The sequence below is a fragment of the Pseudomonas sp. KH_024_B2 genome (assembly GCF_057839965.1).
Genome location: NZ_CM174502.1, coordinates 5,422,449 through 5,533,759, shown reverse-complemented (window position 1 = coordinate 5,533,759; position 111,311 = coordinate 5,422,449). Strand labels below are relative to the sequence as shown.

The 111,311-nt window shown below is 59.7% G+C and carries 107 protein-coding genes, 1 pseudogene and 1 riboswitch (2 of these 109 cut by a window edge); of the genes and pseudogenes, 51 read left to right on the top strand and 57 right to left on the bottom strand.

Features of this window, described 5'->3' with window-relative positions; translation table 11 throughout:
• The 7 genes from AC3I0A_RS25750 to AC3I0A_RS25720 all read left to right on the top strand — a co-directional run.
• Positions 1–662, top strand: the 3' portion of a protein-coding gene (locus tag AC3I0A_RS25750) for a LysR family transcriptional regulator (RefSeq protein ID WP_489375325.1). Its footprint begins 202 nt before the window's first position; only the last 662 of its 864 coding nucleotides appear in the window; its start codon lies off the left edge, out of view; its stop codon occupies positions 660–662.
• 251 nt (positions 663–913) lie between these two features.
• Positions 914–1,990, top strand: coding sequence for a putative 2-aminoethylphosphonate ABC transporter ATP-binding protein (locus AC3I0A_RS25745; RefSeq protein WP_489375324.1), 1,077 nt, complete (start codon positions 914–916; stop codon positions 1,988–1,990).
• Positions 1,990–3,714 (top strand): putative 2-aminoethylphosphonate ABC transporter permease subunit, encoded by a 1,725-nt coding sequence (locus AC3I0A_RS25740; RefSeq protein ID WP_489375323.1) that lies wholly within the window; start codon positions 1,990–1,992, stop codon positions 3,712–3,714. Before AC3I0A_RS25745 ends, AC3I0A_RS25740 begins: the two co-directional genes overlap by 1 nt.
• 47 nt (positions 3,715–3,761) lie before the next feature.
• On the top strand, positions 3,762–4,787 hold the full coding sequence (locus AC3I0A_RS25735) for a putative 2-aminoethylphosphonate ABC transporter substrate-binding protein (protein WP_489375322.1): 1,026 nt from the start codon (positions 3,762–3,764) through the stop codon (positions 4,785–4,787).
• A 161-nt stretch (positions 4,788–4,948) separates the two neighbouring features.
• Positions 4,949–6,085, top strand: coding sequence for a TIGR03364 family FAD-dependent oxidoreductase (locus AC3I0A_RS25730; protein WP_489375321.1), 1,137 nt, complete (start codon positions 4,949–4,951; stop codon positions 6,083–6,085).
• Positions 6,082–6,639, top strand: a complete 558-nt coding sequence (locus tag AC3I0A_RS25725) for a phosphonate degradation HD-domain oxygenase (protein ID WP_489375320.1) — start codon at positions 6,082–6,084, stop codon at positions 6,637–6,639. The genes AC3I0A_RS25730 and AC3I0A_RS25725 overlap by 4 nt, the downstream gene beginning before the upstream one ends.
• 139 nt (positions 6,640–6,778) lie before the next feature.
• Positions 6,779–7,309 (top strand): hypothetical protein, encoded by a 531-nt coding sequence (locus AC3I0A_RS25720; RefSeq protein WP_489375319.1) that lies wholly within the window; start codon positions 6,779–6,781, stop codon positions 7,307–7,309.
• 125 nt (positions 7,310–7,434) lie between these two features.
• Here AC3I0A_RS25720 and AC3I0A_RS25715 read toward each other — a convergent pair whose 3' ends face one another.
• Together AC3I0A_RS25715 and AC3I0A_RS25710 are read right to left on the bottom strand one after the other, a co-directional pair.
• Complete coding sequence (locus tag AC3I0A_RS25715) at positions 7,435–8,820, bottom strand: GTPase/DUF3482 domain-containing protein (protein WP_489375318.1); 1,386 nt, start codon at positions 8,818–8,820, stop codon at positions 7,435–7,437.
• Positions 8,813–10,192, bottom strand: coding sequence for a DUF2868 domain-containing protein (locus AC3I0A_RS25710; RefSeq protein WP_489375317.1), 1,380 nt, complete (start codon positions 10,190–10,192; stop codon positions 8,813–8,815). The genes AC3I0A_RS25715 and AC3I0A_RS25710 overlap by 8 nt, the downstream gene beginning before the upstream one ends.
• Before the next feature lie 95 nt (positions 10,193–10,287).
• Here AC3I0A_RS25710 and AC3I0A_RS25705 point away from each other — a divergent pair, with 95 nt between their 5' ends.
• On the top strand, positions 10,288–10,800 hold the full coding sequence (locus AC3I0A_RS25705; protein ID WP_489375316.1) for a dihydrofolate reductase: 513 nt from the start codon (positions 10,288–10,290) through the stop codon (positions 10,798–10,800).
• A gap of 145 nt (positions 10,801–10,945) precedes the next feature.
• On the opposite strand, the gene AC3I0A_RS25700 is transcribed toward AC3I0A_RS25705, so the two are convergent.
• Positions 10,946–12,337, bottom strand: coding sequence for an L-cystine transporter (locus AC3I0A_RS25700; RefSeq protein ID WP_489375315.1), 1,392 nt, complete (start codon positions 12,335–12,337; stop codon positions 10,946–10,948).
• Positions 12,338–12,578: 241 nt separating this feature from the next.
• Between AC3I0A_RS25700 and AC3I0A_RS25695 the strand changes: the two genes are divergently transcribed.
• Complete coding sequence (locus tag AC3I0A_RS25695; RefSeq protein WP_489375314.1) at positions 12,579–13,634, top strand: HAD family hydrolase; 1,056 nt, start codon at positions 12,579–12,581, stop codon at positions 13,632–13,634.
• Between the two features lie 242 nt (positions 13,635–13,876).
• On the opposite strand, the gene ilvD is transcribed toward AC3I0A_RS25695, so the two are convergent.
• From ilvD to AC3I0A_RS25680, 3 genes are all read right to left on the bottom strand, one after another.
• Positions 13,877–15,718, bottom strand: a complete 1,842-nt coding sequence (gene ilvD, locus AC3I0A_RS25690; RefSeq protein WP_489375313.1) for a dihydroxy-acid dehydratase — start codon at positions 15,716–15,718, stop codon at positions 13,877–13,879.
• Between the two features lie 258 nt (positions 15,719–15,976).
• Positions 15,977–17,179, bottom strand: a complete 1,203-nt coding sequence (locus AC3I0A_RS25685; RefSeq protein ID WP_489375312.1) for an MFS transporter — start codon at positions 17,177–17,179, stop codon at positions 15,977–15,979.
• A gap of 133 nt (positions 17,180–17,312) precedes the next feature.
• The gene (locus AC3I0A_RS25680; RefSeq protein WP_489375311.1) at positions 17,313–18,509 is read right to left on the bottom strand and encodes a class I SAM-dependent rRNA methyltransferase; all 1,197 of its coding nucleotides are present in this window, start codon (positions 18,507–18,509) and stop codon (positions 17,313–17,315) included.
• Between the two features lie 180 nt (positions 18,510–18,689).
• Here AC3I0A_RS25680 and AC3I0A_RS25675 point away from each other — a divergent pair, with 180 nt between their 5' ends.
• From AC3I0A_RS25675 to AC3I0A_RS25665, 3 genes are read left to right on the top strand one after another with little or no spacing between them, the layout of a single operon-like run.
• The gene (locus tag AC3I0A_RS25675) at positions 18,690–19,505 is read left to right on the top strand and encodes an HDOD domain-containing protein (RefSeq protein WP_489378600.1); all 816 of its coding nucleotides are present in this window, start codon (positions 18,690–18,692) and stop codon (positions 19,503–19,505) included.
• Between the two features lie 30 nt (positions 19,506–19,535).
• The gene (gene mutM, locus AC3I0A_RS25670) at positions 19,536–20,348 is read left to right on the top strand and encodes a bifunctional DNA-formamidopyrimidine glycosylase/DNA-(apurinic or apyrimidinic site) lyase (protein WP_489375310.1); all 813 of its coding nucleotides are present in this window, start codon (positions 19,536–19,538) and stop codon (positions 20,346–20,348) included.
• Positions 20,349–20,401: 53 nt separating this feature from the next.
• Positions 20,402–20,734 (top strand): multidrug transporter, encoded by a 333-nt coding sequence (locus tag AC3I0A_RS25665; protein WP_489375309.1) that lies wholly within the window; start codon positions 20,402–20,404, stop codon positions 20,732–20,734.
• Positions 20,735–20,858: 124 nt separating this feature from the next.
• Here the strand turns inward: AC3I0A_RS25665 and AC3I0A_RS25660 are convergent, their stop codons facing one another.
• The 5 genes from AC3I0A_RS25660 to AC3I0A_RS25640 form a co-directional block, all read right to left on the bottom strand.
• Positions 20,859–21,110, bottom strand: a complete 252-nt coding sequence (locus AC3I0A_RS25660) for a YfhL family 4Fe-4S dicluster ferredoxin (protein WP_489358198.1) — start codon at positions 21,108–21,110, stop codon at positions 20,859–20,861.
• Positions 21,111–21,215: 105 nt separating this feature from the next.
• Complete coding sequence (gene coaD / locus AC3I0A_RS25655; protein ID WP_489375308.1) at positions 21,216–21,695, bottom strand: pantetheine-phosphate adenylyltransferase; 480 nt, start codon at positions 21,693–21,695, stop codon at positions 21,216–21,218.
• 115 nt (positions 21,696–21,810) lie between these two features.
• Complete coding sequence (locus AC3I0A_RS25650) at positions 21,811–23,406, bottom strand: GMC family oxidoreductase (RefSeq protein ID WP_489375307.1); 1,596 nt, start codon at positions 23,404–23,406, stop codon at positions 21,811–21,813.
• Positions 23,407–23,538: 132 nt separating this feature from the next.
• Positions 23,539–24,084, bottom strand: a complete 546-nt coding sequence (locus AC3I0A_RS25645) for a twin-arginine translocation pathway signal protein (protein WP_489375306.1) — start codon at positions 24,082–24,084, stop codon at positions 23,539–23,541.
• A gap of 27 nt (positions 24,085–24,111) precedes the next feature.
• Positions 24,112–25,542: a coniferyl aldehyde dehydrogenase gene (locus AC3I0A_RS25640; protein WP_489375305.1), complete on the bottom strand. Its 1,431-nt coding sequence runs from the start codon at positions 25,540–25,542 to the stop codon at positions 24,112–24,114.
• Positions 25,543–25,689: 147 nt separating this feature from the next.
• Between AC3I0A_RS25640 and AC3I0A_RS25635 the strand changes: the two genes are divergently transcribed.
• Both AC3I0A_RS25635 and AC3I0A_RS25630 read left to right on the top strand, forming a co-directional pair.
• Entirely contained in the window at positions 25,690–26,379 is a 690-nt protein-coding gene (locus AC3I0A_RS25635) for a TetR/AcrR family transcriptional regulator (protein ID WP_489375304.1), read from the top strand.
• Positions 26,380–26,394: 15 nt separating this feature from the next.
• Positions 26,395–27,249: a sulfurtransferase gene (locus AC3I0A_RS25630; RefSeq protein WP_489375303.1), complete on the top strand. Its 855-nt coding sequence runs from the start codon at positions 26,395–26,397 to the stop codon at positions 27,247–27,249.
• A 169-nt stretch (positions 27,250–27,418) separates the two neighbouring features.
• Here the strand turns inward: AC3I0A_RS25630 and AC3I0A_RS25625 are convergent, their stop codons facing one another.
• The 7 genes from AC3I0A_RS25625 to AC3I0A_RS25595 all read right to left on the bottom strand — a co-directional run bounded on the left by AC3I0A_RS25625 (position 27,419) and on the right by AC3I0A_RS25595 (position 33,666).
• Positions 27,419–27,748 (bottom strand): AzlD domain-containing protein, encoded by a 330-nt coding sequence (locus tag AC3I0A_RS25625; RefSeq protein ID WP_489375302.1) that lies wholly within the window; start codon positions 27,746–27,748, stop codon positions 27,419–27,421.
• Positions 27,745–28,464 (bottom strand): AzlC family ABC transporter permease, encoded by a 720-nt coding sequence (locus AC3I0A_RS25620; protein WP_489375301.1) that lies wholly within the window; start codon positions 28,462–28,464, stop codon positions 27,745–27,747. The genes AC3I0A_RS25625 and AC3I0A_RS25620 overlap by 4 nt, the downstream gene beginning before the upstream one ends.
• Positions 28,465–28,797: 333 nt before the next feature.
• The gene (locus AC3I0A_RS25615; protein WP_489375300.1) at positions 28,798–29,805 is read right to left on the bottom strand and encodes a hydrolase; all 1,008 of its coding nucleotides are present in this window, start codon (positions 29,803–29,805) and stop codon (positions 28,798–28,800) included.
• Between the two features lie 57 nt (positions 29,806–29,862).
• Positions 29,863–30,483 (bottom strand): 16S rRNA (guanine(966)-N(2))-methyltransferase RsmD, encoded by a 621-nt coding sequence (gene rsmD, locus AC3I0A_RS25610; RefSeq protein WP_489375299.1) that lies wholly within the window; start codon positions 30,481–30,483, stop codon positions 29,863–29,865.
• A complete protein-coding gene (locus AC3I0A_RS25605; protein ID WP_489375298.1) occupies positions 30,483–31,973 on the bottom strand; it encodes a M16 family metallopeptidase in 1,491 nt (496 codons plus the stop codon). The genes rsmD and AC3I0A_RS25605 overlap by 1 nt, the downstream gene beginning before the upstream one ends.
• Positions 31,966–33,321, bottom strand: a complete 1,356-nt coding sequence (locus AC3I0A_RS25600; RefSeq protein ID WP_489375297.1) for a M16 family metallopeptidase — start codon at positions 33,319–33,321, stop codon at positions 31,966–31,968. Before AC3I0A_RS25600 ends, AC3I0A_RS25605 begins: the two co-directional genes overlap by 8 nt.
• A 201-nt stretch (positions 33,322–33,522) precedes the next feature.
• Positions 33,523–33,666 carry a hypothetical protein gene (locus AC3I0A_RS25595; RefSeq protein ID WP_489375296.1) on the bottom strand — a complete coding sequence of 48 codons (144 nt, stop codon included), beginning with the start codon at positions 33,664–33,666 and terminating at the stop codon, positions 33,523–33,525.
• On the opposite strand from AC3I0A_RS25595, the gene ftsY reads away from it, so the two are divergent.
• The 4 genes from ftsY (at position 33,665) to rpoH (ending at position 37,849) form a co-directional block, all read left to right on the top strand.
• Positions 33,665–35,191, top strand: a complete 1,527-nt coding sequence (gene ftsY / locus AC3I0A_RS25590; protein WP_489375295.1) for a signal recognition particle-docking protein FtsY — start codon at positions 33,665–33,667, stop codon at positions 35,189–35,191. The two genes, AC3I0A_RS25595 and ftsY, sit on opposite strands and share 2 nt — an antisense overlap.
• Entirely contained in the window at positions 35,188–35,859 is a 672-nt protein-coding gene (ftsE, locus tag AC3I0A_RS25585; RefSeq protein ID WP_489375294.1) for a cell division ATP-binding protein FtsE, read from the top strand. The genes ftsY and ftsE overlap by 4 nt, the downstream gene beginning before the upstream one ends.
• Positions 35,856–36,878, top strand: coding sequence for a permease-like cell division protein FtsX (gene ftsX / locus AC3I0A_RS25580; protein WP_489375293.1), 1,023 nt, complete (start codon positions 35,856–35,858; stop codon positions 36,876–36,878). Before ftsE ends, ftsX begins: the two co-directional genes overlap by 4 nt.
• Before the next feature lie 116 nt (positions 36,879–36,994).
• Complete coding sequence (rpoH, locus tag AC3I0A_RS25575; protein ID WP_123426423.1) at positions 36,995–37,849, top strand: RNA polymerase sigma factor RpoH; 855 nt, start codon at positions 36,995–36,997, stop codon at positions 37,847–37,849.
• A 188-nt stretch (positions 37,850–38,037) separates the two neighbouring features.
• On the opposite strand, the gene mtgA is transcribed toward rpoH, so the two are convergent.
• Positions 38,038–38,760: a monofunctional biosynthetic peptidoglycan transglycosylase gene (mtgA, locus tag AC3I0A_RS25570; protein ID WP_489375292.1), complete on the bottom strand. Its 723-nt coding sequence runs from the start codon at positions 38,758–38,760 to the stop codon at positions 38,038–38,040.
• A 74-nt stretch (positions 38,761–38,834) separates the two neighbouring features.
• Here mtgA and AC3I0A_RS25565 point away from each other — a divergent pair, with 74 nt between their 5' ends.
• The 4 genes from AC3I0A_RS25565 (at position 38,835) to trmB (ending at position 41,098) form a co-directional block, all read left to right on the top strand.
• Positions 38,835–39,206, top strand: coding sequence for a DUF423 domain-containing protein (locus AC3I0A_RS25565; protein WP_489375291.1), 372 nt, complete (start codon positions 38,835–38,837; stop codon positions 39,204–39,206).
• Positions 39,207–39,296: 90 nt separating this feature from the next.
• Entirely contained in the window at positions 39,297–39,497 is a 201-nt protein-coding gene (thiS, locus tag AC3I0A_RS25560; RefSeq protein WP_489378599.1) for a sulfur carrier protein ThiS, read from the top strand.
• Positions 39,498–39,568: 71 nt separating this feature from the next.
• A complete protein-coding gene (locus AC3I0A_RS25555; protein ID WP_489375290.1) occupies positions 39,569–40,363 on the top strand; it encodes a thiazole synthase in 795 nt (264 codons plus the stop codon).
• Positions 40,364–40,372: 9 nt separating this feature from the next.
• A complete protein-coding gene (trmB, locus tag AC3I0A_RS25550; protein ID WP_489375289.1) occupies positions 40,373–41,098 on the top strand; it encodes a tRNA (guanosine(46)-N7)-methyltransferase TrmB in 726 nt (241 codons plus the stop codon).
• Between the two features lie 76 nt (positions 41,099–41,174).
• Here trmB and AC3I0A_RS25545 read toward each other — a convergent pair whose 3' ends face one another.
• The 3 genes from AC3I0A_RS25545 to AC3I0A_RS25535 form a co-directional block, all read right to left on the bottom strand.
• Positions 41,175–41,774, bottom strand: coding sequence for a LysE family translocator (locus AC3I0A_RS25545; protein ID WP_489375288.1), 600 nt, complete (start codon positions 41,772–41,774; stop codon positions 41,175–41,177).
• Between the two features lie 21 nt (positions 41,775–41,795).
• Positions 41,796–43,028: a serine hydroxymethyltransferase gene (gene glyA, locus AC3I0A_RS25540; protein WP_489375287.1), complete on the bottom strand. Its 1,233-nt coding sequence runs from the start codon at positions 43,026–43,028 to the stop codon at positions 41,796–41,798.
• Positions 43,029–43,148: 120 nt separating this feature from the next.
• The gene (locus tag AC3I0A_RS25535) at positions 43,149–43,913 is read right to left on the bottom strand and encodes a HalD/BesD family halogenase (RefSeq protein WP_489375286.1); all 765 of its coding nucleotides are present in this window, start codon (positions 43,911–43,913) and stop codon (positions 43,149–43,151) included.
• Positions 43,914–44,041: 128 nt separating this feature from the next.
• Between AC3I0A_RS25535 and AC3I0A_RS25530 the strand changes: the two genes are divergently transcribed.
• Complete coding sequence (locus AC3I0A_RS25530) at positions 44,042–44,536, top strand: Lrp/AsnC family transcriptional regulator (RefSeq protein WP_489375285.1); 495 nt, start codon at positions 44,042–44,044, stop codon at positions 44,534–44,536.
• On the opposite strand, the gene AC3I0A_RS25525 is transcribed toward AC3I0A_RS25530, so the two are convergent.
• The 10 genes from AC3I0A_RS25525 to AC3I0A_RS25480 form a co-directional block, all read right to left on the bottom strand.
• Complete coding sequence (locus AC3I0A_RS25525) at positions 44,533–44,856, bottom strand: DUF3392 domain-containing protein (protein ID WP_489375284.1); 324 nt, start codon at positions 44,854–44,856, stop codon at positions 44,533–44,535. The two genes, AC3I0A_RS25530 and AC3I0A_RS25525, sit on opposite strands and share 4 nt — an antisense overlap.
• Before the next feature lie 24 nt (positions 44,857–44,880).
• Complete coding sequence (hemW, locus tag AC3I0A_RS25520; protein ID WP_489375283.1) at positions 44,881–46,083, bottom strand: radical SAM family heme chaperone HemW; 1,203 nt, start codon at positions 46,081–46,083, stop codon at positions 44,881–44,883.
• Positions 46,080–46,673, bottom strand: coding sequence for an RdgB/HAM1 family non-canonical purine NTP pyrophosphatase (rdgB, locus tag AC3I0A_RS25515; protein WP_489375282.1), 594 nt, complete (start codon positions 46,671–46,673; stop codon positions 46,080–46,082). Before rdgB ends, hemW begins: the two co-directional genes overlap by 4 nt.
• A complete protein-coding gene (locus tag AC3I0A_RS25510; protein ID WP_489375281.1) occupies positions 46,673–47,107 on the bottom strand; it encodes a DUF4426 domain-containing protein in 435 nt (144 codons plus the stop codon). Before AC3I0A_RS25510 ends, rdgB begins: the two co-directional genes overlap by 1 nt.
• A gap of 26 nt (positions 47,108–47,133) precedes the next feature.
• The gene (metW, locus tag AC3I0A_RS25505; RefSeq protein ID WP_489375280.1) at positions 47,134–47,754 is read right to left on the bottom strand and encodes a methionine biosynthesis protein MetW; all 621 of its coding nucleotides are present in this window, start codon (positions 47,752–47,754) and stop codon (positions 47,134–47,136) included.
• 25 nt (positions 47,755–47,779) lie between these two features.
• Entirely contained in the window at positions 47,780–48,922 is a 1,143-nt protein-coding gene (metX, locus tag AC3I0A_RS25500; RefSeq protein WP_489375279.1) for a homoserine O-succinyltransferase MetX, read from the bottom strand.
• A 180-nt stretch (positions 48,923–49,102) separates the two neighbouring features.
• Positions 49,103–49,399, bottom strand: coding sequence for a DUF167 domain-containing protein (locus tag AC3I0A_RS25495; RefSeq protein WP_489375278.1), 297 nt, complete (start codon positions 49,397–49,399; stop codon positions 49,103–49,105).
• On the bottom strand, positions 49,399–49,986 hold the full coding sequence (locus AC3I0A_RS25490) for a YggT family protein (RefSeq protein ID WP_489375277.1): 588 nt from the start codon (positions 49,984–49,986) through the stop codon (positions 49,399–49,401). The genes AC3I0A_RS25495 and AC3I0A_RS25490 overlap by 1 nt, the downstream gene beginning before the upstream one ends.
• Positions 49,987–50,010: 24 nt before the next feature.
• On the bottom strand, positions 50,011–50,829 hold the full coding sequence (proC, locus tag AC3I0A_RS25485) for a pyrroline-5-carboxylate reductase (protein WP_489375276.1): 819 nt from the start codon (positions 50,827–50,829) through the stop codon (positions 50,011–50,013).
• A 34-nt stretch (positions 50,830–50,863) separates the two neighbouring features.
• On the bottom strand, positions 50,864–51,562 hold the full coding sequence (locus AC3I0A_RS25480) for a YggS family pyridoxal phosphate-dependent enzyme (protein WP_489375275.1): 699 nt from the start codon (positions 51,560–51,562) through the stop codon (positions 50,864–50,866).
• A gap of 57 nt (positions 51,563–51,619) precedes the next feature.
• Here AC3I0A_RS25480 and AC3I0A_RS25475 point away from each other — a divergent pair, with 57 nt between their 5' ends.
• Complete coding sequence (locus tag AC3I0A_RS25475) at positions 51,620–52,654, top strand: type IV pilus twitching motility protein PilT (protein WP_489375274.1); 1,035 nt, start codon at positions 51,620–51,622, stop codon at positions 52,652–52,654.
• 140 nt (positions 52,655–52,794) lie between these two features.
• Here AC3I0A_RS25475 and AC3I0A_RS25470 read toward each other — a convergent pair whose 3' ends face one another.
• Positions 52,795–53,421, bottom strand: a complete 627-nt coding sequence (locus tag AC3I0A_RS25470; protein WP_489375273.1) for a C40 family peptidase — start codon at positions 53,419–53,421, stop codon at positions 52,795–52,797.
• A gap of 251 nt (positions 53,422–53,672) precedes the next feature.
• Between AC3I0A_RS25470 and AC3I0A_RS25465 the strand changes: the two genes are divergently transcribed.
• Positions 53,673–54,098 carry an NINE protein gene (locus AC3I0A_RS25465; protein ID WP_489375272.1) on the top strand — a complete coding sequence of 142 codons (426 nt, stop codon included), beginning with the start codon at positions 53,673–53,675 and terminating at the stop codon, positions 54,096–54,098.
• Positions 54,099–54,214: 116 nt separating this feature from the next.
• Here AC3I0A_RS25465 and AC3I0A_RS25460 read toward each other — a convergent pair whose 3' ends face one another.
• The 7 genes from AC3I0A_RS25460 to gshB all read right to left on the bottom strand — a co-directional run bounded on the left by AC3I0A_RS25460 (position 54,215) and on the right by gshB (position 60,311).
• On the bottom strand, positions 54,215–55,486 hold the full coding sequence (locus AC3I0A_RS25460; RefSeq protein WP_489375271.1) for a dihydroorotase: 1,272 nt from the start codon (positions 55,484–55,486) through the stop codon (positions 54,215–54,217).
• Entirely contained in the window at positions 55,483–56,487 is a 1,005-nt protein-coding gene (locus tag AC3I0A_RS25455) for an aspartate carbamoyltransferase catalytic subunit (protein ID WP_007939362.1), read from the bottom strand. The genes AC3I0A_RS25460 and AC3I0A_RS25455 overlap by 4 nt, the downstream gene beginning before the upstream one ends.
• A 27-nt stretch (positions 56,488–56,514) precedes the next feature.
• Positions 56,515–57,018 (bottom strand): bifunctional pyr operon transcriptional regulator/uracil phosphoribosyltransferase PyrR, encoded by a 504-nt coding sequence (gene pyrR, locus AC3I0A_RS25450; protein WP_489375270.1) that lies wholly within the window; start codon positions 57,016–57,018, stop codon positions 56,515–56,517.
• Positions 57,019–57,124: 106 nt separating this feature from the next.
• Entirely contained in the window at positions 57,125–57,580 is a 456-nt protein-coding gene (ruvX, locus tag AC3I0A_RS25445) for a Holliday junction resolvase RuvX (protein ID WP_489375269.1), read from the bottom strand.
• On the bottom strand, positions 57,580–58,149 hold the full coding sequence (locus AC3I0A_RS25440) for a YqgE/AlgH family protein (protein WP_489375268.1): 570 nt from the start codon (positions 58,147–58,149) through the stop codon (positions 57,580–57,582). The genes ruvX and AC3I0A_RS25440 overlap by 1 nt, the downstream gene beginning before the upstream one ends.
• A gap of 210 nt (positions 58,150–58,359) precedes the next feature.
• Positions 58,360–59,256, bottom strand: a complete 897-nt coding sequence (locus tag AC3I0A_RS25435) for an energy transducer TonB (RefSeq protein ID WP_489375267.1) — start codon at positions 59,254–59,256, stop codon at positions 58,360–58,362.
• A 101-nt stretch (positions 59,257–59,357) separates the two neighbouring features.
• Positions 59,358–60,311, bottom strand: coding sequence for a glutathione synthase (gene gshB / locus AC3I0A_RS25430; protein ID WP_489375266.1), 954 nt, complete (start codon positions 60,309–60,311; stop codon positions 59,358–59,360).
• A gap of 236 nt (positions 60,312–60,547) precedes the next feature.
• Here gshB and pilG point away from each other — a divergent pair, with 236 nt between their 5' ends.
• From pilG to trhA, 7 genes are all read left to right on the top strand, one after another.
• Positions 60,548–60,955: a twitching motility response regulator PilG gene (gene pilG / locus AC3I0A_RS25425; RefSeq protein WP_150807029.1), complete on the top strand. Its 408-nt coding sequence runs from the start codon at positions 60,548–60,550 to the stop codon at positions 60,953–60,955.
• 43 nt (positions 60,956–60,998) lie between these two features.
• Positions 60,999–61,364, top strand: coding sequence for a twitching motility response regulator PilH (gene pilH, locus AC3I0A_RS25420; protein WP_489375265.1), 366 nt, complete (start codon positions 60,999–61,001; stop codon positions 61,362–61,364).
• Positions 61,365–61,374: 10 nt separating this feature from the next.
• Complete coding sequence (locus tag AC3I0A_RS25415) at positions 61,375–61,914, top strand: chemotaxis protein CheW (protein WP_489375264.1); 540 nt, start codon at positions 61,375–61,377, stop codon at positions 61,912–61,914.
• A 158-nt stretch (positions 61,915–62,072) separates the two neighbouring features.
• Entirely contained in the window at positions 62,073–64,133 is a 2,061-nt protein-coding gene (locus tag AC3I0A_RS25410; RefSeq protein ID WP_489375263.1) for a methyl-accepting chemotaxis protein, read from the top strand.
• A gap of 31 nt (positions 64,134–64,164) precedes the next feature.
• Positions 64,165–70,089, top strand: a complete 5,925-nt coding sequence (locus AC3I0A_RS25405) for a hybrid sensor histidine kinase/response regulator (protein WP_489375262.1) — start codon at positions 64,165–64,167, stop codon at positions 70,087–70,089.
• Entirely contained in the window at positions 70,082–70,546 is a 465-nt protein-coding gene (locus tag AC3I0A_RS25400; protein ID WP_489375261.1) for a chemotaxis protein CheW, read from the top strand. The genes AC3I0A_RS25405 and AC3I0A_RS25400 overlap by 8 nt, the downstream gene beginning before the upstream one ends.
• Before the next feature lie 27 nt (positions 70,547–70,573).
• The gene (trhA, locus tag AC3I0A_RS25395; RefSeq protein ID WP_489375260.1) at positions 70,574–71,191 is read left to right on the top strand and encodes a PAQR family membrane homeostasis protein TrhA; all 618 of its coding nucleotides are present in this window, start codon (positions 70,574–70,576) and stop codon (positions 71,189–71,191) included.
• Between the two features lie 8 nt (positions 71,192–71,199).
• Here the strand turns inward: trhA and AC3I0A_RS25390 are convergent, their stop codons facing one another.
• Positions 71,200–72,114, bottom strand: coding sequence for a LysR family transcriptional regulator (locus tag AC3I0A_RS25390; RefSeq protein WP_489375259.1), 915 nt, complete (start codon positions 72,112–72,114; stop codon positions 71,200–71,202).
• Between the two features lie 107 nt (positions 72,115–72,221).
• On the opposite strand from AC3I0A_RS25390, the gene AC3I0A_RS25385 reads away from it, so the two are divergent.
• From AC3I0A_RS25385 to AC3I0A_RS25375, 3 genes are read left to right on the top strand one after another with little or no spacing between them, the layout of a single operon-like run.
• On the top strand, positions 72,222–73,463 hold the full coding sequence (locus tag AC3I0A_RS25385; protein ID WP_489375258.1) for a D-amino acid dehydrogenase: 1,242 nt from the start codon (positions 72,222–72,224) through the stop codon (positions 73,461–73,463).
• A gap of 27 nt (positions 73,464–73,490) precedes the next feature.
• Positions 73,491–73,841, top strand: a complete 351-nt coding sequence (locus tag AC3I0A_RS25380) for a RidA family protein (protein ID WP_489375257.1) — start codon at positions 73,491–73,493, stop codon at positions 73,839–73,841.
• 29 nt (positions 73,842–73,870) lie between these two features.
• On the top strand, positions 73,871–74,773 hold the full coding sequence (locus tag AC3I0A_RS25375) for a transporter substrate-binding domain-containing protein (RefSeq protein WP_489375256.1): 903 nt from the start codon (positions 73,871–73,873) through the stop codon (positions 74,771–74,773).
• A 152-nt stretch (positions 74,774–74,925) separates the two neighbouring features.
• On the opposite strand, the gene AC3I0A_RS25370 is transcribed toward AC3I0A_RS25375, so the two are convergent.
• Together AC3I0A_RS25370 and AC3I0A_RS25365 are read right to left on the bottom strand one after the other, a co-directional pair.
• On the bottom strand, positions 74,926–75,645 hold the full coding sequence (locus AC3I0A_RS25370) for a 16S rRNA (uracil(1498)-N(3))-methyltransferase (RefSeq protein WP_489375255.1): 720 nt from the start codon (positions 75,643–75,645) through the stop codon (positions 74,926–74,928).
• Positions 75,646–75,798: 153 nt separating this feature from the next.
• Positions 75,799–77,205 (bottom strand): adenosylmethionine--8-amino-7-oxononanoate transaminase, encoded by a 1,407-nt coding sequence (locus AC3I0A_RS25365; protein WP_489375254.1) that lies wholly within the window; start codon positions 77,203–77,205, stop codon positions 75,799–75,801.
• A gap of 223 nt (positions 77,206–77,428) precedes the next feature.
• On the opposite strand from AC3I0A_RS25365, the gene AC3I0A_RS25360 reads away from it, so the two are divergent.
• From AC3I0A_RS25360 to AC3I0A_RS25345, 4 genes are all read left to right on the top strand, one after another.
• Positions 77,429–79,306 carry an FAD-dependent oxidoreductase gene (locus tag AC3I0A_RS25360; protein ID WP_489375253.1) on the top strand — a complete coding sequence of 626 codons (1,878 nt, stop codon included), beginning with the start codon at positions 77,429–77,431 and terminating at the stop codon, positions 79,304–79,306.
• 309 nt (positions 79,307–79,615) lie between these two features.
• Entirely contained in the window at positions 79,616–80,167 is a 552-nt protein-coding gene (locus AC3I0A_RS25355) for a cytochrome b (RefSeq protein WP_489375252.1), read from the top strand.
• A gap of 32 nt (positions 80,168–80,199) precedes the next feature.
• Positions 80,200–80,781, top strand: a complete 582-nt coding sequence (locus tag AC3I0A_RS25350) for a YceI family protein (RefSeq protein WP_489375251.1) — start codon at positions 80,200–80,202, stop codon at positions 80,779–80,781.
• A gap of 515 nt (positions 80,782–81,296) precedes the next feature.
• Positions 81,297–81,896 (top strand): YceI family protein, encoded by a 600-nt coding sequence (locus tag AC3I0A_RS25345; protein ID WP_489378597.1) that lies wholly within the window; start codon positions 81,297–81,299, stop codon positions 81,894–81,896.
• A 62-nt stretch (positions 81,897–81,958) separates the two neighbouring features.
• Here AC3I0A_RS25345 and rhlE2 read toward each other — a convergent pair whose 3' ends face one another.
• From rhlE2 to ahcY, 5 genes are all read right to left on the bottom strand, one after another.
• Positions 81,959–83,836, bottom strand: a complete 1,878-nt coding sequence (gene rhlE2 / locus AC3I0A_RS25340; protein ID WP_489375250.1) for an RNA helicase RhlE2 — start codon at positions 83,834–83,836, stop codon at positions 81,959–81,961.
• 224 nt (positions 83,837–84,060) lie between these two features.
• Positions 84,061–84,876 carry a substrate-binding periplasmic protein gene (locus tag AC3I0A_RS25335; RefSeq protein WP_489375249.1) on the bottom strand — a complete coding sequence of 272 codons (816 nt, stop codon included), beginning with the start codon at positions 84,874–84,876 and terminating at the stop codon, positions 84,061–84,063.
• Between the two features lie 56 nt (positions 84,877–84,932).
• Entirely contained in the window at positions 84,933–86,015 is a 1,083-nt protein-coding gene (locus AC3I0A_RS25330; RefSeq protein ID WP_489375248.1) for a hypothetical protein, read from the bottom strand.
• Between the two features lie 81 nt (positions 86,016–86,096).
• Positions 86,097–86,942 carry a methylenetetrahydrofolate reductase [NAD(P)H] gene (metF, locus tag AC3I0A_RS25325; protein ID WP_489375247.1) on the bottom strand — a complete coding sequence of 282 codons (846 nt, stop codon included), beginning with the start codon at positions 86,940–86,942 and terminating at the stop codon, positions 86,097–86,099.
• Positions 86,943–87,133: 191 nt separating this feature from the next.
• A complete protein-coding gene (ahcY, locus tag AC3I0A_RS25320; RefSeq protein WP_489375246.1) occupies positions 87,134–88,543 on the bottom strand; it encodes an adenosylhomocysteinase in 1,410 nt (469 codons plus the stop codon).
• 22 nt (positions 88,544–88,565) lie between these two features.
• A riboswitch (S-adenosyl-L-homocysteine riboswitch) is annotated at positions 88,566–88,672 on the bottom strand.
• A gap of 197 nt (positions 88,673–88,869) precedes the next feature.
• Here ahcY and AC3I0A_RS25315 point away from each other — a divergent pair.
• Complete coding sequence (locus AC3I0A_RS25315) at positions 88,870–89,274, top strand: acyl-CoA thioesterase (RefSeq protein WP_489375245.1); 405 nt, start codon at positions 88,870–88,872, stop codon at positions 89,272–89,274.
• 17 nt (positions 89,275–89,291) lie between these two features.
• Here AC3I0A_RS25315 and AC3I0A_RS25310 read toward each other — a convergent pair.
• Positions 89,292–89,983, bottom strand: a pseudogene (locus AC3I0A_RS25310) (MFS transporter); the annotation flags it as partial.
• Positions 89,984–90,154: 171 nt separating this feature from the next.
• Between AC3I0A_RS25310 and AC3I0A_RS25305 the strand changes: the two are divergent.
• Positions 90,155–90,541: an MAPEG family protein gene (locus tag AC3I0A_RS25305; protein ID WP_489375244.1), complete on the top strand. Its 387-nt coding sequence runs from the start codon at positions 90,155–90,157 to the stop codon at positions 90,539–90,541.
• Between the two features lie 73 nt (positions 90,542–90,614).
• Here the strand turns inward: AC3I0A_RS25305 and mltA are convergent, their stop codons facing one another.
• A complete protein-coding gene (mltA, locus tag AC3I0A_RS25300) occupies positions 90,615–91,787 on the bottom strand; it encodes a murein transglycosylase A (protein WP_489375243.1) in 1,173 nt (390 codons plus the stop codon).
• A gap of 128 nt (positions 91,788–91,915) precedes the next feature.
• Here mltA and AC3I0A_RS25295 point away from each other — a divergent pair, with 128 nt between their 5' ends.
• Positions 91,916–92,365: a c-type cytochrome gene (locus AC3I0A_RS25295; RefSeq protein WP_489375242.1), complete on the top strand. Its 450-nt coding sequence runs from the start codon at positions 91,916–91,918 to the stop codon at positions 92,363–92,365.
• A gap of 195 nt (positions 92,366–92,560) precedes the next feature.
• Here the strand turns inward: AC3I0A_RS25295 and AC3I0A_RS25290 are convergent, their stop codons facing one another.
• The 4 genes from AC3I0A_RS25290 to AC3I0A_RS25275 form a co-directional block, all read right to left on the bottom strand.
• Positions 92,561–92,956, bottom strand: a complete 396-nt coding sequence (locus AC3I0A_RS25290) for a DUF1090 domain-containing protein (RefSeq protein WP_489375241.1) — start codon at positions 92,954–92,956, stop codon at positions 92,561–92,563.
• Between the two features lie 100 nt (positions 92,957–93,056).
• The gene (gene ligB / locus AC3I0A_RS25285) at positions 93,057–94,742 is read right to left on the bottom strand and encodes an NAD-dependent DNA ligase LigB (RefSeq protein ID WP_489375240.1); all 1,686 of its coding nucleotides are present in this window, start codon (positions 94,740–94,742) and stop codon (positions 93,057–93,059) included.
• Positions 94,743–94,975: 233 nt separating this feature from the next.
• Complete coding sequence (gene metK / locus AC3I0A_RS25280; protein ID WP_489375239.1) at positions 94,976–96,166, bottom strand: methionine adenosyltransferase; 1,191 nt, start codon at positions 96,164–96,166, stop codon at positions 94,976–94,978.
• The gene (locus tag AC3I0A_RS25275; protein ID WP_489375238.1) at positions 96,163–97,179 is read right to left on the bottom strand and encodes an ArsR/SmtB family transcription factor; all 1,017 of its coding nucleotides are present in this window, start codon (positions 97,177–97,179) and stop codon (positions 96,163–96,165) included. The genes metK and AC3I0A_RS25275 overlap by 4 nt, the downstream gene beginning before the upstream one ends.
• A 258-nt stretch (positions 97,180–97,437) precedes the next feature.
• Here AC3I0A_RS25275 and tkt point away from each other — a divergent pair, with 258 nt between their 5' ends.
• From tkt to fba, 5 genes are all read left to right on the top strand, one after another.
• Positions 97,438–99,435 (top strand): transketolase, encoded by a 1,998-nt coding sequence (gene tkt, locus AC3I0A_RS25270; protein WP_489375237.1) that lies wholly within the window; start codon positions 97,438–97,440, stop codon positions 99,433–99,435.
• 141 nt (positions 99,436–99,576) lie between these two features.
• Positions 99,577–100,626, top strand: a complete 1,050-nt coding sequence (gene epd, locus AC3I0A_RS25265) for an erythrose-4-phosphate dehydrogenase (RefSeq protein WP_489375236.1) — start codon at positions 99,577–99,579, stop codon at positions 100,624–100,626.
• A 17-nt stretch (positions 100,627–100,643) separates the two neighbouring features.
• Complete coding sequence (locus AC3I0A_RS25260; RefSeq protein WP_489375235.1) at positions 100,644–101,807, top strand: phosphoglycerate kinase; 1,164 nt, start codon at positions 100,644–100,646, stop codon at positions 101,805–101,807.
• 32 nt (positions 101,808–101,839) lie between these two features.
• On the top strand, positions 101,840–102,061 hold the full coding sequence (locus tag AC3I0A_RS25255; RefSeq protein WP_489375234.1) for a hypothetical protein: 222 nt from the start codon (positions 101,840–101,842) through the stop codon (positions 102,059–102,061).
• 162 nt (positions 102,062–102,223) lie between these two features.
• Positions 102,224–103,288, top strand: coding sequence for a class II fructose-bisphosphate aldolase (gene fba, locus AC3I0A_RS25250; protein ID WP_489375233.1), 1,065 nt, complete (start codon positions 102,224–102,226; stop codon positions 103,286–103,288).
• Positions 103,289–103,486: 198 nt separating this feature from the next.
• On the opposite strand, the gene AC3I0A_RS25245 is transcribed toward fba, so the two are convergent.
• The gene (locus AC3I0A_RS25245) at positions 103,487–104,155 is read right to left on the bottom strand and encodes a polysaccharide lyase family 7 protein (RefSeq protein WP_489375232.1); all 669 of its coding nucleotides are present in this window, start codon (positions 104,153–104,155) and stop codon (positions 103,487–103,489) included.
• 320 nt (positions 104,156–104,475) lie between these two features.
• Here AC3I0A_RS25245 and AC3I0A_RS25240 point away from each other — a divergent pair, with 320 nt between their 5' ends.
• From AC3I0A_RS25240 to AC3I0A_RS25230, 3 genes are read left to right on the top strand one after another with little or no spacing between them, the layout of a single operon-like run.
• Entirely contained in the window at positions 104,476–106,599 is a 2,124-nt protein-coding gene (locus AC3I0A_RS25240) for a putative bifunctional diguanylate cyclase/phosphodiesterase (RefSeq protein WP_489375231.1), read from the top strand.
• A gap of 43 nt (positions 106,600–106,642) precedes the next feature.
• Entirely contained in the window at positions 106,643–107,155 is a 513-nt protein-coding gene (locus tag AC3I0A_RS25235; protein WP_489375230.1) for a M48 metallopeptidase family protein, read from the top strand.
• A 24-nt stretch (positions 107,156–107,179) separates the two neighbouring features.
• Positions 107,180–107,476 carry a winged helix-turn-helix domain-containing protein gene (locus tag AC3I0A_RS25230; protein WP_489375229.1) on the top strand — a complete coding sequence of 99 codons (297 nt, stop codon included), beginning with the start codon at positions 107,180–107,182 and terminating at the stop codon, positions 107,474–107,476.
• A gap of 120 nt (positions 107,477–107,596) precedes the next feature.
• Here AC3I0A_RS25230 and AC3I0A_RS25225 read toward each other — a convergent pair whose 3' ends face one another.
• Entirely contained in the window at positions 107,597–108,049 is a 453-nt protein-coding gene (locus tag AC3I0A_RS25225) for a GNAT family N-acetyltransferase (protein ID WP_489375228.1), read from the bottom strand.
• 265 nt (positions 108,050–108,314) lie between these two features.
• On the opposite strand from AC3I0A_RS25225, the gene AC3I0A_RS25220 reads away from it, so the two are divergent.
• Positions 108,315–109,052, top strand: coding sequence for a substrate-binding periplasmic protein (locus AC3I0A_RS25220; protein ID WP_489375227.1), 738 nt, complete (start codon positions 108,315–108,317; stop codon positions 109,050–109,052).
• 163 nt (positions 109,053–109,215) lie between these two features.
• On the opposite strand, the gene yccS is transcribed toward AC3I0A_RS25220, so the two are convergent.
• Positions 109,216–111,311: the 3' portion of a YccS family putative transporter gene (gene yccS / locus AC3I0A_RS25215; protein WP_489375226.1), read on the bottom strand. It continues 88 nt past the right edge of the window; only the last 2,096 of its 2,184 coding nucleotides appear in the window; its start codon lies off the right edge, out of view; the stop codon is at positions 109,216–109,218.

Below are 111,311 nucleotides of genomic sequence, written 5' to 3'. Positions count from 1 at the left end.
TCAAAGTGTTGTTGCAGCAGGAGGCCGATATCGAGTTTTTCCTGCGCAACAGCGGCCAGGTGCAAGGCACTCTACGCATCGCCGCTACGGCGCCGTATTACATCCTCGATCTGGTGAAGACCTTCCGTGAGCGCTTGCCGCAGGTTGAGGTTTCGGTGGAGATCGGCAATTCGCAACAAGTGCTGGAATCGCTGGAGGAATACCGGGTCGATATTGCCGCTTCATCGCAGTTGCTGGAAGACGCGCGGTTGATTCGCCGGGTATTGGGCAGCGATCCGCTGGTGTTGGCGGTGCATCGCAATCATCCATTGGCGGCCCATGAGCATGTGCCCCTCAGTGCCCTGGCCGGACATACCTTGTTGATGCGCGAGTCGGGCTCGACCACTCGACGCCTGACCGAAGACCTGCTGCAAAACGCCAATGTCAGTTTCGGCCCGTTGCTGGAAATCGGCAGTCGTGAATCGATCCGTGAAGCGGTGCTGCGCAACATCGGCATTAGCATCATCGCCCGCCACGAAGTGCCCCACGATCCACAATTGCGAGTGCTGACCTTTGAAGGTGCGCCGCAGATTGCCGAGTACCTGTATTGCCTGAAAGAGCGAAAAGGCGCGCGCTTGCCGGCGGCGTTTCTGGGGTTGGCGCAGGAGATGGCGGGCTGCTGAGGTTTTGTAGTGGCTTAAAGATCCATTCGCGGGCAAGTCGGATCGCCGCACCGCCGCTCCCACAGGGGGATACGCGATCAACTGTGGGAGCGGGCTTGCCCGCGAAGGCGTCAGACCAGGCAATACATCTCTCACGGCAACCTCCCAACCCAAATCCACCAATACCAATATCGGCAGCTTTTGCCTCGCTGCCACATGACCTACGCATTCGCTCCCTAGGATGGCCTTCATCTGCTTGATGAGGTCCGTCCATGAACCATTCGATCGTAACTGCCCTGACCAATCCCGGTGCGCCGATGAAGGTGCGTGGTGTGCAGAAACGCTTCGGCGCGTTCACCGCGCTGGATAACGTTTCGCTGGACGTCGCCGCCGGCGAGCTGGTGTGTCTGCTCGGTCCGTCCGGTTGTGGCAAGACCACGCTGCTGCGCTGCATCGCCGGCCTTGAGCGCCAGGACCGCGGCGAGTTGTACCTCGGTGACCGCGACGTATCTCTCCTTGCACCGCAAGCCCGGGACTACGGCATTCTGTTCCAGTCCTACGCGCTGTTCCCCAATCTCACCGTCGAAGCCAATATTGCCTACGGCCTCGCCGGCAGTGGCCGCGATGAGGTGCGCAAGCGCGTCGGGCAGATGCTTGAACTGGTCGGTCTGATCGGCAGCGAGAAGAAATACCCCGGGCAGTTGTCCGGCGGCCAACAACAGCGTGTGGCCCTGGCTCGGGCCTTGGCCCCGGCACCGTCCTTGTTGCTGCTCGACGAGCCGATGTCGGCCCTCGACGCCCGGGTCCGCGAGCATCTGTGCACCGAGTTGCGTCAACTGCAACGCAATCTTGGCGTCACCACCCTGATGGTCACCCACAATCAGGACGAAGCGATGCTGATGGCCGACCGGATTGCCGTGATGAACAACGGCAAGGTCGAACAGTACGCCACGCCGCAGGAAATCTACGACAAACCGGCGACGCCGTTCGTGGCCGAGTTCGTTGGCCAGGGCAACTGGCTGCCGTTCCAGCGCAACAGTGATAGCCACGCTCAAGTCGGTGGAATGAATATGCGTCTGGCCGAAGGTTCTGGCCGAGCCGCCTCGGGCCGCTTGTTCTGCCGCCCGGAAGCCATCAGCGTCAACCCGTCGGTGCATGAAGAGAACCTGTTCCCGGCGCGGGTCCGTGAAATCACCTTCCTCGGCAACCGCTGCCGCATGAGTTTCGAGCTCAACGAATTGCCTGGTCACTCGCTGCTCGCCGAATTGACACCGCAAGACATGCCGCGCCTCGGGGCACAGGACATCATGGTCGCGTTGCCTCCGCGCAGCCTGCAGGTGTTTGCCTGATGAGCGCGCAGATCGCCTTGCCGATCCCGCACAAGCAGGTTCGGCAGACCACCCGCGCCGAACTGGGTGACCGGGTGTTCGTGGTGGGTGGCAAGGTCTTGCTGCTGTGCCTGTTGGGCATTGCGGTGCTGATGCCATTGTTGGCGATCTTCTGGCGCGGTTTCAGCGCCGAAGCCGGACAGGGCGGTGGTCTGGTGGCCGCTCGCGAACTGATGACCAGTGCCAACTTCCACTGGCTGCTGGGCAATAGCCTGAAAGTGTCTGTCAGCGTGGCGGCCATTGTCGTACCGCTGGCCTATCTGTTTGCCTACGCCTTGCAGCGCACCTTGATTCCGGGCAAAGGCATCTGGCGCGCAATGTCGCTGTTGCCGTTGATGGCCCCGTCGATGCTGCCGGGAATTGCGCTGGTTTATCTGTTCGGCAATCAAGGGATGCTTCGCGGGTTGGTCTCGGAAAACATCTATGGCTTCTGGGGGATCGTTCTTGGCGAGGTGATTTACACCTTTCCTCACGCTTTGATGATTCTGCTCTCGGCTTTGTCTCTGGCCGATGCGCGGCTGTTCGACGCTGCGTCGAGTATGGGTGCCAGTCCGGCCAAGGCGTTTCGTAGCATCACCTGGCCTGCGACCCGCCAAGCCGTTTTCGCCGCGTTCTGCCTGGTATTTACCCTGACCATCACCGACTTCGGCGTGCCGGTAGTGGTTGGCGGCGACTATCAGGTGCTGGCGCTGGAAGCCTACAAAGCCGTGGTCGGCCAGCAGCAGTTCGGTCGTGGTGCCTTGATCGGCATGGTGCTGTTACTGCCGGCGCTGTTCAGCTTCGGCGTCGATACCTGGCTGCGTCGTCGTCATGGCGACTCCATGAGCGGTCGGGCGCAGGTCTTTCAGCCAGCGCCGTCGCGGCTGCGGGATGCTTGCTTCATGGCCATCGTGTTGCTGATCTGTGCGGTGCTGTTGCTGGTGTTCGGCATGGCGGTGTACTCGTCGCTGGTCAAATTCTGGCCGTACAACCTGTCGCTGTCGCTCGATCACTACCAGTTCAACGACACTGCGGGCGGCGGTTGGCTGGCCTATGGCAACAGCGTGAAGATGGCTTTGTGTACCGCGTTGATCGGCAGCGTGCTGATCTTTACCGGTGCCTGGCTGATGGAGAAAACCAACGGCCAGCGTGGTTTGAATCAGGCGTTGCGCCTGCTCAGCTTCGTGCCGATGGCGGTACCGGGTTTGGTCCTCGGGCTGGGCTACGTGTTTTTCTTCAACCTCAACGGCAACCCGCTGCATGTGTTCTACGGGACCATGACCCTGCTGGTGGTCTGCACTATTGCTCACTATTTGACCACCGCGCAAATGACCGCCACCACTGCGCTGCGTCAACTCGACGCCGAGTTCGAAGCGGCCGCGCTGTCACTCAAGGCGCCGCTCTATCGACACTACCTGCGGGTCACCGTGCCGATCTGTCTGCCGGCGTTGCTGGATATCGTCCGCTATTTGTTCGTCTCGGCGATGACCACCGTCTCGGCGGCGATCTTCCTCTACAGCCCCGACACCATCCTCGCCGCGGTAGCGGTGCTGAACATGGACGACGCCGGCAACGTTGGCGGCGCGGCGGCCATGTCCACTCTGATTCTGTTCACCTCGGCGGGCGTCTCACTGCTGCTGGCTTGGGCTTCGCGCGGATTGCTGCGACGCTCCCAGGCCTGGCGGCAAACCGCGCCCGGCAACTGATTCGCGCAATAACTCACCCTGATCCGCACTCACAAAGGAACCGCACCATGTTCAAGCCCCTGGCACTTGCCGCTGCTGTCCTCACTGCTTTCAGCCTGAATGCCTTCGCGGCGAAAACCGAATTGACGGTCTACACCGCCCTCGAAGCCGAGCAACTGAAGACCTACAAGCAGGCCTTCGAAGCAGCCAACCCGGACGTCGAAATCAAGTGGGTGCGCGACTCCACCGGGATCATCACTGCCAAACTGCTGGCCGAGAAAGCCCGCCCGCAAGCTGATGCGGTCTGGGGCCTGGCGGCGTCGAGCCTGGCGATCCTCGACCAGCAAGGCATGCTGCAAAGCTACGCGCCCAAGGATCTGGGCAAGATCGGTGGCAACTACCGTGATGCCGCCAACCCACCGGCCTGGGTCGGCATGGACGTCTGGGCGGCGACCATTTGCTTCAACACCGTCGAAGCCGAGAAGCAGGGCCTGAGCAAACCCCTGAGCTGGCAGGACCTGACCAAGCCTGAGTACAAAGGCAAGATCGTCATGCCGAATCCGGCGTCGTCCGGTACCGGTTTCCTTGACGTCAGCGCCTGGTTGCAAACCTTCGGCGAGAAGCAGGGCTGGCAGTACATGGACGACCTGCACCAGAACATCGGTCAGTACGTTCACTCCGGTTCCAAGCCGTGCAAACTGGCTGCTGCGGGTGAGTTCCCGATCGGTATTTCCTTCGAATACCCGGCGGTGCAGTTGAAACGCCAGGGCGCGCCGCTGGATATCGTCCTGCCGAAAGAAGGTCTGGGTTGGGAAATCGAAGCCACTGCGGTGATCAAGGGTACGCCACACATCGATGCCGCGAAGAAGCTTGCCGACTTCTCTGCAAGCCCGGCGGCGATGGAACTGTACAAAGAGAACTTCGCGGTACTCGCGCAGCCCGGCATTGCCAAACCGCAGACCGAACTGCCGGCTGACTATGAGCAGCGGCTGATCAAGAACGACTTCGCCTGGGCCTCGAAAAACCGCGATGAGATCCTGACCGAATGGCGCAAGCGCTATGACGGCAAGTCGGAGAAGGTGGTTGCCAAGTAACATTCTTTTTGGCGGATAGGGCCCCTTCGCGGGCAAGTCGGATCGCCGCACCGCCGCTCCCACATGAAATCTCCAGTGTTACTGCAAATGGGGCTGTACATGGAGATCCAGTGTGGGAGCGGGCTTGCCCGCGAAGGCAGTTTTGAATTCAGGAAAAAAACATGGCTAATCACAGCGATATGCTGATCGTCGGCGCAGGCATTCTTGGTTTGTCCCACGCTTTTGCAGCGGCCAAGCGCGGTTTGCGGGTCAAGGTTTTCGAACGCAGCGCCACGCCGTTGGGCGCATCGGTGCGCAACTTCGGTCAGGCGCTGGTTACCGGCCAACCGCCCGGGCCGATGCTCGATCTGGCGCGGGCCAGCCGCGATATCTGGGGGCAATGGGCGCAGGTGGCCGGTTTGCAGCTCAAGCGCAACGGCTCATACCTGTTTGCTCGCAACGAAGCCGAGGAACAATTGCTGGAAGCCTTCTGCGGCGGACGCGCGGTGGAGCACGGCTACCGCGTCGAGCTGCTGCGCGGCGCGGCATTACGCGATTTGTACGGTGGCCAGTTCAGCCATCACCGCTCGGCGCTGCATGGTCTGGATGATCAGCAACTGTATTCCCGTGAAGCGATACCGGCGCTGATCGAGTATCTACGCCGCGAGCTGGGTGTGGAGTTCCACTTTTCCACGCTGGTGCGCGACATCGAACCCGGCCAATTGCACAGCACTGCAGGCACCTTCCGTGGCAAGCACATTATCGTTTGCTCCGGGCATGATTATCAGACGCTGCTGGCCGAGCAGATCGCTGAACTGAACCCACAAGTCTGCCGGCTGCAGATGCTCCGCGCGCGGCCGCAGATCAATCTGAATCTGCAACACGCGTTGCTGACCGGTTTGAGTTGTGTGCACTACGGCGCGTTCGCCGACTTGCCGGAAGCCGCGCCGGTGCAGGCACAGATTCTTCGCGAATCGCCGCACTTGCACGAGCACGGCATTCACCTGCTGATCAGTCCTACGCCCTACGGCGAGCTGATCATTGGCGACTCTCACCATTACGGCAGCGATCCCTCGCCGTTCAATGCCGAGCAAGTCGACAATTGGTTGATCGAACTGGCCGAACAGACTCTGGGTTGCAAGGTGCAAGTGGTCGAACGCTGGCAGGGTGTCTATGGTTCTCGCGGGCCTGGGCCGTTCTCGTTTCTGCGCGCGGCACCGGGGGTAAGCCTGGCGCTGATGCATACCGGGGTGGGCATGAGCGTCGGGCCGGCAATGGCTGAAGGTAATGTCGCGACCTTGTTGGGGGAGTTGCGATGAATCGCAATGAGCAGGTCATCGCCGAGGTCTTCGGCTTGTACGAGCAATTCGGTGACAGCGATTACATCGGCGAACCGGTGTCGCAGATCGAGCACATGTCCCAGGCTGCGCAGCTGGCGATGGCCGAGGGCTTCGACGATGAAGTGGTGCTGGCGGCGTTCTTTCACGACATCGGGCATATCTGCGGGCATGGCGCTGAGAACATGGGCGGGTTTGGTGTGGTCAGCCATGAGCGGCTGGGAGCGGATTACTTGCGTCGCGCCGGATTCAGTGAGCGCATGGCGCGGTTGGTGGAATATCACGTTCAGGCCAAGCGTTATCTGACGTTGAAAGAGTCGGGGTACTACGAGCGACTCAGCGAAGCCAGCCGTCGGACTCTGGAATATCAGGGTGGGGTGATGAGCGCTGCCGAGGCCGAAGCATTCGAGCAAGACCCGCTGTGTGCTGTCAGCCTGCGGATAAGGCATTGGGATGAAGAGGCCAAGGAGTTGGGGGTGCCGGTGATGGATCTGAGCGTGTTGAAGGAAAAGGCGTTGAGGCTATTGGCGGTGTAGTCGCTGTTGAACTCATGACCTGCAATTGCTTGCCTACATCAATTAACGAAGTTTCTTACGAAAAATTCAGATACGTCATGTCGAACGTTCGTGGGAGGTGAACTAGTGTTGTTGACCTTTCAACGTAAGAGAAAAAAACATGCGCTATTTGAAAATTACCGCTCAGGATCGCAGTGGCAATCAGCGGGCGGATACCGTTCTGCTACATTTTTTCGAAGAAATCAAAAATGCCGAAGACAAGCTGATCCATAAGGCTTATGCACTGGATATCACGGCAGACGGCAAGGTGGATTTTCAGGTCGGCGACGTCAATAACGACGGTGAAGAGAACACTAAAGATGAACGGCTGCTCAAGATGTTTGCAGACGCCTATTTGCAGCTGAACTGGTTCAACCCTGGCGATACCTGGGCACGTTACCTCAAGATTTTCGTCGAGGACTTCGCCCAGGATGACTCTCCCGATACCGTGCGCCTGCACTTCCACGAGGGGACGGGCGAACCGACGGATGAAACCATCATCTACACCGCGTCTGCGTACGATACCAACAATGATGGAACGCTGGATTGGCTAATCCATTTCGACATGGATAACGACGGCGATATCGATGCCGTGGATCAGCGTCTCGTATCGTTGCTGAGCAATGAATACCTGAAGTTCAAATGGAAATGACCGCTCGGTAACACGCAGAGAGTGGGAGCCATCAACTTCATCGCGGACAGGGCAGGAGTGCTCTTGTGGGAAGGGCCGGGCGACGTTCGCTTGCCCGCGAAAGGGCCGGTGCAGACACCCGAGATTTAAAGCTCGAGCACTTTCTGCGCCAACACCTCAATCTGCTCCTGCCTATCCGCCTGACTCAACCTCGCCTGCGGATTAAGCGACGACCACTGCGGATGTGCCCGTGCCTTGTTCAGCGCCTCCGGCAATTTCCCTTCGCGCCAGGTTTTGTCTTGCGGGGTAGCGACCTGAATGCTGTCCATCGCCGCGTGTCCACGCAGATTCAAGGCCTGGAGCAGTTGTCGTTGGCGCAGGGCGAGCAGGCGCAGCACGCTGTCGTCGACGGTCAGTTCGCGTTGGCCTTTGATCTTGCCGAGCAAGCGGCTGCCATAGGCGCGGGCGGTTTGCAGTGCGCCGCCAGCGATCGCGCCGGCCAGCGCAGCAGCGCCCAGGGTCAGGCCACCCACCAGCAAGTCCACTCCGGCACCGGCCGCCGCACCCGCGGCGATCCCGCCGCCGACCCGGACCCCAAGCTGCTTGAGGGTTTCCGGGTTGAACAAGTCATCGCCCCAACGGCCATCGAGCAGCGGCAAATCGCTGGCGGCGGCGTCCTCTGGGCGGAAGGCGTAGAGCTTGAGCAGCGCTTCGACGCAGCGTTGCTCCCGTTGGCGAATGGTTTTGCGCAGCTCGCCGATGGCGTGCTGTTCTTGCTCGGCTTCGCTGACCACACTGCGTCGGCACGCCGCGCAGTCGATCAACAGTTCAGCGATCAGGCGAGCGGCGCTTTGCTGACGGGCCAGACGTTGCGCCTGTTGATCGGCGATCAGTCGCTCCAGTTGTCCGCGGGAGTTTTCCAGCAGCAGGGCCAGGCTTTCGTAGAGTCGCCGTTCGCCGTCTTCCGGCGGCGCCACACTGTCGAAACGCACCAAGGCATGCAGCCCGAGTCGAGCCAGGGCTTCGCGCCAGTCGGGTTCGCGGTGATTGGCGCTGCTGACGAAGTTCAGTACCGGCAACAGCGGCTTGCCGCAACTGGCTAGCACTTCCAGTTCGTCACGGTACTTGGCCAGCACCGGCTCGCGGGCGTCGATCACATACAGCCCGGCATCCGAGGCCAGCAACTGGCGCAGGACTTTGGCTTCCTGTTCGAAACGCTGACGCGCCTCGCTGCCGTCGAGAAACCGCGCCAGGCGCGCCGGACCGTCGAGGCGTTCGCCGGGGCGCTCCAGACGCTCCAGATAATCGAGCAGGGCGATGGCGTCTTCCAGTCCCGGCGTGTCGTACAGATCAAGCAAGGCCTCGCCGTCGACCGATAACCGTGCGCCCTCGACATGCCGGGTGGTGCTCGGTCGATGGGAGACTTCGCCGAAACCGACGTCCCGGGTCAGGGTGCGCAACAATGAGGTCTTGCCGACATTGGTGTGGCCGACCACGGCCAGTTTCAGTGGCTGCTTCCCGGGTTTAGTCATGACCCGTCTCCAGCCAGTTCATCGGCGCGCAATCGGCGAAAGGCAGTTCCAGTTGTTGCAGGGCGACATGCCAGTCGCCGAGGCGTTCGGCGTCCAGGGCCTGACCGGTCGGTGCTTGCAGCAGCCAGATACGGGTCGCTGTCGCGTTACGGGCCAGTTCAGCAATCAGCGCCAGGCTGCCGCGATCCGGCGAGCGGCGCGGGTCGCAGGCAATCGCCAGGCGTGCCGGGGGGAAACGGCTCATTTGCTCCAGCAGCTTTTGCCGGGATTCGCGGCTATCGAGGATGCCGGCACCTTTAACGGCTTTCGGCAATTGCGGCGGCCACGGGCGCTGATCGTCCAGCTCGATGGCCACCAGCAAGGCACCTTCACTTTCCAGCGCGCTGACGCCGCCCTGAACATGATGCAAGTGTTCGGGCGCCGCATCGCTGACACCGAGGCGTTCGCTGCTGGGCATCAAGCGCTCGCGCAGTTGACTGTAGCCGGGCAGGTTGAGATCAAGGTGCAGGGTCGAGCGGCCACTTTTCCAGCGCCACAAACAGAACAGCGCGAGGATCAGACGCGGCAATACGCCGTAGACCAGCAGCACGCCCACCAACCATGCAGCCCAGGCTTGTCGGGCGCTTTCGATATTCAACGCGGCGTCGCCGCTGGCGCGGATCATGTCCACGGTCGGCACGCTGAAACCCAATAGCGCTGGAATGGCGCCGAGAGTCTGGGTCATGACGACAAAGGTCTCGCCTCCGAGGATGGTGGTCTCCCAGACGAAACCGTAGCGCCGGGTCGCCATCAGCATCAGCGAAATGGCCAGGGCGCTGAGCATGGCCAGCAACCACAAGCCGTTGACCAGTACACCGACGGCCCAGCGATTGAGTTTCTTGCGTCGCAGCAATAGCAGCAGGGCGGGCGCCAGTTGGGCGGCTTTGGCGTCGCGGGCAAGTTTTTCGCTGAGCCACAACCATAAGCGCCCGAGATTGGCGCTGTGCTCACCGGCGAACAGCAGACCCAAGGCCCAGCCGAGCAGAAGGATCAGGTTCAAGCCGAGCAGGCTGCCCAGGGCCCAGAACACATTGACCGGCACCTGACCGTCGCCCAAGGCGGCAAAGGCCAGACCGGCGCCGCTGACGATGGCCAGCACCGCCAGCACGATCAACGCCAGTCGCGCGCCTTGCAGCCAATGACGCAGCGCGTCGGTCAGTCCATCGCGCTCGGCCAGCCACAGGGCGCGGTGCTGGATTCGAGTCGGCAGGTCACCACCCGCGCTGCGGGCCAGGCGGTTGGCTTCGAGGTCTTCCAAAGGGCCTGCGTGTTCTTCGCGCAGGCGGATGGTTTCAGTTAGCCAGAGGTTTTCCAGCGGGGTCAGTGCAGTCACGCGGCATCCCATTGCTCAAGTGAGCCAAGAGCATAACCGCTGTGCGCTGATCGGGGTACGTTGCGAGCGCCCGGGCCTCTGGTATCCTCGCCGACATGAATAAAACTCTCCCCCTCAGCCTGATCGCAGCCCTCGGTGAAAACCGTGTGATCGGCGTCGACAACAGCATGCCCTGGCACTTGCCGGGGGATTTCAAATACTTCAAGGCCACCACCCTCGGCAAGCCGATCATCATGGGTCGCAAGACCTGGGATTCCCTCGGCCGTCCGTTGCCTGGTCGATTGAACATCGTGGTCAGCCGTCAGGCGGATCTGCGTCTGGAAGGTGCCGAAGTCTATTCGTCGCTTGAAGCCGCGGTGGTCCGGGCTCAGGAATGGGCGCGCGAGCAGGGCGTCGATGAGGTGATGTTGATTGGTGGTGCGCAGTTGTATGCGCAAGGAATGGAGCAGGCCGATCGCCTGTACCTGACCCGCGTGGCGCTGAGTCCGGAAGGCGATGCGTGGTTTCCGGAGTTTGATCTGGCGCAGTGGAAGCTGGTGTCCAACACCCCGAATCCGGCGGAAGGTGACAAGCCGGCGTACAACTTCGAGGTGTGGGAGAAGGCTTAAAAGCTTCGCGGGCAAGCGAACGTCGCCCGGCCCTTCCCACAATGTCAGGGTGTGAATCACACATTGTGATCGACACATATCCTGTGGGAGCGGGCTTGCCCGCGAATGCGATGGATCAGTCAACACACTCAGTCGAGCAGATCATTCAAGCCTGCGCCAACTCTGCATGCTCATCCGCATCCAGCAAGCTCTTGTCAGTCTGCTGCATGATCTGGCTGGTGATCGCACCGGCGGTCATCGAGCCGCTGACGTTCAATGCGGTACGGCCCATATCGATCAGCGGTTCGACCGAGATCAGCAACGCCACCAGCGATACCGGCAAACCCATGGCCGGCAACACGATCAGCGCGGCGAACGTCGCACCGCCACCGACACCGGCAACCCCGGCCGAACTCAAGGTCACAATCGCCACCAGCGTCGCGATCCACAGCGGATCCAGCGGATTGATGCCCACGGTCGGCGCCACCATCACCGCCAACATCGCCGGATAAAGCCCGGCACAGCCGTTCTGGCCAATGGTCGCGCCGAACGAAGCGGCAAAGCTGGCGATCGACTGTGGAATGCCCAGACGACGAGTCTGCGCTTCGATGCTCAGCGGAATGCTCGCGGCGCTTGAACGGCTGGTGAAGGCAAAGGTCAGCACCGGCCAGATTTTACGGAAGAAGCGCAGCGGGTTGATCCCGGCCAGCGAGACCAGCAGGCCGTGAACCACGAACATCAGCCCCAGGGCGATGTACGACACCACCACGAAACTGCCGAGCTTGATGATGTCTTGCAGGTTGGAGCCGGCGACCACTTTGGTCATCAGCGCCAGCACGCCGTATGGCGTCAGCTTCATCACCAGCCGCACCAGCCGCATCACCCAGGCTTGCAGGGTGTCGATGGCGTTGAGCACTTTCTGGCCTTTCTCGGCATCGTCCTTGAGCAATTGCAGCACCGCGACGCCGAGGAAGGCAGCGAAGATCACCACGCTGATGATCGAGGTCGGCTTGGCCCGGGCAAGATCGGCGAACGGGTTTTGCGGGATGAACGACAGCAGCAGTTGCGGGATATTCAGGTTGGCGACCTTGCCCGCGTAATCGGTCTGAATGGTTTGCAGACGCGCCAGTTCCTGAGTGCCCGCCACCAGACCTTCAGCGGTCAGGCCAAACAGGTTGGTCAGACCGATGCCGATCAGCGCCGCAATCGCGGTGGTGAACAGCAGCGTACCGATGGTCAGGAAGCTGATTTTGCCCAGCGACGAAGCGTTGTGCAGACGGGCCACGGCGCTGAGGATCGAGGCGAACACCAGCGGGATTACGATCATCTGCAGCAACTGCACGTAACCGTTGCCCACCAGATCGAACCAGCCGATCGAGGCTTTCAGGGCCGGGCTGTCCGAACCATAAATGCTGTGCAGTGAGGTACCGAAGAGCACACCCAGCACCAGGGCGAACAACACCTTTTTCGCCAGGCTCCAGGTGGTGTGACGGGTTTGTGCCAGGCCCAGCAGCAAGGCGAGGAATACCAGCAGATTGAGGATCAGCGGCAGATTCATTGAGGCTCCAATAAGACTTGTGCCAATCGCGTTCCGGCGCGATTGCGAGCCGGCGATCCTAACAGCTTGATATATAATGATTTAATACCTGGATGGAATGGCAGCTGTCGTTTTTGGAATAAGCCGCTGACGCTCAGGCGAATGTCGGTGACGTGATCAGAACGCAAGCAGTCGCGCGGAGGCGAGGACTGTCATGCGGATTTGTTAGCGTCGATGACTTTCATTCAGGGAGAAAACGCGCATGAAACTCGTTCCGAAATTGTTTGCCGCCGCGCTGTGCCTGGGCCTTGCCGGCCAAGGGTTTGCCACCGAATTGAAGCACTGGCCAGAGGCTCAGGCCAAACAACTGGACGCGATGATCGCGGCCAACGCCAACAAGGGTAACTTCGCGGTGTTCGACATGGACAACACCAGTTACCGCTACGATCTGGAAGAGTCCTTGTTGCCGTTCATGGAAAACAAGGGCCTGATCACCCGCGAGAGCCTCGATCCCTCCCTGAAGCTGATCCCGTTCAAGGACACCGCTGACCACAAGGAAAGCCTGTTCAGTTACTACTACCGCCTCTGCGAACTCGATGACATGGTGTGTTACCCATGGGTCGCGCAAGTGTTTTCGGGTTTCACCCTCAACGAACTCAAAGGCAATGTTGATGAGTTGATGGCCTCGGGCAAACCGGTGCCGAGCACCTATTACGAAGGCGATGTGGTCAAGAAGATTGACGTGAATCCACCGAAGATCTTCACCGGCCAGAAAGAGCTCTACAACAAGCTGATGGAAAACGGCATCGAGGTCTATGTGATGACCGCCGCATCCGAAGAGCTGGTGCGGATGGTCGCGTCCGATCCGAAGTACGGCTACAACGTCAAACCGCAAAACGTGATTGGCGTGACGCTGCTGCTCAAGGACCGCAAGACTGGCGAGTTGACCACCGCGCGCAAGCAGGTCACTGCCGGCAAGTATGACGAGAAGGCCAACCTGGGCCTCGAGCTGACGCCGTACCTGTGGACTCCAGCCACCTGGATGGCCGGTAAGCAGGCCGCGATCCTGACTTACATCGACGAATGGAAAAAACCGGTGCTGGTGGGCGGCGACACACCCTCCAGCGATGGCTACATGCTGTTCCACAGCGTCGATGCGACCAAGGGCGGCATCCACCTGTGGGTCAACCGCAAGGACAAGTATATGACCCAGATTAACGGCATGATGGCCAAAAACGCCGCAGCCCAGGCCAAAGAAGGCCTGGCGGTGACGGCAGACAAGAATTGGGTGATCGTGAAGCCGGAAGACATTCAGTAACACTGCCTTCGCGGCTGGCTCGCTCTTACAGGCGCTACAAATCCAATGTGGGAGCGAGCTTGCTCGCGATGAGGCCCTTGAACACACCGCACATGCTTGGTGTGGGAAGGCAGTGTGGCCTGAAAAATGGCCTTTGCTGACAGACCGCTATCGCGAGCAAGCTCGCTCCCACACTTGACCGAGTCGCCCCCAAATAAAATGCCCCGCACTTGGCGGGGCATTTTTTGTTCAGCTACTCGGGATCACAGACCGTCGAGCATCGCCTTGTTGCGCACAGCACCTTTGTCGGCGCTGGTGGCGAGTAGAGCGTAGGCCTTCAGCGCGGTGGTCACTTTACGTGGACGCACTTCGACCGGTTTCCAGCCTTTCTTGTCTTGCTCGGCACGGCGGGTGGCCATTTCTTCGTCGCTGATCAACAGGTTGATCGAGCGGTTTGGAATGTCGATCAGCACTTTGTCGCCATCGCGTACCAGGCCAATCGCGCCGCCGGCGGCCGCTTCAGGCGAAGCGTGACCGATGGACAGACCCGAGGTGCCGCCGGAGAAGCGACCGTCGGTGAGCAAAGCGCAGGCTTTGCCCAGGCCTTTGGACTTCAGATAGGAAGTCGGATAGAGCATTTCCTGCATGCCCGGACCGCCTTTCGGGCCTTCGTAACGGATGATCACGATGTCGCCGGCTTTCACTTCGTCGGCGAGGATGCCGCGTACGGCGCTGTCCTGGCTTTCGAAGATTTTTGCGTTGCCTTCGAACACATGAACCGACTCATCGACGCCAGCGGTTTTCACCACGCAGCCATCCAGAGCGATGTTGCCGTACAGCACGGCCAGGCCGCCTTCTTGCGAGTAAGCATGCTCGACACTGCGGATGCAGCCGTTTTCACGGTCGTCGTCCAGGGTTTCCCAACGAGTCGACTGGCTGAACGCGGTCTGGGTCGGGATACCGGCCGGGCCTGCTCTAAAGAAGGTGTGAACCGCTTCATCGTCAGTCTGGGTGATATCCCATTTGGCGATGCCGTCGGCCAGGGTCTTGCTGTGAACGGTCGGCAGGTCGGTGTGCAACAAGCCGCCACGGGCCAGTTCGCCGAGGATGCTGAAGATCCCGCCAGCGCGGTGCACGTCTTCCATATGGTACTTCTGGATGTTCGGCGCGACCTTGCACAGCTGCGGCACTTTGCGCGACAGGCGATCGATGTCCTGCAGGTTGAAGTCGATCTCGGCTTCTTGAGCCGAGGCCAGCAAGTGCAGGATCGTGTTGGTCGAGCCGCCCATGGCGATGTCCAGCGTCATGGCGTTTTCGAACGCCTTGAAGTTGGCGATGTTGCGCGGCAATACCGACTCATCGTTCTCGTTGTAGTACTGACGGCACAGATCGACGATGGTGCGGCCTGCTTGCAGGAACAACTGTTCGCGATCGCTGTGAGTGGCGAGTGCCGAACCGTTGCCCGGCAAGGCCAGGCCCAATGCTTCGGTCAGGCAGTTCATCGAGTTGGCGGTGAACATGCCGGAGCACGAGCCGCAGGTCGGGCAGGCGCTGCGCTCGTATTCAGCGACTTTCTCGTCAGAAGCGCTGGAATCGGCGGCGATGACCATGGCGTCAACCAGGTCCAGACCATGGCTGGCGAGCTTGGTTTTACCGGCTTCCATCGGCCCGCCGGAAACGAAGATTACCGGGATGTTCAGGCGCAAGGCGGCCATCAGCATACCGGGGGTGATCTTGTCGCAGTTGGAGATGCAGACAATCGCATCGGCACAGTGGGCGTTGACCATGTACTCGACGGAGTCGGCGATGATCTCGCGGCTCGGCAGCGAATAGAGCATGCCGTCGTGGCCCATGGCGATGCCGTCATCCACCGCGATGGTGTTGAATTCTTTGGCGACGCCACCGGCGCGTTCGATCTCGCGGGCGACCAGTTGGCCCATGTCCTTGAGGTGGACGTGGCCCGGTACGAATTGGGTGAACGAGTTGGCAATGGCGATGATCGGCTTTTTGAAGTCGTCATCTTTCATCCCCGTGGCGCGCCACAGTGCGCGGGCACCGGCCATATTGCGGCCGTGGGTGGATGTTTTCGAGCGGTAATCAGGCATGGAGCACTCCGGGCGGTTAATCAGGTATCAAAAGGGAAGTGAGCTTCTATTGACGTCTGGAACACACAGAAATGGCCGTGTGCCCGGAAGATGCCGATAACACTGCGGGATCGCCGCGCGTTTCAGCCTGAGCTCATAAACCCGCCGGGGGATGACTGGCGATGAATCTTTCGATTCTACACCGCTGGCGCCAGGAAGGAATGCCGGGAAGTGTTGATCCTGTGGTGACGGGGCGTGCGGGATGACGACTGGCAGGTATCACCCTGTATTGAGTGCCTGTTGAGTCTTGTGGCAGATCAATGCGTTCACTCCAAGTCCTGCAACGCTCAGCGTCAGGAAGCCAAGGGCCAGAGTCGTGGTCAGGTCCTCGGGCGCCAGGTTGATCACCGAGCTGATCACACCGCCGAACATGAAAATCAGCATGGCCCCGACCGAGGTGGAGGCCCCGGCATTCTCTGGATAGAGACTCATGGCTTTGGAGTTGACGATTGGCCTGGCAATGGTAGTTCCAATGGTGCAAACCAGCATGGAGATCAACACCGTAGCCGCTGAGAGACCGAACTGGTGAGTCAGCCACAGCATGACCCCGCCTGAAACGGCGATCAGGCCCAGGCCGATAATGATCTGGGTACTGGCTTGCAGGTATCGATGCAGCACGCTGGCTAATATTCCGCCGAGTACATACGCCACGCCATACAGCAACAACGCCCAGGCGAATTCATACGGCGAGAGCGCCAGACGCTCCATGAAAATGATGGGCGAAGAAACGATGAACGAAAAATGACAGGCGAAGGCCAAGGCCGAAATCAACCAGTAACCCATGAAGCGTACATCCGAACATAAGCGCCAGTAAGCACTGAAGAACCCCCTGTGTGGTGCCATGTGGGCAGTTGGGATTTCCTTGAGCCGCCGGTAGGCGTCGAGCCAGACAATAACCGCCAGTGTGATGAATACATAAAAACTGCCTTGCCAGCCAAGGTGCGATTGCAGCCAGGTTCCCAGCAGTGGCGAAATTGAAATAAACACTCCGCCCCACGTCACCATCCAGATCCTGAGGCGCTCCCGTTCACGACCGGCGAATAGGTCCTGTATCAGCGCCTGTGACAACGAAAATGCCCCGCAACCAATCGCCTGAACCATGCGAAACACCAGAAACCAGCGGTAGTCGCTGGCGACCACGCAGCCAGCCGCTCCAATTGCCGCGATAGCAATGCCTCCCAGCAGCAGCTTCTTGCGGCCCCACATGTCCGACAGAGGCCCGACCAGCATTACGGACACCGCTAGGCTGACGGCGAACAGGCTGACGGATAAGGCAGCGTCCGGCGGCGAGATCTGGAAGTGGCTGGAGAGGGCAGGGAAGGAGGGCAGGACTACGTCGAGAGGGAAAACAGCGAGCAGTGTCATGGTCATCAGCAGCAGGATGATCGATGACTTTTCTCTGGAGTGTGTGATGTAAGTCATCAAACAATGCGCTCGATCCATGAGGGGGAGACGAGGATTGATTTGATGAGGGGGCAAGTCAATACGCGTGGCGCGGGACCATTCTGAAACTGTTGTAGGAGCGAGCTGACTCGCTCCTACCGACAGGGAGCTGTTAGCTGTTAGGCAGCAACCGGCAAGTAATGCTCTTGATGTAACGCGTTTCGGCAATCGCCGGGTGTACCGGATGGTCCGGGCCCTGGCCGCCGCGTTCGAGCAACTGGATATTGCGGTCCAGGTGGCGGGCGCTGGTCAGCAGGATGTTTTGCAGATCGTCTTCCGGCAGGTGCATGGAGCACGACGCGCTGACCAGGATGCCGTCCTTGCTGAGCAGGCGCATGGCTTGCTCGTTCAGACGACGGTAGGCGCCTTCGCCGTTTTTCATGTCTTTCTTGCGTTTGATGAACGCCGGCGGGTCGGCCACGATCACGTCGAAGCGCTCTTCGCTGGCTTTCAGTTCTTTCAGGGCTTCGAACACATCGCCTTCGATGCAAGTCATTTTGTCGGCGAAACCGTTGAGCGCGGCGTTGCGCTCGACGCCGTCGAGGGCGAAGGCCGAAGCGTCGACGCAGAACACTTCACTGGCGCCGAACGCGGCCGCTTGCACGCCCCAACCGCCGATGTAGCTATACAGGTCCAGTACGCGTTTGCCTTTGGCATAAGGTGCCAGACGCGCGCGGTTCATGCGGTGGTCGTAGAACCAGCCGGTTTTCTGTCCCTGGATGACTGGCGCTTCGAACTTCACGCCGTTCTCTTCCAGCGCAACCCACTCCGGCACCAGGCCGAAGACGGTTTCGACGTAACGATTGAGGCCTTCGGCATCACGGGCGGCGGAGTCATTCTTGAATAGAATGCCGCTTGGCTTGATCACTTGAGTCAGCGCCGCGATCACGTCGTCTTTATGGGCTTCCATGGTCGCCGAAGCGATCTGGACCACCAGGATGTCGCCGAAACGGTCGACCACCAGACCCGGCAGCAGGTCGGAATCACCGTAGACCAGACGATAGAACGGCTTGTCGAACAGGCGATCGCGCAGGGACAGGGCCACATTGAGGCGGTGCACCAGCAGCGACTTGTCCAGTGGCAACTTGATGTCGCGGGACAGCAAACGCGCGCAGATCAGGTTGTTCGGGCTCATGGCGACGATGCCCAGCGGCTTGCCGCCGGCGGCTTCCAGAACAGCTTGATCGCCCGCCTTGAAGCCGTGCAGTGGGGTGGCGGCTACATCGATTTCGTTGCTGTAGACCCACAGGTGACCGTTGCGCAGGCGACGGTCGGCGTTGGCTTTGAGACGCAGGCTTGGCAGGGACATGACGTCGCTCCGGAAAAAAGAGCGGGAGTATAGCGTGTTGTGCAGATAATGGCCGCGCGGGGCGATGTACTGTAGGAGCGAGCATTATAAGGGTTAGAATCGCCGATCAGCCCAGAGTGCGTACTTATGCCCCAAGAGCTTTCCGCCGAACAGATTCAGCAGGCCCTGCAGGGCATCAGCGTGCCGCCGCAGCCGCAAATCATGGTGGATTTGCAGATGGAGCAGTACATGCCCGACCCGGATTTGGAGGTGATCGCCCGGTTGATCTCCCAGGATCCTGGCCTCTCCGGTGCGCTGCTGAAAATCGTCAATTCGCCGTATTACGGCTTGAGCAACAAGATTGCCTCGATCCAGCGTGCGGTGAATCTGTTGGGCAGCCGCTCGATCATCAACCTGATCAACGCGCAGTCGATCAAGGGCGAGATGAATGACGCAACCATCGTTACCCTGAACCGTTTCTGGGACACCGCTCAGGACGTGGCGATGACCTGCCTGACCCTGGCCAAGCGCGTCGGTTCGCAGGCGGGGGACGAGGCTTACGCCTTGGGTTTGTTCCACGACTGCGGCGTGCCGTTGATGCTCAAACGCTTCCCCGACTACATGACGGTGCTCGAAGCGTCTTATGCCAATGCCAGCGCACAATGCCGCGTGGTGGACACCGAGAACCGGGTGTTCAACACCAACCATGCCGTTGTCGGTTATTACACCGCGAAGTCCTGGCGCCTGCCGGAGCATGTGACCAACGCCATCGCCAATCACCACAATGCGCTGGCGATCTTCAGCGATGAGTCATCGCGCAACAGCCAGTTGAAAAACCTGCTGGCAATACTGAAGATGGCCGAACATATTTGTGCCTCGTACCGGGTGCTGGGCAATCAGGTCGATGACCACGAGTGGAGTAGCATCGGTCACCTGATACTCGATTATGTCGGTCTTTCGGACTACGACTTCGAGAACCTGAAAGAGTCGATTCGCGAGTTGGGCGCTCATCGTTGAGCGTCGGCTATTTTCTGATCCGAGAGCGTCATGCCTGAATTACCTGAAGTCGAAACTACCCGGCGCGGTATTGCACCGCATCTGGAAGGCCAGCGCGTCAGCCGCGTGATCGTCCGTGACCGCCGCTTGCGCTGGCCGATTCCGGAAGACCTCGATGTGCGCCTGTCCGGGCAGCGCATCGTGACGGTCGATCGGCGGGCCAAGTACCTGCTGATCAATGCCGAGGTCGGGACGCTGATCAGTCATTTGGGCATGTCGGGGAATTTACGGCTGGTGGAAGTCGGCCTGCCGGCGGCCAAGCATGAACATGTGGATATCGAGCTGGAGTCGGGCCTGGCCTTGCGCTACACCGACCCTCGGCGTTTTGGGGCGATGCTCTGGAGCCTCGATCCGCTCAATCATGAATTGTTGATTCGCCTGGGACCGGAGCCGCTGACTGACCTGTTTGACGGCGAGCGGCTGTTCCAGCTCTCTCGCGGGCGCTCCATGGCGGTCAAGCCGTTCATCATGGACAACGCAGTGGTGGTGGGCGTGGGCAATATCTATGCGACTGAAGCGCTGTTCGCTGCCGGCATCGACCCGCGACGCGAGGCCAAGGGCATTTCCCGGGCGCGATATCTGAAACTGGCCATCGAGATCAAACGTATCCTCGCCCACGCCATCGAGCGCGGCGGCACGACCCTGCGTGACTTCATCGGCGGTGACGGTCAGCCGGGCTACTTCCAGCAGGAATTGTTCGTGTACGGTCGTGGTAATGAGCACTGCAAAGTGTGCGGAACGGGTCTGCGAGAGGTTCGTCTGGGGCAGCGCGCCAGCGTCTATTGCCCGCGTTGCCAGAGCTGAGTAAACCGCACGGTCTATAGTGAGTCTTTGTCTGCTTGCCGAAGGACCGTGCCATGAACCCGTTTCGTACCCTCACCGCCGCGCTGATCTTGAGTGTTGGCCTGCAAACGCTGCCAGCCCTGGCGTCTGACAGCGGCAGCGGTGACCCGAGCTATACCATCCAGAACCCACCGGCCTTCGCCATGATCGGTGACCTGTTGATCGCCCGGCCACTGCTGGTTGTGGCGACTGTCATCGGTGCGGGGGTGTTTGTCGTGTCGTTGCCGTTTACCGCGTTTGGTGGCGGGATCGGCGAGGCGGGGCAGGCGCTGGTGCTTGATCCGGGCAAAGCGGCGTTTGTGCGCTGTCTGGGATGTACCGGGGAGGGGTATGACCAGCGGGAGTAAGTAATAGTTGTGCCAGCCTTGAGATCATTCGCGGGCAAGCCCGCTCCCACAAGGACACTGTAATACCTGTGGGAGCGGGCTTGCCCGCGAAGACGTCCTGACAGACACCGCAAACATCCGAAACTTACACCTTGCCAGTAATTAGCTTGTACTTGGCCATCAACTGTTCTTCGGTTTCCGGATGGGCTTCATCCAGCGGGATGCAATCAACCGGACAGACCTGCTGGCACTGCGGTTCATCGTAATGGCCGACACATTGGGTGCACAGGTTCGGGTCGATCACGTAGATCTCTTCGCCTTGAGAGATGGCGGCGTTCGGGCACTCGGGTTCGCAGACGTCGCAATTGATGCAATCGTCGGTGATGATCAGGGACATGGGGCACTCCTGCCAGGGCGGCTGGCCCAGGCATATGAAAACTAATACTGCAATTGTGCCGCATTGGCGCCCGCAGTGCACGCGGGCGCGATGGACTGTCCCTGGCTACTTCTTGAAGCGCTCGGTCAGGGCTTCAGCGACGATCGGGTGGACGAACTTGGTGATATCGCCGCCCAGGGCTGCAATTTCACGCACCAGCGTCGAGGAAATGAACGAATAACGCTCGGACGGCGTGAGGAAAAGGCTTTCCACATCCGGCGCCAATTGACGGTTCATGTTAGCCAGCTGGAATTCGTATTCGAAGTCCGAGACCGCTCGAAGGCCTCGCAGGAACACATTGGAGTTCGTTTCCTTGGCGAAGTGCGCAAGCAGCGTGGAGAAACCGACGACTTCAACGTTCGGCAAATGTTTGGTGACCTCGCGGGCCAGCTCCACACGCTGTTCCAGGGGGAATAGCGGGTTTTTCTTCGGGCTGGCAGCGACGGCAATGATCACATGGTCGAACAGGCGCGCGGCGCGTTCGACCAGATCGCCATGGCCCTTGGTAATAGGGTCGAAGGTACCTGGGTACAACACTCGGTTCATCGCGTCGTCCTGGCGGGAGTCCGTTGGGGACTCGGATGGTATCGCAGCCTTCCCGGTCGGCCAAGTCGCCTTTGGGGTAAGAAAGCACTATAGACGCTACAAATAATGTGCTTTTTCACGCGGTTTTTAAACGTTCGGCCAGTGAAGTCGCCAATTGCGCCGTCAGTCCGTAGACCGACAACTGCGGGTTTGCGCCAATGCTGGTGGGGAAAAGCGAGCCATCGTGGATCGACAGATTGCTCAACTGATGATGCCGGCCGAGGCTGTCGCAGACGGCATTTTTCGCGTCTTCGCCCATGGCGCAACCCCCCATTACATGAGCGCTGCCCAGGCGCGTGCGATACAACTCAAGGCTCAGACCGTCGATCAAGGTGCGAGCTTCGGCCAGGTTTTTTACAAAACGGGCATCGCTGTGCAGGGGCATGACTGCTTTTGCGCCGCCGGCGAACTGGATTTCAGCCATGCTGTGGAAGGCCCGACGCAAACCGTCCCAAGCGTAGGGCGACACCTGATAGTCGAGCACTGGCGTGCCGTCACCGCGTAATTCGACACTGCCGCCGGGGCTGTCCGGGTGAAATCCGTCACGCAGTAGCGCGAGCATGGCGTGGGTGTGGGGCAGTTGTTCCATGCGCAACGCATTGTCTGAGCCGAAACCGCCGAACAAGGTACTGGCCAGCGCCGGGTGCAGCGGCGGTACTTCCAGTTTGTAGGACATCTTGCCGGTGGTGCCATCCTGCCACTGGAAGTGGTCGGAATAAATCGACTGGGGCGCGCCGTAGAACGGGTTGATCACCTCGTCGAAATGCCCGGCGGACATGTTTACCAAATGCAGGAAGGTCCGTTTGCCGAGCCGCTCATTCGGGTCGGGTGCCCTGGAGCGCAGCAGCAAGGCCGGGCTATTGATGCCGCCGCCCGCCAGCACATAGTGCCGCGCTTTAACGGTGATGCTGCGCCCGGTCGGCGCGACGCAGCGTGCGTCCATGGCCATGCATTGCAGGTCGGTGACCTTGTCGTCCTTGATCAACAGGCGCTGCGCACGGGCCAGATACAGCAGTTCGCCGCCTTTTTCCAGGGTGGCCGGAATGGTGGTGACCAGCATCGATTGCTTGGCGTTGGTCGGGCAGCCCAGGCCGCAATAACCGAGGTTCCAGCAACCGCGCACGTTGCGCGGGATCACGTGCCAGCTGTAGCCGAGCTTTTCGCAGCCATTCTTGATCACATCGTTATTGGCGTTGGGCGGCATCATCCAGGGCGCGATACCCAGGCGCTGCTCCATTTTCTCGAACCAGGGCGCCATCTCGGCGGGGCTGTGGCCTTTGACGTCGTGCTCTTTGGCCCAGTGTTCGAGGGTCGGCTGCGGCGTGCGAAAACTCGAGGTCCAATTAATCAGCGTGGTGCCGCCGACCGCGCGGCCTTGCAGGATGGTGATCGCGCCGTCCTTGCTCATGCGGCCGATGCCTTCCTGATAGAGGCTGGCGTAGGCTTGATCTTCGAGCATCTTGAAGTCGCTGCTGGTCTTGAGCGGGCCTTCCTCGATCAGCAGCACTTTGTAGCCGGCGGCACTGAGGATTTCTGCCGTAGTGCCGCCGCCGGCACCGCTGCCGATGATCGCCACGTCTGCTTCCAGCGTCAGGTCCTGCTCCAGTTGTGAGCCGTCATACGTTTTCCAGCCACGGGCCAGGCCCTCGCGAAACAGATCGGGTACGGGCATCTCAGGTTCTCTTGTTGTTATGGATTAAACGCAGGTGGCCGCTACGCGGCCAATCGCGAGCAAGCTCGCTCCCACAAAGGGTTACGCGGTCCCTGTGGGAGCGGGCTTGCCCGCGATGGGGGCGACACGATTTCAAACTGTAGGTGGCCCCGGATACCCGCAGTGCGCCCATGACTGCGCGCGGCCATACCAGGCCATCATCACCAGTTGCACAAGTGAGCTGTGGCCCATGCGCAGCAGGCTCAGCGAGCTGTTTTCCCAACGCTTGAGGAAGTGCTGGATGGCATCGCTGCTGGCGTTTTCCCAACGGCCCCAGATTCCGCTTAACGGCCCACGGGTGACTGGCATGGCGAGCACGTCGAACAGTTGCCGGGTCAGCTTGAGCATTTCCGGCGACAGGTGATCGAGGCTGCGATCCAGGCTTTGCAGGGTGCCGTCGACGGCTGCAGGCATTTTCTCGGCGGCCACCGCACCCTTGAGCATCACCGGAATCAGTGCTCGCAGAAATGGCAGGTCGCTGCTGCGCAGGATCGCGAAACCGTTGGCCGGAGTGTCGGCCGAGCAGCCGCTGAGACTGGCGCCAAGCCCGACAGTGGCCAGAAAGGCGCTGGCGCACAGGCTGAACTTCAACAGACCGCGTCGTGACAACTCAGGTGATTCAGACAGGCTTGGGTTCATTATTGTTATTACCCGACGGCAGTATGGTTAGCGGATAAACAGCTTCTGAATCAGCTTCTGGATCGATTTGCCATAAGGCGGATAAATCAGCTTCGCCGCATTCAGCCGCTGCTTGGTCAACACACCCTTGGCCTTGCTGAACGTCAGGAAGCCTTCATGGCCGTGGTAATGGCCCATTCCCGACGCGCCGATGCCGCCGAATGGCATATCGTCCTGAGCGACGTGCAGCAGCGTGTCGTTGATGCATACGCCACCGGAGTGGGTCTCGTTGAGCACGCGGCTTTGTTCGGCCTTGTCGTAGCCAAAGAAGTAGAGCGCCAGCGGACGCGGCCGTTGGTTGACGTAGGCAAAGGCTTGATCCAGGCCGGTGTAGGGGACGATGGGCAGCACCGGACCGAAGATTTCGTCCTGCATCACGCTCATCTCGTCGTTGACGTTCAGCAACAGGCTGTGGCCCATGCGGCGGCCCTGGCCCTGATCGAACAGCGGAATCAGCAGCGCGCCCTTGCTGGTGGCGTCGCTGAGGTAGCCGTTGAGCCGTGCCAGTTGTCGATCATTGATGATTGCGGTGTAGTCCGGATTATCCGCAAGCCTGGGATAAAACCCGCGAACGGCCTTGCGATAGGCTTCGACGAAGGCGCCAACGCGGTCCTCCGGCACCAGCACGTAATCCGGCGCGACGCAGGTTTGTCCGGCGTTCAGGGTTTTGCCGAAGGCGATGCGCTCGGCGGCATCCTTGAGCGGCACGTCGGCGGAGACGATGGCCGGGGATTTGCCGCCTAACTCCAGAGTCACGGGTGTCAGGTGTTCTGCCGCCGCGCGCATCACCTGTTTGCCGATGCTGGTGGCGCCGGTGAACAACAGGTGATCGAAGCGCAGTTTGGAAAAAGCCATGCCGATCTCGGCTTCCCCCAACACCACGCAGACCAGGTCTTCTGGAAAGACCCGAGCCAACAACGCCTTGAGCAATTGCCCGGTGGCCGGCGTCGATTCGCTGAGCTTGAGCATCACCCGATTACCGGCGGACAGCGCGCCGACCAAGGGGCCGATGGCGAGGTAAAGCGGATAGTTCCACGGCACGATCACCCCGACCACGCCCAGCGGCTGATAGATGACCTTGGCCGAGGCCGGCTGGAAGGCTGCGCCTACTTTGCGTCGGGACGGTTTCATCCAGCCTTTGAGGTGTTTGCTGGCGTAATGAATGCCGTGAAGGCTGGGCATCAGTTCGGCGAGCAAGGTTTCGTCGGCGCTGCGGTGGCTGAAGTCCTGGCTGATGGCGTCGATCAATGCCTGGCGTTCGTCGCTCAACACCTCGCGCAAGGCCTTGAGCCATTGCTGACGTTGTGCCGCCGGCGGCATCGGGTTGGCGGCATAGGCCTGGCGCTGGGCGGCAAACAGTCTGTGGAGCTCATCCAGTTGCGGTTGAGAGTCTTGCAGGTAGGCAATATCGGCGGGCATGGATGGCTCCGGGTTTTATTAGAATAGTTTGTTTTTAGAGTTAATGCTCTATAAAGTCAACTATCATCATTCGCCAGCTTTGATTTATCCGATCGGGGATAGGTCGTAAGATGATCGGTAACGCACTCTGAATTAAAGCCCAAGCCCATGGCCCCACGGATAAAAACCAGCGAGCGCATCGTCCAGAACAGCCTGGAGCTGTTCAATCAGCAGGGCGAGCGCAGCGTCAGCACCAACCATATCGCCGCCCATATGGAAATTTCCCCGGGCAATCTGTACTACCACTTCCCCAACAAGCAGGCGATCATCGCGGTGCTGTTCAGTGAGTACGAAAGCCTGGTGGACAGTTTTCTGCGCCCGCCCCAGGGTCGTGCTGCCACGGTCGAAGACAAGCGTTATTACTTGCAGGCGTTGCTCGCCGCCATGTGGCGCTACCGGTTCCTGCATCGGGACCTTGAACACCTGCTCGACAGCGACCCGGAGCTGGCCGCCCGTTACCGGCGCTTTTCCCAGCGCTGCCTGATCCAGGGCACGGCCATCTATAAGGGGTTTGTCGAAGCCGGCATCCTGAGTATGGACAGGGTCCAGATCGAGTCCCTGACCCTCAATGCCTGGATCATCCTCACCTCTTGGGTGCGTTTTCTCTGCACCACGCGGGAAAATTCCACGCATCTGAGTGAAGAGGCCATCAAGCGTGGGGTCTATCAGGTGCTGGTACTGGAAGCCGGTTTTGTCACGGATCAGGCGCGGGCAGCAGTGAATGCGCTGTTCGAAGAGTTTTATGTGCCGCTGGCGCAGGCGCTGGAAGAAGTGCAACAGGATCAACCACAGAGTTAATCACAGGAGCCCGCTATGCCCATTGCGCAATTGATCAGTCCTCAAGCTCTGGACCAAAAAAAAGAGCAGGCCGGGTTGGTGATTCTGGATTGTCGTTTTGCCCTGGAAGACCCGGACTACGGCCAGCGCAGTTATGCTGAAGGGCATATTGCCGGCTCTTCTTTCGCCGATCTGGAGCGTGACCTCAGCGGCCCGGTGATCAAGGGTGTGACCGGGCGCCATCCTTTGCCTGATCCTGAGAAACTGGTTGAGCGCTTGCGGACCTGGGGTGTCAATGCCGACAGCGAAATCGTGCTGTATGACGACGGCCCCGGCGCATTTGCCGCGCGGGCCTGGTGGCTATTGGCCTGGCTGGGCAAGCGCGATGGTGTATTCATTCTCGACGGCGGCTTGAAGGCCTGGCACGCGGCTGGTTTGCCGTTGAGTCTGGATCCGCCTGGCACTTCGCCGGGCAGCTTTAGCGGCACTCCAGACAACTCGCTGCTATTGAGCACCGAACAACTGCAACAGCGCCTCGGCCAACCGACTCTGACCTTGCTCGATGCTCGTGCCCAGCCACGTTTCCGTGGCGAGGTGGAGCCGATCGATCCCGTGGCCGGGCATATCCCGGGCGCACAATGTGCGGCATTCAACGAAAACCTGGGCAGTGACGGGCGCTTCCTGCCGGCTGACCAACTCAAACAACGTTTCGCCGCGAAGCTGGCGGATCGCTCACCCACTGAGCTGGTGGCGTATTGCGGTTCCGGCGTGACGGCTTGCCATAACCTGTTTGCGTTGTGTCTGGCGGGGTATCCGCTGGCCAGTTTGTACGCGGGATCGTGGAGTGAGTGGATTACCGATCCCCAGCGGTCGGTTGTGAAGGGCGATTAAAATGTGGGAGCGAGCTTGCTCGCGATGACGGAATAACATTCAGCATCAATGTTGACTGACCCACCGCCATCTCGCGAGCAAGCTCGCTCCCACAAAAGCACAGCAATACCCTGTGGGAAGGGCCGGGCGACGTTCGCTTGCCCGCGAATGCGGTCATAAGATCAACCCATCAAACCGGCAATTGCCCCATCATCCAGCGCAACAAAAAGAACACCAGCAACCCGCCGCCAATGGTCGCCAGCAGATGCCGGGTCAACGCGGCAATGCCGATCGCGACCAGTCCCGCCAACAAATACGCGTTGCTCAGGTTCAGCGCCCAATGCTCACCATCGGGCAGCAACATGCCCGGTACCACAATGGCTGTGAGTACAGCCGTCGGCACATAGTGCAAACCCTGGCGCACCAGTGGCGGGAAACTCAGATTTGGCCAGGCGAACAAGCTGTAGCGCAGCATAAAGGTAATCGCGGTCATGCCGAAAATCAGCCACCAGTAACTCATGAGTGCAACTCCTTGCCCGTCTGAGCGCCCAACCCTCGACGTTCCAGCACTACACCTACGGCGATCCCGCTGAACGCGGCGGCCATCAGCCCGAGTTTGTAGGGCCAGCTATAGGTCGCCAGCGCCACGGCGCCCGCCGCCAATGCTGCAGCCACCTGCGGTTTATTGCGCAGCAACGGCACGACGATGCCGATAAAGGTCGCCAGCATGGCGAACTCAAGGCCCCAGCTGGCCAGATCCGGCACGGCCTGACCGAACAGCACGCCCACCAGTGAACTCGATACCCAGCACACATACAGTGAGCTGGCGACGCCCAGCCAATACCAGTGCGCCAGCGGTCGATTGCCGTGCAGCAGATAAAAGCCTTGAACCACCGCGAAGGTTTCATCCGTCAGCCAAAATGCCAACAACACCCGCCAACGCTGCGGCAGCTGGCTGGCGTGGGGCTGCAAGGTGGCGCTGTACAGCACATGGCGCAAGTTGACGATAAAGGTCGTCAGCAGAATCACCACCGCACTGGCGCCCGCGCCAAACAGGCTGATGACAATGAATTGCGCGGAACCGGCGTAGACGAACAGCGACATGCCGACCGCCTGCCATAGCGTCAGGCCAGCGGCACCGGCCAATGTGCCAAAGAACAGCCCGAACGGCAGAATGCCCACGGCCATGGCAAAGCTGTCGCGGATACCTCGGGAATAAAACTGTTTGCGGGTCATCAAGACTCTCCTTGTTGCCCGCATCTTAGGTAGTTGGATGGCGCCCGTCTTGAACGATCTTGCGCGGCTCCCTAAAAAATCGACTGTTTTTATGCCGAACACATACCTGTGGCGAGGGAGCTTGCTCCCGCTGGGCTGCGTAGCAGCCCTAAAATCTGCAATCGCATTTTGTCAGGTAATACTCAGCGGTTGGCCTTACGGCGCGCTTCGCGCCCGAGCGGGAGCAAGCTCCCTCGCCACAATTGATCGTCTGGCCGTAGATTCAGGGTAACTGCCGGGCACTGCTTGCTTGAACTGCCGGCTCAGATGACTCTGGTCGTGTGACCCCAGCGTTCACAAACGCCATCGCGGCCCTGCGCCTGTCAGCCATTGCGGAATGCGCCGCTCAAGGTAATAGCCGGGGCTGCGCAGGGTTCCGTCGACAAAGCCGACATGTCCGCCCCTGCTCTGCAATTCAAACTGCGTGCTCGACGACAGTTCACTGGCCTCGGGCAAGCTGTGGGGCGACACGAAAGGATCGTCAGCGGCCTGAATGATCAGGGTCGGCGTGCGGATGGTCCCGAGAAAGTAGCGACTGGAGGCGCGTCGGTAATAGTCCTGGGCATCCAGAAATCCGTTTAGCGGCGCGGTGACCCGGCCGTCGAACTCCCAGAAGGTTCGCATATTGTCCAGCGAGCCGAGCCTGTTCAGAGTCGCCAGGCCCTCGTGGTGGCCGTCATGCTGGAATCGTCGTTGCTTGTTTTTGATGTAGGCCAGCATCTCGCGCATGAAATGCGCCTGATAGAACCTGGAAAAGCCCTGGCTGATACGGTCGGCACAATGGTCGAGACGAAAGGGTACCGACACCGCCACTGCGCCTAGCAGCTCGCTGTTGTGGCCGGCTTCTCCCAGATGCTTGAGCAACACATTACCGCCCAGCGAGTAGCCGACGGCATACAACGGAGCCAATGGCCGCTGGGAGCGCAAATGCCTGATCGCCGCCGCGAGGTCTTCGCTGACGCCGGAGTGATAGCTGCGCGGCAACAGGTTCGGCTCGCCCGAGCAGCCGCGCCAGTTCAGCGCCGCACTGGCCCAGCCTTGATTCGCTAGTGCCTGTTGCAGCCCGGCCACATAGGGCGAATTCGAGGAACCGGTCAGCCCGTGCAACACCAGCACCAAAGGCGCAGCAGGGCTATGGGGGCCATGCCAGTCGAGGTCGAGGAAGTCGCCATCGTCAAGCCACAATCGTTCACGTTGCCGATCGAGATGGGTGGTTTTACGCCACAGCGGACCCCACAAGGTTTGTAGATGCGGGTTGCCTAGGCCCAAGGCGGGGGTGAAGCGATCTGACAGTGTGGGCACGGTTATTCTCTGTGCAAAAGTGCGTACGCGGTACGCAGCTTTTTTCAGGGCAGTCGATTAACCCACTGTCTCTGCCATCCGTTGCCATAACGCGTAGTGGACCCGCCCGGATTTTTGTTCGCGGTGGAGGCGCCAGCCAGTCGGAAGACCGAGGGTCGATGGCGCCGTTTCGCTTTCAGTATAGATCCACGCTCCGTCAGCCAGCCACTGACGTTCTTCCAGTAATGCGCAGGCGACGGGCAGCAGGTTCTGGTTGAATGGCGGATCGAGAAATACCAGGTCGAACGCTGTCGCCGGCTGGGTTTCCAGATAGCGCAAGGCGTCGGCGGTTTGCACGTGACCGGTGGTGCAGCGCAGGGTGCCCAGATGCTCGCGCAGGCTGGAAACGGCGAGATTGCTACTGTCCAGTGCCTGACCCATGGCGGCGCCACGGGATAGCGCTTCGAGGAACAGCGCGCCGCTGCCGGCGAACGGGTCGAGCACTTTGGCCCCGACGACGTAGGGTGCGAGCCAGTTGAACAAGGTTTCGCGGACGCGGTCCGGGGTCGGGCGCAGGCCCGGAGCATCCGGGAAGCTCAGGCGACGACTACGCCATTCGCCGCCGATGATGCGCAGATGACCAACGCCGTTATGGACGTTGTGAGCGGGTTTTTTGCTGGGACGCGATGGGCTGGCCATTAATGCTCCGGAACCCCGAGCGGTTGCTCGGCAGGTTTGTCAGTAGGGGCCGGTAACGGCTTTTGTGGAACGGTTGGCCCGGCGCTGACGATGACCATCTTGTCGGCGCTCAGGTGTTTGTTCAGTGCCGCCTTGACCTGGTCGACCGTCAAGCTTTGAGACTGCAGCATGAAGTCTTCAAGGTAGCTCAGTGACAGGTCGTAAAAACCCATGGCGCCCAGTTGACCGACAATATCGGCATTGCTGGCGGTGGACAGCGGGAAGCTGCCGGCCAGTTCACGCTTGGCATCGTCGAGTTCTTTCTGGGTCGGACCGGTTTTCAGGTAATCGGCGAGAACGTCCTGGACCAGCTTCAGCGTACCTTCGCTCATCTCGGCGCGGGTTTGCAGGTTGATCATGAACGGCCCGCGGGCTTGCATCGGACTGAAGCCGGAGTATACGCCATAGGCCAGGCCGCGTTTCTCGCGGACTTCGCTCATCAGCCGCGTACCGAAACCACCACCGCCGAGGATCTGGTTGCCCAGAGACAGCGCCACATAGTCCGGATCGTCACGATCGATGCCCAGTTGCGCGAGCATCAGATTGGTCTGCTTGGACGGGAACTCGATATGGCCGATGCTCGCCTGTGGCTCAGCGGGTTGCTCGATTTTGGCCAGCGCCGGGCCTTTTGGCAGCGCGACGGAGACTTGCGCGGCAACGGCTTCGGCTTCGGCGCGTGACAAGTCGCCGACCAGTGCGATCACCACATTGCCGGCGGCATAGGCCTTGGCATGGAACGCTTGCAGTTGTGCGAGGGTGATCGGCGGAATGCTTTTCGCCGTGCCGTCGCTGGAGTGAGCGTAAGGATGAGTGCCGTACAAGCGATTCATCAGCTCGAGGCTCGCCAGTTTGCCGGGGTTTTGCTTCTGGTATTCGAAACCGGCGAGCATCTGGTTTTTGATTCGCGCCAGCGAGTCGGCCGGGAAGGTCGGTTTGCCCACGACCTCGGCAAACAGCTGCAAGGCAGGCGTGCGTTTATCCACCGTGCTCAGGCTGCGCAGAGAGGCGACAGCCATGTCTTTATAAGCGCCATTGCCAAAATCGGCACCCAAGCCTTCGAAACCTTCGGCGATCCCGCTGACGTCTTTACCGGCAACGCCTTCGTTGAGCATGGCGTTGGTCAGCAGGGCCAGACCGGGTGCGCTGCCATCCTGACTGCTGCCAGCGGCGAAGGTCAGGCGCAGGTCGAACATCGGCAGTTCGCGGGCCTCAACGAACAGCACTTTGGCGCCTTCGGCGGTTTTCCAGGTGTGTACATCCAGTGCACGGCGACTTGGTGCCTTACCGTTCAGTTCGGTCAGCGATTGCAGTTTTTTGCTCGCCTTGGCCTTGTCGAGTGCCTGGCTGGCACTGGAATCACCGGGACGGCCAAGGTAGAAAGCCAGCGAGCCGACCAGCGCGATGAGCACCAGACCGATCAAGACCAGGCGTGATTTTTTGCGCTCACTCATGAGTGGTCTCCTCGGGCAGTACATGCGCAACGCTGAGACGTTCGCGGGTGAAATAGGTGCGGGCGGCGTTCTGGATGTCTTCCGGAGTCACGCTTTTCAGCTCGGCGAGCTCGGTGTCCATCAGCTTCCAGGACAGGCCGACGGTTTCCAGTTGACCGATGGCGGTGGCTTGGCTGGTAATCGAATCACGTTCGTAGACCAGGCCGGCAATCACCTGGGCGCGGACACGCTCCAGCTCATCAGCAGTGGGAGCGGTGGTTTTCAACTGGTCGAGCAGACGCCACAGACCGGCTTCGACCTGAGCCATGGTTTTCTTTTTCTGGGTGTTGGGCGACGCGGAGAGCGTGAACAGGCTGTCGCCGCGGGTATAGGCGTCGTAGCTCGAAGAACCACCGGAGACCAGCTCTTCGCCGCGCTCCAGTTGGGTCGAAATGCGTGCACTGTAACCACCGTCCAGCAGCGCCGAGATCAGCCGCAGCGCATTCACCGAGCGCTTGTCCGCAGCCGTGGCGATGCTTGGCACGTTGAAGCCGAGCATCAGGCTCGGCAGTTGAGTCTTCACGTGCAGGGTGATCTGGCGTTCGCCGGGCTCGGCCAGTTCCATCGGGATCTTCGCTGGCGGTACGTCACGTTTGGCGATCGGGCCAAAGTAGCGCTGAGCCAGGGTTTTGACTTCGTCCGGGGTCACGTCGCCGACCACCACCAGCGTGGCATTGTTCGGCGCATACCAGGACTCGTACCAGTGGCGCAGCTCTTCGACCTTCATCCGGTCCAGGTCAGCCATCCAGCCGATGGTCGGCGTGTGGTAGCCGCTCGCCAGGTAGGCCATGGCCTTGAAACGCTCGTAGGCTTTGGACATCGGCTTGTCGTCGGTGCGCAGGCGACGCTCTTCCTTGATCACTTCGATTTCCCGGCTGAATTCGTCAGCCGGCAGGCGCAGGCTGGCCATGCGGTCGGCTTCCAGCTCGAAGGCCACACCCAGACGGTCGCGGGCCAGCACCTGGTAGTACGCGGTGAAGTCGTCGCTGGTGAAGGCGTTTTCTTCTGCACCCAGATCGCGCAGGATCAGCGAGGCTTCGCCGGGGCCGACTTTCTCGCTGCCCTTGAACATCATGTGTTCCAGTGCGTGGGACAAACCGGTCTGGCCCGGGGTTTCATAGCTGGAGCCGACCTTGTACCAGACCTGGGAAACCACCACGGGAGCACGATGGTCTTCGCGCACGACCACTTTAAGGCCGTTGTCGAGGGTGAATTCGTGGGTGGGTTGTGGATCGGCAGCCAAAGCTGAAAGGGGCAGACAAACTGTGCTGAGCAGCAGGCCTGCGGCGCGGCGGGCTAGAGCATTCATTCGTTTTTAAACCTGTTGGGCTGCCCGCTTGGTCTTAGCGTCGGCGGGCGAGAGGGTGCTAGGATACTGATCCGTTTTACTGGCGGCCACGCCTATCAGGCCTTTGATCGGTCGGCAGGTTGTATGGGTTTGCGGCTGAAGCTTTGAGTTTGTCAGCTAAACTCTGCGTTTTCGCCGACGATGCCGTTCCAGTCCTTCGTATTAGTCGACCTTTGAGGTGCCGATGAGTACCTCGACAAAATGTTGCGCGTGAACAAGCTGGGTGAATCGCAGTCTGTTCTGCATTGAATATTTATCCGAGGCGCCACATTGGCGCGTCGCTACCTTGAGATAGCCGTCATCCATGTTTGGTTCCAACGACGACAAGAAGACCCCAGCTGCGGCTGGCGAGAAAAAAAGCCTGTTCGGATGGCTGCGCAAAAAGCCGCAGGAAACCGTCGTCGAACAACCACAGCAACTTCCTGAGGCCGTTCCCGAGCCGGTAATAGAAGCTGCGCCAGTTGCACAAGCGCCGGCGCCGATTGTGCTGCCTGTCGCCGCCCCGGTGTTTCAGCCAGTAGCCGAGCCCGAACCGGTTGCAGAAACGCTGCAGGCCCCGGAAGTCGAGCACAAGCCCTGGCTGGTCCTGCCGGTGGCGGAAGAGCCGGTCTCGCTGGTCGTAGATGAGCTGGCGCCGCATATCACGCCATCGATTCCTGCGCCGACAGCCGCTCAGCAAGCGGTAGAGCTGCTGGTTGTCGAGCCGGTTCCGCTGGTTGAGCCGGTGGAATCGGTTGTTGTCGAGCCTGATATTCCAGAGCCTGTGATTGCTGCATTCGTTGCTCCGGCACCTGTACCCGTCGCTGCGCCGGTTATTGCCGCTGCGCCTGTTGCGTCAGTACCCGCGGCGCCGATCGAATCGCTCGTAGTCGCCGAACCGGCCGGCAGTGAAGAAAACAAAGTCGGTTTCTTCGCCCGCCTCAAGCAGGGGCTGTCCAAAACCAGCGCCAGCATCGGCGAGGGCATGGCCAGCCTGTTCCTCGGCAAAAAGCTGATCGATGATGAACTGCTGGAAGACATTGAAACCCGTCTGCTGACCGCTGACGTCGGCGTCGAAGCGACTTCGGTGATTATCCAGAGCCTGACCCAGAAGGTCGCGCGCAAGCAGCTGGCCGATGCCGATGCGCTCTACAAGTCCTTGCAGGCCGAGCTTGCGAACATGCTCAAGCCAGTCGAGCAGCCACTGAAAATCACCTCACAGAACAAACCGTTCGTGATTCTGGTGGTCGGCGTCAACGGTGCGGGGAAAACCACCACCATTGGCAAGCTGGCGAAGAAACTGCAACTCGAAGGCAAGAAAGTCATGCTCGCGGCCGGTGATACCTTCCGTGCTGCAGCAGTCGAGCAATTGCAGGTCTGGGGCGAGCGCAACAAGATTGCGGTGATCGCCCAGCACACCGGGGCCGACTCCGCTTCGGTGATCTTCGATGCGGTACAGGCCGCCAAGGCCCGTGGCATCGATGTGTTGATCGCCGATACCGCCGGTCGCCTGCACACCAAAGACAATCTGATGGAAGAGCTGAAGAAGGTACGCCGGGTCATCAGTAAGCTCGACGCCGATGCGCCGCACGAAGTGCTGCTGGTGCTCGACGCCGGTACTGGCCAGAACGCCATCAACCAGGCCAAACAATTCCATCAGACGGTCGAGCTGACCGGTCTTGCGTTGACTAAGCTCGACGGCACGGCCAAGGGCGGGGTAATTTTCGCCCTGGCCAAGCAGTTTGGTCTGCCTATTCGCTACATCGGTGTCGGTGAAGGCATCGATGATCTGCGTACTTTTGAAGCCGAACCCTTTGTCCAGGCACTTTTTGCCGAGCGGGAGCGTTCATGATTCGTTTCGAACAGGTCGGTAAACGCTATCCGAACGGACACGTCGGCTTGCATGAGCTGAGCTTTCGAGTCCGTCGGGGCGAGTTCTTGTTTGTCACCGGCCATTCCGGCGCTGGCAAAAGCACTTTGTTACGGCTGTTGCTGGCCATGGAGCGCCCGACCACCGGCAAATTGCTGCTGGCAGGGCAAGACCTGGGGCAGATCAGCAACGCACAGATTCCTTTCCTGCGTCGGCAAATTGGCGTGGTGTTCCAGAACCACCAATTGCTGTTCGATCGCACGGTGTTCAACAACATTGCCTTGCCGCTGCAGATTCTTGGTCTGTCCAAGGCTGAAATCGCCAAGCGCGTGGATTCGGCTCTGGAGCGCGTGGCGCTTTCGGACAAAACCGATCTGTACCCGGGCGACCTGTCCACCGGTCAGCAACAGCGCGTCGGCATCGCCCGCGCCATCGTCCACCGTCCGGCCCTGCTGCTGGCGGACGAACCGACCGGTAACCTCGACCCGCGTCTGGCGGCGGAAATCATGGGTGTATTCGAAGACATCAACCGGCTGGGCACCAGTGTGCTGATCGCCAGTCACGACCTGGCGCTGATCGCCCGCATGCGTCACCGCATGCTGACCCTGCAACGCGGCCGCCTGATCGGCGACGGGGAGGCTGCGGTATGAGTGCGACACGCAGCCCCAAGGTTTCCGAACGTGTGGCGCCAAAAGCCGCCGACCCGCAACCGCAGAAGAAAAAACACGACGATGACGACGGCCCGGACTTCAGCACCTTGCTGCATGCCTGGATCGAAAGCCACCGCGCCAGCCTGCTGGACAGCCTGCGTCGTCTGGGCAAACAGCCGATCGGCAGCTTTTTCACCTGCCTGGTGATGGCCGTTGCCCTCAGCTTGCCGATGGGCTTGTCGCTGTTGCTGAGCAATGTCGAACGTCTCGGCGGTTCCTGGCAGCGTGCGGCGCAGATTTCCCTGTACCTGCAACTCGATGCCAGCGCCAACGAAGGCGAGCAACTGCGTGAGCAGATCAAGGGCCTGCCGGGCGTTGCAGATGCCGAGTACATTGGTCGTGATCAGGCGCTGGAAGAGTTTCAACAGCAGTCCGGGCTGGGCGAGGCGCTCAAGGAGCTGCCGCAGAACCCATTGCCGGGCGTGGTTCTGGTGACTCCGAAGGAAGTCGACAAGCCGGCCCTTGAAGCATTAAGACAAAGACTTTCCGAGCTGCCGAAGGTACAGCAGGCACAACTTGATCTAGTCTGGGTCGAGCGTCTGGCAGCGATTCTCAAGCTGGGGGACCGTTTTGTGTTCGGTCTGACCGTGCTTTTGGTTTCTGCATTACTTTTGGTGATAGGCAATACCATTCGTCTTCATATTGAAAACCGCCGCACAGAGATAGAAGTGATTAAACTCGTCGGCGGCACTGACAGCTATGTGCGTAGGCCCTTTCTATATATGGGTGCGCTTTATGGCTTCGGTGCAGGGGTTCTTTCCTGGGGAGTATTGGCGTTCGGCCTCGATTGGCTGAACGATGCGGTTGTCGGGCTGGCCGGATTGTACGGCAGTGACTTTGCGCTGGCCGGTGTGCCATCCGCCGATGGTCTGTCGCTCTTGCTTGGCGCGGTGCTATTAGGGTATATCGGAGCATGGATTGCGGTCGCACGTCACCTACGTGAGCTGGCACCGAAGTAGTGTCTTTTTGCTCATATTGACCTTTCAGCGTTATTAGGGAACTTGTCCTATCGGTTCCCGGTCAATTTTTCGCAGTGCTGAACTGCACGAGTTATGTGAGTCGGAGGTTTTTTCGTATGACCACTTCTTTGCAACCTGCCTATGCATTAGTCCCGGGTGCAAACCTGGAGGCTTATGTGCACACGGTGAACAGCATTCCATTGCTGACGCCGGAGCAGGAGCGTGAACTGGCCGAGAGTCTCTACTATGAGCAGGATTTGGGGGCGGCTCGGCAGATGGTGCTCGCCCACCTGCGTTTTGTTGTACATATTGCCCGCAGCTATTCCGGCTACGGCCTGGCCCAGGCTGACCTGATCCAGGAAGGCAACGTTGGCCTGATGAAAGCGGTAAAACGCTTCAACCCGGAAATGGGTGTGCGTCTGGTGTCGTTCGCCGTGCACTGGATCAAGGCTGAAATCCACGAATTCATCCTGCGCAACTGGCGCATCGTCAAGGTCGCCACGACCAAGGCGCAGCGCAAATTGTTCTTCAACCTGCGCAGCCAGAAAAAACGTCTGGCCTGGCTGAACAACGAAGAAGTCCATCGTGTGGCTGAAAGCCTCGGCGTAGAGCCGCGGGAAGTGCGCGAGATGGAAAGTCGCCTGACCGGCCATGACATGGCCTTCGACCCGGCTGCGGAAGCAGACGACGACAGCGCGTTCCAGTCGCCGGCCAACTACCTGGAAGACCACCGGTACGATCCGGCGCGTCAACTTGAAGATGCTGACTGGACCGATAATTCCACCAGCAACCTGCACGAAGCGCTGGAAGTGCTCGACGATCGCAGTCGCGACATCCTCTATCAGCGCTGGCTGGCAGAAGAGAAAGCCACGCTGCATGACCTGGCGCAGAAGTACAACGTGTCAGCCGAGCGTATTCGTCAGCTTGAAAAGAGCGCGATGAACAAGCTCAAATTGTCGATCGCTGCTTAACGCAGCGATAAGACAAAAAAACGCCCCGATCTGATCGGGGCGTTTTTGTTTGTACTCGATATTCCTGACTATCACACCAACAATGTGGGAGCGGGCTTGCCCGCGAAGGCGGTGTAATGGTCGGCGAAGATGTTGAATGTTATGACCCCTTCGCGGGCAAGCCCGCTCCCACAGGGAATCTTCAGTGCTCACTGCGCCCAAGGCGCTTTGCGGGAATCGTTCAACCCCGCCAGATAACTATCCCTACCCAAATGGCCCATCTGCTGACGGATCCAGCCTGCGCGCCGTGCAACGTAAATGCTTGGGTGCCCGGCGCTCCACACTCTCGGGTTAGGCAGTACGGCCGCCAGCAGGCTGGCTTGTTGGCGCGACAATGAGGCTGCACTAGTCCCAAAATGATGGCGCGCGGCAGCTTCAGCGCCGAACACCCCGTCATCCCATTCCACGCTGTTGAGATACACTTCAAGAATCCGTTGCTTGGGCCAAAGGATTTCGATCAGCCCGGTAAACCAGGCCTCGAGCCCTTTGCGCAGCCAGCTGCGGCCGGACCATAGAAAGAGGTTTTTTGACACCTGCTGGCTTAGCGTACTGGCGCCGCGGATCGATCCGCCGCGTTCGTTATGCGCGAGCGCCGCTTGAATGGCGCCGAAATCAAAGCCCCAATGTTCGGAGAACTTCTGGTCCTCGCCGGCAATCACGGCGATTTTCAAGTCGTCGGAGATCTCGTCCCATGGCTGCCAACTGCGTTGCAGATCGATAGACTCGCCGTCGAACCAGGATTCGACTTTGCGTTCGACCATCAAGGCCGTCCCCGGTGGTGGAACGACGCGAAACACCAGCACCAGCACAACGCTGCCAACTGCGAACCAGAGCAGGGCTTTGGTGAAACGACGAAAAAATAAACGCAGCATAGAGATGGCTTGGCCGAACCGGGAGAGCCGGCCATTATACAGACCCTGTTGAATGATTCTGACTGGAGTTCCTTATGCTGCGTGGCTTTCTGATGCTGGCTGCCTTCTTCGGGTTTACCGGCGTTGCCCTCGGCGCGTTTGCCGCTCATGGCCTGAAAAGTCGCCTGAGTGCGGAATACCTGGCGATTTTTCATACAGGGGTTACCTATCAATTGGTGCATACGCTGGCCTTGATTGGTGTTGCGTTACTGGCCACACAGATTCCCGGCCGTTTGATCACCTGGGCGGGTGCTTCATTCGCCATCGGCATCCTGCTGTTCTCTGGCAGCCTGTACCTGTTGACCCTGACCGGTGTCAGCAAGCTGGGCATTGTCACGCCATTTGGCGGTCTGGCCTTTTTGGTCGGCTGGTTCTGCCTCGGACTTGCCGCTTGGCGGTTGAGCTGACCGGGCGGTCCATTTCATGACGAATGGCTTGGGTCAGCCGGACTGATCGGGCTAGAATGCTGGCCCCTTAAAATGATGACGGCATCCGGCATGCGCATTCAGTTGAACGGTGAATCCTTTGAACTGCCCGACGGCGAAACCGTTGCGGCCCTGCTGACCCGTCTGGATCTGACCGGGCGCCGGGTGGCGGTCGAACTCAATCTGGATATCGTCCCGCGCAGTCAGCACGCCGCGACTTCCCTGAGTGAAGGCGACCAGGTCGAAGTGGTACACGCCATCGGCGGCGGCTAGGTCTCCCGGTCATTCAGCACCAAAACTATCTACAAGAGCCTGCAGAACCTCACCCCAACAGAGGATTTCCCATGAGCAACGTTCGTAGCGATAAGCCCTTCGTCCTGGCCGGTCGTACTTACCAGTCGCGTTTGCTGGTAGGCACCGGCAAGTACCGTGACATGGAAGAAACCCGCCTGGCCATCGAGGCCTCGGGCGCCGAGATCGTCACCGTTGCCGTGCGCCGGACCAATATCGGCCAGAATCCGGGTGAGCCGAACCTGCTCGATATCCTGCCGCCGGATCGTTACACCATCCTGCCGAACACCGCCGGTTGCTATGACGCGATCGAAGCCGTGCGCACCTGCCGTCTGGCCCGTGAACTGCTGGATGGTCACAACCTGGTCAAGCTGGAAGTCCTCGCTGATCAGAAAACCCTGTTCCCCAACGTGATCGAAACCCTCAAGGCCGCCGAAGTGCTGGTCAAGGATGGTTTCGACGTGATGGTCTACACCAGCGATGACCCGATCATTGCCCGGCAACTGGAGCAAATCGGCTGCATCGCCGTGATGCCGTTGGCGGGTCTTATCGGTACCGGCCTGGGGATCTGCAATCCGTACAACCTGCGGATCATCCTCGAAGAAGCCGGGATCCCGGTGCTGGTGGATGCCGGCGTCGGTACCGCTTCCGACGCGACCATCGCCATGGAGCTGGGTTGCGAAGCGGTGCTGATGAACTCGGCCATCGCCAATGCGCAGCAGCCGATTATGATGGCCGAAGCCATGAAACACGCCATTGTTGCAGGTCGTCTGGCCTATCTCGCCGGGCGCATGCCGAAAAAACTTTATGCCAGCGCCTCCTCGCCGCTGGATGGTCTGATCAAGTAAGAGCCATTGATGACTGAATCAAACGACACGCCAATCGCGCCTGCAGAAGGTGAAGAACGCCAGCATCGCCGCATCAAGAGTTTCGTGATGCGCGCCGGGCGTATGACCGAAGGCCAGCACAAAGGTCTGGAGCAAGGTACGCCGCTGTTCGTTCTGCCGTTGGCCGATGCGCCGGTGGATTTCGACCAGGTGTTCGGGCGTTCCGCGCCGCGTACCCTGGAGATCGGTTTTGGCATGGGGCATTCGCTGCTGGAAATGGCGGCGGCTTCACCTGAGCAGGACTTCATCGGCGTTGAAGTGCACCGCCCGGGTGTCGGCGCGCTGCTCAATGGCGTGCTGACTCAGGGCCTGACCAACCTGCGAGTCTACGATTGCGACGCGATCGAAGTGCTCAATCGGTGTATTGCGGATAACAGCCTCGATCGCCTGCTGCTGTTCTTCCCGGATCCGTGGCACAAGAGCCGTCACCACAAGCGTCGCATTGTTCAGGCGTCCTTTGCCGAGCTGGTGCGTAGCAAGTTGAAAGTCGGCGGTGTGTTGCACATGGCCACTGATTGGGAACCCTATGCCGAGTACATGCTGGAAGTCATGGACGTCGCGCCGGGCTACCGCAACCTCGCCGAAGACGGCAAATGCGTCCCGCGCCCGACCGAACGCCCGATCACCAAGTTCGAGCGCCGTGGCGAACGTCTTGGGCATGGGGTTTGGGATTTGAAGTTCGAAAAGCTGGCGTAATGTCCGGGAGCGGCCGGCCCGCTCCCTTATGTACCCTCGTACTCCCAATCAACTCAGCGCTCGTACGGTTTCAAACTCAAAGCAGTAGCGACCAGGCGACGCTGGATACCATCAACACAGCAAAGCTAATGTTGAGTGTTCGATTCCAGCCTGGCCGGATAAAAAACCGTCTTAAATTATTGCCGGAAAATAGCCAGATAAAATCAAACGTAATACAGATTCCCAGACAGCTACCAACCTTGAACAACAAATCCCATGGCTGTGGCAAATCCAACGGAAATCCTCCCAGCAGCGCCGCAAAGACTGCGTAAGCCTTTACGTTGGTAAAGCCAATAATAAACCCGGCATTCCATTGCGGTGCTGAAACTGTTGTTGCGCTGCTAATAGGCGGCGTTCGGGCAATCGACCAGGCAAGTAGCACAATGTAGGCGGCTGATATCAGACCTAGACCTGTGGCGATGAACGGGATTTTCTGTATCAGCAACAAGACTCCAGACGCCACCGAGATTATTGCGATGGTCAGTCCTGTAATAATTCCCGCAAAGAACTTGAGCGATCGCTTCAGTCCGAAAGCCGCCCCGCTGGCCGCCAATGCCATGGTCGCCGGGCCAGGACTTGCAAGTAACGCGCAGGCCGTTATCAGGAAAGAGAATGAAACCGTGGTCAAAATACTCATGGCAAGACCTTAAAGAGAGCTTCAATGAGTGCCTGTGTCGTGACAGAAATACAGGGTGCGGAAGTCCTTCATGAACTCGACTACATCTTGAGCAATCAAGAGGGGGCTACGTGAATGTTGCAGCGTCTCGACGATTTTTTCTGCAATCCACGCCATGTGCTGTTCTTTCATTCCTAGTCTTGTGATTTCGGTGGTGCCCAGTCTTATAGCGTATTGGTTTTGATGTCGATCTTTCGATGGCCCAAAAACCAGGAGTGTTTTATTGCATATGATATTGGCTGACTCCAGCAGCCGCACTTCATACGCGGCGCTATCCAGGTAAGTGGGCAGGAAGACGATCTGATGAGTGGTAGTGTAATTTTGTTCCTGAAACAGAACATTCACGCCTCGTTCATATAATTCCCTCCCCAACTGTTGAGCATTTTTCACGACTTGCGACATGTAAGCCTTGCCATATTCCAGCATTTCCGTAGTGGCCACTGCCAAGGCGGCGACACGGTTGATTTGGTGGCTGCCGGTTAGCGTCGGGAAAAGGCTGCGATAAATAGCTTCACTCAACTTCTGATCATCCCAAACGATGATCCCACCCTGAGGGCCGCTGAACGTTTTACCCGAAGATCCAGTCATCAGGTCAGCCCCTTCTCTAAGGGGATCCTGGAAAAGCCCGGCTGCAATCAGCCCCAGTTGATGCGCTGCATCGAAGTAAACCTTGCCGCCCCACGGCGAGACGATTTCCTTTATCTGCGCTAACGGTAACGGGAAAAGCGTCAGGGTCATCCCGATGCCGATGATTTTCGGTTTGTAATACGTCGCTATCCGTTTGAACTGATCAATATCAATATCGTTTGTCGAGGGACAAAAAGGCAGGTCAATGATCTCTAGGCCTCTGACTCCCGGCGGGCCATTACTTCTGTGGCTGGAGTCCCCGCCGTGTAGAAGCGGCACGGTCATAACGGCATCCCCCTGCGATGCCAGTGCAGTATAAGCGGTCATGACACCGGCCATCCCGCCCATTAAACGATGGTCGGCGTAGCGGCAGCGGAAGGCTTTTTTCAACAGTTCTATGCAGAGTGATTCAACTTCATCGATGACGTCCATGCCGGTAAAAAACCGATTATCGCGCCCGATATGCCCGCCTGAGGCTCGGGTTCCAATTTCACTCGCCAGCAGGCTCCTTGTCGCGAGGCTTGATGGCGCTTCGGCTGCAACCAGATTGATGCACTGTCGGGCACGCCAGCGTTCATTACGGCTCACGGCATCTCTTACCAAGTCAGCCATCGCCCGGGACGAGCCGGCACTTTCCAATAACTGTGCAGCGCTATTCAAACATTGTGGGTCATGCATAAGGGACTCGCTATTTCAGAGGCCTGAAGTTTATTTGTCCGTTCGTGCAGCTTCAGCGTCTTTGTCTTCCCACCATCGATCGTTACCGGACAGCGGTTTATCGATCAGTTGTTTGTCAGCCCACGTCATGTTCAAAATAATTCGGGTGATATCTTCATTGAGTGGGATGGTTCTGTGCAGTGTGGTGTCGGTACGAAGAAAGTAGATATCTCCGGTGGTGAACCCATAGGTGCTAATCGGCTGGCTGCAGAGTATTTCGTTAATTCGTGCATTGGTTTTGTCCCAGTGGGTATGAGGTACGCACTGAAGCATGCCGCCGCAAGCAATCGGCGGCGTCTCGATAATCCAGATCAGTGCGAAACTGTAATCGCCCCAGTGCCAACCATGAGTATCGCCTTTCTTTTCCTGCCGGGTGATCAGGAACTCTTCATCGGTTGAAACTTGAGGAATGACTTCTGTGCCCGCAATGCGCGACAGTAGTCCGAGTAGATTGGGCGAGCGTGAAAGCTTGTATATAAGCCCTTTTTGCCGGGCGATCCATTCACTGCGTACAACACTCATGTGCCTCGGGCTATTGTCGGTAGTAGACAGCCTCAAGTCTCGACGTTCTCCTTGTTGATCAAGCAGTGTCAGGACTTCTTTTCTTATTAGCGCTTTAAGCTCAATGTCGGCAATGTCATTAAGTTTAATAAGGCCGTCTCTGGCGAAAGTGTTTCTCAGTGTAAATACACGCTGTTCCGAAAATAGGTTTGAAAGGTAACAGGCGAACAGGTTTTCGTCGGGTTCAAGTTTCATTTTTGATACCTCGTCATCTGTTTCTGTATTTCTTGTAGTCTTTTTCTATAACGCTGTTCAGTGGTTGATTGAGTGTATGAGTACAGTCTTTGGTGTGCTATGAATTTTATTCCTGCGCGACAAGACTAATGAGCGCAACGCCACAGACCTATTTACAGAAGGCCGACACGATGAAAAACCTTGTTAAAAAAGAGGTGGTGCTTGACCAGTTCGACAAAACCATCATTGCCACGCTGAGCTGCAATGCCAGGTTGTCTATCAAGGCATTGAGCCGACAGGTCGGTCTATCTGCACCCAGTTGTGGTGAGCGTCTGAAGCATCTTGAGAAAACGGTTATCAGGGGTTACTGCGTTGATGTCGATCCCGACTCATTCGGTTACCGGCTGCAGTTGATTGTTCGGATGCGCTGCTACCCGGGCCAGATGCAAACAGTGGAGCAACTGCTTAAGGTGACGGGGGAGTGCGCCACCTTTTTCAAGGTGACGGGGGATGACGATTTTGTCTGTGTGATGTATCTGCGGTCTGTGGAGCACCTGGACGAACTGCTGAGTCGCTTTGTATCGATGGCGGTGACTCATACATCGTTGATCAAAGCGATGGAGCACAAGTTGCTGCAGTTTTAGCGGCGGTCTGCTACGACGCCGATCAACACCAGCACCACCAACAACACCGGCGCCAGGCTGTAGTTGTTGAACTGGCTCAGGCCTTTGATGATCCAGGGCGTTGCGTAGATCAGCGCCAGGCCGCTGCCGATCAGGCACAGCAGGGCCATCAGCGGTACGCGCAGGGCGCCGGCGATGCTGCCCAGGCGTTGTTCGACCCAGCCTTTGATATCCGCGCCGAACAGCACCAGCAGGCAACCGACAAGCGCCAGAGAGATTTCCGATAGGTTGCTGCGACTCCAGCGGGACACGGTGGCGAGCAGGTCGAGTACCAAATCCATTCGATTTCCCTTAGTTCTTGAAAGTCAGATCAGAAAATATTGCAGCAAGTCATTGAGGAACAGCTGCCCTCGGGCGGTGGCCGCCAGGCGTGTAGGTTCGACCTGCAATAAGCCACTTTGTTCTGCCTGTTGGCGCGCGTCGGCCAGGCTTTCCAGGCTGAGCCCGGTACGCTGGGCGAACAGCGCCGCCTCGACGCCATCGGTGAGGCGCAAGGCGTTCATCAGGAACTCGAACGGCAACTCTTCGTTGCTCAGGGCTTTCTCGCCGGCCTGAAAGCTTTTGGCCAGATTGAGGTAGTCCTTGGGCAGGCGGGTTTTCCAGGTGCGCAAGATACGCCCGTCCGGATGGCTGAGTTTGCCGTGGGCGCCAGCGCCGATGCCGATGAAGTCGCCAAAGCTCCAGTAGTTGAGATTATGCCGCGCCGGTCGGCCGGGCAGGGCATAAGCCGATACTTCGTACTGGGCGTAACCGTGCTCGGCCAGCAGCGCCTGACCGGCTTCCTGAATGTCCCACAGGGTGTCGTCTTCGGGGAGTGTCGGCGGCTGGTTCCAGAACACCGTGTTCGGTTCCAGGGTCAGCTGATACCAGGACAGATGGGTCGGCTTCAGCGCGATGGCCTGGCGCAGGTCGCTCAAGGCGTCGTCCAGGGACTGATCGGGCAAGCCGTGCATCAGGTCCAGATTGAAGTTGTCGAAACCCGCCTGACGGGCCATGCCGGCGGCACGTACGGCTTCGTCGCCATTGTGGATCCGGCCCAGCGCCTTGAGTTTTTCTTCCTGAAAACTCTGGATGCCAATCGACAGGCGATTGATGCCCAAAGCGCGGTAGGCGACGAATTTTTCCTGCTCGAAGGTTCCGGGGTTGGCTTCCAGGGTGATTTCGATGTCGCTGGCAAACGCAATGCGTTGTTCCACACCTTTGAGCAGACGGCCCAGGGCGTCGGCGCTGAACAGGCTGGGCGTGCCGCCGCCGAAGAAAATCGAGCTCAGTTCACGGCCATAAACGGCGTGGAGGTCCTGGTCGAGGTCGGCCAGCAGCGCGTCGACATAGTCCTGTTCCGGCAGCACGGGGCTGGCGGTGTGGGAGTTGAAGTCGCAATACGGGCATTTGCGCACGCACCACGGGATGTGGATGTACAGCGCCAGGGGTGGCAGCTGGGGCAGGGCTGCGCGAGGCGTTTGCGGGCCGCCGAAAATCAGCGGCTGCGCAGGGGATTGCCGGGTCATTTCAGGCCCAGACGCTGGCGCAGCAAATCCATTGCGCGGGCGCGGTGGCTGATGAGGTTCTTTTCGCTCGGGCTCAGCCCGGCACTGGAGCAATCGCGCTCCGGGACCCAGAACAGCGGGTCGTAGCCGAAACCGTGTGCACCGCTGGCTTGGGTCAGGATACGGCCGTGCCACAGCCCTTCACAGAGAATCGGCAGCGGGTCATCGGCATGGCGCACCAGGGCCAGCACGCAAACGAACTGCGCGCCGCGCTCGGCTTCAGGTACATCCTTCAAGACCTCCAGCAGCTTGGCGTTGTTGGCCGCATCGCCCTGACCATCGGCGTAGCGCGCCGAATAGATGCCGGGCGCGCCGCCGAGAAAGTCCACTGCCAGCCCTGAATCATCGGCCAATGCCGGCAGACCGGAAATGCGCGCGGCATTGCGGGCCTTGAGAATGGCGTTTTCGACGAACGACAGACCGGTTTCTTCCGGCTCGACGCTGCTGAATTCGCCGATCGAGCGCAATCGCACCGATTCGCCGAGCATGGCCTGGAGTTCTTTGAGTTTGCCGGCGTTATGGCTGGCCAATACGAGTTGCGTGAAATTCATTATTCGCCCGGGAAAAGCTCTTGGTTGAAACTGAAACTGTTGGTTTTGTCGCCAGTTTTAACGTTGATCGTGAAGGTGCGGGTTTCCTGTTGTTTCACAGGGAACTGCGCGATGTAGTAGATCGCGCCTTGTTCGGTGATCTGCTTGAATTTCAACGGGATCGGAGCGCTGATGAGGTCCTTGACCGTGCCGCTGACGTCAGAGACCAGTGGCTTGCCGTCCTTGAGCACGGAAATATTGATCACGCCCTGATTCTTGCTGCGCACCAGTTCGGCGGCTTTGGCGATCTCCGGCTGAATGAACGTCGAGTTGAAGGTGTTGTAGTGCACGGTGATGTCACCGAACACTTCCTTGCGTTCGCCCTTGATTTCATCGGCCGCCAGGGCGACCACGCTCAGGCAGGCAGTGAGTAGAAAAATAGCCAAACGACCCATGATCGTTCTCCTCGAAGTAGCGTGGTTTACACCGCGATCTGGTGATCCTGCAGGCCCGGACTGCTGACACGGTAGATGCCGATCTCACCTAATAGATTAGGCCATAGCTTACTGGCCCACCCGTGCCGATGTTGTTGATCGACGGCAAGCCGATCGATGACGCGCGCTTCGCGCTCACGGCACAGGGCTTCGAAGTCTTCGAAGGTGCAGAAGTGGATGTTCGGCGTGTTGTACCAGGTGTAGGGCAGGAAGTCCGAAACGGGCATCCGGCCTTTGCTGGCCAGGTACCAGCGGCAGCGCCAGTGACCGAAATTGGGGAAGGTGATGATGCACTGACGACCGACCCGCAACATTTCGTCGAGAATCCGGTCCGGGTAATGCACGGCTTGCAGGGCCTGAGTCATGACCACGACATCGAAGCTGTTGCTGGCAAAGTTGCCCAGCCCCTTGTCCAGGTTCTGCTCGATGACGTTGATGCCTTTGGCCACGCACTCGGCGATGTTGTCCGGGTCGTTTTCCAGGCCATAGCCGGTGACTTGCTTGTGGTCCCGCAGCCAGGTCAGCAGTTCGCCATCACCGCAACCGAGGTCGAGCACGCGGCTGCCAGCGGGGATCCATTCCTGGATGATGTCCAGATCGGCTCTCATGGCTTTCTCCCCAAGTGATAGTGGCTCATATAAGCGAAATTCGATTCATGTAGTTGCTGAACGCCTGCAAGTAACGCGGGATCGGAATCAGGAAGGCGTCATGGCCTTGCGGAGCATCGATCTCCAGGTAGCAGACGTCTTTCTTGGCCGCCATCAGCGCGTCCACCAGTTCCCGCGAGCGGGCCGGGGAGAAACGCCAGTCGGTGGTAAAGGACATCACGCAGAATTTCGCCTTGGCTCCAGCGAAGGTTTTCGCCAGGTTATCGTCGAAGTTCGCCGCTGGATCGAAGTAATCCAGTGCTTTGGTCATCAGCAGGTAGGTATTGGCGTCGAAACGTCCGGAAAACTCTTCGCCCTGATAACGCAGGTAACTCTCAACCTGGAACTCGACGCTGTGGAAGTCGTAGTTGAGCTTTTCGCTCTTCAGGCCACGGCCGAATTTCTCGCCCATGGAGTCATCCGACAGGTAGGTGATATGCCCGACCATCCGCGCCAGCATCAGCCCGCGCTTGGGGATCACACCCTGTTCCTGGAAAGAGCCGCCATGGAACTCGGGGTCGGTCAGGATCGCCTGCCGCGCCACTTCGTTGAAGGCGATGTTCTGCGCCGACAGTTTCGGCGCTGAGGCGATAGCCAGGCAGTGGCGAATGCGATCAGGGTAAGTGATGCTCCATTGCAAGGCCTGCATGCCGCCCAGGCTGCCGCCGATCACCGCGGCCCACTGGCCGATACCCAACAGGTCGGCAAGGCGCGCCTGGCTGTGAACCCAGTCTTCCACGGTCAGCACCGGGAAATCGGCGCCAAACGGCTTGCCGCTTTCCGGGTTGATGCTGCTCGGGCCGGTGGAGCCATTGCAGCCGCCGAGGTTATTCAGGCTGACGACGAAGAATCTATTGGTATCGATCGGTTTGCCGGGGCCGATGCAGCTGTCCCACCAACCGGGCTTGCGCTCATTCGGGCTATGAAAGCCCGCCGCGTGGTGGTGGCCGGACAGCGCGTGACAGATCAGCACGGCATTGCTGGCCGTGGCGTTCAGTTCGCCATAGGTTTCGTAGATCAGATCGTAGGCAGGCAGGGAACGACCGCAGGCAAGGGCCAGGGGTTCGCTGAAGTGCGCCATTTTCGGCGTCACCAGACCAACAGAATCGTGGGGAAAGACAGTGGACATCGACCCTGCTCTCGCTTAAATGAGGCGTAAGTCTAAAGACCGCTGCCCCCAGCGGCAAGCGAAGGTCGGGGATGATTTTCTTCAGGTATACCGAGGCGCGGCAATCGCGAGCAGGCTCGCTCCCACAGGGGACGCATTCCATTGTGGGAGCGAGCCTGCTCGCGATGAACGATGACGCTGTCAGTCAGGCTGTCGCACCAGATCCGGCAACTCCGGCAGCTTCTTTGGCGAGTTCACCCGAACCCGTTTTTGCCGATTCAACTCACCGCTGATCAGACTCACCTGGCTCTTGGAAACCCCGAACGCCTTGGCCAGAAACGCCATCAGATACGCATTGGCCTTGCCTTCGACCGGCGGCGCGGTCAGGCGGATCTTCAGCCGATCCCCGTGCAGCCCGCAGAAATCATCGCTGCGGGCCGCCGGTTGCAGGTGACATTCCAGAATCAAATCATCACCGTCCCAGCGAAAGTAGCTCATCAGATCAGCCCGATCAGCTCCTTTGGCATGAGGGCATAGTACGCAAGGCGCGGAATCAGCCAGCTTTGCACCAACTGGATCAGGATAAACGCGAAGATCGGCGAGATGTCGAGGCCGCCCAGGTTCGGCACGATACGTCGGAATGGGGCGAGTACCGGCTCAGTAATCTGAGCGACCAGCTCTGCGCCCGGATTGTGGCTCCCCGGGGCGACCCAGGACAGAATCACACTGATGATCATTGCGTAAAACAGAATATTCAAAAACAGCGAGAAGATGCTGATCAGTGCCCAAGGCGCCAAAAGCAGCAAGTCGACCTGATAGCCTTTGAGCAGCAGGATGATCGCTATCAGCACCATTTGCACGATCAGCGCCAGTACCAGTGACGACATGTCCAGCCCGAACATGCTCGGGATTACCCGGCGCAGTGGCTTGAGCAACGGTTGAGTGGCTTTCACGGTGAACTGGCAGAGCGGATTGTAGAAATTCGCCCGAACCAGTTGCAGGATGAAGCGCAGCAGCACGATCAGCAGGTACAGGCTGCCCAGGGTTTTAATCACGAAAATGGCAGCGTCATTGAGTCCGAGCATCATTGATTCCTTTGTAAGAGCTGATTAGCGACCAAGTTGTTCGGCCATTTCGGCCGAGCGGTGCGCAGCGGCGGCAAGTGCTTTTTCTACCAGGGCTTCGAAGCCACCGGCCTGGAACGATTTGATGGCCGCTTCGGTCGTGCCCGCAGGTGAGGTCACGCGGCGACGCAGTTCCGCGGCGTCGACATCACTGGCGACGGCCATGTGCGCGGCGCCCAAGGCGGTTTGCAAGGTCAGTTGTGCGGCGGTTTCCCGTGGCAGGCCAAGCTTCTCGCCAGCGGCGGTCATGGCTTCGATCAGCAGGAAGAAGTACGCCGGGCCACTGCCGGAGACAGCGGTGACGGCGTCCAGTTGCTGCTCCTGATCCAGCCACAGGGCAATGCCAACGGCCGACAACAGATCTTCAGCTTGCTGACGCTGCGGGGCGGAAACTTCGGCAGTGGCGTACAAGCCGCTCACGCCCTGACGCAGCAGCGCCGGGGTGTTGGGCATGCAACGCACGATCGGCTGAGCGCCGAGCCAGTTGTTCATGCTGGCGCAGGTGATGCCGGCGGCGATGGACACCACCAGTTGGTTCGGTTTCAGGTTTGGACGCAGGGCTTCACAAACAGCCTTCATCGCTTGGGGTTTGACCGCCAGTACGATGACGTCGGCGCCCTGAATGGCTTCGGCGTTGTCGGCGAACAGTTCGATGCCATGTTCAGCATGGACCCTGGCCCGGGTTTCGGCGCCCGGATCACTGGCGCAGATCTGCGCCGCTTGCAGTCCCTTGGCGCGCAGGCCACCGATCAGGCTGGCGGCCATGTTGCCGGCACCAATAAAGGCAATACGAGTCTTGCTCATGACAGGTTCCTTATAGAGAGGTGAGTCAGCCACGTCAGGGTTGACCGTAATCGCGGGCGCCAAATAATGCGGTGCCTATTCGTACCCAGGTGGCGCCCATGGCGATGGCCGATTCGAGATCGTGGCTCATGCCCATGGACAGTGTGTCGAGTGGCAGATTCAGGCTGTCTTGCAGACTCTGGTTCAAGTCGCGCACGACAGCAAAGGCAGTATCCTGCGCGGCGCGATCGTCAGTCGGCTCAGGGATAGCCATCAAACCGCGCAGGTTCAGGCGCGGCAAGACGCTGATGGCGCTGGCCAGGGCAGGCAAATCGGCTGGGGTGCAGCCGGATTTGCTGGCTTCACCGCTGACATTGACCTGAATGCAGATATTCAGCGGTGGCAGTTCGGCAGGGCGTTGTTCGGACAAGCGCTGTGCGATTTTCAAGCGATCCACTGAATGCACCCAGGCGAAGTTCTCGGCGATAGCACGAGTCTTGTTCGATTGAATGGGGCCGATAAAGTGCCAACTCAAGGGCAGATCGGCCAATTCGAGCTGTTTGCCCAGGGCTTCCTGCAGATAATTCTCGCCGAAGTCGCGGATTCCCGCAGCGTAAGCCTCGCGCAGCGCCTCGGCGGGCTTGGTCTTGCTCACGGCCAGCAGGTGGACACTGTTTTCGTCACGTTGCGCGGCAAGTGCCGCCGCGTGGATCCGCGTCTGAACCAGAGCGATGTTGTCTGCTATCGTGGACATTCAATGTGCGCCAGCGGGTCTGAGGTTCGCGGCATTCTACTGGAATTGGGGAGCGCTATGGATATCACTGAGCTGCTGGCCTTCAGCGTCAAACAGGGCGCGTCCGACTTGCACCTTTCGGCAGGCTTGCCGCCGATGATTCGCGTTGACGGTGATGTACGGCGGATCAACCTGCCGGCGCTGGACCACAAGCAGGTTCATGAGCTGATCTACGCCATCATGAACGACAAGCAGCGGGCGGACTTCGAGGAGCTGCTGGAGTTCGACTTTTCTTTCGACGTGCCCGGGCTGGCGCGCTTTCGGGTCAACGCGTTTAACCAGAATCGGGGTGTTGGTGCGGTGTTCCGGACTATCCCGTCGAAAGTCCTGAGCCTGGACGAGCTCGGCATGGGTGACGTGTTTCGCAAGATTACCGAGGTGCCTCGCGGGCTGGTGCTGGTCACCGGGCCAACCGGCTCAGGCAAGTCGACCACCCTGGCGGCGATGATCGATTACCTGAACAACCATCGGCATCACCACATCCTCACCATCGAAGACCCCATCGAGTTCGTCCACGAATCGAAGAAGTGCCTGATCAATCAGCGTGAAGTGCATCGCGATACCCGAAGCTTTTCTTCTGCGCTGCGCTCGGCCCTGCGCGAAGATCCCGATGTGATCCTGGTGGGCGAGATGCGCGACCTGGAGACCATCCGCCTGGCACTGACTGCTGCGGAAACCGGACATCTGGTGTTCGGCACGCTGCACACCACTTCTGCGGCAAAAACCATCGACAGGGTAGTGGACGTGTTTCCGGCGGATGAAAAGTCGATGGTCCGTTCGATGCTTTCCGAGTCTTTGCAGGCGGTGATTTCTCAAAGCCTGATCAAAAAGATCGGCGGCGGCAGAGTCGCGGCCCACGAAATCATGATGGGGACGCCGGCGATCCGGAATTTGATTCGCGAAGACAAGGTCGCGCAAATGTACTCGTCGATGCAGACCGGTGGCTCGTTGGGTATGCAAACTCTGGATATGTGCCTCAAGGACCTTGTGGCCAAGGGCTTGATCAGCCGTGAGCATGCCCGGGAGAAGGCGAGGTCGCCGGATGGTATTTGAGGAGAGTGAGCTGATCGTTCCCACGCTCTGCGTGGGAACGCCTCATTGGACGCTCTGCGTCCGCTTTGGCAGTGACGCAGAGCGTCACGGGCTGCATTCCCACGCGGGAGCGTGGGAACGATCCGAGTTGGGCTTTTAAATCAACGCTGAGCAATCCGCATCGTGTTCGGTTCTTTCGGCAGAACCCGCTTGGCGACGACGTAGTGGCTTTCCCAGTACGGCTTCTTCAGCGTATCGATGGATACCGACTTGCCACGACGTGGCGCATGGATGAACCGATCATTGCCCAGGTAGATGGCCACGTGATTGACCCTGCGGCTCTTGAGTTTGAAGAAGATCAGATCGCCAGGCTTCAAGTCCTTGCGGTCGACTTTCTGCCCATGACCGCTGGCCATGGCATTCGAGGTGCGCGGCAGATCGACTTCGTCGACATCGGTGAAAGCGTATTTCACCAGACCGCTGCAATCGAAACCTTTACTTGGGCTGCTGCCGCCCCAACGATAAGGAGTACCCAGCACGTTCACGGCGCGGCTCAATACATCGCTGCTTTGCTTGGCCGCCATTTGCGGGACCAGTGCAGTGCTATTGGAGCTGCTCACGTAGGTCGGACGTTTTACGGTCTGTTGGCTTTTTGTGGTTACCGACGAAACGTGGTGCTTCGGTGTGTAACCATTAACGTTTGGAAGACGTTGCTCACGATTGGTGGCGTGGGCGGCCAGGGGCAGTAATAGGCAAATGGTTAGCCATGTCTTGAAAAATGAACGCATTAGGCAGGGCTCAATGTAGGTAGGCGCGCAACTTTATAACAGCTTTTTGGGGCCTTTCGAGGCCGCTGGTCGATTCAACCTGGGGGTCAAGTTCGGCAAATGTGTGGCAAATTGGCGCAATTGTCTGACACAGGTCAGGCGCTACAAGGCTTTGCGCCGAGTCTAAGGTTGGTGAGCCACACGTCGGCTCGACACAAAAAAGTCACAGAGATACTGAATAAATTTATCTATCGCGTGGAAAGAGGGAACCCATGAACACCTATCGTCAGGATGTTTCGCCGCAGGACACCCACAGCAAGGTGATCGGTTATCTGCTCTGGATTTTCGGTTTTACCGGAGTTCATCGCTTCTATTACGGCAAGCCGGTGACCGGGACAATCTGGTTTTTCACCTTCGGATTGTTAGGGATTGGCTGGCTGATCGACCTGTTCCTGATTCCGGGGATGGATCGCGAAGCGGACCTGCGATTCACCTCGGGCCCGATCGAATATAACGTCGCCTGGATCCTGCTGGCATTTCTCGGTGTGTTTGGTGTGCATCGGATGTATCAGGGGAAGTGGATCAGCGGGATTATTTACCTGCTGACCGGCGGGCTGTTCCTGATTGGCGTGCTGTATGACTTCTGGACGCTGAATGATCAGATTTCGATCAGGAATGCCGAACGCCGCGGCGCCTGATAAATCGTCTTCGCGGGCAAGCCCGCTCCCACAGGATTATGCGTCGATCACAGAGGTGTGGTCCGCGCAGGTCCAATGTGGGAGCGGGCTTGCCCGCGAATGGAGGCGACGCGGTATCAGGCCTGGTAGCTGATCCGCCCATCCACCAGGGTGTAACGCACTGAGGCCGGCAGGCTATGGCCGAGGAACGGGCAGTTTTCGCCTTTGGACAGCCAGGCCTCACCGGCCACCGTCGAGGCAGCCGGATTGAACAGCACCAGATCGGCCGGTGCGCCCACGGCGAGCTTGCCAGCCGGCAGGCGCAGTGCGTCGGCCGGGCCGGCACTCAGGCGCGCCAGCAGCGTTGGCAGATCCAGCAAGCCGTCCTCCACCAGGGTCATGGCCAATGGCAGTAGCAATTCGACACTGCTGATGCCCGGCTCCGTCGCTCCGAACGGCGCCAGTTTGGCGTCCCGCTCATGGGGTTGGTGATGGCTGGAAATGGCTGACACCACGCCCGACTTCACCGCTGCACGCAGGCCATCGCGGTCAGCGCGAGTGCGCAGCGGTGGTTGCACGTGATACAGGCTGTTGAAGTCGATCAGTGCTTCGTCCGTCAGAATCAACTGATACAGCGCCACATCGGCCGTTACCGGTAACCCGCGAGCCTGGGCCTGAGCGATCAGGGCCACGCCACGGGCGCTGGTCAGCTGGCTGAAGTGCGCGCGCACGCCGCTTTGCTCGACCAGCAGCAGATCCCGGGCCAGGGCGACGGTTTCTGCGGTTTCCGGGATTCCCGGCAAGCCAAGGAAACTCGCGGTCGGGCCTTCATGGGCCAGGCCGCCTTCTGCGAGGTCATGATCCTGCGAGTGGAAAATCACCGTTAAATCGAAGGTCGCCGCGTATTCCAGGGCCCGGCACAGGGTGCGGGCGTTGCGGAAACTGTCCAGGCCGTTGCCGAACGCGACACAGCCGGCATCGCGCAAGGCGATGAGTTCTGCCAGCTGCTCGCCTTCCAGGCCTTTGCTCAGCGCGCCGATCGGGAAGACTTTGCAGTTGCCGGCTTCGCGAGCGCGATCGAGGATCAACTCGGCCACTGCCGAGGTGTCCAGCACCGGTTTGGTCCGGGGCGGGCAGCACAGGCTGGTGACGCCACCGGCCGCTGCTGCGCGGGTTTCGCTGGCAATCGTGCCTTTGCGGCTGTAACCCGGTTCGCGCAGGGCGACGTTCAGGTCGACCAGGCCGGGTGCGGCTATAAGGCCTTTGGCGTCGATGGTGTCGACGGCGACAAAACCGGCTGGAGCGGCACCAATGGCGACGATCTTGCAGGCTTCGACGTGGATATCGGTCACTTGATCCAGGCCGCTGGCCGGATCGATAACGCGGGCGCCGAGAATGCTGAGCTTCACTGGGCGTTCTCCTGCTCGAATTGACGCTGGGCAGTTTGCCCGCTCATGGCCATGGACAGCACGGCCATACGTATCGCGATGCCGTAGGTCACCTGATTGAGGATCACCGAGTGCGGACCGTCGGCCACTGCCGACTCAATCTCCACCCCACGGTTGATCGGCCCCGGGTGCATGACGATGGCATCCGGTTTGGCGCCGGCCAGGCGCGCGGTGGTCAGGCCGAACAGGCGGTAGAACTCGCCCTCGCTCGGTAGCAAGCCGCCGGTCATGCGCTCGCGCTGCAGGCGCAGCATGATCACCACGTCGACGTCTTTCAGGCCTTCGGTCATGTCGGTGTAAACCTTCACGCCATACTGCTCGATGCCGATCGGCAGCAGGGTTTTCGGCGCGATCACGCGGATATCCGGGCAGCCGAGGGTTTTCAGCGCCAGCATGTTCGAGCGCGCGACCCGCGAGTGCAGGATGTCGCCGACAATGGCCACCGAGAGATTTTCGAAACCGCCCTTGTGCCGACGGATAGTCAGCATGTCGAGCATGCCCTGGGTCGGGTGCGCGTGACGGCCGTCGCCGCCGTTGATGATCGCCACTTGCGGGCAGACATGTTCGGCGATGAAGTGCGCGGCGCCGGAGTCGCCGTGGCGCACGACGAACATGTCGGCGGCCATGGCTTCAAGATTGCGCAGGGTGTCGAGCAGGGTTTCGCCCTTGCTCGCGGAAGAGGTCGACACGTTCAGCGTGATGACATCCGCCGACAGCCGCTGGGCGGCCAGTTCGAAGGTGGTGCGAGTGCGGGTGGAGTTCTCGAAGAACACGTTGCACACGGTCTTGCCGCGCAGCAACGGGACCTTCTTCACCGCCCGGGCGCCGACTTCGAGGAAGGAGTCGGCGGTGTCGAGGATTTCCGTCAGCAACTCGCGGCGCAGACCGTCGAGCGAGAGGAAGTGGCGCAGCTGGCCCTGATCATTGAGCTGCAGCGGGCGCTTGGTTTCTAGAGGCGTCATCGCAATGGGGACTCTCAATAGGGCGAATTAAAGGGCAAGGTCTTGGAGTTCGAGCTGGAGTTCAGGGCCGGACAGTTTTACCCGCTCATTGGCGGCCAGTGACAGCGTGGCACCGAGCACATTCGGCCGGATCGGCAGTTCGGCGGCGTTCAGGTCCAGCAGGCAGACCAGGGTCACGCTGGCCGGGCGGCCGTAATCGAAGAGTTCGTTGAGTGCGGCACGGATGGTCCGTCCGCTCATCAACACATCGTCGATCAGCACCAGGTGCTGGCCTTCGATTTCGAATGGCAGCTCTGAAGGGCGCACTTGTGGGTGCAGGCCACTTTGGCTGAAGTCGTCGCGGTAGAAAGAGACGTCCAGTGTACCCAGTGGCGAATCGCTGCCCAGGGCTTCCAGCAAGGCTTGGGCAACCCAGATGCCACCGGTGCGGATGCCGATGTAGCGCGGCTCGCTGATGGCGCGGTGGGCCAGATGGGCCTTGAGATCGACGGCCATCTGGCTGATCAGTTCGACGGGATTGGGCAGGCTCATGGTTGCTCCTTCATGGGCCCGAGCCAGGTTCTGCGCAATGCGGCTCGGGTTATAACGAGGTTCAGGTGTAGCCAGGAGGCGCGCAGCCGATGACAGCCACGCATCTTCAGGATTCGGCTTTTGAGGATTCGAACAGCGCTGCGTTTTCGTCGAGCCAGCCCTGCAGCAGCAAGGCTGCGGCGATGGCGTCGACCGGGTTGTCGCGGTAGCTGCCCTTCTGGCCGCCCCGGGCCAGGCGTTCGCCCTTGGCCTCGAAGGTGGTCAGGCGTTCATCGTGGGTATAGAAGGGCAGGTTGTAGCGGCCATTCAAGCGCCGGGCAAATTTCTCGGCGTGCGCGCACATGTCGCTGGGCGTGCCGTCCATGTTCAGCGGCAGGCCAACCACCACGGCGTCGGGCTTCCACTCTTTGATCAGCGCTTCGACCTGATTCCAGTCGGGAATGCCGTTCTGCGCCTTCAGGGTGCAGAGCTCGCGGGCCTGGCCGGTAATCACCTGACCGACGGCGACGCCGATCTGTTTGGTGCCAAAGTCAAAGCCCAGCAGTAAACGCAATCCGGCCATCAGGCGTGTCCCGCCTGGCTGGTCAGCAGGCTCAGGTTGATGCCCAGACGTTTGGCGGCCGCCTCCAGGCGCAGTTCGCTGCTGGTGTTGAACAGAATGTCAGCGTCGAACGGGCAGTTCAGCCAGGCGTTATCGGCCAGCTCGGCCTCCAGTTGTCCGGCTTCCCAGCCGGCGTAACCGAGGGCGATCAGGCTTTTCGGCGGGCCAACACCGTCGGCGATGGCGAATAGCACGTCCTGGGAAGTCGACAGCGCCAGGCCATCGAGCTCGACCGTTGCCTGGTAGCTCGATCCAATCGGGTGCAGGACAAATCCGCGGTCGGTCTGTACCGGGCCCCCGATAAAGATCGGCACATGCTGACAGAGCGGCGGGGGCTCGATGTTGGGGCGCAGTTGCTCGAGGATGTCCGCCAGGTTCAGGTCCTGTGGACGATTGACCACCAACCCCATGGCACCATTGGCAGTGTGCTCGACGATGTAGGTCAAGGTATGCGCAAAGTTCGGGTCGGCCATATGCGGCATGGCGATCAGGAATTGATGCTTGAGGTAGCTGGGGCTGACGTTCTTCATAGGTACTAGTGTGGCGTTGGCGGGGCGAGCTGACAAGCTGGTGATGCGTTAGAACCGAGGATTGAAGTCGGTTTTCGAGGGCTATGTTCGCTCAAAACCATTCGCGGGCAAGTCGGATCGCCGCACCGCCGCTCCCACAGGGTTTGCGCGGTTCTTGTGGGAGCGGGCTTGCCCGCGAAGGCGCCAGATCAGGCAATAGAGATATTTCGGTCAATTGCTGGACAACTTGTCCCCACGGGCAAAGCGCCAGGTGCGGATGATTTCCAGCCGGTCGATATCCGACAGGTCGCCGCTGAACGGCGCAAAAGGTGCGGTCAGCCGGACGATCCGCTGCGCCGCCTGATCCAGCAGCGGCTGTCCCGACGACTCCAGTACCAGCACCTCATGCAGCGAGCCATCGCGGTTGATCGAGACCATCAGGCGCAAATTGCCGTAGATCTGCTTGCGCCGGGCCTCGTCGGGATAGTTCAGGTTGCCGATGCGCTCGACCTTCTTGCGCCATTCGTCCTTGTACCAGCCACCTTTGTCGCGCATGGTCGAGGCAGCGCTCAGGCGGTGGATGCGCGGTCGCTTGGCGTACAGCTGTTGTTCACTGGCCAGTTCGGCTTCCAGGCTGGAGATTTCGCTGGAGAGTTGCGAGCTGTCGAAGGTTGGGGTGGCCTTGGGGGTTTCCAGTGTTTTGACCGCTTCGCGAGTGGTCGAGGTTTTTTTCGGTTTCGGCGCTACGGTGGCGACGACAGCCTTGGTAGTGGTCTGCTCCACTTCGTTCTTGGTGGACTTCGGCGGGATGACTTTTTTCACCTCGTTGTCCTGGAATGGCGCAATTTCGGTGGTTTTCGGGATCGCCTCTTTGTCCAGGGTGCCGCTGCCCTGCTGGTTTTCCTGAGCGAGAAAATCGGCCTTTTTCGGCTTGGTTTCGCTTTTGAAGGTGGCGAGGGTGATTTCCAGGGTTCTGCTGATCTGCTGGGGTTCGACGAAGGTAAAGCCCACGCCCAGGATCAGCGCCAGGTGAATCAGCGCCGCGAGAAACAGGGTAAATCCGAGACGATCGGCCGGGCGCACGCCGCGATGGGAGAGTTCTGGGGGCAGATCGGCGGGGAGCGTCATCAGCGATTCAACACTACAAAAGGCATCACAAAAACCAACATCGCGCGTTTCACAGGCGGCGGATGATAACGCAATGTTGGTTCTTGCTTGTTTGTTCTACGTCATTTGGCCTTGAGCTTCTGATCGATGGCATCCATCAGCATGGCGCCGATGTTGGTGCCGAAGGCGTTATCGATCTCGCGAATGCAGGTCGGGCTGGTGACGTTGATTTCCGTCAGATGCTCGCCAATCACGTCGAGGCCGACGAACAGCAAGCCTTTCTCACGCAAGGTCGGGCCGACCTGAGCGGCGATCCAGCGGTCTTTCTCGGTCAGCGGTCGCGCTTCGCCACGGCCACCGGCCGCTAGGTTGCCACGGGTTTCACCGGCTGCCGGGATTCGCGCCAGGCAATAGGGCACCGGCTCGCCATCGATCATCAGGATGCGTTTGTCGCCGTCCTTGATCGCCGGCAGGTAGCCCTGGGCCATGATCTGCTGCTTGCCGTGCAGGGTCAGGGTTTCGAGAATTACCGAGAGGTTCGGGTGACCGGCGGTGTGACGGAAAATCGAGGCGCCGCCCATGCCGTCCAGGGGCTTGAGAATCACGTCACCGTGGTGGTCGGCGAATTCACGCAGGAGATCCGGACGACGGCTGACCACGGTCGGCGGTGTGCATTGCGGGAACAGTGTGGCGAACAGCTTTTCGTTGCAGTCGCGCAGGCTCTGCGGCTTGTTGACTACCAGCACGCCGGCGCGCTCGGCCTGCTCCAGCAAGTAGGTGGTATAGACGAATTCCATGTCGAACGGCGGATCCTTGCGCATCAGGATCACGTCCAGCTCGCTCAGGGCGCTGTCGGTTTCGGCTTCCAGCTCGAACCATTTGTCCGGGTTGGCGAAGACTTTCAGAGGACGCATGCGCGCCCGCGCCTCACCGGCATCCTGATACAGGTCGCGCTGCTCCATATAGAACAGCGTCCAGCCGCGCTCCTGGGCGGCAAGCAGCATGGCCAGCGAGCTATCCTTTTTATAGGAGATGCTGGCAATGGGGTCCATGACAATCCCGACGCGAACGCTCATGGGCAATATCCTCGATTCGGCAAGGCCGATATGACGTGAAAAAGTGGCGTCAGAGTGGCGCCCGGGTTGTTCCCGGTCAAGGAAAAACCACCTTGCCGGTCGGCCGATAGATTGGATTTGGAGACTGTGCTAAAAAGGCTCCCATGCCGTGCCGAGCCCTTGAACATCAAGGGTTTCAAGCGCAGGTAACCCGAGCACGGACAAAATCGATTCGCTGTGGCGATGGTAGAGCAGATATGGAACAGCATTCCAGCGCCTTGAAGGTCATGGTGATCGACGATTCGAAGACGATTCGTCGCACCGCCGAAACGCTGTTGAAGAACGTGGGTTGTGAAGTGATCACGGCGGTCGATGGTTTCGATGCTCTGGCCAAGATTGCCGACAATCATCCTGGAATCATCTTCGTCGACATCATGATGCCGCGTCTGGATGGCTATCAGACCTGCGCCCTGATCAAGAACAACAGTGCGTTCAAGTCCACGCCAGTGATCATGCTGTCCTCCAAGGATGGTCTGTTCGACAAGGCCAAGGGGCGGATCGTCGGCTCTGACCAGTTTTTGACCAAACCCTTCAGCAAGGAAGAACTGCTGAGCGCGATCAAGGCCCATGTGCCGGGTTTCGCTGCAGTAGAACAAGCACATTGACGTTCGGCCAACGGGCCGCACGCCTATACCAATGGGGAAGACCATGGCACGTATTCTGATCGTCGATGACTCGCCGACCGAAATGTACAAACTGACGGGCATGCTGGAAAAGCACGGCCATGAAGTGTTGAAGGCTGAAAACGGCGCCGACGGCGTGGCATTGGCCCGCCAGGAAAAACCCGACGCGGTCCTGATGGACATCGTCATGCCGGGCCTCAACGGTTTTCAGGCGACTCGCCAGCTGACGAAGGATGCCGAGACCAGCCACATTCCGGTGATCATCATCACCACCAAGGATCAGGAAACCGACAAGGTCTGGGGCACCCGTCAGGGCGCCAAGGACTACCTGACCAAACCTGTGGATGAAGAAACCCTGATCAGAACCTTGAACGCTGTCCTTGCCGGCTGACGGCGGTCGTATGGCTGAGGCGCAAACTGCTTTCGAACTGTTGCTGGAAATCGATCAGCGCTGTCGTCTGCTGGCGGCGGATTTACCGTCCCGGGAAACCCGCCTGCAGAGCTGGAGCGGGATCGGCTTTCGTATCGGCGAATGCTGGTACGTCGCGCCCATGGGCGAAGTCAGTGAGGTCCTGCATGAGCCGCGTTGTACCGTGCTGCCCGGGGTGAAACCCTGGGTCAAGGGCGTGGCCAACTTACGTGGACGGCTGCTGCCGATCATGGACCTGTGCGGGTTCTTCGGGCACGAGCTGTCGGCGTTGCGTAAGCAGCGGCGGGTACTGGTGGTCGAGCACAAGGATGTGTTTGCCGGTTTGATGGTCGATGAAGTATTCGGCATGCAGCACTTTGCGCAGGACAGTCTAGAGTCGGTGGCGGTGCACGCGCTCGAAGGCGCGATTGCACCCTTCGTGAAAGGGCAGTTTCAGCGCGAGCAACTCTGGCAGGTCTTCAGTCCGTTCGCTCTGGCGCAATCGCCGGGGTTTATGGATGTAGCCTTGTAGGAGCGAGCTTTTGTGGGAATGGGCTTTTGTGGGAGCGGGCTTTTGTGGGAGCGGGCTTGCCCGCGAAGAACGATGACGCGGTGGGCCTGCAAAACCGCAGTGTTCGTTTCGCGGGCAAGCCCGCTCCCACAGGGATTCAGGTGTTTAGGCGAGGACCGATGAAAAAAGCAAAAACAGGCAAAGCATTGGAAGGGTCGCGCAGTCGTTCCCAGATCATCGCGCTGTTCATGGCCCTGATCGTGTTCATCATGCTGCTGTTCGCCAACTTCGCTTACCTCAACACTCAGTCCAACTACGACAAACAGTACATCGGTCACGCCGGTGAGCTGCGGGTGCTGTCCCAGCGTATTGCCAAGAACGCCACGGAAGCGGCGGCCGGGAAGGCGGCCGCGTTCAAGCTGCTGAGCGACGCGCGCAACGATTTTGCGCAACGCTGGGGTCACCTGAAAAAAGGCGATCCGAGCACCGGTCTGCCGGGCGCGCCATCGGCTGTGCGCCCGCAAATGCGTGCGGTGCAGCAGGATTGGGAGCGCTTGCTGAAGAACACCGACGCGATTCTTTCCAGTGAACAGACCGTGCTGTCGCTGCATCAGGTCGCCGCGACGCTGGCCGAGACCGTGCCGCAATTGCAGGTCGAATACGAAAAAGTCGTGGAGATTCTGCTGCAACGCGGCGCTCCCGCCAGTCAGATAGCCGTGGCCCAGCGTCAGTCGCTATTGGCCGAACGAATTCTCGGTGCGGTGAACACCGTGCTGTCCGGTGACGAAACCGCAGTGCAGGCCGCTGATACCTTTGGTCGTGATGCTGCGCGATTTGGCCAGGTGCTCAACGGCATGCTGCAGGGCAATCCGCTGCTGAAAATCAGCCAGGTCGAGGACAGCGATGCCCGCGCACGGCTGACCGAGATCACCGAGCTGTTCCAGTTCGTCTCAGGCTCGGTGGATGAAATCCTCGAAACCTCACCGGAACTGTTCAAGGTTCGTGAGTCGGCCAGCAACATTTTCAGCCTGTCGCAAACCCTGCTCGATGAAGCCTCGCTGCTGGCCACTGGCTTTGAAAATCTGGCCGGTGGGCGTTCTTTCCACTCCATAGGCGGTTACGTGCTGGGCTTGCTGGCGCTGACCTCGATCATCCTGATCGGCCTGGTGATGGTCCGTGAAACCAATCGTCAGTTGCGCGAGACCGCCGAGAAGAACGAACGGAACCAGAACGCGATCATGCGTCTGCTGGATGAGATCGAAGACCTGGCCGATGGCGACCTGACGGTGACCGCCTCGGTGACCGAAGACTTTACCGGGACCATCGCCGACTCGATCAACTACTCGGTCGACCAGCTGCGCGATCTGGTGGCAACCATCAACCTCACCGCCGGCCAGGTCGCCGCCGCCGTGCAGGAAACCCAGGCGACGGCGATGCATCTGGCGCAGGCTTCCGAGCATCAGGCGCAGCAGATTTGCGAGGCGTCGACCGCTATCAATGAAATGGCCCAGTCCATTGACCAGGTGTCGGCCAACGCGGCGGAATCCTCGGCAGTGGCCGAGCGTTCGGTGGAAATTGCCAACAAGGGCAACGAGGTGGTGCACAACACCATTCACGGCATGGACAACATCCGCGAGCAGATTCAGGACACTGCAAAGCGCATCAAGCGCTTGGGTGAGTCATCTCAGGAAATTGGCGACATTGTCAGCCTGATCGACGACATTGCCGACCAAACCAATATTCTGGCGCTTAACGCGGCAATCCAGGCCTCCATGGCCGGTGACGCCGGACGCGGCTTTGCCGTGGTGGCCGATGAAGTGCAGCGGCTGGCAGAGCGCTCGTCGGCGGCGACCCGGCAGATCGAAACCCTGGTACGAGCGATCCAGACCGACACCCACGAAGCGGTGACTTCCATGGAGCAGACCACCACCGAAGTGGTGCGTGGCGCCCGACTGGCTCAAGATGCGGGAGTTGCTCTGGAAGAAATCGAAGGCGTGTCGAAAACCCTCGCCGCCTTGATCCAGAGCATCTCCAACGCGGCGCAGCAGCAGACGTCTTCGGCGGGTCAGATCTCCTTGACGATGAACGTGATCCAGCAGATCACTACACAAACGTCGTCCGGCTCGACCGCCACCGCCGAGAGCATTGGCAATCTGGCGAAAATGGCCAGTCAGCTGCGCCGTTCAGTATCCGGTTTCACCTTGCCGGCCGCATCTGCGCAGGACGCGGATAAAGCCTGAGTGCAAGGTATGAATGTTGACTGGAGTGGTTATGGTTGATCGGCACGACTATGTGGCCCTCGAATGGGTCAAGGGCGAGATTGCCGAGACGTTGAAGCAAGCTGCTCTCGCCCTCGACAGCCTGATCGACGACCCGCAGGCGGTACATGAGATCAGCCAGTGCCTGGCGTACGTCCATCAGGTCCACGGCAGTTTGCAGATGGTCGAGTTCTATGGCGCGGCCCTGCTTGCCGAGGAAATGGAAAAACTGGCGCTGGCCCTGCAGCAGAACCGCGTCAGCCAGCGCGATGAAGCGATCCGGCTGTTACAACAAGCCCTTGGCCAGTTGCCCATCTACCTCGACCGCATACACAGCGCCCGTCGCGATTTGCCGCTGGTGGTGTTGCCACTGCTCAACGATCTGCGCAGTGCCCGCGGCGAAAGCCTGTTGTCCGAAACCAGCCTGTTCAGCCCGCAGTTATTGGACTTGCCGGCACTGGACGAAGAAGCCCTGGCGCTGCTCGAACCAGCGGAGTTGCCGAGCGTGCTGCGCAAGTTGCGGCAGACGCTGCAAACGGCGCTGGCCGGATTGCTGCGCGAACAGGATGATCAAACTAATCTGGGGCATCTGGCCAAGGTCTTCGCCCGTCTCGAAGGGCTTTGCCGGAACGCACCCTTGAGTCCGTTGTGGCAGGTCGCCTCGGCGCTGGTGGAAGGCATGCTCGCGGGCAGTATCGCCAACAGTCCGGCCCTGCGCAGTTTGCTCAAAGACGCCGACAAGGAACTCAAGCGCTTGCTTGAGCAAGGGATGGCCGGGATCAATCAGCCGGCCCCGCCAGAGTTGCTCAAAAGCCTGTTGTTCTATATTGCCAAAGTCGAATATCCCACCGGGCAGATCCAGACCATGAAAGAAAGCTACGGACTCGATGATGCGCTGCCTGACAGTGTCGTGGTCGATGAAGAACGTGCACGCCTGGCCGGTCCGGACCGCGATGCCATGCGTTCGGTACTGGCCGCGTTGTGCGAAGAGCTGGTGCGGGTCAAGGAGCGCCTCGACCTGTTCGTGCGCAGCGACCGGCAGCATGCCTCCGACCTGGACAGCCTGCTCGCGCCGCTGCGGCAAATTGCCGACACCCTGGCGGTGCTCGGTTTCGGCCAACCGCGCAAGGTGATCATCGATCAACTGGCGGTGGTCCTGAGCCTGGCCCAGGGGCAGCGTGAACCCAATGACGCAACCCTCATGGATGTGGCCGGGGCCTTGTTGTACGTCGAGGCGACCCTGGCCGGGATGGTGGGTACCGTCGAGCCGGAAAGCCGGGAAGAAAGCCGGCTGCCGACCACCGACCTGACCCAGATCCACCAGCTGGTGATCAAGGAAGCGCGGATCTGTTTGCAGCAAGCCAAGGACATGATTGTCGACTACATCGACACCGGCTGGGATCGCCAGCATCTGCAACCACTGCCGCAGGTGCTGACACAGGTTCGCGGTGCCCTGGCGATGATTCCGCTGAGCCGTGCGGCGAGTCTGCTGGAAGCCTGCAATGGCTTCATCCGCGAGCATTTGCTGGTCGATCAGGCTCAGCCCGGCTGGCAGCAACTCGACAATCTGGCCGACGTCATCACCAGCATCGAGTACTACCTCGAACGCTTGAGCGAAGACCCGCAGGCACCCGGCGAGCAGTTGCTGGACGTTGCCGAGGAAAACCTCGCCGCCCTGGGCTACTTCCCGACCCGGCAGGTGCCGCTGCTCCTTGATGTGCTCAAACCGGGCGAAGCCCTGGTGATGCAAGACCAGGCGCTGGATAGTCCTGAAGTGCTGCAGTCCCTGGCCGAAGTGCTGGCCAGCCCGGTTTCCGTCCTCAACCCGCCGGCCCTGTATACACCGGGCAGTCTGCTGCCGCCGCCGGTCGGTGAAGAACCGGTGGATGACGAGTTGCGGGAAGTCTTCCTCGAAGAGACCGATGAGGTCGTCGAGATTTTGCGCGAATACTTGCCACGATGGTCGGCCAACCCCGACGACAAATCCGTATTGAGCGAACTGCGCCGCGCCTTTCACACCTTGAAAGGCAGCGGGCGCATGGTCCGTGCACTGGTGCTGGGTGAGCTGGCCTGGTCGATGGAAAACCTGCTCAACCGCGTTCTGGAGCATAACGTCGAACCGGGGCCGCCGGTGCAGCAACTGTTGGGCGAGGTGCTGGAACTGTTGCCCGAACTGATTAGCGAGTTTGCCGCCAACGCCCAGCGTCAACGTGATGATGTCGACCGGTTGGCTGCGCGTGCCCATGGGCTGACCAAGGGCGATGAGCCGACGTCGCACGCCGCGCAAGCGTTGGAAGTACTAGATCCGCAGTTGCTGGAGATTTTCCGCAACGAAGCCGAAACCCATCTCGACAGCCTCAACCGCTTTCTCGATCAAGCCGCTGAACACCTGCCGTTGCAGGCCAGCGATGAGTTGCAGCGCGCGCTGCACACCCTCAAAGGCAGCGCTTACATGGCTGGTGTGTTGCCGATTGCCGAACTGGTGACACCGCTCGATCACCTGGTCCGGGAATACAAGGCGCACCTGATTGCGCTGGATCTGGATGAAGTTGAACTGCTGCTTGCGGCCGAAGGGTTGTTGCGCCGCAGTCTGAAGCCGCTCAATACCGATCCACTGGCCGCGATCAGCGGCGCGCAGTCGTTGATCGAACGTACCCAGACGCTACTCGCCGAACGCCTGGAAGCCATCCTCAACTCTCCGAACAGGGGCCTGCGGATCAAGCGTGATCCGCAACTGATCAGCAATTTTCTCGCTCAGGGCATGGACATCCTGCTCGATGCTGAAAACCTGTTGCGCCGCTGGCAGCAACATCCCGGAGAGCGCCAGGAACTCAGCGCGTTGCTGGATGAACTGACCACTCTGGGCGAGGGCGCGCATCTGGCCGACCTGCATCCGGTCGATGAACTGTGTGAAGCCTTGCTCGACCTGTATGGCGCGGTGGAAGAGAGCAGCCTGGCGGTCAGCGAGCGGTTTTTCCATGAGGCCGACAGCGCCCACGAAGCCTTGATCAGCATGCTCGATCAACTGGCCGCCGGGCAGGAGATCAGCCCGCAGCCTGCGCTGGTGAAAGCCCTGCGCGATCTGCTCGATCAAAGCCTTGACCCGTCGGCCATGGGGCTGATCAGGAGCGATGGCAGTCGCACGCTGAGCATCACCGAACTGAGCGCTGCCACCACCGAGCTGGAGAAGGCGCCGGCTGCTCTGGATCTGGATGATGAAATCGTCTCGATCTTTCTCGAAGAGGCGGTGGATATCCTCGAAAGCGCCGGGCAAGCCTTGCAGCGTTGGCTCGACGACCCGGACAACGCCGCGCCGCTGCTGTCATTGCAGCGTGACTTGCACACCCTCAAGGGCGGCGCGCGGATGGCCGAAGTCGGGCCGGTCGGTGATCTGGCCCATGAGCTGGAAAGCCTCTACGAAGGCTTGGTCGACCGCCGCTACAACCACTCCAGCGAGCTGGCGCAACTGCTGCAACAGAGCCATGACCGCCTGGCCGTGTTGCTCGACCAACTGCACCATCAACAACCGCTGAGCGATCCGAATGCGCTGATCGAAGCGATTCGCGAGTTCCGTCAGAACAGCGGCGTGAGCGCTGAAGTAGTCGAGGTCGTGGCCCAGTCAGACTCGGCGGGCCACGACCCGGAATTGCTGGAAATCTTCCTCGAGGAAGGTTTCGACATCATCGACAGTTCCGGTGCTGCGCTGTTGCGCTGGCAGGCCGAGCCGCAAAACCGTCAGGAAGTGGAAACCCTGCTGCGCGACCTGCACACCCTCAAGGGCGGTGCGCGGATGGTCGAGATCGGGCCGATTGGCGACCTGGCGCATGAGCTGGAGTTTCTTTACGAAGGCCTGTCGGCCGGCTTGCTGCAACCGACAGCGCCGTTGTTCGCGCTGCTGCAAAACAGCCTGGACCTGCTTGCACACATGCTGGATGCCGCGCGGGCGGGCAAGCAGGTTATACCGGCCGAGACCTTGATCGAGGCGATCAGAGACTTCACCCATCCTGCTGCGGGCGATCTGCAGCCGCAGGCTCTACCTGAGGTTGCGCCACAAGCGTCCGCCAAAGCCGAGTCGCCCGCGATTCAGGCCGAAGCCGCTGGCGACATGGTCAAAGTCTCGGCCGAGTTGCTGGATGATCTGGTCAATCTGGCCGGGGAAACCTCGATCTTCCGTGGCCGTATCGAACAACAGGTCAACGACGCCCGGGTGGCTCTGAGCGAGATGGAAACCACCATCGAACGGATCCGCGACCAGTTGCGGCGTCTGGACACCGAAACCCAGGGGCGGATTCTCAGCCGTCAGCAAGTCGAGGCCGAACGCCTGGGCTACGAAGAGTTCGACCCGCTGGAAATGGACCGTCACTCACAGTTGCAGCAGCTGTCGCGGGCTTTGTTCGAGTCGGCGTCGGATCTGCTCGACCTCAAGGAAACCCTCGACCGTAGCAACCATGACGCGCAAAACCTGCTGCAACAACAGGGGCGGATCAACACCGAGTTGCAGGAAGGCCTGATGCGTACGCGCATGGTGCCGTTCGAACGCATGGTGCCGCGCTTGAAGCGGATCGTCCGGCAGGTTGCCAGCGAGTTGGGCAAAGACGTCGAGTTCATTGTCGGCAACGCCCAGGGCGAGATGGACCGCAACGTGCTTGAACGCATGGTCGCACCGCTGGAGCACATGCTGCGCAACGCCGTCGACCATGGTCTGGAATCCGCCGAGGCGCGCCGTGCCGCCGGCAAGCCGGAGCAGGGCCGGATCACCCTGGACCTGGCCCACGAAGGCGGCGACATCATCTTCGATATCCGTGATGACGGCGCCGGGGTGCCTCTGGATGCGGTGCGACGCAAGGCGATAAAGCGCGGGCTGCTCGATCCGAATCTCGAGATCAGCGACCGCGATGTGCTGCAGTTCATCCTGCAACCGGGATTCTCCACCGCCGAAAAAATCACCCAGATTTCCGGGCGCGGCGTCGGCATGGACGTGGTCCACGAAGAAGTCCGGCAACTGGGCGGCAGCATGATCATCGACTCGACCCCGGGGCAGGGCGTGCATTTTCGCATCCGGCTGCCGTTCACCGTGTCGGTCAACCGCGCGTTGATGGTGCAGTGTCTTGAAGACCAGTACGCGATCCCGCTGAACACTATCGAAGGCATCGTTCGCGTGCTGCCCAACGAGCTGGACGGCTATTACCAACTCGACCCGCCGCTCTATGAGTACGCCGGACAGCGCTATGAACTCTGCTACCTCGGTGAGCTGCTACAGACGGCGGTCAGACCCAAGTTGCTGGGCCAGAGCCTGCCGTTACCGGTGCTGCTGGTGCAGTGCAATGAGCGACGGATTGCGGTGCAGGTCGATGCCATGGCCGGTACCCGGGAAATCGTGGTGAAAAGCCTCGGCCCGCAGTTTGCCGCGGTGCAGGGTTTGTCCGGCGCGACCATCCTCGGCGATGGCCGGGTGGTGCTGATTCTCGATTTGCTGGCGCACATACGCGCCATGCAGATGCGTTTACCGCCACGGCGTCTTGCCAATGGCGACGCCGAGCCTGTGGTCGACGCCGAGCCACATCGGCCGCTGCTGGTCATGGTAGTCGACGACTCGGTCACCGTGCGCAAGGTCACCAGTCGGCTGCTCGAACGCCACGGCATGAACGTACTGACCGCCAAGGACGGTGTCGATGCCATGGCGCTGCTGGAGGAGCACACACCGGACCTGATGCTGCTGGACATCGAAATGCCGCGCATGGACGGTTTCGAAGTGGCGATGCAGGTTCGCAGCGACCCGCGTTTGCAGCACCTGCCGATCATCATGATCACCTCGCGCACCGGCCAGAAGCACCGGGACCGGGCCATGGCCATCGGCGTCAACGACTACCTCGGCAAGCCGTATCAGGAATCGGTCCTGCTGGAGAGCATCGCCCTTTGGAGCAAAGCCCATGCTTGATCACCGCGCCAGCAACCTCACCGGGCTGCTGCTGCCCCTGGCCGACCGCAACCTGATCCTGCCCAACGTTGCCATCGCCGAATTGATCGACTACCAGCCAGGTACCTTCGACCTCGACACACCGCCCTGGTATCTGGGCCTGGTGAGCTGGCGCGACCGGCATATCCCGCTGCTCAGCTTCGAATCCGCCTGCGGCAGCAAAACCGTGATCGGCGACCGCGCGCGTATCGTCGTACTCAACGCCCTGGGTGGCCGCCCGCAACTCAAATTCATCGCCTTGCTGGTGCAGGGCATTCCACGCTCCTGCAAACTCGACAGCCAGTTGAGCTATGTCGACGTCCCGCTATGCCCACTGGAAAAAGCCGCGGTGCAAATCGCCGAACAAGTGGCCAAGGTGCCGGACTTGCTGGGGCTGGAAGCGTTGTTGGTGGAGGCGGGGTTGGTTCAGGGCCGATGAGCCATCGGTAGACGAGGTGAGTAACGCATGTATCACGGAGAGAAACTCAACGCCTGGACGCATCTTGTAGGGGCGGTCGCGGCGTGTATCGGGGCGGTCTGGTTGCTGGTGATTGCCAGCCTGGACGGCAGTCCCTGGAAGATTGTCAGCGTGGCGATTTATGGTTTCACCTTGTTGGTGCTGTACAGCGCGTCGACGGTGTATCACAGCGTGCAAGGACGCAAGAAAGAGATCATGCAAAAGGTCGATCACTTTTCGATCTACCTGCTGATCGCCGGGAGTTACACGCCGTTCTGTCTGGTCACCTTGCGCGGCCCGTGGGGCTGGACCTTGTTCGGGATTGTCTGGGGCCTGGCAATCATCGGCATCCTGCAAGAGATCAAGCCGCGCTCCGAGGCGCGGATCCTCTCGATCGTGATCTACGCGGTGATGGGCTGGATCGTGCTGGTGGCGGTCAAACCGTTACTGGCGGCGCTGGGCCCTATCGGTTTCGCCTGGCTGGCGTCGGGCGGGGTGTTGTACAGCGTGGGCATCATCTTCTTCGCCCTCGACAGCCGTCTGCGGCATGCCCATGGAATCTGGCACCTGTTCGTGATCGCCGGCAGTCTGCTGCACTTTGTGGCGATTCTGTTTTACGTGCTGTGACGCCGCGATTAACCCTTATTCATCAACCGATCCAGCTGCTCCTGAGCGCGACTGCTGAAAATCTCCAGCAGGGTGCTCAGGGTATGTGCAGGCGCTTCATTGGCGCGGGTTATGGCGTACAGGGTGATCGGCAGCGCCGGCGCCAGCGGCCGAATGGCGGTGGTGGCCGGAGAGGCGCCGAGGGCGGTGAACGGGTCGATCACCGCCAGCCCGGCGCCCGATTCGACCATGGCCCTGGCCAATGAATAGGTCTGCACAGCAATACTGATCCGTGCCGGTGGTTCGACGGCTTTCAGATAGCTGTCGAGTTTTGCCGATAACGGGTCGGCGCTGGACAGACCAATCAACGGCGCATCGGCCAGCTCCATCAGTGGCAACGGCTTGCCTTTGGCGTCGTCAGGCCAATAACCCAGTGGTGCCAATACCACCAGAACACCGTGAGCCAACGCCTGGGCAGTCAGTCCGGGATGGTCCGGCTGCTGGAGGCTGAGGGCGACATCAATTTCGCGCATCAACAGATTCTGCACCAGCTCGCGACTGTGGGCGCTGGACAGTTCGCAGACGATGTCCGGATAACGCCGGGTCCATTCGCTGATGGTCGGTGGCAACAGTGACAGGGCCAGCGCCGGTGTGGCGCCGATGCGCAGGCTGTGACCGGGTTTGCGGCGCAGGCTCTGGGCCAGGCGGCGCACGCCTTGCAGGCTTTCGGTGACTTTGTCGACCTCGCGTTCCAGTTCCAGCGCCTCGGGCGTGGCTTGCAATTTGCCGCGTATTCGCAGGAACAACGGGAAGCCCAATTGCAGCTCGGCATGTTGCAGAACCTTGGTCACCGCCGGCTGCGAGACGTGCAGCAATTGCGCCGCGCCGCTGACTGAGCCGGTCTGGCGGATGGCCTGAAAAATCTCAATGTGTCGCAGTCGCATGGCAAGTCCATAACCTTTGTTTATGGTAGCCGCATCTTTATTCATTGTTCGGCGCCTGTCACCTGGTCCTAACCTCAAGCTCGTTTCAACAACGGCTAAGGACTGACATGGCTCAGCGGGTTTGCATCATCGGTGGTGGCGTGATCGGGTTGGCGACCGCCTACGCACTGGTTCGCGATGGCTTTGACGTCACCCTGGTCGAGGCTCGGGATTCGCTGGGCAGCGAAACCAGTTTTGCCAATGGCGGCCAACTCTCTTATCGCTACGTCGCACCGCTGGCCGATGCCGGCGTGCCATTGCAGGCGATCGGCTGGATGCTGCACGGTGATTCGCCATTGAAGCTGCGCCCGCGTTTCGACCTGGCGCAGTGGCGCTGGATGGCGTCGTTCCTGGGCGCTTGCCGCACTTCAGTGAACCGCAAGAACGCCGGTCATCTGTTGCGTCTGGCGTTGTTGAGCCAGGCGACGCTGCAAAGCTGGCGGGACGAGGACCGTCTCGACGGTTTCAACTGGCGGCGCAATGGCAAGCTGGTGACCTTCCGCGAGTCGGGCAGTTTTGCGCACGCACGGCAACATCTCACCGATACCGGTCACCAGCACGTACTGTCCCAGGCCGACTGTGCACAACTTGAACCGGCGTTGAGCGGAGCACCTTTTGTCGGCGCGATCTACACCCCGGACGAAGAGGTCGGTGATTGCCACGCTTTCTGCCAGCAACTGGCCGCGAGACTGAAGGCTTCGGGCCGCTGCGAGTTTCTGCTGGGCCGTTCGGTGACGGGCATTCGTCATGCGCACGGCGTGGTGCAGGCCGTCGAGCTAGGCCATGAAGTCCTGCCAGTCGAGCAACTGGTGATCGCCGCCGGTCATCGAAGCCCGGCCCTGGCGCTGCCCGGTATGCATGTGCCGCTCTATCCCCTGAAGGGTTACAGCCTCACCGTGCCGATTGGTGCGCAACATCGCGCGCCGGACATCAGCATCACCGATTACGACCGCAAGATCGTTTACGCACGCATCGGCCAGCAATTGCGGATAGCGGCGATGGTCGACATCGTCGGTTTCGATCCGGCCCTTGAGCCAAAACGTTTGGCGTTGATGAAACGCCAGGCCTACGGGACTTTTCCGAATGCCGGGGACTACGACGCAGCCATCGAATGGGCCGGCATGCGCCCGGCCACCCCCAGTGGCGTGCCGCTGATCGGTGGCAGTGGCTATCGTAATCTCTGGCTCAACCTCGGTCACGGCGCCTTGGGCTTCACGCTGGCCTGTGGCAGTGGGCGGCTGCTCAGCGAGTTGATTGGCCAGCGCAGTACCTCGATCGATATGCAGGGCCTCACACCCCATGCCGCCTGACACCTCGTCCATTAGAAGGAAATCTGTATGACCATCAATCGAATCAACAGCAACAGCCGACTGTCCGCTGCCGTGACCTTCGGCGACCTGGTATTTCTGTCCGGCCAGGTGCCGGGCACCAGTACCGACGTGAGCGGCCAGACTCGCGAGGTGCTGGACAAGATCGATGCCTTGCTGTCCGAGGGGGGTAGCGATAAGGATCATCTGCTCAGTACGACCATTTACCTGAAGGATATTCAGAACGATTTCACCACTATGAATGAGGTTTGGTCGGCCTGGTTATCGCCGGGTCAGGCGCCGACCCGCACGACCCTGCAAGCCGAACTGGCGCGGCCTGAAGTATTGGTAGAAATCACCGTCATCGCGGCTCGCCGCTAATCCCCCTACACCCACAACGGAGAATAACAATGCAAAAAACCACGTTGATCGGCTGCACCCTGAGCCTTCTGCTCAGCGCCCAACTACAGGCTGCCGAAGCGCCGCTTACGGGCACGCTGAACAAGATTGCCAATGCCAAAAGCATCACGCTGGGCTACCGCGATGCGTCGGTGCCGTTCTCCTATGTGGGTGACAACACTGGCCAGCCGATGGGCTATTCGGTGGACCTGGCGAGCAAAGTCGTCGAGCGGATCAAGCACAAACTCGATCTGCCGCAGCTCAAGGTGAACTACAACCTGGTGACCTCGCAGACCCGCATCCCGCTGGTGCAAAACGGCACCGTCGACCTGGAGTGCGGCTCTACCGGTGTCACCGCCGAACGGCAGAAGCAGGTGGCGTTTTCCTATGGGTTTATTTATGTGAAGGGCCAACTGCTGACCGCCAGGGACAGCGGCATCAACAGCTTCGCCGACTTGCGCGGCAAGAACGTGGTGACCACCGCCGGCACCACTAACGAACGCTTTATCAAAAACTACAATGCCGAGCACAAGATCGACATGTTCGTGATCAGTGCCAAGGATCACGGCGAAGCCTTCCAGATGTTGCAAACGGGCCGGGCCGCGGCGTTTTATATGGATGATGCGCTGCTGTATGGCGAGCGCGCCAAAGCCCGCGATCCGCATAAATGGGTCGTGGTGGGGGAAGAGCAGTCGCGGGAAATCTACAGCTGCATGGTGCGCAAAGATGACCCGCAGTTCCTCGCGGTGGTAAACGATACGCTGGCGGACCTGTATCGCTCGGGTGAGATCAACGGGATCTATCAGCGCTGGTTCGAACAACCTATCCCGCCCAAGGGCTTGAACCTGGAATTCCCGATGACCAGTGAGCTGAAAGCCATCATCGCCAAGCCGGTGAGCGATCCGGTGCAGTAACTGGTCGCTCCAAGCAGATCGTTCCCACGCTCTGCGTGGGAATGCAGCCCGTGACGCTCTGCGTCACAAGAGCGGACGCAGAGCGTCCATTGAGGCATTCCCACGCTGGAGCGTGGGAACGATCAACGGCTGCTTATTGCCCGCGAGGCTTTTTAGAAATCACCCCAAAGCTGCTGGGCAACCGCCAACGCCACCACCGGCGCAGTCTCGGTCCGCAACACTCGCGGACCAAGGCGTGCGGAATGGAAACTGGCGTCTTGAGCCTGATCGACTTCGGCATCGGACAACCCACCCTCCGGCCCGATCAAGAACGCCAGCGTCGCCGGTTTGGCATGACTGACCAGTGGCTCGGCCACCGGGTGCAGCACCAGCTTCAATTCGGCTTCGGTCTGTTTCAACCAATCGGCCAGCAGCAACGGTGGATGAATCACTGGCACTCGTGAGCGCCCGCATTGCTCGCATGCGCTGATGGCGACCTGGCGCCAGTGCATCAGGCGTTTGTCGGCGCGCTCGTCCTTGAGGCGGACTTCGCAGCGGTCACTGAAGATCGGGGTGATTTCATTGACCCCCAGCTCGGTGGCTTTCTGAATCGCCCAATCCATCCGCTCGCCACGGGACAAGCCCTGGCCCAGATGAATCTGCAGCGACGATTCGATCTGCCCGGCGAAGCTTTCATCCAGTTGGACCACTACGCGCTTCTTGCCGACTTCCAGCAGCTTGCCGCGAAACTCAAACCCTGAACCGTCGAACAATTGCAGCGCATCGCCCTCGGCCATGCGCAGCACGCGACTGATGTAATGCGCCTGGGCCTCCGGCAGTTCGTGTTCGCCGAGGCTCAAAGGGGCGTCGATAAAGAAGCGGGACAGTCTCATTCTGGATCTCTGGGAAGGGTGTGAATCATCTGAAGGTCGTGCCGACCTTTTCGCGGGCAAGCCCGCTCCCACATTGTTCGAGGACTCCTGTGGGAGCGGGCTTGCCCGCGAATACGGACTGCCCGACACCACAGAATCCCCGGGTGGACTCAATCAGCCCGGATCACGAAAATCCGGATGGAAATTCGCCGGCACCGCCACGCTGATGTCGCTGCGTGTGGCGATATCTATCCCTTCACTGGCCACTTCGGCCAGGAAGTCGATCTGCTCCGGGGTGATCACATACGGTGGCAGGAAATACACCACGCTGCCCAATGGCCGCAGCAAGGCGCCACGCTCCAGCGCATGCTGGAACACCTTGAGCCCGCGACGTTCCTGCCACGGATAAGCGGTTTTACTGGCCTTGTCCTGAACCATCTCGATAGCCAGCACCATGCCGGTCTGACGCACCTCCGACACATGCGGGTGATCGACCAGGTGCGCGGTGGACGTGGCCATGCGCTGGGCGAGGGCCTTGTTGTTCTCGATCACATTGTCCTGTTCGAAGATGTCCAGGGTCGCCAGCGCTGCGGCACAGGCCAGTGGATTGCCGGTGTAGCTGTGGGAGTGCAGGAACGCGCGCAGGGTTGGATAGTCGTCGTAGAAGGCGCTGTAGACATCTTCGGTGGTCACGCAGGCGGCCAGCGGCAGATAACCGCCGGTCAGGGCTTTGGACAGGCAGAGGAAATCCGGGCGGATGCCGGCCTGTTCACAGGCGAACATCGTCCCGGTACGGCCGAAGCCGACAGCGATTTCGTCATGGATCAGGTGCACGCCATAGCGGTCGCAGGCTTCACGCAGCAGCTTGAGGTACACCGGGTGATACATGCGCATGCCGCCGGCGCCCTGGATCAGCGGCTCGACGATCACCGCGGCGACGCTGTCATGATTTTCCGCCAGGGTTTGTTCCATGACGGCGAACATGTTGCGCGAGTGTTCTTCCCAGTTCATGCCTTCCGGGCGCAAATAGCAGTCCGGGCTCGGCACTTTGATGGTGTCGAGCAGCAGCGCCTTATAAGTCTCGGTGAACAACGGCACGTCGCCGACCGACATCGCGGCCATGGTTTCGCCGTGGTAGCTATTGGTCAGGGTGACGAAGCGTTTCTTGTTCGGCTGGCCGCGGTTGAGCCAGTAATGAAAGCTCATTTTCAGCGCGACTTCGATGCAGGACGAACCGTTATCGGCGTAGAAGCAGCGGGTCAGGCCTTCCGGGGTCATCTGCACCAGACGCTCGGACAGCTCGATCACCGGCTGATGGCTGAAACCGGCCAGAATCACGTGCTCAAGTTGATCGACCTGATCCTTGATGCGTTGATTGATCCGCGGGTTGGCGTGGCCAAACACGTTGACCCACCAGGAACTGACCGCATCGAGGTAGCGTTTGCCTTCGAAGTCTTCCAGCCAGACGCCTTCACCGCGCTTGATCGGGATCAGCGGCAGTTGCTCGTGATCTTTCATCTGGGTGCAGGGATGCCACAAAACCGCGAGATCGCGTTGCATCCACTGATTATTCAGGCCCATTTTCACTCTCCTCGAGGCGGTCCGTGACATGCGCGGACATACAATCGCGCAAGCCTATGCAATGCACGGCGCGGGGACAACCCATTGTGTCGTTTCAGCTACTCTGAATGTGGCCATAGACGCCGCTGGCGGGTGTGTGATGCCTGACGTATCCTTCGCGGCTCTTTGAGTCGTCTGGCTCGATAATCCAACACTTTCCTCGTTTTATTCCGGAGTTCGCTGAATGTCTGCTGGTTGGCTGCGCGCCTGTGCGCTGGTGATGATAGGGCTGTTCAGTGTCTCGGCGCTGGCAAAAGACAAACAACCCACGGCGATCGTGATCGGCGGAGGATTGTCGGGCCTGACGGCGGCTTACGAGCTGCAGAACAAAGGCTGGCAGGTCACGCTGCTGGAAGCCAAACCGAGCCTGGGCGGCCGCTCGGGCATGGCCACCAGCGAGTGGATCGGCAACAACAAGACCCAGCCAGTGCTGAACAAGTACATCGAGACCTTCAAGCTGGGCACCTCGCCGGCTCCGGAGTTCGTCCGTACGCCTGGTTACCTGATCGACGGTGAGCACTTCACTGCGGCTGATCTGGCGGTTAAACAGCCAGCGACTAGCGATGCGCTCAAGCGCTACGAAAAGACCCTGGATGATCTGGCGCGCTCCATTGAAGATCCGCTGAATCCGGCGGCCAACAGCACGCTGTTCGCCCTCGACCAGATCAACGTTGCCAACTGGCTGGAACGCCTGCAATTGCCAGCCACGGCGCGTCAGCTGGTCAATCAGCAGATTCGTAGTCGCTACGACGAGCCGTCGCGTTTGTCGCTGTTGTACTTCGCACAGCAGAGCCGGGTTTATCGTGGCGTTGCCGATCGCGATCTGCGGGCCTCGCGTCTGCTCGGTGGCAGCCCGGTGCTGGCGCAAGCCTTCGTCAAACAGCTGAAAACCATCAAGACCAGTTCAGCGGTTTCGGCCATTACCCAGGATAAGGACGGTGTCACCGTCAAGGTCGGTACCGTTAGTTACCAGGCCGACTACGTGGTGTTGGCAGTGCCATTGCGCGCACTGAGCAAGATTCAGATGACGCCATCGCTGGACGCTCTGCACCAGAATGCAATCAAGGGCACCAACTACGGCTGGCGCGACCAGATCATGTTGAAGTTCAAGACCCCGGTCTGGGAAAGCAAGGCCCGGATGTCCGGTGAGATCTACAGCAACACCGGCCTGGGTATGTTGTGGATCGAGCCGGCCCTGAAGGGCGGCGCCAACGTGGTGATCAACCTGTCCGGCGACAACGCGCGGATCATGCAGGCCTTCGGCGACAAACAGATGGTCGATCAGGTGCTGATCCGTCTGCACGCGTTTTATCCACAGGCTCGCGGCGCGTTTACCGGCTATGAGATCCGCCGCTATAGCACTGACCCGTCTACTGGCGGTGCGTACCTGGCCTTTGGTCCAGGTCAGATCAGCAAGTACTGGCGTCTGTGGGAACGCCCACTGCAACGCGTAGCCTTTGCCGGCGAACACACCGACGCCTTGTACCCAGGCACTCTGGAAGGCGCTTTGCGCACCGGCCAGCGTGCGGCCAGTCAGGTCCAGGATCTGGCGGCAGGCAAATCCTTCGAACCGGCGAAAGTGGTTCCGGTTGCAGCAGCTGCTGCGGCAGGCGCGGGCGCGGCGAAAGCCGCTCAGGGGAATTTCTTCTCCACTATGTTCGGTGGTTCGTCCGATAAAGCGGCGGACAAGAAACCAGAGCCGGCCAAGGTTGAGGCCAAAGCCGAAGAGTCCAAACCAGGCTTCTTTTCGCGGATGTTTGGTGGTGCGGACAAGGTTGCGGTCAAGCCGGTAGAGCCGGTTGCGCCAGTCGCTCCAGCGCCAGCTCCTGAGCCCGTTGCGGCTCCAGCGCCGGTTGAACCGCCAAAACCGGCTGTACCGGTAAAAGCCGAGCCGGTGAAAAAAGCACCGGCCAACGCTGCGGTGAAAAAGCCAGTGGCGAAAACCGAGGCCAAAAAAGCTCCGGCCAAACCTGTAGCGAAGAAAGCGCCTGCCAAAGTGGAGCCAGTGAAAAAAACCGCAGCAGCTACTCCGGTAGTAGTGACTGACGCCAAGGCTCAGTAAACCCCTTCAGGGCGCGGCGTCCATGCCGCGTCCTGCCTTGACTGATAAATCGCCTTCGCGGGCAAGCCCGCTCCCACAGGGGAATGCGTCGCTTTTGTGGGAGCTTGCCCGCGAAGACGTCTGATCAGGCAACATCAAATTCGGCTAGACCCTCATCACACCCGCCACACATTCGCCGTTAATCTTTCCTTAACCCACCCCTCTCAGACTCTCTTGATCGTATTTCTCGATATTTCAAAGCGAAATTTTCCGCTTTAAATCGATAGGTAAATCGATAGTCTTGGGCGCAGTTCTTACAGGATTCAGGCAATGCAGCTCCGTAACTCTTCATCCCGCTACGGCTGGGTCGGCATTATTCTGCACTGGGGCGTGGCGCTGGCGGTCTTCGGCCTGTTTGCCTTGGGATTATGGATGGTCGGTCTCGATTACTACAGCACCTGGCGTAAAGAAGCGCCGGACCTGCACAAGAGCATTGGCCTGACGCTGTTCGCGATCATGCTGCTGCGCGTGCTGTGGCGCTTAATCAGTCCGCCGCCGCCTGCTCCGGCCAATCACGGGCGTTTGACCCGCCTTGGCGCCACGTTTGGTCATGGGTTTCTCTATTTCGGTCTGTTCGCTGTGATGATCGCCGGTTACCTGATTTCCACCGCAGACGGTGTCGGAATTTCGGTGTTCGGCCTGTTTGAAATCCCCGCGCTGATTTCCGGATTGCCGGACCAGGCAGATGTGGCGGGTGCGGTGCATTTGTACCTGGCCTGGGCACTGGTGATCTTCTCCGGTCTTCATGGCCTGGCGGCCTTGAAACACCACTTTATCGACCGTGATGCGACCCTGACTCGAATGCTGGGGCGCAAAGCCTGATGTTCAACCTCGACTCCAAAGGAATAGAAAGCATGTTGAAAAAGACTCTCGCTGCTCTGGCAATCGGTACTGCGCTGTTGTCGGCCGGTCAGGCGATGGCCGCGGATTACACAATCGACAAGGAAGGTCAGCACGCCTTCGTCAACTTCAAGATCAGCCACTTGGGCTACAGCTTCATCTACGGTAGCTTCAAGGACTGGGACGGAACCTTCAGCTTTGATGCAAAAAATCCTGAAGCCAGCAAAATCAACGTGATGCTGAAAACCGCCAGCGTCGATACCAATCACGCAGAACGTGACAAGCACATCCGCACGCCGGATTTCCTCGATGCAGCGAAATTCCCGGAAGCGAAATTCGTGTCGACTTCGGTTAAATCGACCGGCGCTGACACAGCTGATGTGACTGGCGACCTGACCTTGCACGGCGTGACCAAGCCAGTGGTCATCGCTACGCGTTTCCTGGGCGAAGGCAAGGATCCATGGGGCGGCTACCGCGCAGGCTTTGAAGGCACTACCACCATCAAGCTGAAAGATTTCGGGATTCAGAAAGACCTGGGTCCAAAAACCCAGGAGCTGGCGCTGGACATCTCGTTTGAAGGTGTTCAGGCGAAGTAACTTTCGCGGCTTACACAAAAACGCCCCCGATCTCGCGATTGGGGGCGTTTTTTTTGCCGAACAGTAATTACACAGACGATGCGAAACGAGTGTGGGGCTTGCATCGCGATGCAGGCGCCGCGGTTTGTCTGAATCACTGCGGTGATGCCATCGTTTGGGTTTTGAGCGGCGGGTTCCTGGCGTGACGACTGATCGTCACGTGCAGGGTGCTTTCATCCCCTGCGAACGGTCCGAACAGAACTAAAGCTTATTCCTACGTATTGTCCTACAGACGTCATTAATCCTTTCTTAACTCGCTACCCATAATATTCATATCGTACTTTGAGATGTTTGCAATGAATATTTACGCATTTATCTCACAAATAGTTCGATGATTTTTGGCGTGTCTGCATTTGGATTGGGTTTGTGGCCTCTACAGGACTGAAACACCACCTTATTGCCCGTGATGCGACCCTGGTTCGAATGCCGGGACGCAAAACCTGATGCTCAAACTCATTTCACAAGGAATGGAAAATATGTTGAAAAAGACGTTTGCTGCTTTAGCTATTGGTCCTGCTATGTTGTCTGCTGGTCAGGTGATGGCTGCTGATTATGTGATTGACAAGGAAGGCCAGCATGCCTTTGTCGACTTCAAGGTCAGCCACTTGGGCTACAGCTTCATCACCGGTACATTCAGAGATCTCGACGGCAAGTTCAGCTTCGACGCTGACAAAGCTGAAGACAGTAAGATCGAACTGAACGTGCGCACTGCCAGTTTGTTCAGCAATCACGCCGAGCGCGACAAGCATCTCGGTGATAAAGAGTTCCTCAATGTTCGTCAGTTCCCTAACGCCAGGTTTGTCTCTACCAGCGTCAAATCCACCGGTAAGAATGCCGCAGGCAAGCAAACCGCAGATGTGACGGGTGACCTGACCCTGAGTGGTGTGACCAAATCGGTGGTGGTCAAGGCCATCTTTCTGGGTGAAGGCGAGGATCCCTGGGGTGGCTACCGTGCTGGCTTCGAAGGTACTACCGCTATCAGGCGTGAGGATTTCGCCCAGACCGGGAGGTTGGCCCCAGAATCCAGCCTTGTTGAGCTGTACATTACATTTGAAGGGATCAAGGCAAAAAAATAATGCAGCTCACATAAAAACGCCCCCGATCGTGAGATCGGGGGCGTTTTTATTAGCGGGAGAAATCAGCGATTGCGGGTCAGCAATGCCGGTTTCTCACCACGTGGACGGCTTGGCAGTTGATCGAGCTGCTCAGGTGTCGGGAAGCGATCGCTTTTCGACTCCTTGTGCATGATCTTCGGCTGGTTCTCGCGCGGGTTTTGAACGGCGGGTTCCTGGCGTGATGACTGATCGTCACGTGCCGGGCGACGGTTGCGTGGCTCTTCACGACGGGCCTGGCCGTCACGTGGAGCACCGCTACGCGGGCCGTTACGCTTGGCGGGCGGGGTGCCAGTGCTGGCACCGCTGCCATTGCGCGGAGCGCTTGGGCGGCCCGGGCCACCGCTGCGTGGTGCAGAGGCACCTGCCGGAGCGCCGCTGCCCTGAGCTGGAGCGCCCGGACGGCGGCCACGGCCTTGAGGTGCTTTCTGCTGCGGGACGTAGTCGACGCGGTTACCGAAATTGTCTACGTCGTCGTCCAGAAACTCGTCTGGTGCACGATCAGCTGCTGCGCGTGGAGCCGGCTGACGCTGCTCACGGGCCGGAGTGCCTTCGCGCGGCTTCTGCTCGCGAGCAGGGCGTTCGGAACGGGTTGCGGCCGGCTTTTCTTTGCCGCCCTTGTCCTTGCCTTTGTCTTTACGACCACCGCCACCACCGCTGCCATTCGGGCCATCGCCACGTGGACCGCGCGGAGTATTGCGTGGGTTACGCACATCCGGACGTTCACGAACTTCAGGCTTCTCGGCTTCTACGGCACTGGAGTCAAAACCCATCAGGTCGCCATCGGCGATTTTCTGTTTGGTCATGCGCTCGATGCTTTTCAGCAGTTTTTCTTCATCCGGAGCCACCAGCGAGATCGCCTCGCCCGAACGACCGGCACGGCCAGTACGGCCAATCCGGTGAACATAGTCTTCATCGACGTTCGGCAGCTCGAAGTTGACCACGTGTGGCAGCTGGTCGATATCCAGGCCGCGGGCGGCGATATCGGTGGCGACCAGAATCCGCACTTCACCGGCCTTGAAGTCGGCCAGGGCTTTGGTGCGGGCGTTCTGGCTCTTGTTACCGTGGATGGCGACGGCAGTGAGGCCGTGCTTGTCCAGGTACTCGGCGAGACGGTTGGCGCCATGCTTGGTGCGGGTGAAGACCAGAACCTGTTCCCAGGCGCCGGCAGTGATCAGGTGCGCCAGCAGCGAACGCTTGTGGCTGGCAGCCAGGCGGAACACCCGTTGCTCGATACGCTCGACCGTGGTGTTCGGTGGCGTGACTTCGATGCGCTCCGGGTTGTGCAGCAACTTCCCGGCCAAGGCGGTGATGTCGTTGGAGAAGGTCGCGGAGAACAGCAGGTTCTGACGCTTGGCTGGCAAGCGGGCGAGGACCTTTTTCACGTCATGGACGAAGCCCATGTCGAGCATCCGGTCGGCTTCGTCCAGCACGAGGATTTCCACGTGGGACAGGTCGACGCTGCCTTGGCCGGCGAGGTCGAGCAGGCGGCCAGGGCAGGCCACCAGCACGTCAACGCCACGGGACATGGCCTGAACCTGTGGGTTCATGCCGACGCCGCCGAAGATGCAGGCGCTGACGAATTTCAAGTCGCGGGCATAGACCTTGAAGCTCTCATGCACTTGAGCAGCGAGTTCGCGGGTCGGGGTCAGGACCAGTACGCGCGGTTGGCGCGGGCCGTGACGCTGGGATTTGTCCGGGTGACCATTGGGAAACAACCGTTCCAGAATCGGAAGGGCGAAGCCACCGGTTTTACCAGTACCTGTCTGTGCCGCGACCATCAGATCGCGACCTTGCAACACGGCGGGAATGGCCCGCTGTTGCACCGGAGTAGGCTCGGTATAGCCCGCTGCCTCGATGGCGCGGACTAAAGCCTCGGAGAGACCGAGGGAAGCAAAGGACATGAGTAATCCTGTTTTAGTTAGGGCTTGGCCCAAAGGGATAGTCTTGCCTGGCGCGAATGGCGTTTAAGAGGACGCAATCCCGTCCGGTCCTGCTGGGTCTTGAAGGCTTGTCTGGAAGCGCTCGCGCGGGCCTGGGGCTGCGCTGTAGCGGTGTCAAGATGCCTTTTACTAGACCGAGCGTCCGGGCGTGAGCCTGGCGGGAAGGCCGGAGTATAACAGAGCAATCAGTGCGCGCCGCTTTCCTGCTGCTCAACGGTTTTTTCCGGGTTGTCTGAAGGAGTCGCTTGCTGGGTCGCGGTGGTCCCCTTGCCGGCATACCGGGCACTGAGCGCGGCGTAGGCCGGTTCTCGCTTGAAGCGCTTGAGTTCGGCACCGAAGCGCTGCACCAGCAAGTCCATGCCAACGTTACGCCGTAGCGCCAGATACTGGCTATTGCTGCTGATCACCGTGGGGTTTTCGCTGATCTGGTCGCGTAGATGCAATTCATCGAGCAAGTGCTGGCCAACCCGGCGATCAGTGATCAGCAGGTCAATGCGGCCGCGCACCAGTTTGCCGAAGTTGGCTTCGTGACTGGGCGCCGGTTCGTGCTTGAACAAAGTCGACTCGCTGAACTCCTGGCTGTACATATAGCCCGGCGACGTCCCGATGGTCAGGCCGCGCAGGTCGTCGAGAGTGCGAAAGGGGTGAGGGCGGTCATTGGCATGGAACAGCACGAACTGCACTTGCGACAACGGTTCACTGGGGTAAAGCAGTGTGCTGTCGCGTTCGTCGCTGTGAAAAATATCCAGTACGCCGTCGGCCTGACCGGTTTCCAGCATGGCCAGGCAACGCTTCCAGGGCAGGAACTGCCACTCCACCTCGATCCCCAGGCGCTGGAAAACGATCGCCGTGGTTTCGTAGTCCAGACCACGATACTGACCGTTTTCCTCGTACACATAGGGGGCCCAGGGCTCGGTGACAATGCGCAGCTTCTCGCCTCGGGCGGCAAAGCTCAGGCAAGTAAAAAGGAGAACTGTCAGTAATTGGGCAATGACGGGCATTGTTTGAGATTACGACGAGAGGTCATCAAATAGCTAGAGTCTGTCTAGATCAAGCTTCAGTCACCCTTTGCCTGGATCAAATGCAGGTAGATGGCTTTACGTCGCTGGCCGAGCACCAGGCGAATGACCGGATGGTTGAGCCAGTGTTCCAGTTGATGGCTGTCCAGAGGTTTTTTAAGGCGTCTCTCGACGTTTTCCTGAGCCTTTTCCCACCATACAGGGGCACATGCCTGATCAAACTGATTGGTGTGGCGATAGCAGCCGTAGAGAATTTCCCGCATGAACTGACGCTGATGTCGGGGCAAGGCCAGCGTCAGGACTTTATAAGCCAGGCGTTGCAATGTCGGCGGGCGCGGCAGGGTGGCTGTCACCAGGCGGGTTTCGTCCAGGGCGATGCTGCTGGTAAGCGCTGCGCGATGTTTGCTCAGCCAGGCGTTGACCTTGGCGCGAAACAGCTGCTTGCGGCTCCAGTAGTGATGAATCAGGTCGGGGCATTCGCGCACCTGTTTTGTGCGATAGGCCGCCACTGACAGGCAGAACTCCTCAAGGGTGTAGGCGCCTTCGGCCAAGGAGTAAAGCTCGTCCATCAAGGCGATCGAATGATCCAGTATGGCTGCGTCCGCACGGTTCAGGCCGATCACGCCCGAGTTCAGGAGGGGCATCTGGTCATCGGCAAGATTTCTCTCTTGCAGCACAGAGGCGAGCGTCCGATACAGAACGGCTTCCTTGTTGGCGCCGTAGCGAATGCCGAACGCATTGCACAGCAGGGTGCCTGGCTGGATGCGGCGGAACAGTTCAAGCGGCGAGCAATGGAAGAAGGTGTCGGTGTCGATTAGCAGCGCGAGCTCGGACTCCTCGAGCACCTGGCGCATCACTACATGCTTGGCGCGGAAGTGATAGCCGTGGGGCGCTATCCAGGCCTGACGCGTGTTTTCATCCAGCGGGCGTATCTGCACGGGAAGGTCTTGGTAGGGCTCAGGGTTATCCGTGAAGACCTGAATGTCGAGGGCTTCGTCCGGCGTTTCTCGCATGCCCGCCAAGGCACTGGCGATGCTGAAGATCGCTTCCTGATGATAGGTGTCGGCACCGTAAACCAGGTAGACCAATTGCGGGCGTGGTGCGTGGCTGCTAATAGGCATTTGCGGCGATTTTCTTCTTGTGGGTCAGGTAATAAAAAGGCCCTGGATTTCGCCGGGGCCTTCTCTGAATGCTGCATTGATTTAGCGCGGCAGCTTCAGGTTGTTCCAGATAGCGAGGCTTGGTTCAGCCTGGTTCAGGGTATAGAAATGTAACCCCGGTGCACCACCTTGTAATAAACGATCACACATTTCAGTGATGACCTGCTCACCGAATGCCTGAATGCTTTGGGTGTCATCACCGTAGGCTTCCAGCTGCTTGCGGATCCAGCGTGGGATTTCCGCGCCACAGGCGTCGGAGAAGCGCGCCAGCTTGCTGTAGTTGGTGATCGGCATGATGCCCGGCACGATCGGAATGTTCACACCCATCTGCTGTACACGCTCGACGAAGTAGAAATAGCTGTCGGCGTTGAAGAAATACTGGGTGATCGCACTGTCGGCGCCAGCGTCGACTTTGCGCACGAAGTTGCGCAGATCGTCTTCGAAATTGCGTGCTTGCGGGTGCATCTCCGGGTAAGCGGCGACTTCGACATGGAAGTGGTTGCCGGTTTCTTCACGAATGAAGCTCACCAGATCATTGGCGTGGCGCAGTTCACCGCTGGCCATGCCCATGCCCGAAGGCAGGTCACCGCGCAAAGCGACGATACGGGTGATGCCCGCATCCTTGTACTGGCTCAGCAGGCTGCGCAGGTCATCCTTGCTGTCGCCGACGCAGGACAAGTGCGGTGCGGCAGCAACTTTGACTTCGCTTTCGAGCTGCAACACGGTGTTGAGCGTGCGATCACGGGTGGAGCCACCGGCACCGTAGGTGCAGGAGAAGAAATCGGGGTTGTAGCTGGCCAGCTGACGGGCAGTGGCGATGAGCTTTTCATGCCCAGCATCGGTCTTGGTCGGGAAGAACTCGAAGCTGTAGCGACGGTCTTGGGACATGGTCGTATCCTTGGAAATGCGTAAGCCGGTGAGGCTTGCACATCCCATGTAGGAGCGGGCTTTTGTGGGAGCCGGGCTTGCCCGCGATGCTGACACCTCGGTGTTTCAGGAACACTGAGGTGATGCTATCGCAGGCAAGCCAGCTCCCACAAAAAGCCCGCTCCCACAGGGAGAGCAGGCAGCAGTGCCGATCAGTAGCGGTAAGCGTGTGGCTTGAACGGGCCTTCGACGGTAACGCCGATGTAGTCAGCCTGTTGCTTGGTCAGCTGAGTGACCACGCCACCGAAACCGCGGACCATTTCCAGGGCCACTTCTTCGTCGAGTTTTTTCGGCAGTACTTCAACGGTCAGACGCTCGGCTTTTTGGGCTGGCGACAGGTCGGCGTACTTCTGACCGAACAGGAAGATCTGCGCCAGTACCTGGTTGGCGAACGAGCCGTCCATGATCCGGCTAGGGTGGCCGGTTGCGTTACCCAGGTTAACCAGACGGCCTTCGGCCAGCAGGATCAGGTAGTCGTCGTTATGCGCGTCGAACGCGCCCGGGCCGGTGCGGTGAACCTTGTGAACCTGTGGCTTCACTTCTTCCCATGCCCAGTTCTTGCGCATGAAAGCGGTGTCGATTTCGTTGTCGAAGTGACCGATGTTGCAGACAACAGCGCGCTTCTTCAGGGCTTTGAGCATGTTCGAGTCGCAAACATTGACGTTGCCGGTTGTCGTCACGATCAGGTCGATCTTGCCCAGCAAGGCGGTATCGATGCTCGCAGCCGTACCGTCATTAATCCCGTCGATGAATGGCGAGACCAGTTCGAAACCGTCCATGCAGGCTTGCATGGCGCAGATCGGGTCGACTTCGGAGACTTTAACGATCATGCCTTCCTGACGCAGCGACTGGGCCGAGCCCTTGCCCACGTCACCGTAACCGATGACCAGCGCTTGCTTGCCGGACAGCAGGTGGTCGGTACCGCGCTTGATCGCGTCGTTCAGGCTGTGACGGCAGCCGTACTTGTTGTCGTTCTTGCTCTTGGTCACCGAGTCGTTGACGTTGATGGCCGGGATTTTCAGTTCGCCCTTGGCCAGCATGTCCAGCAGACGGTGAACGCCAGTAGTGGTTTCTTCGGTAACGCCGTGGACGCGGTCCAGGATCGCCGGGTATTTCTTGTGCAGCAGCTCGGTCAGGTCGCCGCCGTCGTCGAGGATCATGTTGGCATCCCAAGGCGCGCCATCTTTCAGGATGGTTTGCTCCAGGCACCACTCGTACTCTTCTTCAGTCTCGCCTTTCCAGGCGAAAACCGCGATGCCGGCAGCAGCGATAGCGGCGGCGGCCTGGTCCTGAGTCGAGAAAATGTTGCAGGACGACCAGCGTACTTCGGCACCCAGGGCAACCAGGGTTTCGATCAGTACGGCAGTCTGAATGGTCATGTGGATGCAGCCGAGGATTTTTGCACCTTTGAGCGGCTGCTCACCAGCGTACTTGCGACGCAGACCCATCAGGGCCGGCATTTCCGATTCGGCGATGATGGTTTCGCGACGGCCCCAGGCAGCCAGGGACATGTCGGCGACTTTGTAGTCGTTAAAATCTGCAGGCGTGATTACAGCGCTCATGAAGAGCCTCCATTCGTAAGTATGCGAATGGGCGCCGTTGTGCGTTTAAGGCCTGACCGGATCATCCTGGCCAGACAACGCCCCATCCGAGCCTGACAGGTCTAACCTGCTGCAGCGCCCCTCGGACAGGTGGCGGGAAAACGGTACCAAGTGAAGGTTGCCGTTTTGAAACGGTGGGGATTATAGCGGGCTATGCTGATCTTCCAAAGCGTTTCTGTTGGTCAATGTCCGAACGGTAATCGAGACCATAGGCGATGCTTGATAGAGCTTAAGGTAGTGCTCTGCCATGATGCCGGGCATCAAAGGCAAGACGGTCAGGAGTGAACATGAATTTCCACACCCGCAAATGGGTAAAACCCGAAGACCTCAACCCCAACGGCACGCTGTTCGGCGGCAGCCTGTTGCGCTGGATCGACGAAGAAGCGGCGATCTACGCCATCGTCCAGCTAGGCAATCAGCGCGTGGTCACCAAGTACATTTCCGAAATCAACTTCGTCAGCGCCTCGCGTCAGGGCGATATCATCGAGTTGGGCATCACCGCCACCGAATTCGGCCGCACCTCGATCACCCTGACCTGCGAAGTGCGCAACAAGATCACCCGCAAAAGCATCCTCACGGTCGATAAAATGGTCTTCGTGAATCTTGGTGAAGATGGTCTGCCGGCACCCCATGGTCAGACCGAGATCAAGTATGTGAAAGATCAGTTCAAGGATGACGGGATAGACGCGTAAACGCGGTACCGGTGTGATCAGCTGGAAGCATTGACCGCAACCGCTTCGCGACGTTGCAGATAGATGAAGAACAGCGCGGTGAGTACGGTCAGGCCGCTGACCAGCGCGCCGGTCCAGGGCAGCTCGGCGAGGTCGGCGCCGCTGGCGACTACCAGGCCGCCGATCCACGCGCCAGCGGCATTGCCGAGGTTGAAGGCGCTTTGGTTCAGGGTCGAGCCAAGGTTCGGCGCTTCGTGAGCCTGATCGATGATCAGCAGTTGCAGAATCGGACACAAGGCGAACGCGAACACCCCCCACAGCAGCAGGGTGATGGCGGCCGGGATCGCCGAGTGGCTGGTCTGACTGAACGCGGCCAGCACGATTGCCACGGCCAACGCCATGCCCACCAATGACGGCAGCAAGCGGCTGTCCGCCAGACGACCGCAATCACACCAATCACCGAAACTGCCCAGAAGGTCGAGCGCCAACCGGCGTATTGCCCAAGCGCCGTGCCCAAAGGCACCCCGAGCACGTTGGCCAGCGTCAGGCCGGTGAACATCATGGCAATCGCCTGCGCCCGTTTGTTTGGTGCCACCAGCCCGGCGGCGACCACCGAGCCGATGCCGAAGAACGCGCCGTGGCACAGCGCGGTGATCACCCGGGCGGCCATCAAGGTCGTGTAGTTCGGCGCCAGAGCGCAGAGGATATTGCCGAGGATGAACATCAAGGTATGCGCAGGGTCTCTGTCTGTAGTCTTGACGCTCTGATCAGGCATACGCATGCCGGCTACCTTCTCCGTGGGAGTGGGCAGCAGCAGAATTGGAATAGGTATGTGGGCTGGTGTTGATCGGCATGCTGGTCATGAAGTTTTAAACCATGGAACTCTGAATAGGAATCTGCAATGACTGTCGCGTTCTGGTGTGTGTTGATCGCCATTTTTCTTCCGTATCTGTGCGCCAGTGTTGCCAAGTACAGTGGCGGCAAGTTCGGGCTGCGGGAGAACCATGATCCGCGGGCCTTCCTCGAAACCCTGGAGGGGGTCGCCAGGCGCGCTCATTGCGCACAGTTGAACAGCTTTGAAGTGACCCCGGCGTTTGCCGCAGGGGTGATCATTGCGTACATCGTCGACAACGCCGAGCTGGTGACCATCGACGTGTTGGCGGTGCTGTTCATTACCAGTCGTTTGCTCTACATCATCTGCTACCTGGCGGACTGGGCGATATTGCGTTCGCTGGTGTGGTTTTTGGGTTTGGCGCTCATTGCCAGTTTCTTTTTTGTGTCGATTTGAGGGCGAGCGCTCGGGTCGAGGAAATTGTCGTTTGTGTGGGAGCGTGGCTTGCCCGCAAAGGGGACGTCTCGGTTTACTTCTGACCGATGACATCCGGGACTTTGGGCAACGCCGCGCCTTTGGGCCACAACATCCAGATCTGCCCCTGCTGTTTCATGTCTCCCGCCAATTGCCCTGCCGCATCGCCAGTGCCCCAGAACAGGTCCGCACGAACTTCGCCGGCAATGGCGCCGCCCGTGTCCTGAGCGGCCACCGGACGCACCAGCCCGGTACCGTCAGGGCGGGTGGTCGATAGCCACAACAGGCTGCCCAATGGAATAACCTTGCGGTCCACTGCGACGCTGTAGCCAGCGGTCAGCGGGACGTTGAGCGAGCCGCGTGGGCCTTCGTTGCTGTCGGGGTTGCGATTGAAGAATACATAGCTGGGGTTGCTGCCGAGTAACTCGGGTATCCGTGTTGGATTCGCCTTGGCCCAGGCACTGATGGTGCCCATGGTCACGTCTTCTTTTTTCAGTTCGCCCTGGTCTACCAGCCAGCGACCGATTGGCCGATACGGGTGACCGTTCTGATCGGCATAACCGATGCGCAATTGACGACCATCTTCCAGTTGAATACGGCCTGAGCCCTGGATCTGTAGAAACTGCAGGTTCATCGGATCGGTCAGCCAGGCAATGACCGGCGCCTTGACGCCTTTGGCATCAATCGCAGCAGCGTCGTCATAAGGCTTGAGTACCCGGCCTTCGAGTCGGCCGCGCAGGCGCTTGCCTTTGAGCTCTGGATAAATACTGTCGAGCGCTACGATGATCATGTCGTCGGGCACGCCGTACACCGGGATGCTGGCTTCCTTGGTCTGAGTCAGGCTGCCTGGGTAGACCGGTTCGTAATAGCCGGTGATCAATCCGTTGGGGTTGTCATTGGCGGCACGCAGGCCGTAGACGTCGAGGTTCTGTTTGAGGAAGCCGCGGATGTCGTTGGCGGTTGGCGGCACCTTGGCGGAAGCCGCACAGGTCGAGCCCCAGACCGGGTCGGTCTTGAGTCGGGTGCAGGCGCTGCGCCACGAGCCGAAACCGGCGACAAGGTCGTTGTCGGACACTGCCGGAAGTGCTTCCCAAGTGGCGCTGGAGTAGGTCGCCAGTGCATGGGTTTTCGGTTTGCTGCTGTCGCCACCGGTGCAGCCGGCGAGCAGGGCGACCATTGGCAGGGTCCAGGCCAGGCTTCGACGCCAGGCCTTGAAATTGCTGTTCATTGGGTACTTCCTTTGCCGGTTGTCCAAGCGCTTGAAGCGTTCAAACAACCCGTATTGTTAATAGGGCTATTGGTCTTTGCGGATGACGCGAGGATACTGGCCGCCGTTTCCCGTGACCTGAAGCCACCATGACTCTCAAAAGACTTTCTATTGTATTGCTGGCCTGCCTGGCACTGTCCGCCTGTGGGGGCGTTGATCCGAATTCGCCGCTGGGTCAACGCAAGGCAATCTTCAAGCAAATGCTCAAGGCCAGCGAAGACCTGGGCGGCATGTTGCGCGGGCGTATTCCCTTCGACGGGCCACGTTTTGCCGAGGGCGCGGTGAAGCTGGACAGCTTGTCCCATGAGCCGTGGAAGCATTTTCCGCAGGTCAGGGAAGAAGATCGCAGCAGCGCCAAGGACGATGTCTGGCAGCAACAGGCACGTTTTCAGGAGCTGGCCCGCGCGCTGGAAGGCGCCACCGGTGAGCTGGTGATCGCCAGTAAGGTTCAGCCCTACAAGGCCAGTAACCTGGGGCCGGCGGTGCAGAAAGTCGAAGACGCCTGTAGCGCGTGCCATAAACAGTTTCGTGATCATTGACTCCAAAGCTTGATAGATAACCTTGTGGCGAGGGAGCTTGCTCCCGCTGGGCTGCGAAGCGGCCCTAAAACCTGTCACCGGGTTCTGGCGGGAAAAACGTATTTAACCGGATTACGAACGCTTCGCGTCCGAGCGGGAGCAAGCTCCCTCGCCACAAAAGCCCCTTCGCCATAGCTGGCACCGTTTCGCCCAGTCTTACTTATCCAGCTCATCCAGCGCGTCCTGCAGTTCTTTGCGGGACTTGGCCAGTTTGTCTTTGAGTTTGTTGATCTTCTCCGAGTCGCCCTTTTTCATGGCTTTCTCGAGGTCGGTCTGGCGGCGGCTGACTTCGTGTTTGGCATCGAGCACCTTGTTTTCCCGTTCTTTCTTCAAGGTCGCGTCGGTGCAATGGGTTGTAACTTCGCTCAGGGCTTTTTCCAGGTCTGCCTGCTGATCACTGTTGCCATCGACCTTGGCCTGTTCGATCCGGGTGCCGAGGTCCTGACGTTTAGCTGCACAGCCGGTGAGCTCAGGGATTTCTTCAGCAGCCAGCAGCGGGGCTGCCAGCAGGCTGCAAGCTGCGAATAGCGCGAGCGGTGACAAAAACTTCATAAAGGCTCCGTGAAAAAGATCGCTATCAGATCGGCATGCAGATGCGCCGTTGGAGTCCATCTGCACCTTTCGGGGTCAAAACTGCCGGGCGTACTGACGGCTAGAAACCATCAATCCCGGCAGCGCGTAATTCTTCACTCAAGGCCAGCACCTGCGGGTCGCGGAAAAACGCGCTCAATTGCGCGGCGAGTCCCGGGCCGATCCCGGCTTCGGCTTGCCATTGTTCGGTGCTTCTTGCCGCCAACGTCTGCCATGGACCTGTGATGTTGGCGTCACCTGTCGGCGGAAGGCCCAAGGCTTTCAACCAGAGTTCAAAGGGGCGTTGCCTGGCGTCGTGCAAACTGCCGAGCAGGCGGGCGCTGCTGCGCTCGCCGAAGCCGTCAATGTTAGCAAGCTCTTGCGCATCAAGGGTCAACCAATCGAGCAGGCTATTGATGCGTCCGGCGCTGATCAGTTTTTCCCATGTGCCGGGGCCAATGTGTTGCAACGCCAGCCCCTGTTTGCCACTGAGCCAGGTCAAGCGTGCGAGGAACTGGCTTTCACACCCCGTTACAGGTTGCCAGCAACTCAGGTGATGAAAGTCCTCCGCCCGCGGTGCGACCACCTCCGGGCGATCGGCACTGCGCAAAACTACGCTGTCGAGGCGGGGAATGGTCAAGCCCGCCAGGCTGATCGCGACTTGATCGCCGGGGCGAATATCCAGGGTCTGCCAACGTTTCAGGGAGCCGACGCTCACCTGCTTGACCTGCCGGTCATCGAGGGTAAACGGTTTGAGCTGCAGTACGGGGGTTATTCGCCCGGTGCGGCCAATATTGAATTTTACGCCGCGCACTTGCGCCAGTGCCTGGGCGAAGGGGTATTTCCAGGCGACGATCCAATAGGGGGCTTTTACCTGCCAGCGCTGCGCGGGTGGGCGCTGGCTCTGACGCAGCACCAGGCCGTCGCTGGCAAACGGCAGGGGCGAGCGATACCAGTGGTCGCGCCATCGTTCGGCATCGGCGAAGTTGCTGATGGGTTGGCTGTATTGCGCGCTGTGGGTAAAACCCAGCGCCTTCAGGCCTGCCGACCGTTCGGGCAAGGTAGCCGGGCCTTGCGGCCAATCCCAGACAAACAGCCCGATACCACTAGCGTCGACGGCACTGAGCTCTTTGCGAGCCATCAACCGGGCAACATTGCTGCGGGCGTTGAGGCTACCGGCCGTGGCCTGGATATGGTCGGTGAGGTGCCAATAGAGTTCGCCTTGAAGCAGCAAATCCAGAGGTTGCGGCAGTTGCGCAGGGATGGCGCCGATCTTGCGCGCCGAGGCGGTCCAGTCTTGCCCGCGCACGCCATCGCCGCGACTGATCACCCGCTCCAGTTGGCCTTGACGGTAGATCAGCGTGACTGCCACACCATCGACTTTCGGTTGCACCCAGACGTCGTCGCGGCCTTTGAGCCAGGCCTCTACGGCACGTCCATCGGCGAGTTTTCCGAGGCCGGTCTGGGGGATGGGGTGGGCAATCGGACCCCCAGCCGTGCGCAGGGGATTGTCCGATTGTCCCTTGATGCTCGCAAAGCACTCGCGCCATTGGCTGAGCAGGGCGCGGGATTGATCGTAAAGTTCGTCGGCAACCAGAGAGCGACCTTGTCGGTGATAGCTGTCGTCCCAGCGATTGAGCTGTTGTTGCAGTTGAGTGATTTCGTCCTTGGCGCGGCTGGACGACCAGTCGGGGCAGGTGTTCGCGTTGGCGTTCAGGAAATAGAGAGCCAGCCATAAACCGACGGACAGGCGTGCAGAGAGGAGCATCGCAGCATCCTTGCTCGGGTGGGATGCTTAAGGCTATATCAGCTGCGACGATGCAATCAGGCTGGTATTTTGCCGGGTGTGTCGGCTGGTAGATATCGAAACGGGTTGAAATAATTGCCGGCTGTCAGGTCGTATTCGCGGGCAAGTCGGATCGCCGCACCGCCGCTCCCACAGGACCATAAAAAGCCCCGCAGGGCGAACCATGCGGGGCTTTGGATGCAGCCGAAGAGCGCTTAGAAACCGGCAGCAGCGCGCAGGGCGTCGGCGCGGTCGGTTTTTTCCCAGGTGAACGTGGTGAAGGTGTCGTTGCCGACAGTCTTCACTTGCGGCGTACGACCGAAGTGGCCGTAGGCTGCGGTTTCCTGGTACATCGGGTGCAGCAGGTCGAGCATGGTGGTGATCGCGTATGGACGCAGGTCGAACACTTCGCGGACCAGGTTGATGATCTTCTCATCGCTGATCTTGCCGGTGCCGAAGGTGTTCAACGAGATCGAAGTCGGCTGAGCGACGCCGATGGCGTAGGAAACCTGAATCTCGCAGCGCTCGGCCAGGCCGGCAGCGACGATGTTCTTGGCCACGTAACGACCGGCGTAGGCGGCGGAACGGTCAACCTTCGATGGATCTTTACCGGAGAACGCGCCACCACCGTGACGGGCCATGCCGCCGTAGGTGTCGACGATGATCTTGCGACCGGTCAGGCCGCAGTCGCCCACCGGGCCACCGATGATGAACTGGCCGGTCGGGTTGATGTGGAACTGGGTGTCTTTGTGCAGCAGTTCGGCTGGCAGCACGTGCTTGACGATCAGTTCCATCACGCCTTCGCGCAAGTCTTTGTAGGACACTTCAGGGCTGTGCTGGGTCGACAGTACAACAGCGTCGATACCGACAACCTTGCCGCCTTCGTAACGGCAAGTCACTTGCGACTTGGCGTCCGGGCGCAGCCAAGGCAGCAGGCCGGATTTACGGGCTTCAGCCTGACGTTGAACCAACTGGTGCGAGAAGGTGATCGGTGCTGGCATCAGCACCTCGGTTTCGTTGCTGGCGTAGCCGAACATCAGGCCCTGGTCGCCGGCGCCCTGGTCTTCAGGCTTGGCACGATCAACGCCTTGGTTGATGTCGGGGGACTGCTTGCCGATGATGTTCATCACGCCGCAGGTCGCACCATCGAAGCCGACATTGGAGCTGTTGTAGCCGATGTCGAGAATCACGTTACGGACGATGTCTTCCAGATCGACCCAGGCCGACGTGGTGACTTCACCTGCGATGATTGCCACGCCGGTTTTCACCAGAGTCTCGCACGCCACACGGGCGAACTTGTCTTCAGCAATGATGGCGTCCAGCACCGCATCAGAAATCTGGTCGGCGATTTTGTCCGGATGCCCTTCAGACACGGACTCGGAGGTGAAAAGGGAGTATTCGCTCATCTCGATGTTTCCTGAATTTGCCGATGGTGAATGTCGCCAGCCGGCCGCTGAAAGTGGCGGACCTGGATCTGGAAACCATTACGTAAGCCTACATAGAGGCTTTCCCCGGGAACGAGTCCCGCAGCGGTGGCCCAACGGGCCAGATCGTCCTGTTCAAAACCCAACCAAAGATCACCGCAGGCCTCCTTGGCCCAACTTTGATTGTGGCTACACAACTCTGTCACTAACAGGCTACCGCCTGGTTGCAGCAAATTGGCCATGTGCTTGAGCGCATCGGCCGGTGCGGCGAAATGGTGCAGCACCATGTTCAGTACCACGCAATCGGCCTGAAGGCTCACGCCATTCAATGCATCGGCCAGTTGCAGGCTGACGTTAGCCAGCGATTCGCGTTCACAGACCTGGCGCGCCAGTTCGAGCATCGCCGGGCTGTTGTCCAGCGCCGTGACCTGGCTGAAACGTTGCGCCAGTTCCGGCAGAAAGCCGCCGTCGCCGGGGCCGACTTCAATGGCCGTGGCGGCGCTGTCGAAACTCAGCTTGTCGAGCAGCGCCAGCACGCTTTCGCGGTACTGCGCCAGGCCGGCGATCAAGTCTTGCTGGGCGCGAAATTTCTCCGCGACTCGTGAGAAGAAGTCCTGGCTGGCCGCGGCTCGTTGCCCATGGACCTGACCGATCCGCGACCGCACATCGGCAGGCAGGGTCAGGTTATCCACTTCATCGAGCAGGGCTGCGTGCAGCTTGCCGCCCAACAAGTCGGTGTGGGGCAGGGCGCGCCGATAGAAAATGGCGTTGCCTTCGCGGCGGGTCGCCACCAGATCAGCCTGGGCCAGCACCTTCAAATGGTGGCTCATGCCTGATTGGCCGATGGCGAAGATCTGCGCCAATTCCAGCACGCCGAACGAATCGTTGGCCAGCGCGCGCAATACATTCAGCCGTAACGGATCGCCGCCGGCTTTGCACAGGGCAGCCAGCTCATCGGATTCGTCATGGCGAATGGAGGGCACGCGTAGGTTCATAGGGCAGGCAGTCTAGTGAGGGTCCGAAATCCTCGCAAGAGCAATATCAAAAAGTTTTGATATTGCTCGATAAGTGGCACTTCCCGGGCTGGCTTCACTCTACAGACTCACAGCGGAATGGTTTCACCAGGAGATTGGGCGTTTATCCACAGGAAAAAGTCGCTTGAGTGACTATCTGTCATTGCCCCGAGACCCGTGGGTGAGGGAAAATGCTCGCCTTTTTTCCGTTTCGTTTTATTCAGCCCCAGGAGATCAGCGATGCCCAGCCGTCGTGAGCGTGCCAACGCCATTCGTGCCCTCAGCATGGATGCCGTGCAAAAAGCCAACAGCGGCCATCCCGGTGCCCCTATGGGTATGGCGGATATCGCCGAAGTACTTTGGCGTGACTACCTCAAGCACAACCCGAGCAATCCATCGTTCGCCGACCGTGACCGCTTCATCATGTCCAACGGTCACGGCTCGATGTTGATCTACTCGTTGCTGCACCTGACCGGCTACGACCTGTCGATCGATGACCTGAAAAACTTCCGCCAACTGCACAGCCGCACCCCGGGCCACCCGGAATACGGCTACACCCCGGGCGTGGAAACCACCACCGGCCCGCTGGGTCAGGGTCTGGCCAACGCGGTCGGTTTCGCCCTGGCAGAAAAAGTCCTGGCGGCGCAGTTCAACCGTCCCGGCCACAACGTTGTCGACCACCACACCTATGTGTTCCTGGGTGATGGCTGCATGATGGAAGGCATTTCCCACGAAGTCAGCTCCCTGGCCGGTACCTTGGGCCTGGGCAAACTGATCGCCTTCTACGATGACAACGGCATCTCCATCGACGGTGAAGTCGAAGGCTGGTTCACCGACGACACGCCGAAGCGTTTCGAATCCTACAACTGGCAAGTGATCCGCAACGTCGACGGTCACGACCCGGAAGAAATCAAGATCGCCATCGAAACAGCGCGCAAAAGCGCGCAACCGACGCTGATCTGCTGCAAAACCACCATCGGTTTCGGTTCGCCGAACAAGCAAGGCAAGGAAGACTGCCACGGCGCCCCGTTGGGTGATGCGGAAATCGCCCTGACCCGCGCTGCATTGAAGTGGAACCACGGCCCGTTCGAAATCCCGGCTGACATCTATGCCGAGTGGGACGCCAAGGAAACCGGCGCTGCCGCCGAAGCCGAGTGGGACCAGCGTTTCGCGGCATACTCTGCTGAGTTCCCGGAACTGGCCAACGAATTGATCCGTCGTCTGAGCGGCGAACTGCCGGCTGACTTCTCCGAGAAGGCTGCGGCCTACATCGCTGAAGTGGCGGCCAAAGGCGAAACCATCGCCAGCCGTAAAGCCAGCCAGAATGCATTGAATGCTTATGGCCCGCTGCTGCCGGAACTGCTGGGCGGCTCCGCTGACCTCGCCGGTTCCAACCTGACCCTGTGGAAAGGCTGCAAAGGCGTCAACGCTGAAGATGCCAGCGGCAACTACATGTATTACGGCGTTCGCGAGTTCGGTATGAGCGCGATCATGAACGGCGTGACCCTGCACGGCGGTCTGGTGCCTTACGGCGCGACCTTCCTGATGTTCATGGAATACGCCCGCAACGCCGTGCGCATGTCGGCGTTGATGAAGAAACGCGTGATCTACGTCTACACCCACGACTCCATCGGTCTGGGCGAAGACGGCCCGACTCACCAGCCGATCGAGCAACTGACCAGCCTGCGCAGCACGCCGAACCTCGACACCTGGCGTCCAGCCGATGCCGTTGAATCGGCAGTGGCCTGGAAATGCGCGCTGGAGCGTGACGACGGTCCGTCGGCACTGATCTTCTCCCGTCAGAACCTGCAGCACCAAACCCGTAACGCCGTGCAGATCGAGTGCATCAACCGTGGTGGCTACGTGCTCAAGGACTGTGCAGGCGAGCCTGAGCTGATCCTGATCGCCACCGGTTCGGAAGTTGGCCTGGCAGTTCAGGCCTTCGACAAACTGACTGAACAAGGCCGCAAGGTGCGCGTGGTTTCCATGCCATGCACCAGCGTCTTCGATGCTCAGGATGCCGGCTACAAGCAAGCCGTTCTACCGTTGCAGGTCAGCGCCCGGATCGCCATCGAAGCCGCTCACGTGGACTACTGGTACAAATACGTGGGCCTGGAAGGTCGCGTGATCGGCATGACCACCTACGGCGAGTCGGCACCTGCGTCTGCCTTGTTCGAAGAGTTCGGTTTCACCCTGGAAAACATCCTGGGTCAGGCTGAAGAGCTGTTGGAAGACTAAGTCCGGAAGTCGGGTTGTCCGCGCGGGCCCTTTCGCGGGCAAGCCCGCTCCCACAGGGAACACATTTCTCCTGTGGGAGCGGGCTTGCCCGCGAAGGCGTCGTATCAGATGACTACATTCCCAAGCCTCATCGAGAACCCCATGCCTCAACCGCGTCCCTACAAAGTTGCACTCAACGGCTACGGCCGGATTGGTCGTTGCGTCTTGCGTGCCTTGTTCGAGCGAGGGGCGGCTGCCGGGTTTGAAATTGTTGCGATCAACGATCTGGCCGACATGGCCAGCATTGAATACCTGACACGCTTTGACTCCACCCACGGGCGTTTTCCCGGTGAGGTGAGGGTCGACGGCGATTGTCTGCATATTAATGGCGACTGCGTGAAGGTCCTGCGCAGTGCCACCCCCGAAGGTATCGACTGGGCCGCGCTCGGTGTCGATCTGGTGCTCGAGTGTTCCGGCGCCTACCACACCCGTGAAGACGGTCAGCGTTTCCTGGACGCCGGGGCGCCGCGGGTGCTGTTCTCCCAGCCGATGGCCAGCGAGGCGGATGTCGACGCCACCATCGTCTTCGGCGTGAATCAGGATTGCCTGACCGGCGACGAGTTGCTGGTGTCCAACGCCTCCTGTACCACCAACTGTGGCGTGCCGCTGTTGCGTTTGCTGGATCAGGCCATTGGTCTGGAATACGTGTCGATCACGACCATTCACTCGGCAATGAACGACCAGCCGGTGATCGACGCCTATCACCACGAAGACCTGCGCCGCACCCGTTCGGCGTTTCAGTCGGTGATTCCGGTGTCCACTGGTCTGGCGCGCGGCATCGAACGGCTATTGCCGGAACTTGCCGGGCGAATTCAGGCCAAAGCAGTGCGAGTGCCGACGGTTAACGTGTCTTGCCTGGATATCACCATGCAAACCGTCAGTGATACCGACGCCACCGAGGTCAACCGGATTCTGCGCGAGGCTGCCACCCGCGGCCCGCTCAAAGGCCTTCTGGCTTATACCGAGTTGCCTCACGCCAGTTGTGATTTCAATCATGACCCTCATTCGGCGATTGTCGATGCCAGTCAGACCCGCGTTTCCGGCCCTCGGTTGGTGAACGTCCTGGCCTGGTTCGACAATGAATGGGGTTTTGCCAACCGCATGCTCGACGTTGCAGAGCATTATCTGCAAGTCGTCCACCAAAAACCGTAAACCAGGAATTGCGACCCATGACCGTGTTGAAGATGACCGACCTCGATCTGCAAGGTAAGCGCGTACTGATCCGCGAAGACCTCAACGTCCCAGTCAAGGACGGTGTTGTCACCAGCGATGCGCGAATCCTGGCTTCGCTGCCGACCATCAAGCTGGCCCTGGAAAAAGGCGCGGCAGTAATGGTCTGCTCGCATCTGGGCCGTCCGACCGAAGGCGAATTCTCGGCCGAGAATAGCCTCAAGCCGGTTGCCGATTACCTGAGCAAGGCCTTGGGCCGCGAAGTGCCGCTGGTGTCCGATTACCTCGCTGGCGTCGACGTCAAAGCCGGCGACATCGTGCTGTTCGAGAACGTGCGCTTCAACAAAGGCGAGAAAAAGAACGCCGACGAACTGGCCCGGCAATACGCAGCCCTGTGCGACGTGTTCGTAATGGACGCCTTCGGCACCGCTCACCGCGCTGAAGGCTCGACCCACGGCGTGGCCAAGTTCGCCAAAGTCGCCGCCGCAGGCCCGCTACTGGCTGCCGAACTGGACGCACTGGGCAAAGCCCTCGGCGCCCCGGCCCAGCCAATGGCCGCCATCGTTGCCGGTTCCAAGGTTTCGACCAAACTCGACGTGCTCAACAGCCTGAGCCAGATCTGCAACCAGCTGATCGTTGGCGGCGGCATTGCCAACACCTTCCTCGCTGCGGCCGGTCACCCGGTCGGCAAGTCGCTGTACGAGCCGGACCTGCTGGACACCGCCCGCGCCATCGCCGCTAAAGTCAGCGTGCCATTGCCGGTTGACGTCGTGGTTGCCAAGGAATTCGCGGAAAGCGCTGTTGCCACCGTCAAGCTGATCGCCGACGTGGCCGCTGACGACATGATTCTGGACATCGGTCCGCAAACCGCTGCGCACTTCGCTGAACTGCTGAAATCGTCGAAGACCATTCTGTGGAACGGTCCGGTCGGCGTTTTTGAATTCGACCAGTTCGGTAATGGCACCAAAACCCTGGCCAAGGCTATCGCCGAAAGCTCGGCGTTCTCCATTGCCGGTGGTGGCGACACTCTGGCGGCCATCGATAAATATGGCGTTGCCGAGCAAATCTCCTACATTTCTACTGGCGGTGGCGCGTTCCTCGAATTCGTCGAGGGCAAGGTGCTACCGGCCGTTGAAGTGCTGGAAAGCCGCGCGAAAGCCTAAAGGTTGATCTGGCCGGAAAAAGGAACATTCACATGGTCAAGATGTTACCGCTGTTGATCGTCGCGGGTTTGCTGGCCGGTTGTGCCAGCGCACCGCAGGCCAGGCCTGCACCTGGAGCGATCGAGCCGCAAGACGGCTGCGATCAAGCCGATTGGCAAGCCGAAACTGCTCCGGTGATCAACAAGCGTTCGGGGCCGGAGGGTCTGGACAAGTACGAGACTCCTGCCAAGGCCAAGGAACATGGTTGTCCTTGACGGGTCAGATCAGTAACCCGCTGCAGATCGAAGGCTCTCAGGATTTCTGCAATACCGAATTGGCAGCCAGGGCTTACCCCCAATCTGCAATAACTTGAATAGCAGCCGCCGCTACGGCAGGCTTGCACGATTAACGACCCTCAACCGGGAGATACACACACAATGGCACTTATCAGCATGCGCCAGATGCTGGACCACGCAGCCGAATACGGCTACGGCGTTCCAGCCTTCAACGTCAACAACCTTGAACAGATGCGCGCCATCATGGAAGCCGCTGACAAGACTGACTCCCCGGTGATCGTCCAGGCTAGCGCCGGTGCGCGCAAATACGCCGGTGCGCCGTTCCTGCGCCACCTGATCCTGGCCGCGATCGAAGAATTCCCGCACATCCCGGTGTGCATGCACCAGGACCACGGCACCAGCCCTGACGTCTGCCAGCGTTCGATCCAGCTGGGCTTCAGCTCGGTGATGATGGACGGCTCCCTCGGCGAAGACGGCAAGACCCCAACCGACTACGACTACAACGTCCGTGTGACCCAACAAACCGTGGCCCTGGCTCACGCCTGCGGCGTTTCGGTAGAAGGCGAGCTGGGCTGCCTGGGTTCGCTGGAAACCGGCATGGCCGGTGAAGAAGACGGCATCGGCGCAGAAGGCGTGCTCGATCACAGCCAAATGCTCACCGATCCGGAAGAAGCCGCTGACTTCGTCAAGCGCACTCAGGTCGACGCCCTGGCCATCGCCATCGGCACCAGCCACGGCGCTTACAAGTTCACCAAGCCACCTACCGGCGACGTGCTGGCCATCGACCGCATCAAAGAAATCCACAAACGCATCCCGAACACCCACCTGGTGATGCACGGCTCTTCTTCGGTTCCGCAAGAGTGGCTGGCGATCATCAACCAGTACGGCGGCGACATCAAAGAAACCTACGGCGTACCGGTTGAAGAAATCGTCGAAGGCATCAAACACGGCGTGCGCAAGGTCAACATCGACACCGACCTGCGCCTGGCGTCCACCGGCGCGATGCGTCGTCTGATGGCCACCAACCCGAGCGAGTTCGACCCGCGCAAGTTCTTCGGCGCGACCGTGACTGCGATGCGTGATGTGTGTATCGCGCGTTATGAGCAGTTTGGTACTGCGGGCAATGCTTCGAAGATCAAGCCGATCTCGTTGGAAGCGATGTACCAGCGTTACCTCAAAGGTGAGTTGAACGCCAAGGTTAACTAAACCTGAGCGTTAAACAGCGTTAATAAAAAACCCGCAGAGATGCGGGTTTTTTGTGGGCGCGGTAGGTGATCGTTCCCACGCTCCTGCGTGGGAATGCCTCACTGGACGCTCTGCGTCCGCTTCGGCAGTGACGCGGAGCGTCACGGGCTGCATTCCCACGCAGAGCGTGGGAACGATCGGACGATCAAGCAGGCGCCATCAATTATTGTGATCAATATCCAGCCTGGAAAACGTCGCTTTCCCGCCTTCGCTGGAGTAGCCGGTGTTGTCCTGCACATAGACCCCGGCCTTGAAGTACAGCGGTTTTTCGCCCCAGGTAGCGCTGATCTGGGTGTTCCATTTATAGCCGGCGGCGCTGACGCCGAGGGCACCGCCGCGGCTGAGGTGGATCAGGTAGGAGAACTCATGATCGAGTGGCACCCCCGTGGCGATGGTGATGACCCGGGACGTGTCGTCATAGGGGTGCATGCGAACCTTGGCGACGATGTTGCCCTTCTGCGTGCTGGTGCTGTATTGGTACTCGACTTTCACCATTGGCTTGGTGCTGTTGTAGGCGTGGATCTGGCCGATGACGATTTTGCCCGAGGACGGCACCTGGTTCACTGCCAGGGTGGCGTACAGCAGGTTATCGGCTTCGGAGTAGGTCCAGTTGTGCAAGGTGCCGTTGGAGTAGGTTTCGCGCAGTTCAGTGCGGGGGTAGCTGGCATTTGCGGTGCGAGAGCCGGTTACAGGGGTCCAGAAAAACAGCGTGCCGGATTCTGAATTGAAGTACTGATCCTTGAAACCATCCACCAGTCTGGGGGTGTTGATGGTCGCCGGAGGGCTGCCGACGGGAACGCTCAGGTTCCAGGTTGCCAGATCGATCATATTCAAACCTTCTACGAATTCATGCTGCACGCGAGTAGCCAGAGGCTTTAGCTCGCGCTTTAGAGGGCGGTACTTATAAGCGCAGAATAGTCCTTTGTTAAGCCCTTATGGCGAAGAGTTGACGTCAGTCTTCTGGCGAAATGCCATCCTTCCCGGTTTGCGGGGGCTGTGGGACTTACCGTTAGTCGGGTGCCTGAAAGTTTGGCCAATGATGGCGTGATGACACCTACTGCTTTAGTGGATCCCGGTCTAGAGTGAGGTCTCAGTATTTGTCCGGTTTCCCTCGGTTACCGGCATGACCTCCCGACAAGAGAAGCAGCATGGAATGCGTGCAACCCAAGCCAGGTGAAGGCCGCTCGGTTCTTTTGATAGTTGATGACTATCCCGAAAATTTGATCAGCATGCGTGCGTTGTTGCAGCGACAGGACTGGCAGGTAATGACTGCCGCCTCCGGGTTCGAAGCACTGGACTTGTTACTCGAACATGAAGTCGACCTGGTGCTGCTGGATGTGCAGATGCCGGGCATGGATGGCTTTGAAGTGGCGCGCTTGATGCGCGGCAGCCAGCGTACTAGCCTGACCCCGATCATTTTCCTCACCGCCAACGAGCAGTCCCAGGACGCCGTGATCAAGGGCTATGCCAGTGGTGCGGTGGACTACCTGTTCAAACCGTTCGACCCGCAGATTCTCAAACCGAAAGTCCAGGCATTGCTGGAGCATCAGCGCAATCGCCGGGCCCTGCAGCGCCTGAGTCATGATCTGGAGGCGGCGCGGGCGTTCAACGCCTCGGTGCTGGACAATGCGGCTGAAGGGATTCTGGTGGTGAATGAGGGCGGGTCTATTCGCTTTGCCAATCCGGCGATTTCGCGGTTGCTCAATGCCACAGTGACAGAGTTGCAGGGCGCGGAATTCGTGAGTTTTCTGCAGAGCCCCCATGTGCCCAGTTGGCTCGATTCAGAGCTTTATATGAGTTATCGCCGCGGTGAAACCTGGCGCCTGCACGACGCGATACTGCGCACGGCTCCCGGCCAGCAAGTGCCCGTGGCGCTGTCGTGTGCGCCGTTGCCGGCCGAGCAGAAAGCCATGGTGGTGACGGTGCTGGACATGTCGGTGGTGCGCCATCTGCATCAGCAGCTGGAGTTCCAGGCGGTCACTGACCCCTTGACCGGGTTGCTCAATCGTCGCGGCTTTTACCAGACCGTGGAAAACCTCCTGCTGCGCAGCGATCGTTCGAACACCACGCCGGTGTTGCTGTATCTGGATCTCGACGGTTTCAAGCGGGTCAATGATTCCCTGGGGCACGATGCCGGGGATCGGGTGCTGCGCTGGGTGTCCGAGCAGTTGAAGGCGTGCTTGCGGCCCTTCGACATTCTGGCGCGTATGGGCGGCGATGAGTTCACTGCGCTGCTGGATCTGGAGTTCCCCGAACAGGCGGCGAAAATAGCGGAGAAACTCATTGAGCGGGTGTCGATCTGTCAGCAAATCGAGGGCATGGACATGGCGCTGGGGGCGAGTATCGGCATCGCCACTTACCCGGATTGCGGCTCCAATCTCGACGGCTTGTTGCGGGCGGCCGATATTGCCATGTATGAGGCCAAGCGCGCGGGGCGCCAGCAGTATCGGTTTTACGATCATGAGATGAATGGTCGCGCGCGTTCGCGTTTGATGCTCGAAGACAGTGTGCGCTCGGCGATCGAGAGCAAGGACTTCAGCATGGTGTATCAGCCTCAGGTGGCGATAGCCGATGGTCGCTTGCGCGGCTTCGAAGCCTTGCTGCGCTGGCAGCATCCGAGTGTCGGTGACGTGCCGCCGGGATTGTTTTTGCCGCTGCTGGAAGAGGCGCGATTGATCAGTCGCCTGGGCAGTTGGATCTATCAACAAAGCGCCGCTCAGCGGCGTGCCTGGAGGAGCATATTTGCGCAAGACCTGGTGCTCTGCGTGAGCCTGAGCAATACCCAGTTCGGCATGCCCAATCTGGTCACCGAGATACGCCAGGTGCTTGAACGTCATGACTTGCGGCCGCAACAGCTGGAAGTGGAAGTGACCGAGGATGCCTTGATGAAAAACCTCGACGAGTCACGCAAACAGTTACGCCTGTTGCGCAATCTCGGGGTGCGGGTCGCGCTCGACGATTTTGGTTCGGGCAATTGCTCCCTGGCTCACCTGCGCGACCTTGAGCTTGATACCCTCAAGCTCGATCGGCAGCTGATCGCTCGTTTGCTCGATTCACCGCGCGATGCAGCGATGGCCCGCAGCATTATCGATCTGTGCAAACAGTTCGGTTTGCTGGTGATCGCCGAAGGTGTGGAGACCCTTGAGCAATATCAGTGGTTGCAAGCCCATGGCTGTGAGTATGCGCAGGGCTATCTGGTGGCGCATCCGCTGATGGCCAGCGAGGCCAGTCGATTTACGCAGTCGTTTGACTGGAGCGCGTTGGGGGGCTGAATTCGTTACACTGGAGATCTTTCGTGACTGTATTGCCGCCCCCATGACCGCGCTGAAATACCTCCAGGCTTATCCCGCCGCATTGCAGGAACAGGTGCGCCAGCTGATCGCGCAAGATCGGCTGGGCGACTACCTGAGTCAGCGTTATCCACATAAACATGCGGTGCAGAGCGATAAGGCGTTGTATGGCTATGCCCTGGCCCTGAAGCAGGAACATCTGCGTAACGCGCCGACCATCGATAAAGTGCTGTTCGATAACCGTCTGGATTTGACTCATCGCGCCCTCGGTCTGCATACGGCGATTTCCCGGGTGCAGGGTGGCAAGCTCAAGGCCAAGAAGGAGATCCGCATCGCGTCTTTGTTCAAGGATGCGGCACCGGAGTTTCTGCGCATGATCGTGGTGCATGAACTGGCACACTTCAAAGAGTCCGACCATAACAAGGCGTTCTATCAGCTCTGCGAGCACATGCTGCCGGGCTATCACCAATTGGAATTCGACCTGCGGATCTACCTGACGTACCGGGATATGCAGGGCAAGGCCGTCGTGGCCCCGTAGCGGTTCCTGACAAGGAGTTTGTGAATGGACGTGAGCAAGACCAAGAGCAGCTTTTATCGGCGCCTGTACGTGGCTTACCTGATCGATAGCCAGCTGGCCAGCAGCGTTCCGGCGCTCACCGAAGTCACCGGCATGCCCCGACGCACAGCCCAGGACACCATCGCGGCGCTGGCGGATCTGGATATCGTCTGTGAGTTCGAGCAACAGGATGGTGCGCGCAACCATGCCGGGCGTTATCGGATTCACAGTTGGGGGGCGATCGATAAAGACTGGATTACGCAGCATCTGGGGCAGATAAAGGCGGTTTTGGGGTATCCCTGAACACTGATCGTTCCCACGCTCCTGCGTGGGAATGCATCCCGTGACGCTCTGCGTCACATCCAAAGCAGACGCAGAGCGTCCAAGGCTGCATTACCACGCAGAGCGTGGGAACGATCGGGTTCACGATCTACGCATGCCGATATGCGGAATATCATCTTCCAGATACTCCTCACCCGCCACGACAAAGCCATATCGCTCGTAATAGCCCTGCAAATGCGCCTGGGCGGACAAATAGATCGGCACTTCGGGCCAATGCTTTTCAGCCTGCTTCAAGGCGTTGGCCATCAGTTCATGACCCAGCCCTTTGCCTCGCGCTTGTGCTGCAATCACCACGCGACCGATAACCACATCGCCGCCTTGGGAAACCGGGTCGAGCATACGCAAGTACGCCACCAGCTGGTCACCGTCCCACGCCATCAAATGACAGGTGTCGCCTTCAAGATCCTGGCCATCGACGTCTTGATAGGCGCACTTCTGCTCGACAACGAAGACTTCCGTGCGCAATTGCAAAATAGCGTACAGCTGCTCTTTGCCCAGATCGCTATGGTGTTTGCAGACCCAATCGATTGTCATCTCTTCATCCCGTAAGAACTCTGTTTCAGATACTAAGCGTCCCGCGAGTGGATGTCTGCCGGGGGAAGTGGTCGTTTATGTGAAGATAATCAAATTGCCATCATTCATTTCGCTCGGTACTGTCATCTTTGTGTAATCTGTTTTGCAGCTCTTCGCAGTGGCTTCCATGAGCTAATGTTAGGGACTGGCCGATTACTGGCACCCGGGCCTTCGAGTTTTGGCTAAAAACACGCTGGGCAGCCCCGCCCGCTAAGGATGTTTTAGCATGCCGCGATTGCATCGAGCTTTTGCTTTGATTGGATTGCTTTTGCTGGGTCAGAACGTTTATGCGGGAAAATTGCGTCTGGTCGCGGATGCCTGGCCGCCCTTTACCGACTCCACGCTAGTCAATGGCGGACTGGCCACCGATATAGTCAGTACTGCCCTGGCGCGGGCTGGCTATGCCAGTGATTTTGAACAAGTGCCTTGGGCCAGAGCCTTGCTGGGCGTTGGCGAGGGGCGTTACGACGTGTTGGTGAATGCCTGGTTCAACGAGGCCCGGACCCAGCTCGGACAGTTTTCCGGCGAGTATCTGCTCAACCGGGTGCGCTTTATCAAGCGTAAGGAAGAGCCGATCGAATACAACAATTTGCAGCAACTGCATGGGTATCCGATCGCTGTGGTGCGCGGTTATGCCTATTCATCGGCGTTCGACGACGACCAGGGTTTGCAGAAAGTACCGGTGCACAACTTCTCGATGGCGGTGCGCATGTTGGCTGCTGACCGCGTGAAGTTGACCCTGGAAGATGAATACGTCGCACGCTACTACCTGGCCCGCGAGTCACCCACGGTGCGCAACGCGGTGGAGTTCATGCCTAATCCGCTGAGCGAAAACAGCCTGCACATTCTGGTCAGCCTGAAAAACCCCGAGCATCAACAGATCATCGCCGGTTTCGACCGGGAGATAGCGGCGATGAAGGCTGACGGGAGTTATGAGCGGTTGCTGAGACAGCATGGGATGTGAGGAAGGTTAATTGAGGTCTTGCTGCTGGCTTGAGAGATGTATCGACTGTGACGACGCTTTCGCGGGCAAGCCCGCTCCCACAAAGAGCACCGGGATCCCCTGTGGGAGCGGGCTTGCCCGCGAAGGCGGCTTGTCAGTCGGTAGAGATATTCAGGACTGAGTTCTAGATCTCGCTCGGATCCTTGATCAAATGCGCCGCCAAAGTCCGCAACGGGCCGAGCTGGCGGCAGATCAGTGCCAGTTGGGTCTGCACCAGCCGCTGGCCTTCGTCGATTTCATCCGGCATTTGCTCCAGTTCATTGGCCAGCGCCTCTTCGGCATCGCTTTGAATCGCAATCGGCAGTTTGCTCGCCAGCCCTTGGGCGATTTCGTCGATGCTGGCTGCCAGGCTGACGCCGGCACCGTCGATCAACTGCTCGCGTACCTCGGTCGGTAACTGGGTTTCACGGTGGGCACCGAGACCCGACAAGTAGCTGAGCAAGGTATGGGAGAGCACCAGGAAGCGGAAACCGACGTCGGCTTCTTTGCGAAAATGCCCGGGCTCCATCAGCATGTTGGCCAGGGTGGTCGACAGCGCCGCATCGGCGTTGTGGGCATTGCGCCGGGCCAGGCGATACGCCAGATCGTCACTTTTACCGGCAGCGTATTGCTGCATGATTTGCCGCAGATAGATGCTGTTGCAGGTCAGGGTATTGGCCAGCACTTTGTTCAGGCGTCGGCCTTGCCAGTCCGGCAGGAACAGGAACACCGCGAGCCCTGCAATCAGGCTGCCGAGCAAGGTGTCGAGCAGTCGCGGCATGAGCAGCCCGTAACCGTCGCCGACCTGATTGAAGCAGAACAGCACCATCAAGGTGATCGCCGCTGTGGCCAGGGTATAACGGGTGGTGCGGTTGATAAAGAACACTATCCCGGCGGCGATGGCGAACAGCGACTGGACCAAGGGGCTGGGGAATAGATCGAACAGTGCCCAGGCCGCAGTCAAACCGATCGCCGTGCCAATGACCCGCTGGCCAAGCTTGCGCCGGGTTGCGCCGTAGTTCGGTTGGCAGACGAACAGTGTGGTGAGGATGATCCAGTAACCCTGGGACGGGTGGATCAAATGCACCATGCCGTAGCCGATGCTCAGCGCCAGGGGCAAGCGCAGGGCGTGACGGAACAACAGCGAAGTCGGTGTCAGCTGGGTGCGCAGGCGTGTCCAGACGTCCTTGAGGTTGCGCGGCGAACGGTCCAGCAGGCTGCTGTCGGTAGCGTCGGCCAGGCCGTCCGGGTTGCTCGCGTCGCTGATCAGCCGGTCGAGGGTGCCGAGGTTCGCCGCCAGCGCACGCAAAGAGCGCAGCAAGCCGCGCCAGGCCGGATTGCTCTGGATGCGCAAGTGTTCGAGGGAGGCGTGCAAGTCGCTCAGTGCTTCGGCGAAGCCGGCGTCATACACGAACGGCTGGCGCAATTGGATCGATTCCGCCAGCGCTCGACAGGCCTTGCCTTGCTGGCGCAGCAGACGCTGACAGCGGAACAGTACGTCGCTGTGGAAGAAGGCTTCGGCCAGTGCGTTATAGGGGTAGTGGGAAGAACTGGCGCGTTCGTGGATATCTTGAGCGAGGAAGTACAGCTTCAGGTAGCGGCTGAGTTTCGAGCCCGGCCGGCCATCGCCGACCCGGTGCAGAATGATTTCCTTGGCGGCATTGAGCGCCGCGACGACCCGGCCGTTTTGCTGGGCCAGTTCCAGACGCTGCGCCTCGACATCCATCTGCCGAATCGGCTCGAATAATGAGGACTTCAGCTTCAGGTAATACCCCAGCTCCCGGAACAACCGCGCCAGGCTCTGTTGCACCGGCTGGTTGGAAAACAGCGCCTGCCACAACACCGAGAGCAGGCCGTACCACGCAGCGCCGGCCACCAGCAGCACCGGCTCATGCCAGAAGTCCGTGACCTCACCGCCGCGCTGGTCCACGCCGATCATGGTGTAGACCGAGAGAATCAGCGTTGCCGATGCAATCGCGCCGTAGCGTTCGCCCAGCGCTCCAAGCATGGTCAGGCCGAAACTGGCCAGCGCCAGGGCAGCTACAAAGATCAACGGGTAGGGGAATAACAGCTCGACGGAAAGTGCCGCGACACTGAAGCAGACCAAGGTCACGGCCAGGGCATTCAGGCGACCTTGCCAGCTGTCGTCGGTCTCGGCCAGGGCGCTGGCGATAATTCCCAGGAACAACGGGATCAGCAGGCCCATTTCATCCTGGTACCAACACAGCGCCATGCTGCCGG

What these genes read in the sequence shown, in the direction of transcription:
- AC3I0A_RS25745 (WP_489375324.1), top strand. Translation starts at nt 914, where the DNA reads ATGAACCATTCGATCGTAACTGCCCTGACCAATCCCGGTGCGCCGATG.
- AC3I0A_RS25740 (WP_489375323.1), top strand. Translation starts at nt 1,990, where the DNA reads ATGAGCGCGCAGATCGCCTTGCCGATCCCGCACAAGCAGGTTCGGCAG.
- AC3I0A_RS25735 (WP_489375322.1), top strand. Translation starts at nt 3,762, where the DNA reads ATGTTCAAGCCCCTGGCACTTGCCGCTGCTGTCCTCACTGCTTTCAGC.
- AC3I0A_RS25730 (WP_489375321.1), top strand. Translation starts at nt 4,949, where the DNA reads ATGGCTAATCACAGCGATATGCTGATCGTCGGCGCAGGCATTCTTGGT.
- AC3I0A_RS25725 (WP_489375320.1), top strand. Translation starts at nt 6,082, where the DNA reads ATGAATCGCAATGAGCAGGTCATCGCCGAGGTCTTCGGCTTGTACGAG.
- AC3I0A_RS25720 (WP_489375319.1), top strand. Translation starts at nt 6,779, where the DNA reads ATGCGCTATTTGAAAATTACCGCTCAGGATCGCAGTGGCAATCAGCGG.
- AC3I0A_RS25715 (WP_489375318.1), bottom strand. Translation starts at nt 8,820, where the DNA reads ATGACTAAACCCGGGAAGCAGCCACTGAAACTGGCCGTGGTCGGCCAC.
- AC3I0A_RS25705 (WP_489375316.1), top strand. Translation starts at nt 10,288, where the DNA reads ATGAATAAAACTCTCCCCCTCAGCCTGATCGCAGCCCTCGGTGAAAAC.
- AC3I0A_RS25700 (WP_489375315.1), bottom strand. Translation starts at nt 12,337, where the DNA reads ATGAATCTGCCGCTGATCCTCAATCTGCTGGTATTCCTCGCCTTGCTG.
- AC3I0A_RS25695 (WP_489375314.1), top strand. Translation starts at nt 12,579, where the DNA reads ATGAAACTCGTTCCGAAATTGTTTGCCGCCGCGCTGTGCCTGGGCCTT.
- ilvD (WP_489375313.1), bottom strand. Translation starts at nt 15,718, where the DNA reads ATGCCTGATTACCGCTCGAAAACATCCACCCACGGCCGCAATATGGCC.
- AC3I0A_RS25685 (WP_489375312.1), bottom strand. Translation starts at nt 17,179, where the DNA reads ATGACTTACATCACACACTCCAGAGAAAAGTCATCGATCATCCTGCTG.
- AC3I0A_RS25680 (WP_489375311.1), bottom strand. Translation starts at nt 18,509, where the DNA reads ATGTCCCTGCCAAGCCTGCGTCTCAAAGCCAACGCCGACCGTCGCCTG.
- mutM (WP_489375310.1), top strand. Translation starts at nt 19,536, where the DNA reads ATGCCTGAATTACCTGAAGTCGAAACTACCCGGCGCGGTATTGCACCG.
- AC3I0A_RS25665 (WP_489375309.1), top strand. Translation starts at nt 20,402, where the DNA reads ATGAACCCGTTTCGTACCCTCACCGCCGCGCTGATCTTGAGTGTTGGC.
- AC3I0A_RS25660 (WP_489358198.1), bottom strand. Translation starts at nt 21,110, where the DNA reads ATGTCCCTGATCATCACCGACGATTGCATCAATTGCGACGTCTGCGAA.
- coaD (WP_489375308.1), bottom strand. Translation starts at nt 21,695, where the DNA reads ATGAACCGAGTGTTGTACCCAGGTACCTTCGACCCTATTACCAAGGGC.
- AC3I0A_RS25650 (WP_489375307.1), bottom strand. Translation starts at nt 23,406, where the DNA reads ATGCCCGTACCCGATCTGTTTCGCGAGGGCCTGGCCCGTGGCTGGAAA.
- AC3I0A_RS25645 (WP_489375306.1), bottom strand. Translation starts at nt 24,084, where the DNA reads ATGAACCCAAGCCTGTCTGAATCACCTGAGTTGTCACGACGCGGTCTG.
- AC3I0A_RS25640 (WP_489375305.1), bottom strand. Translation starts at nt 25,542, where the DNA reads ATGCCCGCCGATATTGCCTACCTGCAAGACTCTCAACCGCAACTGGAT.
- AC3I0A_RS25635 (WP_489375304.1), top strand. Translation starts at nt 25,690, where the DNA reads ATGGCCCCACGGATAAAAACCAGCGAGCGCATCGTCCAGAACAGCCTG.
- AC3I0A_RS25630 (WP_489375303.1), top strand. Translation starts at nt 26,395, where the DNA reads ATGCCCATTGCGCAATTGATCAGTCCTCAAGCTCTGGACCAAAAAAAA.
- AC3I0A_RS25625 (WP_489375302.1), bottom strand. Translation starts at nt 27,748, where the DNA reads ATGAGTTACTGGTGGCTGATTTTCGGCATGACCGCGATTACCTTTATG.
- AC3I0A_RS25620 (WP_489375301.1), bottom strand. Translation starts at nt 28,464, where the DNA reads ATGACCCGCAAACAGTTTTATTCCCGAGGTATCCGCGACAGCTTTGCC.
- rsmD (WP_489375299.1), bottom strand. Translation starts at nt 30,483, where the DNA reads ATGGCCAGCCCATCGCGTCCCAGCAAAAAACCCGCTCACAACGTCCAT.
- AC3I0A_RS25605 (WP_489375298.1), bottom strand. Translation starts at nt 31,973, where the DNA reads ATGAGTGAGCGCAAAAAATCACGCCTGGTCTTGATCGGTCTGGTGCTC.
- AC3I0A_RS25600 (WP_489375297.1), bottom strand. Translation starts at nt 33,321, where the DNA reads ATGAATGCTCTAGCCCGCCGCGCCGCAGGCCTGCTGCTCAGCACAGTT.
- ftsY (WP_489375295.1), top strand. Translation starts at nt 33,665, where the DNA reads ATGTTTGGTTCCAACGACGACAAGAAGACCCCAGCTGCGGCTGGCGAG.
- AC3I0A_RS25595 (WP_489375296.1), bottom strand. Translation starts at nt 33,666, where the DNA reads ATGGATGACGGCTATCTCAAGGTAGCGACGCGCCAATGTGGCGCCTCG.
- ftsE (WP_489375294.1), top strand. Translation starts at nt 35,188, where the DNA reads ATGATTCGTTTCGAACAGGTCGGTAAACGCTATCCGAACGGACACGTC.
- ftsX (WP_489375293.1), top strand. Translation starts at nt 35,856, where the DNA reads ATGAGTGCGACACGCAGCCCCAAGGTTTCCGAACGTGTGGCGCCAAAA.
- rpoH (WP_123426423.1), top strand. Translation starts at nt 36,995, where the DNA reads ATGACCACTTCTTTGCAACCTGCCTATGCATTAGTCCCGGGTGCAAAC.
- mtgA (WP_489375292.1), bottom strand. Translation starts at nt 38,760, where the DNA reads ATGCTGCGTTTATTTTTTCGTCGTTTCACCAAAGCCCTGCTCTGGTTC.
- AC3I0A_RS25565 (WP_489375291.1), top strand. Translation starts at nt 38,835, where the DNA reads ATGCTGCGTGGCTTTCTGATGCTGGCTGCCTTCTTCGGGTTTACCGGC.
- thiS (WP_489378599.1), top strand. Translation starts at nt 39,297, where the DNA reads ATGCGCATTCAGTTGAACGGTGAATCCTTTGAACTGCCCGACGGCGAA.
- AC3I0A_RS25555 (WP_489375290.1), top strand. Translation starts at nt 39,569, where the DNA reads ATGAGCAACGTTCGTAGCGATAAGCCCTTCGTCCTGGCCGGTCGTACT.
- trmB (WP_489375289.1), top strand. Translation starts at nt 40,373, where the DNA reads ATGACTGAATCAAACGACACGCCAATCGCGCCTGCAGAAGGTGAAGAA.
- AC3I0A_RS25545 (WP_489375288.1), bottom strand. Translation starts at nt 41,774, where the DNA reads ATGAGTATTTTGACCACGGTTTCATTCTCTTTCCTGATAACGGCCTGC.
- AC3I0A_RS25535 (WP_489375286.1), bottom strand. Translation starts at nt 43,913, where the DNA reads ATGAAACTTGAACCCGACGAAAACCTGTTCGCCTGTTACCTTTCAAAC.
- AC3I0A_RS25530 (WP_489375285.1), top strand. Translation starts at nt 44,042, where the DNA reads ATGAGCGCAACGCCACAGACCTATTTACAGAAGGCCGACACGATGAAA.
- AC3I0A_RS25525 (WP_489375284.1), bottom strand. Translation starts at nt 44,856, where the DNA reads ATGGATTTGGTACTCGACCTGCTCGCCACCGTGTCCCGCTGGAGTCGC.
- hemW (WP_489375283.1), bottom strand. Translation starts at nt 46,083, where the DNA reads ATGACCCGGCAATCCCCTGCGCAGCCGCTGATTTTCGGCGGCCCGCAA.
- rdgB (WP_489375282.1), bottom strand. Translation starts at nt 46,673, where the DNA reads ATGAATTTCACGCAACTCGTATTGGCCAGCCATAACGCCGGCAAACTC.
- AC3I0A_RS25510 (WP_489375281.1), bottom strand. Translation starts at nt 47,107, where the DNA reads ATGGGTCGTTTGGCTATTTTTCTACTCACTGCCTGCCTGAGCGTGGTC.
- metW (WP_489375280.1), bottom strand. Translation starts at nt 47,754, where the DNA reads ATGAGAGCCGATCTGGACATCATCCAGGAATGGATCCCCGCTGGCAGC.
- metX (WP_489375279.1), bottom strand. Translation starts at nt 48,922, where the DNA reads ATGTCCACTGTCTTTCCCCACGATTCTGTTGGTCTGGTGACGCCGAAA.
- AC3I0A_RS25495 (WP_489375278.1), bottom strand. Translation starts at nt 49,399, where the DNA reads ATGAGCTACTTTCGCTGGGACGGTGATGATTTGATTCTGGAATGTCAC.
- AC3I0A_RS25490 (WP_489375277.1), bottom strand. Translation starts at nt 49,986, where the DNA reads ATGCTCGGACTCAATGACGCTGCCATTTTCGTGATTAAAACCCTGGGC.
- proC (WP_489375276.1), bottom strand. Translation starts at nt 50,829, where the DNA reads ATGAGCAAGACTCGTATTGCCTTTATTGGTGCCGGCAACATGGCCGCC.
- AC3I0A_RS25480 (WP_489375275.1), bottom strand. Translation starts at nt 51,562, where the DNA reads ATGTCCACGATAGCAGACAACATCGCTCTGGTTCAGACGCGGATCCAC.
- AC3I0A_RS25475 (WP_489375274.1), top strand. Translation starts at nt 51,620, where the DNA reads ATGGATATCACTGAGCTGCTGGCCTTCAGCGTCAAACAGGGCGCGTCC.
- AC3I0A_RS25470 (WP_489375273.1), bottom strand. Translation starts at nt 53,421, where the DNA reads ATGCGTTCATTTTTCAAGACATGGCTAACCATTTGCCTATTACTGCCC.
- AC3I0A_RS25465 (WP_489375272.1), top strand. Translation starts at nt 53,673, where the DNA reads ATGAACACCTATCGTCAGGATGTTTCGCCGCAGGACACCCACAGCAAG.
- AC3I0A_RS25455 (WP_007939362.1), bottom strand. Translation starts at nt 56,487, where the DNA reads ATGACGCCTCTAGAAACCAAGCGCCCGCTGCAGCTCAATGATCAGGGC.
- pyrR (WP_489375270.1), bottom strand. Translation starts at nt 57,018, where the DNA reads ATGAGCCTGCCCAATCCCGTCGAACTGATCAGCCAGATGGCCGTCGAT.
- ruvX (WP_489375269.1), bottom strand. Translation starts at nt 57,580, where the DNA reads ATGGCCGGATTGCGTTTACTGCTGGGCTTTGACTTTGGCACCAAACAG.
- AC3I0A_RS25440 (WP_489375268.1), bottom strand. Translation starts at nt 58,149, where the DNA reads ATGAAGAACGTCAGCCCCAGCTACCTCAAGCATCAATTCCTGATCGCC.
- AC3I0A_RS25435 (WP_489375267.1), bottom strand. Translation starts at nt 59,256, where the DNA reads ATGACGCTCCCCGCCGATCTGCCCCCAGAACTCTCCCATCGCGGCGTG.
- gshB (WP_489375266.1), bottom strand. Translation starts at nt 60,311, where the DNA reads ATGAGCGTTCGCGTCGGGATTGTCATGGACCCCATTGCCAGCATCTCC.
- pilG (WP_150807029.1), top strand. Translation starts at nt 60,548, where the DNA reads ATGGAACAGCATTCCAGCGCCTTGAAGGTCATGGTGATCGACGATTCG.
- pilH (WP_489375265.1), top strand. Translation starts at nt 60,999, where the DNA reads ATGGCACGTATTCTGATCGTCGATGACTCGCCGACCGAAATGTACAAA.
- AC3I0A_RS25415 (WP_489375264.1), top strand. Translation starts at nt 61,375, where the DNA reads ATGGCTGAGGCGCAAACTGCTTTCGAACTGTTGCTGGAAATCGATCAG.
- AC3I0A_RS25410 (WP_489375263.1), top strand. Translation starts at nt 62,073, where the DNA reads ATGAAAAAAGCAAAAACAGGCAAAGCATTGGAAGGGTCGCGCAGTCGT.
- AC3I0A_RS25405 (WP_489375262.1), top strand. Translation starts at nt 64,165, where the DNA reads ATGGTTGATCGGCACGACTATGTGGCCCTCGAATGGGTCAAGGGCGAG.
- AC3I0A_RS25400 (WP_489375261.1), top strand. Translation starts at nt 70,082, where the DNA reads ATGCTTGATCACCGCGCCAGCAACCTCACCGGGCTGCTGCTGCCCCTG.
- trhA (WP_489375260.1), top strand. Translation starts at nt 70,574, where the DNA reads ATGTATCACGGAGAGAAACTCAACGCCTGGACGCATCTTGTAGGGGCG.
- AC3I0A_RS25390 (WP_489375259.1), bottom strand. Translation starts at nt 72,114, where the DNA reads ATGCGACTGCGACACATTGAGATTTTTCAGGCCATCCGCCAGACCGGC.
- AC3I0A_RS25385 (WP_489375258.1), top strand. Translation starts at nt 72,222, where the DNA reads ATGGCTCAGCGGGTTTGCATCATCGGTGGTGGCGTGATCGGGTTGGCG.
- AC3I0A_RS25380 (WP_489375257.1), top strand. Translation starts at nt 73,491, where the DNA reads ATGACCATCAATCGAATCAACAGCAACAGCCGACTGTCCGCTGCCGTG.
- AC3I0A_RS25375 (WP_489375256.1), top strand. Translation starts at nt 73,871, where the DNA reads ATGCAAAAAACCACGTTGATCGGCTGCACCCTGAGCCTTCTGCTCAGC.
- AC3I0A_RS25370 (WP_489375255.1), bottom strand. Translation starts at nt 75,645, where the DNA reads ATGAGACTGTCCCGCTTCTTTATCGACGCCCCTTTGAGCCTCGGCGAA.
- AC3I0A_RS25365 (WP_489375254.1), bottom strand. Translation starts at nt 77,205, where the DNA reads ATGGGCCTGAATAATCAGTGGATGCAACGCGATCTCGCGGTTTTGTGG.
- AC3I0A_RS25360 (WP_489375253.1), top strand. Translation starts at nt 77,429, where the DNA reads ATGTCTGCTGGTTGGCTGCGCGCCTGTGCGCTGGTGATGATAGGGCTG.
- AC3I0A_RS25355 (WP_489375252.1), top strand. Translation starts at nt 79,616, where the DNA reads ATGCAGCTCCGTAACTCTTCATCCCGCTACGGCTGGGTCGGCATTATT.
- AC3I0A_RS25350 (WP_489375251.1), top strand. Translation starts at nt 80,200, where the DNA reads ATGTTGAAAAAGACTCTCGCTGCTCTGGCAATCGGTACTGCGCTGTTG.
- AC3I0A_RS25345 (WP_489378597.1), top strand. Translation starts at nt 81,297, where the DNA reads ATGTTGAAAAAGACGTTTGCTGCTTTAGCTATTGGTCCTGCTATGTTG.
- rhlE2 (WP_489375250.1), bottom strand. Translation starts at nt 83,836, where the DNA reads ATGTCCTTTGCTTCCCTCGGTCTCTCCGAGGCTTTAGTCCGCGCCATC.
- AC3I0A_RS25335 (WP_489375249.1), bottom strand. Translation starts at nt 84,876, where the DNA reads ATGCCCGTCATTGCCCAATTACTGACAGTTCTCCTTTTTACTTGCCTG.
- AC3I0A_RS25330 (WP_489375248.1), bottom strand. Translation starts at nt 86,015, where the DNA reads ATGCCTATTAGCAGCCACGCACCACGCCCGCAATTGGTCTACCTGGTT.
- metF (WP_489375247.1), bottom strand. Translation starts at nt 86,942, where the DNA reads ATGTCCCAAGACCGTCGCTACAGCTTCGAGTTCTTCCCGACCAAGACC.
- ahcY (WP_489375246.1), bottom strand. Translation starts at nt 88,543, where the DNA reads ATGAGCGCTGTAATCACGCCTGCAGATTTTAACGACTACAAAGTCGCC.
- AC3I0A_RS25315 (WP_489375245.1), top strand. Translation starts at nt 88,870, where the DNA reads ATGAATTTCCACACCCGCAAATGGGTAAAACCCGAAGACCTCAACCCC.
- AC3I0A_RS25305 (WP_489375244.1), top strand. Translation starts at nt 90,155, where the DNA reads ATGACTGTCGCGTTCTGGTGTGTGTTGATCGCCATTTTTCTTCCGTAT.
- mltA (WP_489375243.1), bottom strand. Translation starts at nt 91,787, where the DNA reads ATGAACAGCAATTTCAAGGCCTGGCGTCGAAGCCTGGCCTGGACCCTG.
- AC3I0A_RS25295 (WP_489375242.1), top strand. Translation starts at nt 91,916, where the DNA reads ATGACTCTCAAAAGACTTTCTATTGTATTGCTGGCCTGCCTGGCACTG.
- AC3I0A_RS25290 (WP_489375241.1), bottom strand. Translation starts at nt 92,956, where the DNA reads ATGAAGTTTTTGTCACCGCTCGCGCTATTCGCAGCTTGCAGCCTGCTG.
- ligB (WP_489375240.1), bottom strand. Translation starts at nt 94,742, where the DNA reads ATGCTCCTCTCTGCACGCCTGTCCGTCGGTTTATGGCTGGCTCTCTAT.
- metK (WP_489375239.1), bottom strand. Translation starts at nt 96,166, where the DNA reads ATGAGCGAATACTCCCTTTTCACCTCCGAGTCCGTGTCTGAAGGGCAT.
- AC3I0A_RS25275 (WP_489375238.1), bottom strand. Translation starts at nt 97,179, where the DNA reads ATGAACCTACGCGTGCCCTCCATTCGCCATGACGAATCCGATGAGCTG.
- tkt (WP_489375237.1), top strand. Translation starts at nt 97,438, where the DNA reads ATGCCCAGCCGTCGTGAGCGTGCCAACGCCATTCGTGCCCTCAGCATG.
- epd (WP_489375236.1), top strand. Translation starts at nt 99,577, where the DNA reads ATGCCTCAACCGCGTCCCTACAAAGTTGCACTCAACGGCTACGGCCGG.
- AC3I0A_RS25260 (WP_489375235.1), top strand. Translation starts at nt 100,644, where the DNA reads ATGACCGTGTTGAAGATGACCGACCTCGATCTGCAAGGTAAGCGCGTA.
- AC3I0A_RS25255 (WP_489375234.1), top strand. Translation starts at nt 101,840, where the DNA reads ATGGTCAAGATGTTACCGCTGTTGATCGTCGCGGGTTTGCTGGCCGGT.
- fba (WP_489375233.1), top strand. Translation starts at nt 102,224, where the DNA reads ATGGCACTTATCAGCATGCGCCAGATGCTGGACCACGCAGCCGAATAC.
- AC3I0A_RS25245 (WP_489375232.1), bottom strand. Translation starts at nt 104,155, where the DNA reads ATGATCGATCTGGCAACCTGGAACCTGAGCGTTCCCGTCGGCAGCCCT.
- AC3I0A_RS25240 (WP_489375231.1), top strand. Translation starts at nt 104,476, where the DNA reads ATGGAATGCGTGCAACCCAAGCCAGGTGAAGGCCGCTCGGTTCTTTTG.
- AC3I0A_RS25235 (WP_489375230.1), top strand. Translation starts at nt 106,643, where the DNA reads ATGACCGCGCTGAAATACCTCCAGGCTTATCCCGCCGCATTGCAGGAA.
- AC3I0A_RS25230 (WP_489375229.1), top strand. Translation starts at nt 107,180, where the DNA reads ATGGACGTGAGCAAGACCAAGAGCAGCTTTTATCGGCGCCTGTACGTG.
- AC3I0A_RS25225 (WP_489375228.1), bottom strand. Translation starts at nt 108,049, where the DNA reads ATGACAATCGATTGGGTCTGCAAACACCATAGCGATCTGGGCAAAGAG.
- AC3I0A_RS25220 (WP_489375227.1), top strand. Translation starts at nt 108,315, where the DNA reads ATGCCGCGATTGCATCGAGCTTTTGCTTTGATTGGATTGCTTTTGCTG.